General features: G+C 68.3%; 108 protein-coding genes, 4 tRNA genes and 2 pseudogenes (2 of these 114 running past the window's edge). 85 read left to right on the top strand and 29 right to left on the bottom strand.

What is annotated here, in order from left to right:
* A protein-coding gene (locus tag ACW11F_RS05190; RefSeq protein WP_456995797.1) for a tRNA threonylcarbamoyladenosine dehydratase crosses the window boundary here: on the top strand, positions 1 to 228 show its end. 570 nt of this gene lie to the left of the window's left edge; 228 of the gene's 798 nt are visible here — the last part of the coding sequence; its start codon lies off the left edge, out of view; its stop codon occupies positions 226 to 228.
* A 45-nt stretch (positions 229 to 273) separates the two neighbouring features.
* Here the strand turns inward: ACW11F_RS05190 and ACW11F_RS05185 are convergent, their stop codons facing one another.
* The gene (locus ACW11F_RS05185) at positions 274 to 1,050 is read right to left on the bottom strand and encodes a TatD family hydrolase (protein WP_456995891.1); all 777 of its coding nucleotides are present in this window, start codon (positions 1,048 to 1,050) and stop codon (positions 274 to 276) included.
* Between the two features lie 22 nt (positions 1,051 to 1,072).
* Positions 1,073 to 1,330: a DUF6116 family protein gene (locus tag ACW11F_RS05180; RefSeq protein ID WP_456995796.1), complete on the bottom strand. Its 258-nt coding sequence runs from the start codon at positions 1,328 to 1,330 to the stop codon at positions 1,073 to 1,075.
* Between the two features lie 218 nt (positions 1,331 to 1,548).
* On the opposite strand from ACW11F_RS05180, the gene ACW11F_RS05175 reads away from it, so the two are divergent.
* The 4 genes from ACW11F_RS05175 to ACW11F_RS05160 all read left to right on the top strand — a co-directional run bounded on the left by ACW11F_RS05175 (position 1,549) and on the right by ACW11F_RS05160 (position 6,490).
* Positions 1,549 to 2,385: a glycine zipper 2TM domain-containing protein gene (locus tag ACW11F_RS05175; protein WP_456995795.1), complete on the top strand. Its 837-nt coding sequence runs from the start codon at positions 1,549 to 1,551 to the stop codon at positions 2,383 to 2,385.
* Positions 2,386 to 2,485: 100 nt separating this feature from the next.
* On the top strand, positions 2,486 to 3,649 hold the full coding sequence (locus tag ACW11F_RS05170) for an acyl-CoA dehydrogenase family protein (protein WP_456995794.1): 1,164 nt from the start codon (positions 2,486 to 2,488) through the stop codon (positions 3,647 to 3,649).
* A gap of 10 nt (positions 3,650 to 3,659) precedes the next feature.
* Positions 3,660 to 4,217 (top strand): GNAT family N-acetyltransferase, encoded by a 558-nt coding sequence (locus ACW11F_RS05165; RefSeq protein ID WP_456995793.1) that lies wholly within the window; start codon positions 3,660 to 3,662, stop codon positions 4,215 to 4,217.
* The gene (locus ACW11F_RS05160) at positions 4,214 to 6,490 is read left to right on the top strand and encodes a thiamine pyrophosphate-dependent enzyme (RefSeq protein ID WP_456995792.1); all 2,277 of its coding nucleotides are present in this window, start codon (positions 4,214 to 4,216) and stop codon (positions 6,488 to 6,490) included. Before ACW11F_RS05165 ends, ACW11F_RS05160 begins: the two co-directional genes overlap by 4 nt.
* Positions 6,491 to 6,496: 6 nt before the next feature.
* On the opposite strand, the gene ACW11F_RS05155 is transcribed toward ACW11F_RS05160, so the two are convergent.
* Genes ACW11F_RS05155 through ygfZ form a run of 3 tightly spaced genes read right to left on the bottom strand, consistent with a single transcriptional unit; the run spans position 6,497 to position 8,630 of the window.
* Positions 6,497 to 7,009, bottom strand: a complete 513-nt coding sequence (locus ACW11F_RS05155; RefSeq protein WP_456995791.1) for an O-acetyl-ADP-ribose deacetylase — start codon at positions 7,007 to 7,009, stop codon at positions 6,497 to 6,499.
* Positions 7,006 to 7,761, bottom strand: a complete 756-nt coding sequence (locus ACW11F_RS05150) for a YggS family pyridoxal phosphate-dependent enzyme (protein WP_456995789.1) — start codon at positions 7,759 to 7,761, stop codon at positions 7,006 to 7,008. Before ACW11F_RS05150 ends, ACW11F_RS05155 begins: the two co-directional genes overlap by 4 nt.
* Positions 7,758 to 8,630 carry a CAF17-like 4Fe-4S cluster assembly/insertion protein YgfZ gene (gene ygfZ / locus ACW11F_RS05145; RefSeq protein ID WP_456995788.1) on the bottom strand — a complete coding sequence of 291 codons (873 nt, stop codon included), beginning with the start codon at positions 8,628 to 8,630 and terminating at the stop codon, positions 7,758 to 7,760. The genes ACW11F_RS05150 and ygfZ overlap by 4 nt, the downstream gene beginning before the upstream one ends.
* Before the next feature lie 25 nt (positions 8,631 to 8,655).
* On the opposite strand from ygfZ, the gene ACW11F_RS05140 reads away from it, so the two are divergent.
* The 15 genes and pseudogenes from ACW11F_RS05140 (at position 8,656) to kdsB (ending at position 21,978) form a co-directional block, all read left to right on the top strand.
* On the top strand, positions 8,656 to 8,856 hold the full coding sequence (locus ACW11F_RS05140) for a DUF1674 domain-containing protein (RefSeq protein ID WP_456995787.1): 201 nt from the start codon (positions 8,656 to 8,658) through the stop codon (positions 8,854 to 8,856).
* Positions 8,857 to 8,914: 58 nt separating this feature from the next.
* A complete protein-coding gene (gene sdhC / locus ACW11F_RS05135) occupies positions 8,915 to 9,316 on the top strand; it encodes a succinate dehydrogenase, cytochrome b556 subunit (protein WP_456995786.1) in 402 nt (133 codons plus the stop codon).
* Complete coding sequence (gene sdhD, locus ACW11F_RS05130) at positions 9,313 to 9,705, top strand: succinate dehydrogenase, hydrophobic membrane anchor protein (RefSeq protein WP_456995785.1); 393 nt, start codon at positions 9,313 to 9,315, stop codon at positions 9,703 to 9,705. The genes sdhC and sdhD overlap by 4 nt, the downstream gene beginning before the upstream one ends.
* Positions 9,706 to 9,709: 4 nt before the next feature.
* Positions 9,710 to 11,497, top strand: a complete 1,788-nt coding sequence (gene sdhA, locus ACW11F_RS05125; protein WP_456995784.1) for a succinate dehydrogenase flavoprotein subunit — start codon at positions 9,710 to 9,712, stop codon at positions 11,495 to 11,497.
* A 59-nt stretch (positions 11,498 to 11,556) separates the two neighbouring features.
* A complete protein-coding gene (locus ACW11F_RS05120; RefSeq protein WP_456995783.1) occupies positions 11,557 to 12,339 on the top strand; it encodes a succinate dehydrogenase iron-sulfur subunit in 783 nt (260 codons plus the stop codon).
* Positions 12,340 to 12,379: 40 nt separating this feature from the next.
* Entirely contained in the window at positions 12,380 to 12,637 is a 258-nt protein-coding gene (locus ACW11F_RS05115) for an FAD assembly factor SdhE (RefSeq protein WP_456995782.1), read from the top strand.
* Positions 12,588 to 13,034 (top strand): hypothetical protein, encoded by a 447-nt coding sequence (locus ACW11F_RS05110; RefSeq protein WP_456995781.1) that lies wholly within the window; start codon positions 12,588 to 12,590, stop codon positions 13,032 to 13,034. The genes ACW11F_RS05115 and ACW11F_RS05110 overlap by 50 nt, the downstream gene beginning before the upstream one ends.
* A 24-nt stretch (positions 13,035 to 13,058) precedes the next feature.
* Positions 13,059 to 14,303, top strand: coding sequence for a lipoprotein-releasing ABC transporter permease subunit (locus ACW11F_RS05105; protein WP_456995780.1), 1,245 nt, complete (start codon positions 13,059 to 13,061; stop codon positions 14,301 to 14,303).
* Positions 14,304 to 14,339: 36 nt separating this feature from the next.
* On the top strand, positions 14,340 to 15,041 hold the full coding sequence (gene lolD, locus ACW11F_RS05100) for a lipoprotein-releasing ABC transporter ATP-binding protein LolD (RefSeq protein WP_456995779.1): 702 nt from the start codon (positions 14,340 to 14,342) through the stop codon (positions 15,039 to 15,041).
* Positions 15,042 to 15,043: 2 nt separating this feature from the next.
* Positions 15,044 to 17,558: pseudogene (locus ACW11F_RS05095) on the top strand (DNA internalization-related competence protein ComEC/Rec2).
* Complete coding sequence (locus ACW11F_RS05090) at positions 17,458 to 18,033, top strand: MotA/TolQ/ExbB proton channel family protein (RefSeq protein WP_456995778.1); 576 nt, start codon at positions 17,458 to 17,460, stop codon at positions 18,031 to 18,033. Before ACW11F_RS05095 ends, ACW11F_RS05090 begins: the two are co-directional and overlap by 101 nt.
* A gap of 1 nt (position 18,034) precedes the next feature.
* A complete protein-coding gene (locus tag ACW11F_RS05085) occupies positions 18,035 to 18,475 on the top strand; it encodes an ExbD/TolR family protein (protein ID WP_456995777.1) in 441 nt (146 codons plus the stop codon).
* Positions 18,472 to 20,214 (top strand): lipid A export permease/ATP-binding protein MsbA, encoded by a 1,743-nt coding sequence (gene msbA, locus ACW11F_RS05080; protein WP_456995776.1) that lies wholly within the window; start codon positions 18,472 to 18,474, stop codon positions 20,212 to 20,214. The genes ACW11F_RS05085 and msbA overlap by 4 nt, the downstream gene beginning before the upstream one ends.
* Positions 20,211 to 21,227 carry a tetraacyldisaccharide 4'-kinase gene (lpxK, locus tag ACW11F_RS05075; protein WP_456995775.1) on the top strand — a complete coding sequence of 339 codons (1,017 nt, stop codon included), beginning with the start codon at positions 20,211 to 20,213 and terminating at the stop codon, positions 21,225 to 21,227. Before msbA ends, lpxK begins: the two co-directional genes overlap by 4 nt.
* On the top strand, positions 21,220 to 21,978 hold the full coding sequence (gene kdsB / locus ACW11F_RS05070) for a 3-deoxy-manno-octulosonate cytidylyltransferase (RefSeq protein WP_456995773.1): 759 nt from the start codon (positions 21,220 to 21,222) through the stop codon (positions 21,976 to 21,978). The genes lpxK and kdsB overlap by 8 nt, the downstream gene beginning before the upstream one ends.
* A gap of 129 nt (positions 21,979 to 22,107) precedes the next feature.
* Here the strand turns inward: kdsB and rpsT are convergent, their stop codons facing one another.
* Positions 22,108 to 22,380, bottom strand: coding sequence for a 30S ribosomal protein S20 (gene rpsT / locus ACW11F_RS05065; RefSeq protein WP_456995772.1), 273 nt, complete (start codon positions 22,378 to 22,380; stop codon positions 22,108 to 22,110).
* 99 nt (positions 22,381 to 22,479) lie between these two features.
* On the opposite strand from rpsT, the gene murJ reads away from it, so the two are divergent.
* The 7 genes from murJ (at position 22,480) to radA (ending at position 31,120) form a co-directional block, all read left to right on the top strand.
* Entirely contained in the window at positions 22,480 to 24,141 is a 1,662-nt protein-coding gene (gene murJ / locus ACW11F_RS05060; RefSeq protein WP_456995771.1) for a murein biosynthesis integral membrane protein MurJ, read from the top strand.
* Positions 24,142 to 24,181: 40 nt separating this feature from the next.
* The gene (locus tag ACW11F_RS05055; protein WP_456995770.1) at positions 24,182 to 25,156 is read left to right on the top strand and encodes a bifunctional riboflavin kinase/FAD synthetase; all 975 of its coding nucleotides are present in this window, start codon (positions 24,182 to 24,184) and stop codon (positions 25,154 to 25,156) included.
* A complete protein-coding gene (ileS, locus tag ACW11F_RS05050; RefSeq protein WP_456995769.1) occupies positions 25,153 to 27,990 on the top strand; it encodes an isoleucine--tRNA ligase in 2,838 nt (945 codons plus the stop codon). The genes ACW11F_RS05055 and ileS overlap by 4 nt, the downstream gene beginning before the upstream one ends.
* Positions 27,990 to 28,496, top strand: coding sequence for a signal peptidase II (lspA, locus tag ACW11F_RS05045; protein ID WP_456995768.1), 507 nt, complete (start codon positions 27,990 to 27,992; stop codon positions 28,494 to 28,496). The genes ileS and lspA overlap by 1 nt, the downstream gene beginning before the upstream one ends.
* Positions 28,497 to 28,507: 11 nt before the next feature.
* Positions 28,508 to 29,461 carry a 4-hydroxy-3-methylbut-2-enyl diphosphate reductase gene (gene ispH / locus ACW11F_RS05040; RefSeq protein WP_456995767.1) on the top strand — a complete coding sequence of 318 codons (954 nt, stop codon included), beginning with the start codon at positions 28,508 to 28,510 and terminating at the stop codon, positions 29,459 to 29,461.
* A 36-nt stretch (positions 29,462 to 29,497) separates the two neighbouring features.
* Positions 29,498 to 29,573, top strand: a tRNA-Thr gene (locus ACW11F_RS05035).
* A gap of 161 nt (positions 29,574 to 29,734) precedes the next feature.
* A complete protein-coding gene (gene radA / locus ACW11F_RS05030) occupies positions 29,735 to 31,120 on the top strand; it encodes a DNA repair protein RadA (protein WP_456995766.1) in 1,386 nt (461 codons plus the stop codon).
* Between the two features lie 6 nt (positions 31,121 to 31,126).
* Here radA and ACW11F_RS05025 read toward each other — a convergent pair whose 3' ends face one another.
* Positions 31,127 to 31,918, bottom strand: a complete 792-nt coding sequence (locus ACW11F_RS05025; protein ID WP_456995765.1) for a cytochrome C assembly family protein — start codon at positions 31,916 to 31,918, stop codon at positions 31,127 to 31,129.
* Positions 31,919 to 32,031: 113 nt separating this feature from the next.
* Between ACW11F_RS05025 and ffh the strand changes: the two genes are divergently transcribed.
* The 8 genes from ffh to ACW11F_RS04985 all read left to right on the top strand — a co-directional run bounded on the left by ffh (position 32,032) and on the right by ACW11F_RS04985 (position 38,324).
* Complete coding sequence (gene ffh / locus ACW11F_RS05020) at positions 32,032 to 33,402, top strand: signal recognition particle protein (protein ID WP_456995764.1); 1,371 nt, start codon at positions 32,032 to 32,034, stop codon at positions 33,400 to 33,402.
* Between the two features lie 39 nt (positions 33,403 to 33,441).
* Entirely contained in the window at positions 33,442 to 34,545 is a 1,104-nt protein-coding gene (locus tag ACW11F_RS05015; RefSeq protein ID WP_456995763.1) for a YjgN family protein, read from the top strand.
* On the top strand, positions 34,511 to 35,566 hold the full coding sequence (locus tag ACW11F_RS05010; protein WP_456995762.1) for a M48 family metallopeptidase: 1,056 nt from the start codon (positions 34,511 to 34,513) through the stop codon (positions 35,564 to 35,566). The genes ACW11F_RS05015 and ACW11F_RS05010 overlap by 35 nt, the downstream gene beginning before the upstream one ends.
* An 88-nt stretch (positions 35,567 to 35,654) precedes the next feature.
* Positions 35,655 to 35,912: a 30S ribosomal protein S16 gene (gene rpsP, locus ACW11F_RS05005; RefSeq protein ID WP_456995761.1), complete on the top strand. Its 258-nt coding sequence runs from the start codon at positions 35,655 to 35,657 to the stop codon at positions 35,910 to 35,912.
* A 34-nt stretch (positions 35,913 to 35,946) separates the two neighbouring features.
* Positions 35,947 to 36,468 (top strand): ribosome maturation factor RimM, encoded by a 522-nt coding sequence (gene rimM, locus ACW11F_RS05000; protein ID WP_456995760.1) that lies wholly within the window; start codon positions 35,947 to 35,949, stop codon positions 36,466 to 36,468.
* A 71-nt stretch (positions 36,469 to 36,539) separates the two neighbouring features.
* A complete protein-coding gene (gene trmD / locus ACW11F_RS04995; protein ID WP_456995759.1) occupies positions 36,540 to 37,298 on the top strand; it encodes a tRNA (guanosine(37)-N1)-methyltransferase TrmD in 759 nt (252 codons plus the stop codon).
* Between the two features lie 92 nt (positions 37,299 to 37,390).
* A complete protein-coding gene (gene rplS / locus ACW11F_RS04990) occupies positions 37,391 to 37,819 on the top strand; it encodes a 50S ribosomal protein L19 (RefSeq protein ID WP_456995758.1) in 429 nt (142 codons plus the stop codon).
* Positions 37,820 to 37,928: 109 nt separating this feature from the next.
* Positions 37,929 to 38,324: an RNA-binding S4 domain-containing protein gene (locus ACW11F_RS04985; RefSeq protein ID WP_456995757.1), complete on the top strand. Its 396-nt coding sequence runs from the start codon at positions 37,929 to 37,931 to the stop codon at positions 38,322 to 38,324.
* 36 nt (positions 38,325 to 38,360) lie between these two features.
* Here ACW11F_RS04985 and ACW11F_RS04980 read toward each other — a convergent pair whose 3' ends face one another.
* The 7 genes from ACW11F_RS04980 to ACW11F_RS04950 all read right to left on the bottom strand — a co-directional run bounded on the left by ACW11F_RS04980 (position 38,361) and on the right by ACW11F_RS04950 (position 47,595).
* Positions 38,361 to 38,939 carry a phosphatase PAP2 family protein gene (locus ACW11F_RS04980; RefSeq protein ID WP_456995756.1) on the bottom strand — a complete coding sequence of 193 codons (579 nt, stop codon included), beginning with the start codon at positions 38,937 to 38,939 and terminating at the stop codon, positions 38,361 to 38,363.
* Positions 38,923 to 40,113, bottom strand: a complete 1,191-nt coding sequence (locus ACW11F_RS04975) for a glycosyltransferase family 4 protein (RefSeq protein WP_456995755.1) — start codon at positions 40,111 to 40,113, stop codon at positions 38,923 to 38,925. The genes ACW11F_RS04980 and ACW11F_RS04975 overlap by 17 nt, the downstream gene beginning before the upstream one ends.
* Positions 40,114 to 40,209: 96 nt before the next feature.
* Positions 40,210 to 41,754 carry an exopolyphosphatase gene (gene ppx, locus ACW11F_RS04970; RefSeq protein ID WP_456995754.1) on the bottom strand — a complete coding sequence of 515 codons (1,545 nt, stop codon included), beginning with the start codon at positions 41,752 to 41,754 and terminating at the stop codon, positions 40,210 to 40,212.
* Complete coding sequence (gene ppk1, locus ACW11F_RS04965; protein WP_456995753.1) at positions 41,751 to 43,826, bottom strand: polyphosphate kinase 1; 2,076 nt, start codon at positions 43,824 to 43,826, stop codon at positions 41,751 to 41,753. Before ppk1 ends, ppx begins: the two co-directional genes overlap by 4 nt.
* On the bottom strand, positions 43,823 to 45,154 hold the full coding sequence (gene phoR, locus ACW11F_RS04960; RefSeq protein ID WP_456995752.1) for a phosphate regulon sensor histidine kinase PhoR: 1,332 nt from the start codon (positions 45,152 to 45,154) through the stop codon (positions 43,823 to 43,825). The genes ppk1 and phoR overlap by 4 nt, the downstream gene beginning before the upstream one ends.
* A 54-nt stretch (positions 45,155 to 45,208) precedes the next feature.
* Complete coding sequence (gene phoB, locus ACW11F_RS04955) at positions 45,209 to 45,910, bottom strand: phosphate regulon transcriptional regulator PhoB (RefSeq protein WP_456995751.1); 702 nt, start codon at positions 45,908 to 45,910, stop codon at positions 45,209 to 45,211.
* 83 nt (positions 45,911 to 45,993) lie between these two features.
* On the bottom strand, positions 45,994 to 47,595 hold the full coding sequence (locus ACW11F_RS04950) for a M48 family metalloprotease (RefSeq protein ID WP_456995750.1): 1,602 nt from the start codon (positions 47,593 to 47,595) through the stop codon (positions 45,994 to 45,996).
* Between the two features lie 96 nt (positions 47,596 to 47,691).
* On the opposite strand from ACW11F_RS04950, the gene grxC reads away from it, so the two are divergent.
* From grxC to ACW11F_RS04935, 3 genes are all read left to right on the top strand, one after another.
* On the top strand, positions 47,692 to 47,955 hold the full coding sequence (grxC, locus tag ACW11F_RS04945; protein WP_456995749.1) for a glutaredoxin 3: 264 nt from the start codon (positions 47,692 to 47,694) through the stop codon (positions 47,953 to 47,955).
* 169 nt (positions 47,956 to 48,124) lie between these two features.
* Positions 48,125 to 49,132, top strand: coding sequence for an isocitrate dehydrogenase (locus ACW11F_RS04940; protein ID WP_456995748.1), 1,008 nt, complete (start codon positions 48,125 to 48,127; stop codon positions 49,130 to 49,132).
* A gap of 185 nt (positions 49,133 to 49,317) precedes the next feature.
* The gene (locus ACW11F_RS04935; protein WP_456995747.1) at positions 49,318 to 50,934 is read left to right on the top strand and encodes a catalase; all 1,617 of its coding nucleotides are present in this window, start codon (positions 49,318 to 49,320) and stop codon (positions 50,932 to 50,934) included.
* Positions 50,935 to 51,111: 177 nt separating this feature from the next.
* Here the strand turns inward: ACW11F_RS04935 and ACW11F_RS04930 are convergent, their stop codons facing one another.
* On the bottom strand, positions 51,112 to 51,750 hold the full coding sequence (locus tag ACW11F_RS04930) for a glutathione S-transferase family protein (protein WP_456995746.1): 639 nt from the start codon (positions 51,748 to 51,750) through the stop codon (positions 51,112 to 51,114).
* Positions 51,751 to 51,896: 146 nt separating this feature from the next.
* Here ACW11F_RS04930 and ACW11F_RS04925 point away from each other — a divergent pair, with 146 nt between their 5' ends.
* On the top strand, positions 51,897 to 52,523 hold the full coding sequence (locus ACW11F_RS04925; RefSeq protein ID WP_456995745.1) for a DUF937 domain-containing protein: 627 nt from the start codon (positions 51,897 to 51,899) through the stop codon (positions 52,521 to 52,523).
* Between the two features lie 81 nt (positions 52,524 to 52,604).
* On the opposite strand, the gene ACW11F_RS04920 is transcribed toward ACW11F_RS04925, so the two are convergent.
* Positions 52,605 to 53,774 (bottom strand): trans-sulfuration enzyme family protein, encoded by a 1,170-nt coding sequence (locus tag ACW11F_RS04920; RefSeq protein ID WP_456995744.1) that lies wholly within the window; start codon positions 53,772 to 53,774, stop codon positions 52,605 to 52,607.
* Positions 53,775 to 53,870: 96 nt separating this feature from the next.
* On the opposite strand from ACW11F_RS04920, the gene ACW11F_RS04915 reads away from it, so the two are divergent.
* Together ACW11F_RS04915 and ACW11F_RS04910 are read left to right on the top strand one after the other, a co-directional pair.
* On the top strand, positions 53,871 to 54,341 hold the full coding sequence (locus tag ACW11F_RS04915; protein WP_456995743.1) for an Lrp/AsnC family transcriptional regulator: 471 nt from the start codon (positions 53,871 to 53,873) through the stop codon (positions 54,339 to 54,341).
* Between the two features lie 189 nt (positions 54,342 to 54,530).
* Positions 54,531 to 55,730 (top strand): lytic murein transglycosylase, encoded by a 1,200-nt coding sequence (locus tag ACW11F_RS04910; RefSeq protein ID WP_456995890.1) that lies wholly within the window; start codon positions 54,531 to 54,533, stop codon positions 55,728 to 55,730.
* A 31-nt stretch (positions 55,731 to 55,761) separates the two neighbouring features.
* Here ACW11F_RS04910 and ACW11F_RS04905 read toward each other — a convergent pair whose 3' ends face one another.
* Both ACW11F_RS04905 and ACW11F_RS04900 read right to left on the bottom strand, forming a co-directional pair.
* On the bottom strand, positions 55,762 to 57,645 hold the full coding sequence (locus ACW11F_RS04905; protein ID WP_456995742.1) for a M48 family metallopeptidase: 1,884 nt from the start codon (positions 57,643 to 57,645) through the stop codon (positions 55,762 to 55,764).
* Positions 57,646 to 57,718: 73 nt separating this feature from the next.
* On the bottom strand, positions 57,719 to 58,312 hold the full coding sequence (locus ACW11F_RS04900; RefSeq protein ID WP_456995889.1) for a LemA family protein: 594 nt from the start codon (positions 58,310 to 58,312) through the stop codon (positions 57,719 to 57,721).
* Positions 58,313 to 58,418: 106 nt separating this feature from the next.
* On the opposite strand from ACW11F_RS04900, the gene hutG reads away from it, so the two are divergent.
* Together hutG and ACW11F_RS04890 are read left to right on the top strand one after the other, a co-directional pair.
* Positions 58,419 to 59,204, top strand: coding sequence for an N-formylglutamate deformylase (hutG, locus tag ACW11F_RS04895; RefSeq protein ID WP_456995741.1), 786 nt, complete (start codon positions 58,419 to 58,421; stop codon positions 59,202 to 59,204).
* A gap of 159 nt (positions 59,205 to 59,363) precedes the next feature.
* Entirely contained in the window at positions 59,364 to 59,729 is a 366-nt protein-coding gene (locus ACW11F_RS04890) for a hypothetical protein (protein WP_456995740.1), read from the top strand.
* A gap of 30 nt (positions 59,730 to 59,759) precedes the next feature.
* Here ACW11F_RS04890 and parE read toward each other — a convergent pair whose 3' ends face one another.
* A complete protein-coding gene (gene parE, locus ACW11F_RS04885) occupies positions 59,760 to 61,649 on the bottom strand; it encodes a DNA topoisomerase IV subunit B (protein WP_456995739.1) in 1,890 nt (629 codons plus the stop codon).
* 92 nt (positions 61,650 to 61,741) lie between these two features.
* Between parE and ACW11F_RS04880 the strand changes: the two genes are divergently transcribed.
* From ACW11F_RS04880 to truD, 8 genes are all read left to right on the top strand, one after another.
* A complete protein-coding gene (locus ACW11F_RS04880) occupies positions 61,742 to 61,996 on the top strand; it encodes a hypothetical protein (protein ID WP_456995737.1) in 255 nt (84 codons plus the stop codon).
* 142 nt (positions 61,997 to 62,138) lie between these two features.
* A complete protein-coding gene (locus ACW11F_RS04875; RefSeq protein WP_456995736.1) occupies positions 62,139 to 63,821 on the top strand; it encodes a CTP synthase in 1,683 nt (560 codons plus the stop codon).
* A gap of 25 nt (positions 63,822 to 63,846) precedes the next feature.
* Entirely contained in the window at positions 63,847 to 64,680 is an 834-nt protein-coding gene (gene kdsA, locus ACW11F_RS04870; protein ID WP_456995735.1) for a 3-deoxy-8-phosphooctulonate synthase, read from the top strand.
* A 113-nt stretch (positions 64,681 to 64,793) separates the two neighbouring features.
* Complete coding sequence (gene eno, locus ACW11F_RS04865; RefSeq protein ID WP_456995734.1) at positions 64,794 to 66,125, top strand: phosphopyruvate hydratase; 1,332 nt, start codon at positions 64,794 to 64,796, stop codon at positions 66,123 to 66,125.
* Between the two features lie 4 nt (positions 66,126 to 66,129).
* Positions 66,130 to 66,465 (top strand): cell division protein FtsB, encoded by a 336-nt coding sequence (gene ftsB / locus ACW11F_RS04860; protein WP_456995733.1) that lies wholly within the window; start codon positions 66,130 to 66,132, stop codon positions 66,463 to 66,465.
* Positions 66,462 to 67,157, top strand: coding sequence for a 2-C-methyl-D-erythritol 4-phosphate cytidylyltransferase (ispD, locus tag ACW11F_RS04855; RefSeq protein WP_456995732.1), 696 nt, complete (start codon positions 66,462 to 66,464; stop codon positions 67,155 to 67,157). The genes ftsB and ispD overlap by 4 nt, the downstream gene beginning before the upstream one ends.
* A complete protein-coding gene (gene ispF / locus ACW11F_RS04850) occupies positions 67,154 to 67,654 on the top strand; it encodes a 2-C-methyl-D-erythritol 2,4-cyclodiphosphate synthase (RefSeq protein ID WP_456995731.1) in 501 nt (166 codons plus the stop codon). The genes ispD and ispF overlap by 4 nt, the downstream gene beginning before the upstream one ends.
* A 74-nt stretch (positions 67,655 to 67,728) precedes the next feature.
* The gene (truD, locus tag ACW11F_RS04845; protein ID WP_456995888.1) at positions 67,729 to 68,742 is read left to right on the top strand and encodes a tRNA pseudouridine(13) synthase TruD; all 1,014 of its coding nucleotides are present in this window, start codon (positions 67,729 to 67,731) and stop codon (positions 68,740 to 68,742) included.
* A gap of 38 nt (positions 68,743 to 68,780) precedes the next feature.
* Here the strand turns inward: truD and ACW11F_RS04840 are convergent, their stop codons facing one another.
* Complete coding sequence (locus ACW11F_RS04840) at positions 68,781 to 69,329, bottom strand: Smr/MutS family protein (RefSeq protein ID WP_456995730.1); 549 nt, start codon at positions 69,327 to 69,329, stop codon at positions 68,781 to 68,783.
* A gap of 59 nt (positions 69,330 to 69,388) precedes the next feature.
* On the opposite strand from ACW11F_RS04840, the gene surE reads away from it, so the two are divergent.
* The 5 genes from surE (at position 69,389) to ACW11F_RS04815 (ending at position 72,598) form a co-directional block, all read left to right on the top strand.
* On the top strand, positions 69,389 to 70,156 hold the full coding sequence (surE, locus tag ACW11F_RS04835; protein WP_456995729.1) for a 5'/3'-nucleotidase SurE: 768 nt from the start codon (positions 69,389 to 69,391) through the stop codon (positions 70,154 to 70,156).
* Entirely contained in the window at positions 70,156 to 70,824 is a 669-nt protein-coding gene (locus tag ACW11F_RS04830; protein WP_456995887.1) for a protein-L-isoaspartate(D-aspartate) O-methyltransferase, read from the top strand. Before surE ends, ACW11F_RS04830 begins: the two co-directional genes overlap by 1 nt.
* A gap of 7 nt (positions 70,825 to 70,831) precedes the next feature.
* Entirely contained in the window at positions 70,832 to 71,419 is a 588-nt protein-coding gene (locus tag ACW11F_RS04825) for a YqaA family protein (RefSeq protein ID WP_456995728.1), read from the top strand.
* A 58-nt stretch (positions 71,420 to 71,477) separates the two neighbouring features.
* Complete coding sequence (locus ACW11F_RS04820) at positions 71,478 to 72,239, top strand: peptidoglycan DD-metalloendopeptidase family protein (protein WP_456995727.1); 762 nt, start codon at positions 71,478 to 71,480, stop codon at positions 72,237 to 72,239.
* Positions 72,240 to 72,304: 65 nt separating this feature from the next.
* Positions 72,305 to 72,598 (top strand): hypothetical protein, encoded by a 294-nt coding sequence (locus tag ACW11F_RS04815; protein WP_456995726.1) that lies wholly within the window; start codon positions 72,305 to 72,307, stop codon positions 72,596 to 72,598.
* A 29-nt stretch (positions 72,599 to 72,627) separates the two neighbouring features.
* Here ACW11F_RS04815 and ACW11F_RS04810 read toward each other — a convergent pair whose 3' ends face one another.
* Both ACW11F_RS04810 and yhbY read right to left on the bottom strand, forming a co-directional pair.
* On the bottom strand, positions 72,628 to 73,008 hold the full coding sequence (locus ACW11F_RS04810; RefSeq protein ID WP_456995725.1) for an Mth938-like domain-containing protein: 381 nt from the start codon (positions 73,006 to 73,008) through the stop codon (positions 72,628 to 72,630).
* Positions 73,009 to 73,013: 5 nt separating this feature from the next.
* On the bottom strand, positions 73,014 to 73,322 hold the full coding sequence (gene yhbY, locus ACW11F_RS04805) for a ribosome assembly RNA-binding protein YhbY (protein ID WP_456995724.1): 309 nt from the start codon (positions 73,320 to 73,322) through the stop codon (positions 73,014 to 73,016).
* A gap of 77 nt (positions 73,323 to 73,399) precedes the next feature.
* On the opposite strand from yhbY, the gene rlmE reads away from it, so the two are divergent.
* From rlmE to ACW11F_RS04755, 10 genes and pseudogenes are all read left to right on the top strand, one after another.
* A complete protein-coding gene (gene rlmE / locus ACW11F_RS04800) occupies positions 73,400 to 74,029 on the top strand; it encodes a 23S rRNA (uridine(2552)-2'-O)-methyltransferase RlmE (protein ID WP_456995723.1) in 630 nt (209 codons plus the stop codon).
* Positions 74,030 to 74,056: 27 nt separating this feature from the next.
* Positions 74,057 to 75,892 (top strand): annotated as a pseudogene (ftsH, locus tag ACW11F_RS04795) (ATP-dependent zinc metalloprotease FtsH); the annotation flags it as partial.
* A gap of 222 nt (positions 75,893 to 76,114) precedes the next feature.
* The gene (gene folP / locus ACW11F_RS04790; RefSeq protein WP_456995722.1) at positions 76,115 to 77,014 is read left to right on the top strand and encodes a dihydropteroate synthase; all 900 of its coding nucleotides are present in this window, start codon (positions 76,115 to 76,117) and stop codon (positions 77,012 to 77,014) included.
* Positions 77,015 to 77,074: 60 nt separating this feature from the next.
* Positions 77,075 to 78,565: a sodium/proline symporter PutP gene (putP, locus tag ACW11F_RS04785; protein ID WP_456995721.1), complete on the top strand. Its 1,491-nt coding sequence runs from the start codon at positions 77,075 to 77,077 to the stop codon at positions 78,563 to 78,565.
* 2 nt (positions 78,566 to 78,567) lie between these two features.
* Positions 78,568 to 79,518: a tRNA (adenosine(37)-N6)-dimethylallyltransferase MiaA gene (gene miaA, locus ACW11F_RS04780; RefSeq protein ID WP_456995720.1), complete on the top strand. Its 951-nt coding sequence runs from the start codon at positions 78,568 to 78,570 to the stop codon at positions 79,516 to 79,518.
* 124 nt (positions 79,519 to 79,642) lie between these two features.
* A complete protein-coding gene (gene hfq / locus ACW11F_RS04775) occupies positions 79,643 to 79,924 on the top strand; it encodes an RNA chaperone Hfq (protein ID WP_456995719.1) in 282 nt (93 codons plus the stop codon).
* Between the two features lie 59 nt (positions 79,925 to 79,983).
* Positions 79,984 to 81,285 (top strand): ribosome rescue GTPase HflX, encoded by a 1,302-nt coding sequence (gene hflX / locus ACW11F_RS04770; protein ID WP_456995885.1) that lies wholly within the window; start codon positions 79,984 to 79,986, stop codon positions 81,283 to 81,285.
* 107 nt (positions 81,286 to 81,392) lie between these two features.
* Positions 81,393 to 82,481, top strand: a complete 1,089-nt coding sequence (gene hflK, locus ACW11F_RS04765) for an FtsH protease activity modulator HflK (protein ID WP_456995718.1) — start codon at positions 81,393 to 81,395, stop codon at positions 82,479 to 82,481.
* A gap of 12 nt (positions 82,482 to 82,493) precedes the next feature.
* A complete protein-coding gene (hflC, locus tag ACW11F_RS04760; RefSeq protein WP_456995717.1) occupies positions 82,494 to 83,360 on the top strand; it encodes a protease modulator HflC in 867 nt (288 codons plus the stop codon).
* Between the two features lie 155 nt (positions 83,361 to 83,515).
* Complete coding sequence (locus ACW11F_RS04755) at positions 83,516 to 84,817, top strand: adenylosuccinate synthase (protein ID WP_456995716.1); 1,302 nt, start codon at positions 83,516 to 83,518, stop codon at positions 84,815 to 84,817.
* A 39-nt stretch (positions 84,818 to 84,856) separates the two neighbouring features.
* Here the strand turns inward: ACW11F_RS04755 and ACW11F_RS04750 are convergent, their stop codons facing one another.
* On the bottom strand, positions 84,857 to 85,462 hold the full coding sequence (locus tag ACW11F_RS04750; protein WP_456995715.1) for a class I SAM-dependent DNA methyltransferase: 606 nt from the start codon (positions 85,460 to 85,462) through the stop codon (positions 84,857 to 84,859).
* Between the two features lie 27 nt (positions 85,463 to 85,489).
* Here ACW11F_RS04750 and ACW11F_RS04745 point away from each other — a divergent pair, with 27 nt between their 5' ends.
* Entirely contained in the window at positions 85,490 to 85,906 is a 417-nt protein-coding gene (locus ACW11F_RS04745; protein WP_456995714.1) for a CopD family protein, read from the top strand.
* A gap of 9 nt (positions 85,907 to 85,915) precedes the next feature.
* On the opposite strand, the gene ACW11F_RS04740 is transcribed toward ACW11F_RS04745, so the two are convergent.
* The 3 genes from ACW11F_RS04740 to ACW11F_RS04730 form a co-directional block, all read right to left on the bottom strand.
* Positions 85,916 to 87,118 carry a patatin-like phospholipase family protein gene (locus ACW11F_RS04740; protein ID WP_456995713.1) on the bottom strand — a complete coding sequence of 401 codons (1,203 nt, stop codon included), beginning with the start codon at positions 87,116 to 87,118 and terminating at the stop codon, positions 85,916 to 85,918.
* A 46-nt stretch (positions 87,119 to 87,164) separates the two neighbouring features.
* Positions 87,165 to 87,956 (bottom strand): 3-hydroxybutyrate dehydrogenase, encoded by a 792-nt coding sequence (locus ACW11F_RS04735; protein ID WP_456995712.1) that lies wholly within the window; start codon positions 87,954 to 87,956, stop codon positions 87,165 to 87,167.
* A gap of 146 nt (positions 87,957 to 88,102) precedes the next feature.
* Entirely contained in the window at positions 88,103 to 89,839 is a 1,737-nt protein-coding gene (locus ACW11F_RS04730) for an alkaline phosphatase (protein ID WP_456995711.1), read from the bottom strand.
* Between the two features lie 103 nt (positions 89,840 to 89,942).
* Between ACW11F_RS04730 and ACW11F_RS04725 the strand changes: the two genes are divergently transcribed.
* The 4 genes from ACW11F_RS04725 to rnk all read left to right on the top strand — a co-directional run bounded on the left by ACW11F_RS04725 (position 89,943) and on the right by rnk (position 92,674).
* On the top strand, positions 89,943 to 91,283 hold the full coding sequence (locus tag ACW11F_RS04725) for a dicarboxylate/amino acid:cation symporter (RefSeq protein WP_456995709.1): 1,341 nt from the start codon (positions 89,943 to 89,945) through the stop codon (positions 91,281 to 91,283).
* A gap of 81 nt (positions 91,284 to 91,364) precedes the next feature.
* A complete protein-coding gene (locus ACW11F_RS04720) occupies positions 91,365 to 91,820 on the top strand; it encodes a ferritin-like domain-containing protein (RefSeq protein ID WP_456995708.1) in 456 nt (151 codons plus the stop codon).
* 4 nt (positions 91,821 to 91,824) lie between these two features.
* Positions 91,825 to 92,091, top strand: a complete 267-nt coding sequence (locus ACW11F_RS04715; RefSeq protein ID WP_456995707.1) for a DksA/TraR family C4-type zinc finger protein — start codon at positions 91,825 to 91,827, stop codon at positions 92,089 to 92,091.
* 178 nt (positions 92,092 to 92,269) lie between these two features.
* The gene (gene rnk, locus ACW11F_RS04710) at positions 92,270 to 92,674 is read left to right on the top strand and encodes a nucleoside diphosphate kinase regulator (protein ID WP_456995706.1); all 405 of its coding nucleotides are present in this window, start codon (positions 92,270 to 92,272) and stop codon (positions 92,672 to 92,674) included.
* 15 nt (positions 92,675 to 92,689) lie between these two features.
* Here the strand turns inward: rnk and ACW11F_RS04705 are convergent, their stop codons facing one another.
* From ACW11F_RS04705 to ACW11F_RS04695, 3 genes are all read right to left on the bottom strand, one after another.
* A complete protein-coding gene (locus ACW11F_RS04705; protein WP_456995705.1) occupies positions 92,690 to 93,178 on the bottom strand; it encodes an NUDIX hydrolase in 489 nt (162 codons plus the stop codon).
* A 110-nt stretch (positions 93,179 to 93,288) separates the two neighbouring features.
* Positions 93,289 to 93,948 (bottom strand): C40 family peptidase, encoded by a 660-nt coding sequence (locus ACW11F_RS04700; protein WP_456995704.1) that lies wholly within the window; start codon positions 93,946 to 93,948, stop codon positions 93,289 to 93,291.
* A gap of 171 nt (positions 93,949 to 94,119) precedes the next feature.
* Complete coding sequence (locus tag ACW11F_RS04695; protein WP_456995884.1) at positions 94,120 to 94,602, bottom strand: C40 family peptidase; 483 nt, start codon at positions 94,600 to 94,602, stop codon at positions 94,120 to 94,122.
* 138 nt (positions 94,603 to 94,740) lie between these two features.
* Here ACW11F_RS04695 and ACW11F_RS04690 point away from each other — a divergent pair, with 138 nt between their 5' ends.
* The 14 genes from ACW11F_RS04690 to ACW11F_RS04625 form a co-directional block, all read left to right on the top strand.
* Positions 94,741 to 95,220, top strand: a complete 480-nt coding sequence (locus tag ACW11F_RS04690) for an FKBP-type peptidyl-prolyl cis-trans isomerase (protein ID WP_456995703.1) — start codon at positions 94,741 to 94,743, stop codon at positions 95,218 to 95,220.
* Between the two features lie 52 nt (positions 95,221 to 95,272).
* Positions 95,273 to 96,529 carry an NAD(P)/FAD-dependent oxidoreductase gene (locus ACW11F_RS04685; protein ID WP_456995702.1) on the top strand — a complete coding sequence of 419 codons (1,257 nt, stop codon included), beginning with the start codon at positions 95,273 to 95,275 and terminating at the stop codon, positions 96,527 to 96,529.
* Between the two features lie 128 nt (positions 96,530 to 96,657).
* Positions 96,658 to 98,007 (top strand): glutathione-disulfide reductase, encoded by a 1,350-nt coding sequence (gorA, locus tag ACW11F_RS04680; RefSeq protein ID WP_456995701.1) that lies wholly within the window; start codon positions 96,658 to 96,660, stop codon positions 98,005 to 98,007.
* A 58-nt stretch (positions 98,008 to 98,065) separates the two neighbouring features.
* The gene (locus ACW11F_RS04675; RefSeq protein WP_456995700.1) at positions 98,066 to 98,263 is read left to right on the top strand and encodes a YgaP family membrane protein; all 198 of its coding nucleotides are present in this window, start codon (positions 98,066 to 98,068) and stop codon (positions 98,261 to 98,263) included.
* 118 nt (positions 98,264 to 98,381) lie between these two features.
* Positions 98,382 to 101,948, top strand: coding sequence for an exodeoxyribonuclease V subunit gamma (locus ACW11F_RS04670; protein WP_456995699.1), 3,567 nt, complete (start codon positions 98,382 to 98,384; stop codon positions 101,946 to 101,948).
* Positions 101,945 to 105,496 carry a UvrD-helicase domain-containing protein gene (locus ACW11F_RS04665; protein WP_456995698.1) on the top strand — a complete coding sequence of 1,184 codons (3,552 nt, stop codon included), beginning with the start codon at positions 101,945 to 101,947 and terminating at the stop codon, positions 105,494 to 105,496. The genes ACW11F_RS04670 and ACW11F_RS04665 overlap by 4 nt, the downstream gene beginning before the upstream one ends.
* Positions 105,493 to 107,262 (top strand): exodeoxyribonuclease V subunit alpha, encoded by a 1,770-nt coding sequence (recD, locus tag ACW11F_RS04660; protein ID WP_456995697.1) that lies wholly within the window; start codon positions 105,493 to 105,495, stop codon positions 107,260 to 107,262. The genes ACW11F_RS04665 and recD overlap by 4 nt, the downstream gene beginning before the upstream one ends.
* An 88-nt stretch (positions 107,263 to 107,350) precedes the next feature.
* Positions 107,351 to 107,827, top strand: a complete 477-nt coding sequence (locus ACW11F_RS04655; protein WP_456995696.1) for a low molecular weight protein-tyrosine-phosphatase — start codon at positions 107,351 to 107,353, stop codon at positions 107,825 to 107,827.
* Entirely contained in the window at positions 107,824 to 109,677 is a 1,854-nt protein-coding gene (gene uvrC / locus ACW11F_RS04650; protein ID WP_456995695.1) for an excinuclease ABC subunit UvrC, read from the top strand. Before ACW11F_RS04655 ends, uvrC begins: the two co-directional genes overlap by 4 nt.
* Positions 109,674 to 110,336, top strand: a complete 663-nt coding sequence (gene pgsA, locus ACW11F_RS04645; RefSeq protein WP_456995694.1) for a CDP-diacylglycerol--glycerol-3-phosphate 3-phosphatidyltransferase — start codon at positions 109,674 to 109,676, stop codon at positions 110,334 to 110,336. The genes uvrC and pgsA overlap by 4 nt, the downstream gene beginning before the upstream one ends.
* Positions 110,327 to 110,402: transfer RNA gene (locus ACW11F_RS04640), tRNA-Gly, on the top strand. Before pgsA ends, ACW11F_RS04640 begins: the two co-directional genes overlap by 10 nt.
* 72 nt (positions 110,403 to 110,474) lie before the next feature.
* Positions 110,475 to 110,548: transfer RNA gene (locus ACW11F_RS04635), tRNA-Cys, on the top strand.
* Between the two features lie 104 nt (positions 110,549 to 110,652).
* A tRNA-Leu gene (locus ACW11F_RS04630) sits at positions 110,653 to 110,739 on the top strand.
* A 16-nt stretch (positions 110,740 to 110,755) separates the two neighbouring features.
* Positions 110,756 to 111,228, top strand: partial view of a nucleotide sugar dehydrogenase gene (locus ACW11F_RS04625; protein ID WP_456995693.1) — the 5' portion only. It continues 802 nt past the right edge of the window; 473 of the gene's 1,275 nt are visible here — the first part of the coding sequence; its start codon is at positions 110,756 to 110,758; its stop codon lies beyond the right edge, outside the window.

The raw sequence follows: 111,228 nt of genomic DNA, 5'->3' as shown, positions 1-111,228 counted from the left end.
CACGACCGCTACTTCGGTGTGCCGGCGGTGTATTCGCTGGAGAACGTGCGCTATCCGCAGGCCGACGGCCGGGTCTGCGGGGTGCGCCCGAAGCTGGCGCCGGACGCGGCATTGAAGCTCGACTGTGGCGCCGGCCTCGGTGCGGCGACCCATGTCACCGGCGCGTTCGCCTTCGCCGCGGTCGGCAAGGCATTGCAGATGCTGCTCAAACCCGCCGCGGGCGGCTGAGCCGGCGGCATCCGCGAGCATTTCGCGCTGCGGCTTGGCTTGCAGTCAGTCGCTCCCGGCAAGGCCGAACAGGCGCTGCGCGTTGTGCGTGGTCACCCGTGCCACATGTGCCGGGTCTTCGCCGCGCAATTCGGCGATCACTTCGAGGACTTTCGGCAGGCGCGACGGCTCGTTGCGGCGTCCGCGCCATTCGCTGTCGGGCTGGTCGGGGGCGTCGGTTTCCAGCAGCAATTGCGGCAGCGGCATCGTCGCCACCGTGGCGCGCAACCGCCGCGCGCGCGGGTAGGTCACCGGGCCGCCGATGCCGAGCATGAAGCCGAGCGCATGCAACTGTTCGGCCTGTTCGCGGCTGCCGGCGAAGCTGTGCACCACGCCGCGCAGCGGGGCATGCCGGCGCAGGTGGGCGATCACGTCCTCCACCGCGCGCCGCGCGTGCACCACCACCGGCAGGTCGAACTCGCGGGCAAGGGCGAGTTGGGCATCGAAGTAGAACCGCTGGCGCTCGCGATCGAGCGTGTCGATGAACCAGTCCAGGCCGATCTCGCCGATCGCCACGCAGCGGGTGCCGCTTTCCAGCAGTGCGCGCAGCTGCTGCAGGTGCTCGGGTCGATGTGCATCGAGATAGACCGGATGCAGGCCATAGGCCGGAAGCAGGCCCGGGTGCGCATCGCAGACTTCGCCCAGGCGCGCCCAGCCGGCGGCATCGATGGCCGGCACGATCTGCGCCACGACGCCGGCCGCCTGCGCCCGTGCCAGTGCCGCCTCGCGGTCGGCATCGAACGCGGCGACATCGAAATGGCTGTGGCTGTCGATCAGGCGCAGCGGGCTGGGCACGGCGCGGCGGTCAGTCGTGGCGGGGTGGCTGGCGGGCCTCGAAGGTGACGCCTTCGTTGGGATCGCGCGCTGCATCGCCGTCCCGGTTGCGATCCTTCAGGCTTGCCAGCAGCAGCGTGCCGAGGCCGAGCAGGATCTCGTCGATGAAGGGGATCGGGTCGGGCACCACCAGGGTCAGCAGGAACAGGCCGGCCACCAGCTTGAACAGGGCGGGGAACTTCAGCTTGCGTGCCCAGGCGAGGAAAGGGCCGATCAGCAATTGGCGCATGCGCATGGCTCCATGAAGCAATGTCGCCACGCTAGCACGCAGCCCGCGGTGGCGAGGAGAAGAAAGCCCGGACAGTGCGGTTGCACCGCGCTGGATTCAGTGTTTCGTCAGTTCATGCCGGACTCATGTTGGGGCGCCCGCAGCCTGTGCCTGTTCAGTCGCCGCCCTGTCCAATGGAGGCGTCGAAACACGCGGCTCGTCCGCCGAAGGAGAACCACATGAACATCGACCGCAAACTTCTCGCCGTGGCACTGGGTTCGCTGCTCCTGGGTGGCGTCTCGGTTGCGGCCTACAACAGCCTGCAGACGCCGACGATGCACGCGGACATGGTCAGCGCGCGCGATGGCGATGCCGATGCCCGGCGCAGTGGCGGCGAACTGGCGCCGTTGGCGTTTGATGTCGAGGCCGATGAAGCGGCACGCCGGGCAGCGAAGCCTGACGATGTGGAATGGGCGCCAATCGTGGCGGTGAAGGAAGTCACCCGCAACACGCCGCAATACGCGACGGTGCTTGCCATCAATCCGGTCAATCAGGCGGTGACCGAACAGCAGGCGCGCCAGGTGTGCGAGGACGTGCCGGTGACCCGGCGCCTGCCCGAGCGTGACGGCAACGTCGGCGGCACCGTGGCCGGCGCGGTCATCGGTGGCCTGGTCGGCAACCAGCTCGGCAAGGGCCGCAGCAGCGATCGACGCAAGATCGAAACCGCGGCCGGCGCGGTCGGTGGCGCCTTCCTTGGTCGCCATATCGACCAGCGCCATGTCGGCGGCCAGGTGGTGCAGAGCGTCGAGCGCCAGTGCCGCACCGTGCACGAGCCGGTCAGCCGCAACCGCGTGGTCGGCTATGACGTGACGTTCCGCAATCCGGACGGCTCCACCGGCATGCAGCGCATGGACAGCCGCCCCGGCTCGCGCATCAGCCTGGGCAAGGCACGCGAGACCACCGGTTATGACGTGACCTATGAATATGCCGGCGAGCAGCGCGTGGTGCGTCTGGACCAGCGCCCCGCGGTGGATCGCTTCAAGGTGGTGGACGGCCAGGTTCTGACCCGCGGCTGACGGCCATCGCCCGCACGCAATGAGACGGGAGCCGGCAACGGCTCCCGTTTGCGTTGCAGCCGCGGCTAGAATGCAGGATTCCTTCCACTGATCCGCGACCATGGCCCTGCATCCCCACGATCTGTACGACGTCCGTTCCCTGCTTAGCGACGAGGAGCGCGCGGTGCAGGAATCCGTTGCCCGCTTCACCGACGAGAAGGTGCTGCCGGTGATCGGCGAGTGCTTCGACAAGGGCGAGTTCCCGCGTGAGCTGATTCCGGAGATGGCGGGCCTGGGCCTGCTTGGCGCGACGCTGCCCGAGGAATACGGCTGTGCCGGGCTGAACTCGGTCAGCTACGGGCTGATCTGCCAGGAACTGGAGCGCGGCGACTCGGGCATCCGCAGCTTTGCCTCGGTGCAAAGCTCGCTGTGCATGTATCCGATCTACGCCTACGGCACCGAAGAGCAGCGCAAGCGCTGGCTGCCGGGCATGGCCGCGGGCGAGATCATCGGCTGCTTCGGCCTGACCGAGGCGCACGGTGGTTCCGATCCGGCCAACATGAAGACCCACGCCCGCCGCGATGGCGATGACTGGGTGCTCAACGGCGCCAAGATGTGGATCACCAACGGCAACCTGGCCGACATCGCCATCGTCTGGGCGCAGACCGATGACGGCATCCAGGGCTTCGTGGTGGAAAAGGACATGGCCGGCTTCAGCGCGCAGCTGATCAAGCACAAGATGAGCCTGCGTGCCTCGGTGACCAGTGCGCTGTTCTTCGACAACGTGCGCGTACCCGAGGCCAACCGCCTGCCCAACGTCAAGGGCCTGAAGGGCCCGCTGGGCTGCCTGACCCAGGCCCGCTACGGCATCACCTGGGGCCCGATCGGCGCGGCCATCGCCTGCCTCGATGAAGCGCTGGCATACAGCAAGGAGCGGGTGCTGTTCGGGCGTCCGGTGGCGGCCACGCAGTCGGCGCAGATCAAGCTGGCCGACATGGCCCGGCGCATCACCACCGCGCAGCTGCTGAGCCTGCAGCTGGGCCGGCTGAAGGATGCCGGCAACATGCAACCCTCGCAGGTGAGCCTGGCCAAGTGGAACAACTGCCGCATGGCGATCGACATCGCCCGCGAAAGCCGTGACCTGCTTGGCGGCGCCGGCATCACCACCGAGCACGTGGCGATCCGGCATGCCCTGAATCTGGAATCGGTGATCACCTACGAGGGCACCGAGACCGTGCACCAGCTGGTGATCGGTCGCGAGCTGACCGGCATCAACGCGTTCTGAGTGCGCCGCCGTGGCCGCCGCGCCGACGCTTGAAACCGAACGCCTGCTGCTGCGCGCCTGGCGCATCGAGGATTTCGAGCGCTACTTCGAGCTCATGGGCGATGCCGACGCCACGCGCTACATCGGCGGGCCCGGAAACCGCGGCGCCGTGTGGCGCCGCTTCCTGCAGATGCCCGGCGCCTGGGCGCTGCAGGGTTTCGGCATGTTCGCGGTGGAGGAAAAGGCCAGCGGCCTGTGGATCGGCCAGGCCGGGCCGTGGCAGCCGGATGGCTGGACCGGCACCGAAGTCGGCTACGCCTTGCACACGGATGCGCAGGGCAAGGGCTACGCGCTGGAAGCCTGCCGCGCGGCGATGGACTACGCCTTCGACGTGCTCGGCTGGGAGCAGGTGATCCACAACATTGATGTCGGCAACATCGCCTCGCAGAAGGTGGCGCAGCGACTCGGCGCCCGCATCCTGTACCGCATCGACCATCAACCGCCCTTCGACGACCACGTGGTCGATGTCTGGGGCCAGGACCGCGCGCAGTGGTTGGCGCGGCGCGCATCACGAGAGCACACCGCATGAGCTTTGCCACCGTTCCCGATCCGATTCCGGCGCGCATGCGCGGCCTCAACCGCGCCGAAATCTGCGACGTCAACTTCACCGAGTTCGTCAAGGCCTGGGACGGCCCGAAGCAGGCCGCGCCGGCCGCCGATGCGCCGATCCTGCCGGGCAGTGCGCTGGATGCGCGCGGCTTCCGCGAACTGTTCGAATCGCAGCTGATCTCGCGCCACCTCGACCTGATGGCGCGCGTGCTGCGGGTGCAGAACAAGGTCTTCTACACCATCGGCTCCTCCGGCCACGAGGGCAATGCGATGGTCGCGCGGGCCAGCCGGCATACCGATCCGGCGTTCCTGCATTACCGCAGCGGCGGCTTCATGGCCGAACGCTTCCGCAAGCTGCCGGGCATGGACCCGATCATGGATTCGGCGCTGAGCTTCGCCGCCAGCGCCGAGGACCCGGCCAGCGGTGGCCGGCACAAGGTCTGGGGCAGCAAGCCGTTGTGGGTACTGCCGCAGACCTCGACGATTGCCTCGCACCTGCCCAAGGCGCTGGGCACCGCGGTGGCGATCGAAACCGCGCGCCGCCTCGGCCGCCCGCTGCCGGTGCCCGAGGACAGCATCGCGATCTGCTCGTTCGGCGATGCCTCGGCCAACCACGCCACCGCGCAGACCGCGTTCAACGCCGCCAGCTGGACCGCCTACCAGAAGCTGCCGGCGCCGGTGCTGTTCGTGTGCGAGGACAACGGCATCGGCATCTCGGTGAAGACCCCGGGCGGCTGGATCGCCGAGTCGTTCCGCCAGCGCCCGGATCTGGATTATTTCTACGCCGATGGTCTGGACCTGGCCAGTGGCTATGCCGAGGTCGAACGCGCCATCGCGCACTGCCGCCGCAGCCGCCGGCCGACCTTCCTGCATCTGCGCACCAACCGCATCATGGGCCACGCCGGCACCGATTTCGAAATCGAATGGCGCAGCATCGAGGAGCTGTGCGCGGTCGAGGCCGCCGACCCGCTGCTGCGCAGCGCCGCGATCGCGCTGGAATCGGGGCTGATGGGCAAGCTGGAAATCCTCGCCCTGTACGAGGACACCCGCGCGCGCTGCTTCGCCGCCGCCGAAGAAGCCGACCGCCGCCCGCGCATCGAAAGCCTGGACGAAGTGATGCGCCCGCTGGCGCCGTACACCCCGGACAAGGTGCAGGTCGAAGCGCAACGCGTGCCCGCCGCGGAAGCGCGCGTGGCCGCCTTCGGCAGCGAAGCCAAGCTGCCGGAAAAGCAGCCGCCGCGGCATCTGGCGATCCAGATCAACAACGCGCTGCACGACCTGTTCGCCAAGTATCCGGAAAGCCTGTTGTTCGGCGAGGACGTGGCGCAGAAGGGTGGCGTGTATACCGTCACCAAGGGCCTGCACAAGGCGTTCGGCAACCGCCGCGTGTTCAACACCCTGCTGGACGAGACCATGATCCTCGGCCTGGCGCAGGGCTTCGCCAACATGGGCCTGCTGCCAGTACCGGAAATCCAGTACCTGGCCTATCTGCACAATGCCATCGACCAGCTGCGCGGCGAGGCCTGCAGCCTGCAGTTCTTCAGCAACGGCCAGTACGCCAACCCGATGCTGGTGCGCATCGCCGGGCTCGGCTACCAGCGTGGCTTCGGGGGGCACTTCCACAACGACAACTCGGTCACCGCGCTGCGCGACATTCCAGGCCTCGTGGTCGGCTGCCCGAGCCGTGGCGACGATGCCGCGACCATGCTGCGCACGCTGGCCGCGCTGTCCAAGGTGGATGGCCGGGTCAGCGTGTTCCTCGAGCCGATCGCGCTGTACATGACCAAGGATCTGTACGAGCCGGGCGACGGCCAGTGGCTGACCGAATACCCGGCCCCGGATCAGGCGATGGCGCTGGGCGAGCCACGCATCTATCACCCCGAGGCGCGCGACTGCGTGATCTTCACCTTCGGCAATGGCGTGCCGATGAGCCTGCGCGCCGCACGCAGCATCAAGCAGCGCCACGGCTGGGACTGCAAGGTGGTCGATCTGCGCTGGCTGGTGCCGCTCAATGCCGATGCCATCGCCCTGCATGCGGACGACTGCGCGCGCATCCTGATCGTCGATGAGGGTCGCCACAGTGCCGGCATCGGCGAGGGCATCATCACCGCGCTGGCCGAAGCCGGGCAGGGTGGCAAGCCGCTGCGGCGCGTGGTCGGCGCCGACACCTACACCCCGCTGGCCGGCGCCGCCTTCCTGGTCATCCCCAAGGACGAGGACATCGTCGCCGCGGCGGATGCGCTGGCCGGCTGAGCCGGCTCAGCCGCGTTCGGCGGGCGCGTCGAGCAACTGCCGGTAGAGCGCGAGGTCTTCGGCAGAGAAGCAACAGAACAGCACCTCGCGCAGCTGCCGCGCGTGGAACGCGCGCACCGTGTCGACCGCGATGCGTGCCGCCTGCGGCTTGGGATAGCCGTAGACCCCGGTGCTGATCGCGGGGAAGGCGATGCTGCGGCAATCGCGTGCATCGGCCAGCGCCAGGCTGTTGCGATAGCAGGCGGCGAGCTGTCCGGCCTCGCCCTGCGTGCTGCCCTGCCACACCGGGCCGACGGTGTGGATCACCCAGCGTGCCGGCAGGCGGTGACCCGCGGTGATGCGCGCCTCCCCGGTCGGGCAGCCGCCGAGCGTGCGGCACTCGGCGAGCAATCCCGGCCCCGCCGCACGATGGATCGCGCCGTCCACGCCACCGCCGCCCAGCAGCGACGGGTTGGCGGCATTGACGATCGCATCGACCGCGAGGGTGGTGATGTCGGCCTGGCGCGCGTCGAGTTTCATTGCCCGGCCGTTGGCCAGTATTCGCTGTCGGGCGTGGCACGCGGGCCGAAGATCGCCTGGCCGATGCGCAGCACGCTGGCGCCTTCGGCGATGGCGAGCGGGAAGTCGCCGGACATGCCCATCGACAATTCGTCCAGCGTGATCCCCGCCGGCAGGTCTTCGCGCAAGCGGTCGCGCAACTCGCGCAGGCGACGGAAGCAGCGCCGCACGCGTACCGGGTCGCGGTCGAAGATGGCCAAGGTCATCAGGCCGCGCACGCGCAGGCTGGCGCAGGCGGTGAGCCCGGCGAGCAGGTCGCGGGCCTGATCCGGGGCGATGCCGAACTTGTTCGGCTCGTCCGAGGTGTTGACCTGCACGAACACGTCGATGCCGCGCCCCTCGGCCTGCAGTCGGCGATCGAGTTCGGTGGCCAGGCGCAACGAATCCAGTGCCTGGAACTCGTGTGCGAAGCGGGCGACGTACTTCGCCTTGTTGCGTTGCAGGTGGCCGATCACGCACCAGCGCAGGTCGAGGTCGGCCAGTGCCTCGGCCTTGGCCTGCGCCTCCTGCACCTTGTTCTCGCCGAACTCGCGGATTCCGGCGGCATGTGCCGCGCGCAGGGTCGCCTCCGGCCAAGTCTTGCTGACCGGCAGCAGGCGGATCGTGGCGGGGTCGCGGCCATGCTCGCGGCAGGCTGCGGCGATGCGCGCATGCACCGCGGCCAGGTTGTGGCGGATGTCGGCTTCGCTGGCCGGGACGGGCATGGTACTCATGGCAGCAACTCGGCGGCATGCTCGCCGACCTGCAGCGGGTCGGCTGTCAGTTCCAGCGGCAACACGGCGAGTGCGAGCTCGCCCGCGCTCGACACCACGCGGCCGATGTCGCGGCCATCCTGGCTGACCGCGTCGCCGCTCGCGGTGGCGCCCTCGGCACGCAACAGGCGCAGGCCGCGCTTGGCCTGACCGAGGAAATGCGTGCGCGAGACGATTTCCTGGCCCGGGTAGCAGCCCTTCTTCACGCTGAAGGCGGACAGGCGCTGCAGCGAGAGTTGTTGCGGCGTCCACTGTTCGACCTGCGACGGCTCCAGCCGCGGGATGCCGGCGTGCAGATCAGCCTGGCGCCAGCGCAGCAAGGCCTCGGCATCCTCGGTCTGCGCGCTTGCCGCTGCATCAAGGTGCAGGCGGCGACCACCCGGCCAGTCCAGCCAGCGGCCGTTGGCGGCATCGCCATGCACCGACTGCGCCGCGCCTGTGCCCGCTTCCGCCTGCGAAACCTGCATGTCGGTGGACAGGAACTCGCCTGCCAGCCCCGGCGAGGGCCGTGGCGTCAACTGCAGCTTGCTGCGGAACACGAAGCGCTGCAGCTGCGCGGCGAGGTCTTCGGCCTCGGCATCGGGCAGCAGCAGCCACAGCGTCTGCGCATCCAGCCGCAGCAGGGTGAACAGCGCGATCAGGCGGCCCTTGGGGTTGAGCCAGCCGCTCCATTGCCACTGGCCATCGCCCAGCAGCGCGACGTCATTCATGAATTGAGCCTGGGCGAAGGCCAGCGCATCCGGGCCTTCGATCAGCAGCAACTGCTGCCCGGGCAGGGCGATGAGGGACGCGGGATCCCGGGGCTGCACCCCGTTCGGCTTGTCGGACATTGCTGCGGCGCCGTAAACTAAATGAATGATGAAGGACACGATGATAGGACACGCGGCCCGATCCGCTGACCAATCCCCGGCCGACACGCACATGCCGTGCGAGCGCGTGGAAGGCGAGCCGGTGCCAACGACTCCCGCACTGCCGCCGGAAGTGGGTGGGCGTGAAGGCCCCGAGCCGACGCGCTATGGTGATTGGGAGAAGAACGGTCGCTGCATCGATTTCTGATTCGCGCAATCCATCCCGCCACGCGGCCCGTCCGCCCAGCCCGGAGACTGCCAGGACCATGGCAAGCCACGACAAACGCCCGATATCCCCCTTCATGCTGGGGCAGGCCTATCGATTCCAGATCACCTCGGTGATGTCGCTGCTGCACCGCGCCAGCGGCGTGGTGCTGGCGATCGCCGCCTTCGGCTTTTCCTGGTGGATCATGTCGATGGCGCTGGGCGGCAGCTACGCCGAGTGCGCCGCTGCGGTCACCGGTTCGCTGCCCGGCAAGATCGGCCTGTTCCTGATCAGCCTCGCGCTGATGTACCACCTGTTCAACGGCATCCGCCACCTGGCCTGGGACGTGGGCATGGGCTTCAAGCTGTCGCAGGTGTATGCCTCGGGCTACACCGTGCTGGCGCTGACCGTCGTTTCCACGGCGTTGCTGTGGTTCATCGCGATGTCAGGGGGTGCGGCATGAGCAGCAACGTGAAGTTCCGCTCGCCGCTGCACCAGGCACGCGGCTGGGGCTCGGCCAAGTCCGGCACCGGTCATTTCTGGTGGCAACGGGTCACTGCGGTGATCCTCGGCCTGCTTACCCCGTACATCGTGTTCCTGCTGGCGCGCATGGCCGGCGCCGATGACGTCAGCGTGCGCGCGATCGTGGCCAAGCCGTGGAACGCGATCATCTTCGCGGTGTATTCGCTGGCGCTGTTCTGGCACGCCAAGCTCGGCCTGCAGGTGGTGATCGAGGACTACGTCCACGACCGCACCATGCACATCGTGCTGCGCATCCTCCTCATCCTGGGCAGCCTGGTCGGCGTGTTGAGCGCCATCTATGCCATCGCCCGCATCGCCATGACGGCCTGAAGACATGACCGCATACAAGATCATCGAACATCAATACGACATGGTCGTGGTCGGCGCCGGTGGCGCCGGGCTGCGCGCCACCTTCGGCCTGGCCCACAAGGGCCTGCGCACCGCCTGCATCAGCAAGGTGTTCCCGACCCGCTCGCACACCGTGGCGGCGCAGGGCGGCATTTCCGCCGCGCTCGCCAACATGGGCGAGGACGACTGGCGCTTCCACTTCTACGACACCATCAAGGGCTCGGACTGGCTGGGCGACCAGGACGCGATCGAGTACATGTGCCGCGAGGCGATTCCCGCGGTGATCGAGCTCGAGCACCAGGGCGTGCCGTTCTCGCGCACCGAGGACGGCAAGATCTACCAGCGCCCGTTCGGCGGCATGACCACGCATTACGGCAAGGGCATCGCGCAGCGCACCTGCGCCGCCGCCGACCGCACCGGCCACGCCATGCTGCACACCCTGTACCAGCAATCGCTGGCGCATGATGCCGAGTTCTTCATCGAGTATTTCGCACTCGACCTGATCATGGATGCCGAGGGCGTGTGCCGCGGCGTGCTGGCGCTGGACATGGCCGAGGGCACGCTGCACCTGTTCCGTGCGCACGGCACGGTGCTGGCCACCGGCGGCTATGGCCGCGCCTACTTCTCCGCCACCTCGGCGCATACCTGCACCGGCGATGGCGGCGGCATGGCGCTGCGCGCCGGGCTGGCGCTGCAGGACATGGAGTTCGTGCAGTTCCACCCGACCGGCATCTACGGTGCCGGCTGCCTGATCACCGAGGGCGTGCGTGGCGAAGGCGGCATCCTGCGCAACAGCGAGGGCGAGCGCTTCATGGAGCGCTACGCGCCCAACGCCAAGGATCTTGCCAGCCGCGACGTGGTCAGCCGCTCGATGACCATCGAGATCCGCGAAGGCCGTGGCGTCGGCCCGCTCAAGGACCACATCCACCTCGACCTGACCCACCTCGATCCGAAGGACATCCACGAGAAGCTGCCGGGCATCGCCGAGAGCGCGCGCATCTTCGCCGGCGTGGATGTGGAGAAGCAGCCGATCCCGGTGCTGCCGACCGTGCACTACAACATGGGCGGCATCCCCACCAACTACCGCGGCGAGGTGGTGCAGCTCAAGGACGGCAATCCGGACTACGTGGTGCCGGGGCTGTATGCCATCGGCGAGGCGGCCTGCGTTTCGGTGCACGGCGCCAACCGTCTTGGCTCCAACTCGCTGCTCGATCTGGTGGTGTTCGGCCGCGCGGTGGCCAACCGCGCCGCCGAAGTGGTCAAGCCCGGCAGCCTGCATCCGGCCTTGCCGGCCGATGCCACCGAGCGTTCGCTGGCCAACCTCGATCGCCTGCGCAATGCCAACGGCTCGCTGCCGACCGCGCGCATCCGCGACAACATGCAGCGCACCATGCAGGCCGATGCGGCGGTGTTCCGCACCGGTGAAACGCTGGCCGAGGGCGTGCAGAAGATCCGCGAAATCCATGCCTCGTTCGAGGACGTCGCGGTGTCCGACCGCTCGCTGGTGTGGAACTCGGACCTGATCGAGACGCTGGAACTGCAGAACCTGCTGGGCCAGGCGCTGGTGACCATCACCTCGGCGGAAAACCGCACCGAGTCGCGCGGCGCGCATGCGCGCGAGGACTTCCCCGAGCGCGACGATGCCAACTGGCAGAAGCACACCGTGTGCTGGCTGGACGAGGCGGGCGCGACCCGCATCGACTACCGCCCGGTGCACATGTACACGCTGACCGATGACGTGCAGGTGGTGCCGCCGGTGGCACGCGTTTACTGACGGACGGGCACCGGCCCCCAAGCCGGCGACGATCGTTCCCCAACCTCGGATTAATCGACATGGCCCAATTCAGTCTCCCCGCCAATTCAGTGGTCCAGAAGGGCAAGCACTTCCCCGCGCCCAGCGGCGCCACCGCGGTGCGTACCTTCAAGGTCTACCGCTGGAGCCCGGATGACGATGCCAACCCGCGCACCGATACCTACGAGATCGATACCGCCGATTGCGGGCCGATGGTGCTCGACGCCCTGCTCAAGATCAAGAACGAGGTCGATCCCACGCTGACCCTGCGTCGCTCCTGCCGCGAGGGCATCTGCGGCTCGTGTGCGATGAACATCAACGGCAGCAACACGCTGGCCTGCACCAAGGCGATCGAGGATTGCGGTTCGGGCGAAATCCCGGTGTATCCGCTGCCGCACATGCCGGTGATCAAGGATCTGGTGCCCGACCTGACCCACTTCTACGCCCAGTACGCGTCGATCCGGCCATGGCTGCGCACGCAGAGCCCGCAGCCCACGCGCGAGCGGCTGCAGTCGAAGGAAGACCGCGAGAAGCTCGACGGCCTGTACGAATGCATCCTCTGCGCCTGCTGCTCGACCAGCTGCCCGAGCTACTGGTGGAACGGTGACCGCTACCTTGGCCCGGCGATCCTGCTGCAGGCCTATCGCTGGATCGTCGACAGCCGCGACGAGGACACCGGTGCGCGCCTGGACGATCTGGAAGATCCGTTCAAGCTGTACCGCTGTCACACCATCATGAACTGCACCCGCACCTGCCCCAAGGGCCTGAACCCGGCCAAGGCGATCAGCGAGATCAAGCAGCTCATGCTGGCGCGCACGATGTGAGGTCGCGCGTGCCGGCACGGCCGCAGCAGGTTGCGGGCTGATGACTGCAGCGGGTGACTCCGCGGAATTGCGCCGCATCCGCTGGCGTTGCCGGCGCGGCATGCGCGAGCTCGACCAGTTGCTCGAGCGCTACCTCGCGCATGCCTGGGCGACCGATTCCGAGTCGCAGCGGGCGGTATTCCTACGGCTTCTGGATTGCGAAGACGACAAACTGTGGCGGTGGTTCATGGGTTACGAGGACTGCCCGGATGTCGAAATCGCATCGCTCATCGAGCGCATCCGCCAGCTGCCGCTGTGAGTGGCGGCCCTCGCGCTGGATCAGCGCCTGGTTGATCGGACTTGCGCTGGTCGCGCCGCTGGCGCTGCTGGCAAGCAACCTCCCGCGTGCACTCGCCTGGCCGATGGCGCTGCTTGTCGCCGCGCTGGGTGTCCACCGTGCACGCCAATCATGGCGCCGACCGCCGGTACGATTGCAGCTGCGCGCGGACGGCCCTTTGACAGTGGATGGCGTGGAGCATGCCCGCTGGCGGCTGCGCTGGCGTGGCCCGCTCGCCTTCGTCAGCTGGCACGACGGCAGGCGCCACCAGGCGCTGGCGCTGTGGCCGGACGTGCTGCCACCGGCGTTGCGGCGTGAACTGCGTCTGGCCACCCCGCGCGAGGGCGGTATCCGGCTCGCGGCGGGGATGGCAACATAGCCGCTGTTTCGCGCGATGCCCGCCATGTTCAAACCGCTTCCCGTCGCCATCGGTCTGCGCTACCTGCGCGCCAAGCGCCGCAATGGCTTCATCTCCTTCATCTCGCTGGCCTCGGTGCTGGGCATCGCCCTGGGCGTGGCGGTGCTGATCACCACGCTGGCGGTGATGGGTGGCTTCCAGCGCGAAATCCGCGACCGCATGCTGCAGATGGTGTCGCACGCGACGATCAGCGCGGACGGTGCCGAGATGCACAACTGGCGCGAGGCGCTGGCATTGGCCAAGGCCGACCGGCGCGTCGCCGGTGCCGCGCCGTACGTCGACACCCAGGGCCTGATCCAGGGCCCGCGCGAGCAGCCGGCGATGATCCGCGGCATCGACCCGGCCCAGGAGAAGGATGTCTCGGTGATCGCCGGCAAAGTGGTGCGCGGCGAACTCGATTCGCTTGCCCCGGGTGGCTTCAACATCGTGCTCGGACGCGAACTGGCCGCCTGGCTTGACGTCGGCATGGGCGACAGCGTGGTGGTGATGACCTCCAAGATCAGCGCCACCCCGGTCGGTGCGGTGCCGCAAACCAAGCGTTTCACCGTGTCCGGCATCTTCGAGGCCGGCTACAACGAATACGACAAGGGCCTGGCGCTGGTGAACCTCAACGACCTGCAGCGCGTGTTGCGCATGGGCGATGCGGTGACCGGGGTGCGTCTGAAGATGCAGGACATGGATCAGGCCGGCGCGGTCGCCGCGGACCTCGCCATCCGCCTGCGCGGGCCGTACCGGGTCAGCGACTGGATGTACGAGAACGCGAACATGTTCCGCGCGCTGAAGATGGAAAAGACCATGATCGGCATCCTGCTCTCGCTGATCATCGCGATGGGCGCATTCAATCTGGTGTCCTCGCAGGTGATGCTGGTCACCGACAAGCAGGCCGACATCGCCATCCAGCGCACGCTGGGCATGTCACCGGCACAGGTGATGCGCATCTTCATGGTGCAGGGTTCGCTGATCGGCATCATCGGCACCGTGGCCGGGGTGATCGGCGGCATCGTGCTGACCCTCAACCTGGAGCGCATCCTCGGCCTGATCGAGCGCGTGTTCAATGTGCAGTTGCTGCCCGAGGACGTGTATTACATCACCGGCCTGCCGACCGAATTGCGTGCCGACAACGTGATCCTGATTGCGAGCGTGGCGCTGGTGATGGCCTTTCTCGCCACCCTGTATCCGGCCTGGCGTGCGGCACGCACCGCACCGGCGGAGGCGTTGCGCTATGAATGAGCGGACGCGACTGGCCGCGTGCAGCCACGAGGGAGGATGCCGATGAGCAACGAGGTGATCCGCGCCGAGCGACTGGCCAAGACCTATGCCGAGGGCAAGCTGCGCACGCCGGTATTCGATGAGCTCGACCTTGTCGTGGCCGAGGGCGAAACCGTGGCCATCATCGGTGCCTCCGGCGCCGGCAAGAGCACCCTGCTGCATCTGCTGGGCGGGCTGGACACGCCGACCCGTGGCGAGGTGCATGTCGCCGGTCAGCGCATGAGCACGCTGTCCGATGCCGCGCGTGGCCGCCTGCGCAACAGCGCGCTGGGCTTCGTCTACCAGTTCCACCACCTGCTGCCCGAATTCACCGCGCTGGAAAACGTGATGCTGCCGGTGATGCTGGCCGGCATCGACACCGCTGAGGCCAGCGCGCGCGCGAGTGCGTTGCTGGAGCAGGTCGGCCTTGGCCATCGTCTGCAGCACAAGCCGGGCGAATTGTCCGGGGGCGAACGCCAGCGCGCAGCGGTGGCGCGCGCACTGGTCAACCGCCCGGCCTGCGTGCTCGGCGACGAGCCGACCGGCAACCTCGATGACAAGACCGCGGCTTCGGTATTCGAGCTGATGCTGGCGTTGAATCGCGAACACGGTACCAGCCTGGTGCTGGTGACCCACGATCGCGGCCTTGCGCGGCGTCTGGACCGGGTGCTGGAGCTGCACCAGGGCCGTTTGCAGGAAATCCCCATCGACGAGGTGTAGGCATGCGCATCGCGGCACGGACGCCGCCGGTTTCACCCGCGACCGCCGCTGCGCTGCTGGTGGGGATGCTGCTGGCGAGTCGCCTGCCGACGCTGCCACCGGCCTGGCTGATCCTGCTGTTGCTGGCCGGCGCATCGTGGCTGTTCTGCCGCGCCCGTCGCCTCGCGCGCATTGCCGCGGCCGCGGTGTTCGGTTTCGCGCTGCTCTCGGCACAGGGTGCGTGGCGCCTGTCGACCTGGTTGCCGCAGGCGCTGGAACAACAGGAATTCGTGGTCACCGGGCGGATCGAGGCCTTGCCATTGCACGAGCCCCGGCGCAGCCGCTTCGACCTGCGCGTGGAGCATGATCCGCAGCTGCCCCAAGCCCTGCGCGGCCGTCTGCTGCGGGTGTCCTGGTACCCGCCGTATGGGCAGGATGAGGCGAGTGCGCCGGTATCGCGCTGGCAGGTGCAGGCTGGCGAGCGTTGGCGCCTCACCCTGCGCCTGCGCGCACCGCATGGCCTGCGCAATCCCGGCGGCTTCGATGCCGAGCGGCAGATGTTGATCGATGGCGTCAGTGCCAATGGCATCGTGTGCATGCCGGATCGTGCGCAGCGCCTGTCGCCACCGCGTGGCATCGAGGCCTGGCGCGAGCGCATGTCGGCGCGCATCCTCGCCGACACTGACTCCCCGGCGGCGCGCTTCGTTGCCGCGCTGGCGCTGGGCGATACCCGTGGCCTGCAGCAGGAGGACTGGCACATCCTGCGTGCCACCGGGCTGACCCATCTGATCGCGATTTCCGGCTTCCACGTCGGCATGGTCGGCATCGGCGCGGCATGGCTGGCGTGGCTGCTTTATCTGCTGGTGCCGGCCTTGGGCCGACGCCTGCCACGGCGTTCGGCGATGGCGCTTGCGGCGTTGGCCGGCTCCTTCCTCTATCTGCTCGCGACCGGCGCTTCGCTGCCGACGGTGCGCACCGTGCTGATGATCGGCTTCGTTGCCGGTGCGGCACTGCTGCGTCGGCACGGCAGCGTCGCGCAGACCGTGGCCGCCGCACTGATCGCGATCCTGCTGCTGGACCCGCTTGCGGTGCTGCGGCCAGGATTCTGGCTCAGCTTCGGCGGCGTGGTGTGGCTGGCCTGGTGCCTGCAGTCCACCCGCGCCGGGCAGGTGCGTCAGTTCGTGCTGGCACAACTGGTGGTCAGTCTCGGTTTGCTGCCGTTGACGGTGGCCCTGTTCGGACAGGCTTCAGCGGTGGCACCGTTTGCCAACCTGATCGCGGTGCCGTGGTGGAGCCTGCTGGTGGTGCCGCTGGCGATCCTCGGCACCATTGCCGAGTGCCTGCAACCGGGGTGGGGCGCGCCGCTGTGGACCCTTGCCGGACGTGTGTTCGAGCCGGGCTGGCCCTGGTTCACGCGCGCCGCCGAGGCACCGCTGGCGCTGTGGTACCTGCCCGAGCCAGCCTGGTTCGCGGTGCCGCTGGCGTTGCTGGCGGCGCTCGCCTGGTTGCTGCCGCGGCCGCTGCCCGGCCGTGTGCTGGCCGGCAGTCTGTGGTTGCCCCTGCTGTGGCCGCATGCACCGCCGCCGGCCACGGGCGAGGTGGAATTGGTGCAACTGGATGTCGGCCAGGGCTCGGCCTATCTGCTGCGCACGCGCCACCATGCGCTGCTGTTCGATGCCGGACCGGCAGTGGAGCAGGGCTACGATGCCGGCGAGCGGGTGGTGTTGCCGGCGATGCATGCCCTGGGCCTGCGTCGCCTGTCGCGGGTCGTGGTCAGCCATGCCGACAATGACCATGCCGGCGGGCTGGCCGCGGTCGTGCGCGCATTCCCCGAGGTGCCCGTACTGGCACCCGATGGCGCGCAGGTACCCGCCGCTACGCCCTGCGTGGCCGGGGACGAGTGGGAATGGGACGGCGTGCGTTTCCGCTTCCTGCATCCGAGCGCGCATTTTCCCTATCTGAAGAACCTCGCCAGTTGCGTGCTGCGGGTGGAAGGGCGCCACGGCGCGCTGCTGCTGACCGGCGACATCGACGAACTGATCGAAGCCCGTCTGTTGCGCCTGGATGCCGATGCGCTGCGCGCGGATGTGGTCAGCGTGCCCCATCACGGCAGTGCATCGTCCTCGAGCGCGGCTTTCGTCGCGGCCACTTCCGCGCAACTGGCGCTGGTGTCGGCCGGCCACGGCAACCGCTTCGGCCATCCACGCGCGGAGGTGCTGACGCGCTGGCAGGAAGCCGGGGCCGCGACCGCGATCAGCCATCAGCATGGCGCGCTGCGCGTGCGCCTCGGCGCGGAAGGCATCCGGGTGCAGTCGGAGCGCAGCCGGCGGGCGCGATTCTGGGATATCCGCCGGCGGCCTCAGTTATCCTATCGGCCACTTCGCACACCCCCGCAAGAGACCCGATGATCGAACTGGTGAAGGCCGGCGGCTGGCCGATGATTCCGCTCCTGCTGCTGTCCTTCGTGGCGCTGGGCATCATCGTCGAACGTTTCTGGAGCCTGCGTCGTACGGTGGTGCTGCCGCCGACGCTGGGTGAAGAGGTGCGCAACTGGGCCAGGCGCGGCAATCTCGAGCAGCAGCACATCGACTCGCTGCGCGAAACTTCGCCGCTGGGTGCACTGCTGGCGGCAGGCCTTGATGCACGCCACAAGAGCCGCGAAGGCATGCGCGAGCGCATCGAGGACACCGGGCGCCACCTGGTGCATCGCATGGAGAAGTACCTCAGCGCACTCGGCACCATCGCCGCGGCGGGTCCGCTGCTCGGTCTGCTCGGCACCGTGATCGGCATGATCCAGATGTTCCTCGGCATCCTCGATCATGGCATCGGCGACGTGAACCAGCTTGCCGGTGGCATCGGCAAGGCGCTGGTATGCACCGCCACGGGCATGATCGTGGCGATCCCGGCACTCATGTTCCATCGCTATTTCCGCACCCGCATCGCCGGATACATCGTCGAGATGGAACACGAGGCGATGCAGTTGTCGGACGTGCTGGAAGCACGCAGGGACTGACATGCGCATCCGCGACCATCGCGCCGACGACGAACCGGACATCAACCTGATTCCGTTGATCGACGTCATCCTGGTGTTGATCATCTTCTTCGTCATCACCACCACCTTCGACTCGCGCGCGGTGCTGCGCCTGCAACTGCCGCGTGCCGAAGGCGAGGCCGCGACCGCCCCGGCGCAGGTGCTGTCGGTGCTGGTGAACGCGGATGGCCGCTACTTCGTTGCCGAGCACGAAGTGCTGCGCACCGATGTCGAATCGCTCAAGCGCAGCATTGCCGAGGTTGCCGGCGAGGATCGCAGCCGTCCGGTGCTGTTGCGCGCCGATGCGCGCACGCCGCACCAGGCGGTGGTGACTGCCTACGAAGCACTTGGCCAGCTGGGCTTTCGCCAGATCATGATCGCCACCGCACCGGCGCCGCAGGGCGCGGCGGAAGCGGGGCAATGAGCGCGCCGGCCACGCCCGGCCAGACCTATCGCCGCCTGCTCGGCTACGCCCGGCCCTATCGCGGCCTGATGGCGGCCGCGGCGCTGGCGATGCTGCTGGAAGCGGCGGTCAGCGCGGCGATCGTCAAGCTGCAGCAGCCGATCATCGACGACCTGCTGGTGGCGCGTGATTTCAAATGGTGGCTGCCGGCGGCAATGGTGCTGTTCCTGTTGCTGCGTGGCCTGTTCGGCCTGGCCGGCGATTACACCATGGCGCGCAGCGGGCGCAACGTGGCGCGCGACCTGCGTCTGCAGCTGATGTCCAAGTACCTGCGCATGCCCGGCGGGCATTTCGACCTGGAACCGGTGCCCTCGATGCTGACCCGGCTCGGCAGCGATACCGACCAGGTGGCGCAGGCGGCGGTGGATGCGCTCAAGGTGATGGTCGGCAATGCGCTGCAGGTGCTGGCGCTGCTGGCGGTGATGGTGTGGACCAGTTGGCGGGTATCGCTGGTGTTGCTGGTGCTGGCGCCGCTGATGGCGTGGACGATGGGCCGCATCGGACGGCGCTATCGTCGCCTCAACCACGAGATCCAGCAGTCCTCGGCGCAGATGCTGCAGACCGCCGACCAGGCGCTGCATGCGCAGCAGGAGGTGAAGACCTACGGCGCGCATGCCACCGAGATGGAGCGCTATGGCGTGCAGACGCGGCGCAACGTGCGTCTGGCAATGAAGGTGGAAGTCACCCGCGGCACGCTGTCGCTGTTCGTGCAGTTCCTCGGTGCCGTCGCGCTGGCCTCGATGCTGGTGGTGGCCGGGTTCGAGGCCGCCGCCGGGCGCATGTCCGCGGGCGGTTTCAGCGTGCTGCTGACCTCGATGGTCGCGCTGGTGCCGGCGATGCGCCAGCTGACCAATGTGCAGAGCATGCTCAACCGCGGCATCACCTCGGCCGAGCGCGTGTTCGCGGTGCTGGATGGCCCGGACGAGATCGACCAGGGCGAGCGCCGGGTCGAGCGCGCGCATGGCCTGTTGGAATTCCGCGCGGTCAGTGCGCGTTATCGCGATCAGGCCGATCCTGCATTGCACGAGGTCAGCTTCATCGCCCGTCCCGGCACCGTCACCGCCATCGTCGGCCGCTCCGGCAGCGGCAAATCGACCTTGGTCAAGTTGATTCCGCGCTTCTACGAACCCGAATCCGGACAGATTCTGCTCGACGGGCATCCATTGCCCGAGTATCGGCTCGATGACCTGCGCCGGCAGATCGCGATGGTCAGCCAGCAGGTGATGCTGCTGGATGGCAGCATCGCCGAGAACGTGGCCTATGGCGAAATGCAGCAGGCCGACGCTACCGAGGTCGAGGCCGCGATCCGCGCCGCCAATGCGATGGAGTTCGTCGAGCGCCTGCCGCAGGGCATCGAAAGCCAGGTCGGCGAGCGCGGCGGGCGGCTCTCGGGAGGCCAGCGGCAGCGCCTCGCCATCGCCCGGGCGATGCTCAAGGATGCGCCGATCCTGATCCTCGACGAGGCCACCGCGGCGCTGGACAACGAATCCGAACGCCTGGTGCAGGCCGCGCTGGATCGCCTGATGCCCGATCGCACCACGCTGGTGATCGCGCATCGGCTGTCCACCATCGAGCACGCCGATCAGGTGCTGGTGCTGGATCAGGGGCGGCTGGTGGAGCAGGGCAGCCACGCCGAGCTGATCGCGCGTGATGGCCTGTATGCGCACCTGCACCGCATGCAGTTCCGCGAGGCGACGTGAGCGCGCCGCGTCCGACGCCGCCCTGGTGGTACGGCACGCAGCCGCCGCCATGGCATGCCCGCGTGCTGGCGAAGCTGTATGGCGCGGCGGTGCGCCTGCGTCGCGGCCTGTACCGGCGCGGTTGGCTGCGCACGCAGCGGGTGGCGGCGCCGGTGCTGGTGGTGGGCAATTTCACCGCCGGCGGCAGTGGCAAGACGCCGCTGGTGATCGCCATCGTCAAGCGCCTGCAGCAGGCCGGCTGGTCGCCGGGTGTCGCCAGCCGCGGCTATGGTCGTGAGGAAGCCGGTACCGCGCGTTGGGTCGAGCCGGGCGATGACCCGCGGCTGGCCGGCGACGAGGCGGTGCTGATCGCGCGCCGCAGCGCGGTGCCGGTGCGCGTGGATGCCGACCGCGTGGCCGCCGCGCGCACGCTGGTCGAAGCCGGCTGCGACGTGGTGGTTTGTGACGACGGCCTGCAGCACCTGCGCCTGCAGCATGACATCGGCATCGAGGTGGTGGATGCCGGGCGTGGCTATGGCAACGGGCGGCTGTTGCCCGCAGGGCCGCTGCGCGAGTTGCCGCAGTCCGCGCCCAGGCCCGCGTTTCGCGTGGTCAACCATGGCGTGGTCGGGGAGTTTCCCGAGGCCGGGGTTGGCGAATGGCCGATGCGCCAGGCGTTCGGCCATCCGTTCCCGCTGCACGGTGTGCGGCCACGGCCGTTCGCCGAGTTCGCCGGGCGCCGCGTGCACGCGGTTGCCGGCATCGGCCACCCCGAACGGTTCTTCGACCTGCTGCGCGCGCAGGGCCTGGGTGTGGTGCCGCATGCCTTCGCCGATCACCATCTGTATCGTCCGCAAGACTTTGAATTCGGCAGTGACCTGCCGGTGTTCATGACCGAGAAGGATGCGGTCAAATGCGCCGCCTTCGCCCCCGCCGACAGCTGGTGCGTGGCGATCGAGGCGCGCTTGCCCGAAGCGTTCTGGCTGGCGCTGGAAGCGCGCCTGGCCGCACTCAAGGAGCCGCGCGATGGTTGATTTCGTGGTCGCCATACCTGCCCGCCATGCCGCCACCCGCCTGCCGGGAAAGCCGTTGCAGCTGCTTGCGGGGCGTCCGCTGGTCTGGCACGTGGCACAGCGCGCGCTGGCGGCCGGTGCACGTGAAGTCTGGCTGGCGGCGGATGACGAGCGCATCGTCGAAGCAGTGGCAGGTACTCCGGTGCGGGTGGCGATGACCTCGTCGGCACACGCCTCGGGCACCGATCGCCTCGCCGAATGTGCCGACATCGCCGGTTGGGACGCGGCCACGCTGGTGGTCAATCTGCAGGGCGACGAGCCGTTCGCCCCTGCTGCCGGCATCCGTGCGGTGGCCGAATTGCTGGCGCGCAGCGATTGCGAGATGGCGACGCTGGCAACGCCGATCAATCGCCGCGACACCGTGTTCGACCCGAACGCGGTCAAGGTGGTGGCCGATGCGCAGGAGCGCGCGCTGTACTTCAGCCGCGCGCCGATTCCCTGGCAGCGTGGCGGTTTCGACCACGGGCACGGCGAACTTGAGAGCGGGTCGTGGTTGCGTCATATCGGCATCTATGCCTACCGAGCCGGGTTTCTGCGCCGCTTCACCGCGCTGCCGCCGGGGCGTCTGGAGCAGATCGAATCGCTGGAGCAGCTGCGCGTGCTCGAAGCCGGGCATCGCATCGCGGTCGGCATCAGCCCCGAGCCGTTCCCGCCCGGGGTGGACACGCCGGAGGACCTTGCGCGTGCCGAACGACTGCTGCGCTCATCCTGAGCCTCTGGCAGGCGCCGCCGGGTGCGGCGCGGTCGTATCCGGCAACCGCGGATCGCGGCCACGAAAAAGCCCCGCACCGGGCGGGGCATTGATCGCTGCATCAGCGCCGCGCGTGGCGGCGGGCAGGCTTCAGGCAGCCGCCTTGAGCGCCTTGATGCGGGCGTTGAGGCGGCTCTTGTGGCGAGCGGCCTTGTTCTTGTGGATCAGGCCACGCGCGGCAAAGCGATCGAGCAGCGGCTGGGCAGCAGCGAACGCGCTGGCGGCGCCTTCGGCATCATTGGCGTGCAGCGCCTTCAGCACCTTCTTGACCGAGGTGCGCAGCATGGAACGCTGGCTGTTGTTGCGCGCATTGCGCACAATGGTCTGCTTGGCGCGCTTCTTGGCGGACTTGATGTTGGCCACGGTGGAACCTTCGAGGAAACTGGAAAGAATGGGGTCGCGGAAAGCGAGACAGACAAGTATGGCATCGCCGAGAATTGCAGTCAACCCTGCGGGGGGGCGATGAAGCCGTCCGAAGAGTCTCCGGCCGCGGCGGAAAAGCGCGCGGTGGATGCGGCGCGCGCCGAAGTGGCCGCGTCGATGCCCGAGGTGCCCGCACGTGGTGAGCGTGGTGAGGGCGGCATGCTGCGCTCGACCGCGGTGTTCACCGCGATGACCTTCCTCTCGCGCATCGCCGGCTATCTGCGCGACTGGTTGCAGGCCAGCCTGTTCGGCGCCGGGCCGGCGGTCAGCGCCTTCGTCGTCGCCTACCGCATCCCCAACTACCTGCGACGGATCTTCGCCGAGGGTTCGTTTTCCTCCGCCTTCGTCCCGGTGCTGAGCGAGCTGCGCGAGCAGGGCGACCACGAAGCGGTGCAGGACTTCATCAACCATGTGGCCGGCGCGTTGCTCGCCGCGGTGGTGGTGATCAGCGCGCTGGGCGTGCTCGGTGCGCCATGGATCGCACGGCTGTTCCTGCTGTTCGCGCCTGCCGATGCACTGACGGTGCCGCTGGCGGCGGAAATGCTGCGGGTGACCTTCCCCTACCTGGTGTTCATTTCGATGACCGCGCTGGCCGGGGCCACGCTCAACAGCTTCCGTCATTTCGGCCTGCCGGCGTTTGCGCCGATCATGCACAACCTGGCGTTGATCGCCTGCATGCTGCTGCTCGCACGGCATCTGGTGGTGCCGGAGAAATCCCTCGCCTGGGGCGTGCTCGCCGCCGGCATCGCGCAGATGCTGCTGCTGTGGCCGGCGCTTGGCCGGCTCGGCATCCGTCCGCGGTTCCGCTTCAACCTGCGCCATGAAGGCGTGCGTCGGGTGTTCAAGCTGATGCTGCCGACGATCTTCTCCTCCTCGGTGGCCCAGGTGAACGTGCTGGTCGGCACCATGTTCGCCTCGCTGCTGGTGCCTGCGGCGCAGTCCTGGCTGTATTACTCCGACCGGCTCACCGAGCTGCCGCTGGGCCTGTTCGGCGTCGCCATCGGCACCGTGATCCTGCCCCAGCTCTCGCGCCTGCACGCACGCGAGGACGTCGCCGGCTATTCGCAATCGCTCGACTGGGGCCTGCGCATGGTGCTGCTGCTCGGTCTGCCGGCGGCACTCGGGCTCGCCATGCTGGCCGAGCCGTTGACCGTTTCCCTGTTCCGTTATGGCCGCTTCAGCGGCGAGGACAGCCGCATGGTGGGTTATGCCCTGTCGGCGATGTGCCTCGGCGTACCCGCCTTCATGCTGAGCAAGGTGCTGCTCTCGGCGTTCTATTCGCGCAAGGACACGCGCACGCCGATGCGTGCGGCGGTATGGACGGTGGTCTGCAACGTCGTGCTGATCGTTGCCCTGGTCACGCCGATGTGGCGGCTGGGCCTGGACTACGCGCACGCCGGCATCGCCGCGGCCACCGCGATCGCCGGCATCTTCAACGCCGTGCTGCTGTGGCGCTGGCTGCGCCGCGACGGCATCTACCAGCCGCAGCCGGGCTGGGCGCGCTGGCTGTTGCGGCTGCTGCTTGGCCTGATCGCGATGGCCGTGGTGCTGTGGTGGATGCGCGGCTGGGTCGGCGACTTTGGCGCGATGCGCGCTCTGCAACGCTGGGCATGGTTGCTGGCGCTGGTGGGTGCGGGTGCCGCGACCTACGGTGCTTGCCTGCTCGCCAGCGGCGTGCGCCCGCGCGACCTGCGGCGCTGAGCGCGATGCACGCCATCGGCCCCGGTATACTGCGCGGTTCATGAATTTCCTGTTCCGCGATGCTTCCGGCGGGCCGTTGTGCCCTCAAGGCAGCGTGGTCTGCATCGGTGCATTCGATGGCCTGCACCCGGGTCATCAGGCGCTGCTGCGCCACGCCGCGACGCGTGCGCATGTGCATGGCCTGCCGGCGGTGGCGGTGGCGTTCGAGCCACTGCCGCGCGAATACTTTGCCGAACTCAATCGCGTCGAACCGCCACCACGGCTGATGTTGCCGCGCGACAAGGTGCTCGGCCTGCGTGCAGCCGGCATGCATGGCGTCGGCCTGCTGCGCTTCAACGAAGCGATGAGCGCGCTGTCGGCGGATGGCTTCATCGAGCAGTTGCTGGTGCGCCGGCTGGCCGCACGTGAAGTCTGGGTCGGCCCCGATTTCCGCTTCGGCCATGGCCGCCAGGGTGATCTGGCCCTGCTTGCCGAACGTGGTGCGCGGCACGGCTTCAGCGCACAGGCGATCGAGCCGCTGCGCATCGCCGGCGAGCGGGTATCGAGTTCGGCCATCCGCGCCGCGCTCAGGGCCGGGGATTTCGAGCAGGCGCGCGGCCTGCTTGGCCGCGAGTACCGCATCGGCGGACGCGTGGTGCGCGGCCGCCAACTGGGCCGAACGCTGGGCTTCCCCACCGCCAACCTGCGCTTCCCCAGACGCCCGCCGTTGAGCGGTATCTTTGCCAGCCGCGTGCACGGTCTCGGCGACACCCCGTGGCCGGCGGTGTCGAGCTTCGGCACGCGGCCCACGGTCGATGGCGAGGAGCCCCTGCTCGAGGCACACCTGTTCGACTTCGAGGGCGATCTGTACGGTCGGCATATCGAGGTCGAATTCGTCGCCAAGCTGCGCGACGAGGAAAAGTTCGCCAGTCTGGATGCCCTGACCGCGCAGATGCGGCAGGATGCGCAGGCCGCACGCCAATTGCTTTCCACCCACGTGCCGGCGGCCCGCCGCGCCCGAGAACTGCCCCGATGAGCGATACCGAAAGCCACCGCTACAAGTCCACCCTGTTGCTGCCGGCGACCGACTTCCCGATGCGCGGCGAGCTGCCCAAACGCGAGCCGGCCATGCTGGCGCGCTGGGAGCAGGACGGGCTGTACGCGCGCATCCGCCGTCAGGCCGAGGGCCGCCCGCGCTTCATGCTGCACGACGGCCCGCCGTATGCGAACGGCCAGATCCACCTGGGCCATGCGGTCAACAAGGTGCTGAAGGATGTGATCGTGCGCAGCAAGACGCTGTCGGGTTTCGATGCGCCCTACATCCCCGGCTGGGACTGCCACGGCCTGCCGATCGAGATCGTGATCGAGAAGAAACACGGCAAGGTCGGGCACAAGCTCGATGCCGCCGCGTTCCGCCAGAAGTGCCGCGAGTACGCGTTGTCGCAGGTCGAACTGCAGGCCGCCGACTTCAAGCGCCTGGGCGTGCTCGGCGACTGGGACAACCGCTATGCCAGCGCCGACTTCAGCTACGAGGCCGACGAGTTGCGTGCATTGGCCAAGGTGATCGACAACGGCCACCTGGCGCGTGGCGTCAAGCCGGTGCACTGGTGCTTCGATTGCGGCTCGGCGCTGGCCGAGGCCGAGATTGAATATGCCGACAAGACCTCGCCGGCGATCGACGTGGCCTATCCGGCGCGTGAGGATGCCGACATCGCGCGGCGCTTCGGTATCGAGTTGCCGCAGGGCGTCGAGATCGCGCTGCCGATCTGGACCACCACGCCGTGGACCCTGCCGGCCTCGCTGGCGGTGTCGATCGGTCCGGACATCGACTACGTGCTGGTGGAAGGCCCGGCCCATGCCGGCCGTCGCCGCTGGCTGCTGCTGGCCGCCGCACTGGCCGAATCGGCCTTGCAGCGTTATGGCGTGGAAGCGATGACCGTGCATGCGCAGGGCAAGGGCGAGTTGCTGGATGGCGCGGTGTTCGGCCATCCGTTCTATGCCGAACGCGACATCCCGGTGCTGATGGGCGGGCATGTCAGCGACGAGGAGGGCACCGGCGCCGTGCATACCGCGCCCGGCCACGGCCAGGACGACTTCGTGGTGGCGCAGGGCACCGGCCTGCTGGATGCCTACGCGCTGGGCCAGTTGAACCCGGTCGATGGCCGCGGCGTGTACCTGCCTTCGACGCCGCCGATCGGCGAGGCGGCGCTGGCCGGCACGCATATCTGGAAGGCCAACGACGTGATCGTCGAGGGCTTGCGCGCCAGCGGCGCCTTGCTGGCGCACCACGACATCCGCCACAGCTATCCGCATTGCTGGCGGCACAAGACCCCGATCGCGTTCCGCGCCACGCCGCAATGGTTCATCTCGATGGACAAGGCGCACCTGCGCCGCGACGCGCTGGCGGCGATCCCCGGCGTGCGCTGGTACCCGGAGTGGGGCCAGGCGCGCATCAGCGGCATGGTCGAGGGCCGCCCGGACTGGACCATCTCGCGCCAGCGCACCTGGGGCGTGCCGATCGCGCTGTTCGTGCACAAGGAAAGCGGCGAGCCGCACCCGCGCACGGTCGAGCTGCTGGAGCAGGTCGCGCAGAAGGTGGAGCAGGGCGGCGTCGATGCCTGGTATGCGCTGGATGCGGCCGAGCTGCTGGGTGAGGAGGCCGCCGACTACGACAAGGTGCAGGACATCCTTGATGTCTGGTTCGATTCCGGTGTCACCCACCAGTGCGTGCTCAAGGCGCGCGGCTACACGCTGCCGGCCGATCTGTACATCGAAGGCTCGGACCAGCATCGCGGCTGGTTCCAGTCCTCGCTGCTCAGCGCCGTGGCGATCGACAAGGCCGCGCCGTACCGGCAATGCCTGACCCACGGTTTCGTGGTCGATGCCCAGGGCCGCAAGTTTTCCAAGTCGCTCGGCAACGGCATCGAGCCGCAGGAAATCATCAAGCAGTATGGCGCCGACATCCTGCGCCTGTGGGTGGCTTCGGCCGACTATTCGCAGGAGATGTCGCTGTCGCAGGAAATCCTCAAGCGCACCGCCGATGGCTATCGCCGCATCCGCAATACCGCGCGCTTCCTGCTCGGCAACCTGCACGGCTTCGACCCGGCCCGTGACCTGCGCCCGCTCGAGGACATGGTCGCGCTGGATCGATGGATCGTGCACCGCGCCGCGACCGTGCAGCAGCAGATCATCGCCGCCTACGAGGAATACGACTTTGCCGAGGTGGTCAAGCTGCTGGCGAACTTCAGCAGCGTCGATCTGGGTTCGCTGTACCTGGACGTGACCAAGGACCGGCTGTACACCATGCGCGCTGATTCGCGCGGGCGCCTGAGCGCGCAATCGGCGATGTACCGTATCGCCGAAGCCTTCGTGCGCTGGATCGCGCCGATTCTGGCGTTCACCGCCGACGAGGTCTGGGCTCATCTGCCGGGCGAGCGCGAGGACAACGTGCTGCTGGCCACTTGGTACGAGGGACTGGCCACGCTGCCGGCCGATACCGAGCTCGACGCCGCCCGCTTCGAGCGCCTGTTGCAGCTGCGCGAATCGGTGCAGGCGGTGCTGGAGCCGATGCGTGCCCGTGGCGAGATCGGTGCCGCGCTGGAAGCCGAGGTGGAATTGCGCGTCGCCGCGGACGAGGCCGCCTGGCTGGCGCCGCTGCAGGAGGAACTGCGTTTCCTGTTCATCAGTGGCGATGTCCGTGTGCTCACCGACGCCAACCAAGGCATCACCGCGGTCGCCACCGCCAAACCCAAATGCGTGCGCTGCTGGCACCATCGCGCCGATGTCGGCCGCCATGCCGAACATCCGCAGCTGTGTGGCCGCTGCGTTGGCAACATTGAAGGGCAGGGCGAAGACCGGAGGTGGTTCTGATGGCCGCGGCCAAGCCCAATGCCTTGCCCTGGCTCGGCCTGTCGGCCGTGGTGATCCTGCTCGACCAGTGGAGCAAGGCCTGGGTGTTGCGTGCCTTGCCTGAATACACCGATATCGTGGTGGTGCCGGGTTTCTGGAACTGGTACCGCACCTACAATACCGGCGCCGCGTTCAGCTTCCTCGCCGATGGCGGCGGCTGGCAGACATGGCTGTTCGGCGTGCTCGCCTTCGGCATCAGCGGACTGCTCGCCTGGTGGCTGTATCGCACCCCGCGTGGCGACTGGAAGACCGCCGTGCCTTATGCGCTGATCATCGGTGGCGCGCTGGGCAACGTGATCGACCGCATCCAGCACGGGCACGTGATCGACTTCATCAAGTGGTACATCGGCGACTACGTGTGGCCGGCGTTCAACCTGGCCGATGCCGCGATCGTCGGCGGTGCCATCGGCCTGGTGCTGTTCGGCGTGATCGGTGGCCGCAAACAGGGTTCAGACCGGGAGCAGTAAGCTAGGACACCATGGAAATCCTGCTCGCCAATCCGCGTGGCTTCTGCGCCGGTGTCGACCGCGCGATCGAGATCGTCAAACGCGCGATCGAAACCCTCGGCGCGCCGATCTATGTGCGCCATGAAGTGGTGCACAACAAGTTCGTGGTCGATGACCTCAAGCAGCGCGGCGCCGTGTTCGTCGAAGAACTGGACGAAGTGCCCGATGGCGCCACCGTGATCTTTTCCGCGCACGGCGTGTCGCAGGCGGTGCGTCGCGAAGCCGAACGCCGCGGGCTCAAGGTGTTCGATGCGACCTGTCCGTTGGTGACCAAGGTGCATCTGGAAGTGGCGCGGCACTGCCGCCATGGCCGCGACATGGTGCTGATCGGCCATGCCGGGCACCCCGAGGTCGAGGGCACCATGGGGCAGTGGAGCCGCGAAGGCGCCGCAGGCAGCATCCATCTTGTGGAAAACATCGAGGATGCACGGCGCCTGCAGGTGGCGCAGCCGGACAACCTCGCCTACACCACGCAGACCACGCTGTCGGTGGACGATACCCGCGAGATCATCACCGCGTTGCGCGAGCGTTTCCCCATGATCCAGGGGCCGAAGAACGACGACATCTGCTATGCCACGCAGAACCGGCAGGACGCGGTGCGCGAGCTGTCGGACAAATGCGACCTGATCCTGGTGGTCGGCTCGCCGAACAGTTCCAATTCCAACCGCTTGCGCGAGCTGGCCGAGCGCGAGGGCGTGGAAGCCTATCTGATCGATGGTGCGCACCAGATCGACCCGGCCTGGCTCGACGGCAGGCATCAGGTCGGCGTCACCGCAGGCGCATCGGCGCCGGACATCCTGGTGCAGGGCGTGCTGGCGCGCCTGGCCGAACTCGGCGCCGCCAGCGGCTGGCGCGAACTCGACGGCGAGCCGGAGAACATGACCTTCGCCCTGCCCAAGGAACTGCGCTTGCGCTTGGTCGATTGAGCCCGCCACCGCCGGCACCGTATAATCGCCAACCACGCCGGAATAGCTCAGCTGGTAGAGCGGCGCATTCGTAATGCGTAGGTCGGGGGTTCGAATCCCTTTTCCGGCACCAGGTTCAGTCCGGTGCATGGCAGCGGCACGATTTCATTGTTTGGCCCGCCTTGTGCGGGCCTCTTTTTTGGCAAGGCTCGGGTGTCGCCTGCCAGCGGTCTCGGCAGCTGCGACGGGCTGCGGCTAGAGTGGGACTCCTCCCGCCCGTTGTCCGAACCGTCGATGGCCAAAGCCAGCAAAGCCCGCACCGCCCATGTCTGCAGCGAGTGCGGGGCCGATTATCCGAAGTGGCAGGGCCAGTGCACGGCCTGCGGCGCCTGGGACACGCTGGCGGAAATCGTGCTGGAGAGCGCGGCCGCGAACAAGTCGCCGGCCAGCCGCCGCGCCGGCTGGGCGGGCAAGGTCGATGCGCCGAAGATCACCGCGCTGAAGGATGTCGCCGGCAGCGAGGCGGTGCGGGTTTCGACCGGGATCGGCGAGTTCGACCGGGTGCTGGGCGGCGGGCTGGTGGAGGGCGCGGTGGTGCTGATCGGTGGCGATCCTGGCATCGGCAAGTCCACCTTGCTGACCCAGGCACTGGCGTCGATGGCCGGCACGCTGCCGGGACTGTATGTCACCGGCGAGGAATCGCTGGGCCAGGTCGCCGGGCGTGCCTCGCGCCTCGGGCTGCCGCTGGATGGCCTGCAGGCGCTGGCCGAAACCTGCGTCGAGCGGATCCTCGAACAGGCCGTCGCCGCACGGCCGCGCTTCATCATCGCCGACTCCATCCAGACCCTGTGGACCGAAACCCTGACCGCGGCGCCCGGCTCGGTCAGCCAGGTGCGCGAGTCCGCCGCGCGACTGGTGCGCTATGCCAAGGAAACCGGCACCGCGGTGTTCCTGGTCGGCCACGTGACCAAGGAGGGTGGCATCGCTGGCCCGCGGGTACTTGAGCACATGGTCGATGCGGTGCTGTATTTCGAGGGCGATTCGGGCAGCCGCTTCCGCGTGCTGCGCGCATTCAAGAACCGCTTCGGCGCGGTCAACGAGCTGGGCGTGTTCGCGATGGGCGATCGCGGCCTGCGCGAGGTGCCGAACCCTTCGGCGATCTTCCTCTCCGGTGGCAGCGCCGAGCAGCCCGGCAGTTGCGTGATGGTGACCCGCGAAGGCACGCGCCCGCTGCTGGTGGAAGTGCAGGCGCTGGTCGATGCCTCGTCGCTGTCCAACCCGCGGCGGGTGGCGGTGGGTCTGGAAGGCAACCGTTTGGCGATGCTGCTGGCGGTGCTGCATCGGCATGGCGGGGTGATGGTCGGCGATCAGGACGTGTTCGTGAACGTGGTCGGTGGCATCCGCGTGCAGGAAACCGCGGCCGACCTGCCGGTGCTGCTGGCGGTGCTGTCCTCGCTGCGCGACCAGCCGTTGCCGGAAAAGACCATCGCCTTCGGCGAAGTCGGCCTGTCTGGCGAAATCCGCCCGGTGCCCAATGGTGAGGAGCGGCTCAAGGAAGCGGCCACGCATGGTTTCAAGTGCGCGATCGTGTCCAGGGCCAACGCGCCGAAGTCCGGCAACATCAAGGGCATGCAGGTGATCGGCGTGTCACGCCTGGCCGAGGCGTTGGAGCAGGTGTGAGCGCGCTCAGCGCCGCTTGAGCAAGACGTCGTAAACGAACTGGCTGCCGAAGAAGGCCAGCACCAGCAGGCCCATCGCCAGCAAGGTCAGGCGCACCGCCTGATTGCCGCGCCAGCCGTGTCGCCAGCGGCCGTACAGCAGCACGCCGAACACCAGCCAGGACAGGATCGACAGCACGGTCTTGTGCGCCAGGTGCTGGGCGAACAGGTCATGCACGAACAACACCCCGGTGAGCAGGGCGGCACTGAGCAACACGAAGCCGACTGCAATCGTGCGGAACAGCAGGGTTTCCAGTTCGGTCAGCGGAGGCAGCAGGCGCAGGCCGCGATGGAAGCGGCGCAGGCGCAGGGCACGCTCCTGCAACCACAGCAGCAGAGCCAGCAAGGCGGCGATGGCGAGCACCGCATTGGCCAGCAGCGCGCACCAGGCATGCAGTTGCAACTGCCAGTCCATGCTCGCCGGTTGTGCCTGACCGGATACGCGATAGAGCAGTGCGAACGCGGCCGCCAACGGATAGACGATCACGCCCAGCGCGGCCATGCGCCCGAGCAGGCCGAGCAGGGTGGTCAGCGCGGCCATGCCCAGCGCGGAAAGCGAGAGCGCGGCGAAGAAGTGCATGTCCGGCCCGCCGGCCACGCGCCAGCCGGCGGCGTGGATCTCGCCGTGAAAGACCAGCGCAAGGATCGCCAGCGGCATCCAGCCGCGGTTGGCCATGTCCACCGGGCGGCGGTTGAGCGAAGCTCCCAGCACCAGCGCCGCGGCGATGTAAAGGAGCAGGGTGGAGGCGGCCAGGAGCATCCGCCAAGTGTCGCATGCGATCGCGCCCGGCAACAGCGCCTACGCGGCCAGCCCCGGTTGGCCGGCCCCGTCAACGCCTATAATCGAAGGTTGCATTCATCGCCTTCGTGACCATGTTCGAATCCCTGACCGAGCGCCTGTCCGGCACCATCAATCGCCTGCGTGGCCGCGGCCGCCTGAGCGAATCCAACATCTCCGAGGCGCTGCGTGAAGTGCGCATCGCATTGTTGGAAGCGGATGTCGCCTTGCCGGTGGTGCAGGCGCTGATCCAGCGCATCAAGGTGCGCGCACTGGGCCAGGAGGTGCTGAAGTCGCTGACGCCCGGCCAGCAGCTGATCAAGGTGGTGCGTGATGAGCTGACCAACGTGATGGGCGCGCAGGCCGCCGAACTCGACCTCAACGTGCCGGCACCGGCGGTGATCCTGATGGCCGGCCTGCAGGGTGCGGGCAAGACCACCACTGCCGGCAAGCTGGCCAAACACCTGAAGGACAAGCGCAAGAAGAAGGTGATGCTGGTTTCGGCCGACGTGTACCGTCCGGCCGCCATCGAGCAGCTGAAGACGCTGGCAGGCCAGACCGGTGCCGAATTCTTCCCCTCCGATGAATCGCAGAAGCCGGAAGCGATCGTTGCCGCCGCCATCGACGCCGCGCGCAAGGCCTTTGCCGACGTGCTGATCGTCGATACCGCCGGCCGCCTGGCGATCGACGAAGCGATGATGGCCGAGATCAAGGCGCTGCACGCGGCGACCAAGCCGGTGGAAACCCTGTTCGTGGTCGATGCCATGACCGGCCAGGACGCCGCCAACACCGCCAAGGCGTTCAGCGAGGCGCTGCCATTGACCGGCGTGGTGCTGACCAAGACCGACGGTGATGCCCGTGGCGGCGCGGCGTTGTCGGTGCGCTACATCACCGGCAAGCCGATCAAGTTCATCGGCGTGGGCGAGAAGCCCGATGGCCTCGACGTGTTCCACCCCGATCGCGTCGCCAGCCGCATCCTCGACATGGGTGACGTGCTGTCGCTGGTCGAACAGGTCGAAGCCGGGGTCGATCGCGACAAGGCGGCCAAGCTCGCGGAAAAGGTGGCCAAGGGCAAGAAGTTCGACCTCAACGACATGCGCGACCAGCTCGAGCAGATGCAGAACCTGGGTGGCATTTCCGGCCTGATGGACAAGCTGCCGGGCATGGGCCAGATCTCGGATGCGGTGAAGAACCAGGTGACCGGCCGGGAAGTGCCGCGCATGATCGCGATCATCAATTCGATGACCCCGCGCGAGCGCCGCAACCCGGCACTGCTCAACGGCTCGCGCCGCGCGCGCGTGGCGCGTGGCGCGGGCATGCAGCCGGCCGACGTCAATCGTCTGCTCAAGCAGTATCAGCAGATGGAAAAGATGATGGGCAAGCTCGGCCGTGGCGGCATGAAGGGGATGATGCGCGGCATGCGCGGGATGATGGGTGGCATGGGCGGCGGCATGCCGATGCGCTAAGGTGCCGGAGCGCCGGCCACCGGCGCATGGGGAATCCGCATGAATCACGAGAACACGTCGGCCATCGCCACGTTGCCGCCACCGCTGCCCGAGCGGCCACCTGCGTTGCCGATCAGCCGCCATCGGCCCGAGTTCAGCGGCACCGCGCGCGAGTATTTCGGCATCTGGATCGTCAACCTGATCCTCGGCATCCTCACCCTGGGCATCTGGTCGGCCTGGGGCACGGTGCGCACGCGGCGCTATTTCTATGCACATACCCGGCTTGCCGGCTCCGCCTTCGAATACATCGCCGAACCGCTGGCGATCCTCAAGGGGCGCCTGATCGCCTATGCGGTGGTGATCGTGCTGCTGCTGGCCTCGCATTTCGCGCTGCTGCTGTACGTCCCGCTGATCTTCGCCGTCGCGCTGGCGTTGCCGGCGCTGGTGGTATGGAGCCTGCGTTTTCGTGCCCGCAATTCGTTGTGGCGCGGGCTGGGTTTCCGCTTCGACCAGCAGGCGAGCGATGCCTATCTGCCGTTCCTGTTGTGGCAATTCCTGGTCAGCATGAGCATGGGTTTGCTGTATCCCTTCGCCCGCCTCAAGCAGCACGAGTTCGTGGTGCAGGGCCATCGCTACGGGCTGCGCCGCTTCGTCTTCAATGGTGATGCAGCGGCGTATTACCGCCCGTTCCTGGTGGTCATCGGCCTTGGCGTGCTCGGCATCGTGCTCGGCATCGTGTTGATGGTCGCGACAGTGGCGGCGATGGTCGCCAGCGGCGGCAGTGCAGAATCCGCGACCTGGCCGATTTTCCTGTTGATAGGCTTTATTTATGCCGGCATGTTCGTGCTCGGCAGTTATCTGCATGTGCGTTATGTCAACCTGATGTGGAACTCCAGCCGGATCGGCGGACACCGGTTCGAGTCGAACCTGCGCGCGCGCGACATGTTGTGGATCCATGCCAGCAACACGGTGCTGGTGATCCTGAGCCTGGGGCTTGCGCTGCCATGGGCGAAGATCCGCCTGGCGCGTTACCGCGCCGAGCACTTCACCCTGATCGCCGCCGGCGATCTGGACGATTTCGTGGCAGCCTCGGACATGCATGCCGGGGCCACCGGCGCGGAGCTGGTGGATGCACTCGACCCCGGATTCGACTTCGGCATCTGACTCGCTGCCGGCACTGTGGTCGGATGGCCGCAGCAGCCGCGTGCACCCGGTACGGCTGGCTTGCCGTGAAGGGCAGTTGCACGTCGATGCCGGTGCACAGGGGCGGCAGGCGTGGTCGCTGGCGCAGGTGCGCATCAGCCCGCGCCTGGCGCGCAGCGTGCGCAGTCTGGCGCTGCCCGATGGCGGCCGCATCGAAGTAGCCGACGCACCGTTGCTGGATCACTGGTTCCCGCGTCCGCCCAGCCGGGTCGAAGCGCTGGCCGACTGGCTCGAGCGCCGCCGCTACGCGATCGTCACCGCGGCGCTGCTGACCGTCGCGGTGGTGGTGGCCGCGGTCCAGCTCGGCGTGCCATGGGCAGCCCAGCGCGTGGCCGAGCGCATGCCCGAGGGCATCGAACGCAGCAGCAGCGATCAGGTGGTGAGGCTGCTTGCCCGCGCACTCAAGCCCTCGCGCCTGCCTGAACCACGCCAAGAGGCGCTGCAAACCGCGTTCCGCCAGCTGGTGGAAGGCGAACCGCGCGCGGCGCAGATGCGCCTGCATGTGGTCGATGCGCCCGTCATCGGGCCGAATGCCTTCGCGCTGCCCGACGGGCGCATCTACCTCACCGACCAGCTGGTGGAATTGGCGGCGAACGACGACGAAGTGCTGGCGGTGCTGGCGCACGAGGCCGGGCACCATGTGCATCGCCACGGCATGCGCAATGCGATCGAGAACTCGTCGGTATTCCTGCTGGCCGGCCTGCTGCTGGGCGATGTCTCGGGCTCGTCGCTGGCGGTGGCGTTGCCTGCGACCCTGCTCAGCCGGCGCTTTTCACGCGGTCACGAACGCGAGGCGGACGCCTACGCCTTCGACCTGTTGCGTCGCCGCGGCCGCTCGCCGGCGGATTTTGCCAACCTGATGGAGCGATTGACGCGCCAGGATGGCGACGATGACTCCGCTGACGACGTGATGCCGGGCTACCTGTCCACGCATCCGTCGACGGCGGCGCGCATCCGTGCCGCGCGCGAAGCCGGGCGCTGAGCAGGTGCTTCCGTCGCTGGCATGCAGTGCGTTATACTTCCCGGCTTACCTCGGCATTCCGCCGACTGGGCTTCACAGAGACAACACCATGGTCAAGATCCGCCTTACCCGCGGTGGCGCCAAGAAGCGCCCCTTCTACCACATCATCGTCACCGACAGCCGCAGCGCCCGTGATGGCCGCAACATCGAGCGCCTCGGGTACTTCAACCCGATCGCATCGGGCAACGAGAAGCGGATGGAACTCGACCTCGAGCGCACCCGTTACTGGCTGAGCCATGGCGCGCAGCTGAGCGACAAGGTCGCCATGCTGTACAAGGAAGCGAGCAAGGCCGCCGAGGCCGCCTGACGCCCGCTCCGCGTGCGTCCGCAGGAATCGGCGCATGTCCGCATCATCCCCGTCTGAAAAACGCATCCTGGTCGGCACGATCATGGGTGCGTTCGGCGTGCGTGGCGAAGTGAAGATCCGCTCGCATACGCAGCCGGAGGAACGCCTCTTCCACTATCGCCCGTGGATCATGGTCGGTGCCGCGGGCGAGCGCGTGCTGGAGGCCGGCGCCCAGGGCCGGCGCATGGCCAAGGGCGTGGTCGCGCGCCTGCCGGGGGTGGAGGATCGCGATGCGGCGCAGGCGCTGCTTGGCACCGACATCTTCGTGCCGCGCTCGGCATTGCCGCCGCCGGCCGCTGGCGAGTATTACTGGGTCGATCTTCAGGGCCTGCGCGTGGAAACGGTGGATGGCGTGGCGCTGGGCGTGGTCGCCGAGGTGTTCGCCACCGGCGCCAATGACGTGCTCACCGTGCATGGCGAGCGCGAGCGCATGATCCCGTTCCTGCAGCCGCAGGTGGTGACCCGGGTCGATCTCGAGGCCGGCCTGATCGTGGTCGATTGGGATCCGGAGTTCTGACGCCGACGCCGGCGCGTGGCAGCGCCGCTAGAATCGATGCCCCGGCTGCACAGCCCACCCCGGTTCCGCGCGTGCGCATCGACGTCCTCACCCTGTTCCCGGACTTCATCCGCCAGACGCTCGCCTTCGGCGTGCTCGGACGCGCCTGCGAACGCGGGTTGGTGCAGGTCGAGACGTGGAACCCGCGCGATCATGCCGAAGGCGGCTACCGGCGCGTGGACGATCGTCCGTTCGGTGGCGGCCCGGGCATGGTGATGCTGATCGAGCCGTTGGCGCGCGCACTGGCGGCCGCACGCGCGGCCGATCCGCGTCCGCTGCACGTGATCCATCTCAGCCCGCAGGGCCGGCGACTGGATCAGGCACGGGTGCGCGAACTGGCGCGGATGCCGCGCCTGGCGCTGGTCTGCAGCCGCTACGAGGGCGTGGACGAGCGCTTCATCGAGCAGCAGGTGGATGAGGAGCTGTCCCTGGGCGATTACGTGATTTCCGGCGGCGAGCTGGGTGCGGCGGTGCTGATCGATGCCATCGCCCGGCTGCAACCGGGGGCGCTTGGCGATGCCGAATCCGCGGCGCAGGACAGCTTCGAGCATGGCCTGCTTGATTGCCCGCATTACAGCAAGCCGGCGCGGCACGCCTGGGGCGACGTGCCGGAGGTGCTGTTGTCGGGCAACCATGCCGAAATCGAGCGCTGGCGTCGCCGTCAGTCGTTGTTGCGCACCGCACAGCGGCGTCCGGATCTGATCGCTGCCGCGCATCTGGATCCGGCCGAGCGCGAGTGGCTGGCGCAGGCCCTGCCGGCGGCGGAGTCCCCCCCTTCACCCGCGGAATAATTGGGTTATAATTCCCGGCTTCGCTTCACCCACGCCCGGACGCGGGTCCACGTGCACTCGCGCCGACAAATCACAAATACACAGGCATCGTCATGAGCAAGCCCTCTCTCAACACCCTGATCAGCGAGTTCGAATCGGCCCAGGCCGAGCGCAAGCTGCCCGACTTCGGCCCCGGCGACACCGTGATCGTCAACGTCAAGGTCAAGGAAGGCAACCGTGAGCGTGTCCAGGCCTACGAAGGCGTGGTCATCGCCAGGAAGAACGCCGGTCTCAACTCCGCCTTCACCGTGCGCAAGATTTCGCATGGCTATGGCGTCGAGCGCGTGTTCCAGAACCACAGCGCCGCGATCGACTCGGTGGTGGTCAAGCGCCGTGGCGCCGTGCGCGCCGGCAAGCTGTACTACCTGCGCGGCCTCGAGGGCCGTGCCGCGCGCATCCGCGAGGACCTTGCCGCGGTGGCCAAGGCCAAGGCCGAAGCCAAGGCAGCGGCGGCTGCGGCCGCCGAGGGCGGCGCCGAATAAATCGGCGAGTGCCCGGTGTTGCCTGCAACGGCCGCCTCGTGCGGCCGTTGTGCCGTGTGCGTCCCGTCAGCGGGCCGGGGATGTTCCCGCCGTGAAAGGAAACGAAGCGATGAACATGGCCGAAGGCGTGCGCCTGGATCTGTGGCTGTGGGCGGCGCGTTTCTTCAAGACCCGCAGCCTGGCCCGCCAGGCGATCGAAGCCGGGCGCGTCGAACTTGGCGGCCAGCGGGTCAAGCCGGCGCGCGAACTGCGCAGCGGGGATCGCCTGCGCATCGTGCGTGGCGAGGAATGCTTCGAGGTCGAAGTGATCGGCCTGTCCACCCGGCGCGGACCGGCGCCGGTCGCGCAGGCGCTGTATCGCGAGAGTGAGGAATCGATGGCCGCGCGCGCGCAGGCGCGTGCGCAACGTGCTGCCGAACGGGCCGGCTATCGGCCGCCGGAAGGGCGCCCCGACAAACGCGCGCGACGCCTGATCCGCGCTTTGGGCGACATCGACGCGCTTTGAAATGGCACGCTGGCGGCTGGCTGCCGCACGGCGGCGTCAGAACAGGGTCACGCCGGGCAGCAGCCACAGCGACAGGCTGGCCAGCGTGATGCCGATCGCGGTGGCAGCGAGCACGTCGCTCGGGTAATGCAGGCCCAGCACCACGCGCGAGAGTGCGACGCTGGCACTGAACGGAATCAGCAGCCAGGCCAGCATCGGGTACCAGGCCAGCGCGACGAGGGTGAAGGCGACCGCGTGCAAGGTATGCCCGGAAGGGAAGCTGAACTCGTCCAGGGGTGCCACCCAGGCGCGGATGTGGCGGTCGGCGGCGAACGGGCGCGGCCGGCGGGTATGGCGCTTGAGCAGCTTGTACAACAGCAGCGAGGCCGCGCCGACCGCGGCCAGATGCGCGCTGGCCTGCAGCCCGCGCATGCCGTCGAATAGCACCATCGCGGCCATCAGCAGATACCAGAACAGCCCGTCACCCAGGCGGCTGACGATGGCGAAGTAGGTGCGCCAGGCGCCGACCGCGCCCAAGCTGTTGGCGTAACGGCACCAGCGCCCCTCGCGCCGGGTGAAGCGCCGTCGTGGCGCGCGGGTGGCGAGCGGATTCGACGTCTCAGGCAGCGTGCGCATGGCGTACCCCCGGCGGCGGATGGTCGGCGACGAGCGGCTGCAGGCTGGCCCCGGTATCGATGCCGGCGATGCGCTGCAGGATTTCGTCGAAGTCGGCCGCGACCTGCTCCGGGCGCAGGCGCTGCACCGCCTCGCGGGCGAGGCATCCCATCTGCCGGCGCGCGGCGTCGTCACGTGCGATGCGGCAGGCGGCGCGCACGAAGGCGGCCTCGTCGCGGTCGCGGATCGATGCGCCATGCACGCCATCCTTGAGGTGCTCGCGCGCGGCGCCGTAGTCGAACGCCACGGTGGCAAGACCGCTGGCCATCGATTCCAGGGTGACGTTGCCGAAGGTTTCCGAATGACTCGGGAACAGGAACAGGTCGGCGCTGGCGAAGTGTCGCGCGCAGTCCTCGCCGCGCTGGATGCCGCTGAAGATGAAGTCCGGGTTGTCCCGTGCCAGCATGGCGCGCTCGGGGCCATCGCCGACCCAGATCATGCGCGCGTCGGGGCGCAGCTGCTTGAGCGCGCGGAAACTGCGTACCGCCAGCGGCAGGTTCTTCTCGGCGGCGATGCGGCCGACGTGAATCACCGCCAGCTCGTCCTCGCCAAGGCCCCAGGCCGCGCGCAACGCCGGGTCGCGCCGTCCGGGCTGGAACAGCGTGGTATCCACGGCGCGCGGCATGTGCGTGACCTGGTCGAAGCCGATGCCGTGCAGGTACTCCATCAGCTCGCAGGTCGGCACGATGGTGGCCGCCGAGGTGTTGTGGAAGCGGCGCATCCAGCGCACCGCGAGCGGCTGCAGGAAGCCCACGCCGTAATCGCGCATGTACTCGTCGAAGCGGGTATGGAAGCCGGAGGAACTGGGGATGCCCAGCTCCGCGGCGACACGCATCGCCGACCAGCCGAGCGGGCCCTCGGTGGCGACGTAGATCGCATCCGGTCGGCGGCGCTGCCACAGCTCGCGCAGCACGCGCTTGGCGGGCAGGCCGAAACGCATGCCTGGATAGCGCGGGATGCCGGCGCCGGTCACCAGCGTCTCGTGTGCGGCTGCCGCTTCGTCGGACGCCTGGCGCGGGCGCACCAGATCGACGTCGTGGCCGCGAGCGCGCAAGCCACGTTCCAGGCTCTGCACGGTGAGCGCAACGCCGTTGACTTCCGGTGGATAGGTCTCACTGACGATGCAGTAGCGCATCGCGGACTCCTGCGCTTTGCGTGACAGCAGCATCGGCCAGCGCGATGGCAGGCATATGGCGATTCGGTGACGCGCAGGTGACAGTGTGGCCGGTGTTCAGCCATCCACCTTGAACTCGATGCCGAGTGCACGCATGTCGCCGGGCTCGCCGGCGAGGTCGGTCTTCAGCAAGGGCCGCGCGTCCAGCCAGCGCCGTGCGAAATGCAGCGTGAGGCGGCTGCCATCGGCTTCAAGGCGCAGCACGTCAGGCTCGATGCTGCCGTGCGAGCGGCTGAGCAGCACCGCCAGGCGCAACAGCGCGGCGATGCGCCGGGTACGCAGCAGCAGGCGATCGGGGATCATGTCGAAGGCGCTCTTCGGGATGCTGCGCCGCTGGCAGCGCACCAGCACCGAAAGCACCTGCTGCTGCTGGCGGCTGAAGCCGGAAATATCCGAATGCTCCAGCAGGTAGGCGCCATGCACCTGATGCTGGCTGTGGGCGACGGCCAGGCCGATTTCGTGCAGCCACGACGCCCAGCCCAGCTTGGCGCGGTCGTCGGCGCCCAGCGCCCAGTCATTCGCCACCTGGTCGAACAGGCGCATCGCCATCGCCTCCACGCGCTCGGCCTGGGCCTCGTCCACCGCGTAGCGCGCCATCATCAGGTCGATCGCGGCATCGCGCGGGTCTTCCTCGCCACCGCGGCCGATCATGTCGTAGATGATCCCTTCGCGCAGCGCCGCGCGGCTGACCGCCATGCGTTCGATGCCGAGTGCGGCGAACGCCGCGTCCAGCACCAGCACGCCGCCGGCGATCACCGGCTGGCGCTCGGGCGAGAGTCCGGGCAGGTCGATGGCGGCGATGTTGCCGGCCTCGAGCAGGCGCTCGCGCACTTCGACCAGTGCCGGTGCGGTGATCGCGCCCTTGGTCAGCTTCAGTTCGGCACAGATCTTGCCGATCGCCTTGATGGTGCCGGACGAGCCGAGCACGTCCTGCCAGCCGACCTCGCGGAAATGCGGTGCGAATTGCTGGAACTCGGTGCCCAGTTCGGCGAGCGCGGCATTCCATTTCTTGCGCGAGATCTTGCCGTTGGGGAAGAAGCGCCGGGTACTGGCGACGCAGCCCATCTGCACGCTTTCGCGTTCGATCGCCTCGAGTCCGCTGCCGATGATGCATTCGGTGGAACCGCCACCGATGTCGATCACCAGGCGCAATTCGCCCGGCTCGCAGGTCTGCGCCTGGGCCACGCCGAGGTACACCAGACGCGCTTCCTCGCGCCCGGACACGACTTCGATCGCATGGCCGAGCATGGCTTCGGCCGGCGCGAGGAAACTCTGCGGGTCGCGCAGCACGCGCACGCTGTTGGTCGCCACCGCGCGAACCCGTTCGGGCGGAATGTCGGAAATGCGCTCGCCAAAGCGCGCCAGGCAATCCAGCGCACGCCGCGATGCCGCGGCCGACAACCGTCCGTGGCCATCCAGGCCGTCGGCCATGCGCACCATTTCACGCAGCCTGTCGACCACGCGGTACTGGCGGTCGACGTAGCGTGCCACCAGCATGTGGAAGCTGTTGGAGCCGATGTCGATGGCGGCCATCAGATCGCCATCGAGCAGTGGCAGGGGGGCGCTGAACGCGCTGCGGCGTAGCAGGCTGTCCGGGCTCATGAAGCGATTGTCGCAAGCAATTCGCCTTGTGCCGAGAGCGGCGCTTCGCCTTCGCCCGGCATCGCCTTCAGGTACTGGCCGTCGGCCTGCAGTTCCCAGGCGTTCTGGTTGTCGGCCAGGAACAGGTCCAGGGTTTCGTGTTTGGTGCGTGCGGCAAGTGCCGGGTCGAGGATCGGGAAGCAGGTTTCCACCCGTCGCAGCAGGTTGCGCTCGAGCCAGTCCGCACTGGCGCAGAACAGCTCGGGCTCGCCGTCGTTGCCGAACCAGTACACGCGGTGGTGTTCGAGAAAGCGGCCGACGATCGAGCGCACGCGGATGTTCTCGGAGATGCCCGGCACGCCGGGGCGCAGGGTGCAGGCGCTGCGTACGATCAGGTCGATCTGCACCCCGGCCTGTGACGCGGCATACAGGGCACGCACCACTTCGGGCTCGTTGAGCGCGTTCATCTTGGCGATGATGCGCCCCGGTCGCCCCGCGCGGGCATGTGCGGCTTCGCGCTCAATGCGCTCGAGCATGCCGCTGTGCAGGGTGAAGGGCGATTGCAGCAAGCGCTTGAGCTTGACCCCGGCGGCCAGGCCCGAGAGCTGCTGGAAAATCTGGTGCACGTCCTCGCCGATCTCCTCGTGCGCGGTCAGCAGCCCGATGTCGGTATAGGCACGCGCGGTACCGGAATGGTAGTTGCCGGTGCCCAGGTGCACGTAGCGGCGCAGGCCCTCGCCTTCGCGTCGCACGATGAGCAACATCTTGGCATGGGTCTTGTAGCCGACCACGCCATAGACCACCTGCACCCCGGCCTCTTGCAGCCGGTCGGCGAGTCCGAGGTTGGCCTCCTCGTCGAAGCGCGCACGCAGCTCCACCACCACGGTGACGTCCTTGCCGTTGCGCGCGGCCTGCACCAGGTGATCGACGATCGGCGAGTCGCGCCCGGTGCGGTAAAGCGTCTGCTTGATCGCCAGCACATGGGGATCCTCGGCCGCTTCGCGGATCAGTTCCATCACCGGGGCGAAGGAGTCGAACGGGTGATGCAGCAGCACGTCGCCACGGTGGATGCGCGCGAACAACGACTCGCCATCGTCGAGCAGGCGCGGATGCATCGGCGGGTATTTCAGCTCCGGGCGCCGCACCTCGTCATACACCTGGATCACGCGGTTGAGGTTGACCGGGCCATTGATGCGATAGACCGCGTTGCGCGTCAGCTCGAAGTTGTCGAGCAGGGTCTGCACGATGTCGCGCGGGCAGTTGTCGGCGATTTCCAGCCGCATCGCGCGCAGGTAGCCGCGGCCGACCAGCTCGTCGCGCAGGGCGAGGGCAAGGTTGTCCACTTCCTCCTCGTCCACCAGCAGTTCGGAGTTGCGGGTGACGCGGAACTGGTAGGCGCCCTTGACCTTCACCCCCGGGAACAGCTCATCCATGAACGCCGACAGCAACGAGGAGAGGAACACGAAGTCGTGATACTGGTCGCCGTCCCCGTCGCGGTCGGGGATGCGGATGATGCGCGGCAGCGAGCGCGGCGCGCGCACGATGGCGAGGTGCGCTTCGCGGCCGAACGCGTCACGCCCTTCCAGTTGCACCACCAGGTTCAGCGACTTGTTGAGGATCTTCGGGAACGGGTGCGCCGGATCCAGCCCCAGCGGTGAAAGCACGGGCAGGATCTCGCGGCGGAAATAGTCGCGCAGCCAAGCGGTCTGTGCGGCGGTCCATTCCGGCCGATCGAGCAGGCGGATGCCCTCGCGCTCGAGTTCGGGACGCAGCTCGTCGTAGAAGCAGCGGTACTGCGCATCGACCAGCTCCGCGGCGCGGTCATGGATGCGGCCGAGGATGCTCTGGTGCGGCAGGCCATCGGCGCCGCGCGGCAGGCCCAGCTCGTGCGCATGGCGCACGGTGGCGGCGCGGATTTCGAAGAACTCGTCGAGATTGGTGCAGGAAATGCACAGGAAGCGCAGCCGTTCGAGCAGCGGCGTGGCAGGGTCGCGTGCCTGTGCCAGCACGCGGAAATTGAAGTCCAGCTGCGACAGCTCGCGACTGAAATACAGCGAGGGGTGATGCAGCGGCAGGGGTTTGGCGGGCGTCATGCCAGGGCCTCGGGCAGTGGCGCGTTCTGGCGCCGGGTGCGCATGCATGCAGCGGGAAGAATGCAGGAAAACGTGCTGCCGCGGCCGACTTCGCTTTCGATCTCGAGGTGACCACCATGCAGCGCCAGTGCGTTCTTGACGATGGCAAGACCGAGCCCGGTGCCGCCGCTGTCGCGCGAGCGGCTGGCCGAGACGCGGTAGAACCGTTCGGTGATGCGCGGCAGGTGTTCGGCGGGAATGCCGTAGCCGCTGTCGGTGACGCGCAGCGCGACGCCATCGACATGCGGCTCGAAGGTGATCACGATGCGCCCCTCGGACGGGGTGTAGCGCACGGCGTTGCTGACCAGATTGGAGAACGCACTGTGCAGCTCCTTGGCCGAGCCCCACAGGTCGCAGTCGGCGCGGTCGTCGATTTCGATGCGATGGCGGCCCTGGCTCATCGCTTCCGCCTCGCGCTTGAGCGCGGTGAGCATCGAGCGCATCGGCACGTGCTCCTCGGGCGTGCGTTCACGCGCGTCGAGCCGCGACAGCGCCAGCAGGTCTTCGAGCAGGCGGGTCATGCGCCCGGACTGGCGGCGCATTTCGGTGATGATCGCTTCCCACTCGGGCTTGTCCTCGGGATCGATCATGTCGAGGTAGCCATGCAGCACGGTCAGCGGCGTGCGCAACTCGTGCGAGACGTTGGCGACGAAATCGCGTCGCACCTGTTCCAGATGCATCAGCTTGCCGACATCGCGCGCCACCAGCAGCCACAGCTCCTCGGAATAGGGGATCAGGCGCAGGTTGAGCCGCAGCGAGGGATTGCCTGGCGGCGATTCGTCCAGCAGTGGTTCGGCGTGGCGGCCGGCGGCCAGCCAGTGGGGTTGCGAGAGCCAGTTCAGGCGCGGGCCGAGCGGGGCGCCGATGTCCTGCGGCCAGGTCAGCCCGAGCAGGCGTTCGGAGGCCTCGTTGAACCACAGCGCGCGCTGGCTGTTGCGATCCACCACCACGATCGCATCGGGCAGCACCGCGGCGGCGGCGCGATACGCGCGCAGCATGGCGATCAGGCGACGCTTGCTGGCGCGACTGTCGTCGCGCGAGGTGGCCAGCAGGCGATCGAGCTCGTTCCACACCCCGCTGCGCTCCGGATCCAGCACATGGCGGCGCCCGGTCAGCCGGGTCAGCAACCGGCGCAGGCGCCAGTAATGCCAGCCGAGGATCGCGATCGCGGTCAGCGCCAGCAGCATCCATGGCTGGCCGATGGCGAAGCCGACCAGCAGCGACGCGCCCAGCAGCACCGCCAGGGTGGTCAGGGTGCGCAGCCAGGCCGCGCGTGCGTGGCTGGTCATTCGTGCCCCGCCGGGCGGGGCCGCTCGGGGCAGGGCGGCATGCTCATGCCGCCATCATATCGAGGCGGAGAAGCGATACCCCGCGCCGCGCACGGTCTGCACCATGCCATCGAGCGCGAACGGCTCCAGCGTCTTGCGCAGACGGCGGATGTGCACGTCCACGGTGCGCTCTTCCACGTAGACATTGCCGCCCCAGACATGGTCGAGCAATTGCGAGCGCGAATACACCCGCTCGGGATGGGTCATGAAGAAATGCAGCAGGCGGTACTCGGTGGGGCCGATGCTGACCGGGGTTTCGTTCTCACCCTCGCGTGCGAACACGCGGTGCGCGGCGCCGTCGATGCGCAGCCCGCCGACGCTGACATTGCCTTCTTCATCCTCTTCGCGCGAGCGGCGCAGCACCGCACGGATGCGCGCCAGCAATTCGCGCGCGGAAAACGGCTTGACCACGTAATCGTCGACGCCGGACTCGAGCCCGGCAACGCGGTCGTTCTCCTCGCCGCGAGCGGTCAGCATGATGATCGGGATTTCACGCAGGGTGCCGTCCTTGCGCCAGCGTCGGGCAAGGTCCAGCCCGCTGGTGCCGGGCAACATCCAATCCAGCAGGATCAGGTCCGGGCTGTGGTCGACGATCGCCATCTGCGCTTCGCGCGCATCACCGGCGTGGATCGGGTCGTAATCGCCCTTGCGCAGGGCAAACGCCACCATGTCGCGGATCGCGGGCTCGTCATCGACGATGAGAATGCGTTTTTGCACGTCGTGTACCGGGATTGCCTTGCAACAGTAAACGACAGTTCGGTGACAGTTGGATGACAGGCGTCACGCGCGCCGGGTGATGCTCAGCCGCGGCGTTCGCGCTGCATGTCGCCCAGGCCCTGGCGGCGCAATTCCTCCACCACCGGGGTGATCGCGGCGATGCGCGCATCGATGCGTGCCCGTGCGTAATAGTCCAGGTCCGGGCGCTGGCGCAGGGTATTGAGCTGCAGCAGGGCGCGTTCGGGATTGCCATTCAGGTAGGCCGCCTCGGCCCAGGCCTCGCCCGCGCGCACGGTGTCGCCGGCGATTTCATTGGCGCGTGCGAAAGCCAGCTGGAACGTCGGATCGTCGCTGGCGCGGGCCATCAGCGGACGCAGCAGGCCGAGCGCACGGCGGCCGTCCTCGGCCCGCGCGCGCTCGTTCAGCACCTGCGCCCAGGTGATCGCCAGCGGGCGGTCGCTGGGCATGCGTGCGTGCAGCGCGGCGAAGCGGGCATCGGCGGCGGCGGCGTCACCGGCGCGCGCCTCGGCCTCGGCCATCGCCATCTCCAGCCAGCGCTGGCCGGGGCTGGCGGCGACCAGCGGCGCCAGGGTGCCGCGGGCGGCCGCACCCTGGCCGTCACGCAGCTGGGCCACGGCCAGGCCATAGCGTTGTGCCGCATCCAGGTTGCCAAGCCGGGCCAGGCGCTCGTACTCGGCGATCGCGAGCTTGGGCGTGGCCGCACTCAATACGCGCAGGCGCTCGCGGGCCAGGGCGAAATCGCCACTGGCGCCGCCATCGCTGCGCGCGATGCTCACCTTGAGCCCGGGCGGCAGCAACGGATTGTCGCTGGTCGCGAGCGGTTCGCCGGACAGCGGTGCACGCGCGACGCGACCGGCGCGCTCCTTGGCCTCGGCGATGCGCGTGGTGGTCACCGGGTGAGTCATCAGATAATCGGGGATCAGGCTTTCGTCACCGCCGCGATTGGCACGGCTGGAGGCCTGCAGGCGCTCGAAGAACACCGCCATCGCATTGGGGTCGTAGCCGCTGCGGGCGAGCGTGCGGATGCCCAGGCGGTCGGCTTCGGATTCGTTGCTGCGGGTGTAGTTGATCTGCCGTTGCAGCATCAATCCCTGCGCGCCCATCACTGCGGCCATCGCGGCATTGCTGCCGGAGTTGCCGCCGGCACGTTGCGCGACCAGGATCGCGCCGAGCATGCCGAGCAGGATCGGCACGCTGTCGCGCTGCGAACGCTCGACCGCGCGCAGCACATGAGTCTGGGTCACGTGCGCGATCTCATGGGCCAGCACGCCGGCCACCTCGTCCTCGCGCTCGGCGGCGAGCACCAGGCCCGCGTTCATGCCGATGTAGCCGCCCAGGGTGGCGAAGGCATTGATCTGGCGATCGCGCAGCATGAAGAAGGTGAACGATTCGCCGGGGCGGTCGCTGGCCGCGCCCAGGCGCTGACCCATGCCGGCGAGCCACTGGTTGAGCAACGGATCATCCAGCGTGTAGCCGTAGTGGCGCAGCTGGGCGAGCAGCATCGCGCCGTAGTCCTGCTGCTGGCTCGGGCTCAGCACCCGTCCGGCGGACGATCCCATGTCCGGCAGGCGGCCATCCTGGGCCAGCAGGGGCGTGGCCAGGGCGGCGCTGGCCAGCACGCAGGCCAGGGAAGCAAGGGCAGGGCGCAGGTGGCGGAGTTTCATTCCACAAGCATGACCTGCCGGCGCGGCAAAGGCGTGAATTGCAGGTTAATCCGCGCCTCTTTATGGTGTGCGCACCTGATTCCGTCATTGCCCGCCATGTCCCAGCCCGAGATCACCCTGTACAGCACCCTGGTCTGCCCCTATTGCGTGGCGGCCAAGAACTTCCTCAAGAGCCAGGGCCTGGAATGGACCGAAATCCGCATCGACCAGGATCCGGCCGCGCGCGAGCGCATGGTGGCGATGGCCAGGCGCACCAGCGTGCCGCAGATCTTCGTCGGTGATACCCATGTCGGCGGCTACGACGACATGATGGCGCTGCACCGCGAAGGCGGCTTCCTGCCCTTGCTGCAGCGCGGCTGAATCGGGCTGTCCTGGGCAGTGCGCAGCGGCGTCCTGCCCTGCGTGTGCCGGTCCACGCACGAGGCCTGCGACCAAGGGCGTATGCCCGGCCATGCGCGGCACGGCATAATAGGCGGCTGATATCCGTCTCTCGCCGGCTGCCGCCGGCCTCCCCACTGCAGGAAATCCAATGACCCAGACCATCACCGTGATCCGCGGCGACGGCATCGGCCCGGAAATCATGGCCGCCACGCTGCACGTGCTCGACAGCATGAACCTCGGCTTCAACTACGAGGAAGCCGATGCCGGCCTCGTCGCCATGGAAAAGCATGGCGAGCTGCTGCCCGAGGCGACGCTGGATTCGATCCGCCGCAACAAGGTGGCGCTGAAGTCGCCGCTGACCACGCCGGTGGGCGAGGGCTTCACTTCGATCAACGTCACCCTGCGCCGCATCTTCGACCTGTACGCCAACGTGCGTCCGGCGAAGAGCTTCCCGAATACCAAGGCGCGCTTCCCCGGTGGCGTGGATATCGTCACCGTGCGCGAGAACACCGAAGGTGCCTACACCAGCGATGGCCAGGAGGTCAGCGAGGACGGTGCCAGCGCGACCCTGGTGCAGCGGGTCACGCGCAAGGGCTCCGAGCGCATCGTGCGCTACGCCTTCGAACTGGCGCGCCGCACCGGGCGCAAGAAGGTCACCGTGGTGCACAAGGCCAACATCATGAAGTCCACCAGCGGCCTGTTTCTCAAGACCGCGCGCGAGGTGGCCATGGACTACCCGGACATCGAGTGCAACGAGATGATCGTGGACAACGCCTGCATGCAGCTGGTGATGCGTCCCGAGCAGTTCGACGTGATCGTCACCACCAACCTGTTCGGCGACATCATTTCCGACATCTGCGCCGGCCTCGTCGGCGGACTCGGCCTGGCTCCGGGTGCCAACATCGGCGAGAACGCGGCGATCTTCGAAGCCGTGCATGGCTCGGCGCCGGACATCGCCGGCAAGGGCATCGCCAATCCCTGCGCGTTGCTGCTGGGTGCCGCGCAGATGCTCGACCACCTCGGCCGTCCCGAGGAAGCCGAGCGCCTGCGCAAGGCCATCGTCGCGACCCTGGAGGCGCGCGACAGCCTGACTCCCGACCTCGGCGGCGAAGGCACCACCATGGACTTTGCCAAGGCGATCGCCTCGCGCGTGTGAGCGTGCCGCGCCTGGCATGAGGGAATCACGGGACGCTGCGGCGTCCCGTATTCGTTGGGGCTGATGAAATGTCCGCATCGATAGCAGGAGGCTATCGAAAAGGTCGAATCAAACGATTTCCAAAGTCATCCAAGGCCTGCGATGCTGTTCATGTCCCGCGAAATCCACGCACAGGAGTTCAGCACATGAGCCAGACCCCACGCCAGATCACCCAGGCCCGCGCCGAAGCACAAGAAGAACTGAGCACCACCCGCGGCCTGCACGAGGGCCAGTGCCCGGTCAGCCGTTTGACCACCGCCTTCGGTGCGCCGGTGGTGGACAACCAGAACAGCAAGACCGCCGGCCCGCGCGGTCCGCTGCTGATGGAAGACGTGTGGCTGCTGGAGAAGCTGGCCAACCTCAACCGCGAAGTCATCCCCGAGCGGCGCATGCACGCCAAGGGGTCGGGCGCGTTCGGCACCTTCACCGTCACCCATGACATCACCCGCTACACCCGCGCCAAGATCTTCAGCGAGGTCGGCAAGAAGACCGAGATGTTCGCCCGCTTCACCACCGTCGCCGGCGAGCGCGGCGCGGCCGATGCCGAGCGCGACATCCGCGGCTTCGCGCTGAAGTTCTACACCGAGGAAGGCAACTGGGACCTGGTCGGCAACAACACCCCGGTGTTCTTCCTGCGCGACCCGCGCAAGTTCGACAGCCTCAACAAGGCGGTCAAGCGCGATCCGCACACCAACCTGCGCAGCCCGCGCAACAACTGGGATTTCTGGACCCTGCTGCCCGAAGCGCTGCTGCAGGTGACGGTGGTGATGAGCGATCGCGGCATCCCGCGCGGCTTCCGCCACATGCATGGTTTCGGCTCGCATACCTACAGCTTCATCAATGCCGATGCCGAACGTTTCTGGGTCAAGTTCCACTTCATCAGCCAGCAGGGCCTGGAGCACCTGACCGACGCGCAGGCCGCGGCGGTGGTCGGCGGCGACCGCGAAAGCAGCGGCCGCGACCTGTTCGAGGCGATCGAGCGCGGCGAATTCCCGAAGTGGAAGCTGTACGTGCAGGTGATGCCGGAAGAAGAGGCCGAGCGCTACCACACCCATCCGTTCGACCTGACCAAGGTGTGGTCGAAGAAGGATTACCCGCTGATCGAAGTCGGCGAGTTCGAGCTCAATCGCAACCCGGAAAACTGGTTCCAGGACGTGGAACAGAGCGCATTCGCGCCGAGCAACGTGGTGCCGGGCATTTCCTTCAGCCCGGACAAGATGCTGCAGGCGCGGCTGTTCGCCTACTCCGACGCGCAGCGTTACCGGCTTGGCGTCAACCACCACCAGATCCCGGTCAACGCCGCGCGCTGCCCGGTGCACAGCAACCACCGCGATGGCGCGATGCGGCTGGACGGCAATTACGGCGGCCTGCCGCATTACGAGCCGAACAGCTACGGCCAGTGGCAGGAGCAGCCCGAGTACCGCGATCCGCCGCTGAAGATCCGTGGCGATGCCGACTTCTGGAACTTCCGCGAGGACGATGCCGACTACTTCAGCCAGCCCGGCGCGCTGTTCCGCCTGTATGACGAAGGCCAGAAGCAGCGCCTGTTCGACAACACCGCGCGTGCCCTGGGCGATGCCCCGGATTTCATCAAGCAGCGCCACGTCGAGAACTGCCGCAAGGCCGACCCCGCCTACGGCGCCGGCGTCGAGGCCGCACTGGCGCGACTGGCGGCGATGAAGCACGACAACCCGTTCCACATCGACCCGCCCGAGCCGGCCATGCCCGGCAACTGCCCGGGCGCGGAGGATGTCGAGGTCTGATCGCCGGCCTCACGGGGTTGCAGGACGCGAAAGTGCCGGAAATTTCCGGCGCTTTCGCGTTGGCCGAGGTGCGGTCCGTCATTCACGCGCTGAACGTGGCATTGGCGGCGCGGCGTCCGCATCGCCATGGCGTGCGGTCAGCATGGCCGGTATCGCGGCCGCGGCGATCCGCGTCGGTCAGCCCGCGCCGTCTTTCGCGGCTTCCTGCCCGGGCAGCAGTGCATCGTCGATTTCGTCCGCACGCCGTGCCGCCGCGCGCGCGGCGTGCAGCGCGGTGAAGCGCACGAAGGGCTCGCGCGGCTCGATCATCTTGAAGCGCAGGTACCAGCCGAGGTAGGCGGCGACCATCAGGTCGGCCATGCTGAAGCCGTCACCCGCCAGATGCTCGCGCTCGCCGATCGCCGCTTCCAGCGTGTCCAGCACATCCTTCTCGGTGCCATAGCCGGCGGAAGTCGGGTCGCCGAGTGTGCCGGCGTGCTTGGCCATGACCATCTGCTCAAGCGGCGCCATGAAGCTGATCCAGCGGTAATACGGCCCGCGCTCGCGGCTGTCCACGGGCGGCGCGAGGCGCTTGTCGGGCACCTGGTCGGCCAGGTACAGGCCGATCGCCGCGACCTCGGTGATGATGGTGTCGCCATGCCGGATTGCCGGCACCTTGCCCATCGGATTGATCGCGCGGTACGCCGGCGCCTTCATGCCGGTGCCGTACTCGAGGATTTCGGCGCGGTAGGGCAGGCCGGTTTCCTCCAGCATCCAGCGCGCGATGCGGCCGCGCGACATCGGGTGGGTGTACAGCGTCAGCTCGGCAGTGCTCATGGCTTCGTCCTCGGGGCCGGCGGTTCGGCGAGTGTGGCAGTGTCGCACCCCAGCGTGACGGTCTTGGAATGTGCAGCCGGCCACCACGCCATCATCGCGATGCGCGGCGTAAGCTTGGACCGATTCTTCCACCCCACGAGATTGCGATGAACAACCTGAGCGACGACATCTTTTCCCAGCTTTCCGGCCCGGCGATGCAGCAGATCAGCCAGCAACTCGGGCTCAGCCAGACCCAGACCGGCGGCGCCATCGCCGCGGCATTGCCCTTGCTGATCGGTGCGCTGGGCCGCAATGCCAGCCAGCCGCAGGGAGCCGAGGCGTTGTTCGGCGCGCTCAACCGTGATCACCAGGCTGCGGCGGGCATGGGCCTGGGTGACATCCTCGGCGCGGTGCTGGGCGGCACGCCGTCGCGGCAGACCGACGGCATGGGCCAGCTCGGGCACATCTTCGGCAATCGCCAGCAGCAGGCGGTGACCGGCCTTGGCCAAGCCACGGGGCTTGGCAACGACAAGGCACAGACCCTGCTCAAGATCCTGGCGCCGATCGTGCTGGCGTATCTGGCCAAGCGCATGTTCAGCGGCGGCCAGCAACCGGCGCAGGCCAATGCCGGCCTGCTCGGCGACATGCTCGGGCGCGAATCGCAGAGCGTGCGCCAGCAGGGCGGGGTCGGTGGCGGTCTGATCGGGGCGGTGCTGGATCAGGACGGCGATGGCCAGTTCGGCCTCGGTGACCTGGTCAAGATGGGCAGTTCGATGCTCGGAGGCCGGCGCTGAGCCGCGCACAAGCTTCCTGCTGAACGACAAGGCCGCCGATCGGCGGCCTTGTCATCTGGCTGCGGCTCGGCTCAACGGCGTTCAGTCCAGCGCCTGGGCGAGGTCCGTCCACAGGTCCTCGCCGTCTTCGATGCCGACCGAGATGCGCAACAGGCCCGGGGTGATGCCATGTGCGGCACGCGAGGCCTCGTCCACCACGCGATGGGTCAGGCCGGCCGGGTGCTGGATCAGGCTGTCCACCGAGCCCAGGCTGACCGCCGGGGTCAGCAGGCGCACCTTGCGCATGGCGTCGGCCGCCGCGGCATGGCCACCCTTGAGATCGACCGAGATCAGCGCGCCGGGGCCCTCCATTTGCGTGCCCAGAAGGTGCGCATTGGCCACCGTGCCCAGCGCCGGGTAATGCACCGCGGCCACCGCGGCGTGGCTGGCCAGACGTTCGGCGAGCAAGGTCGCGTTGGCCTGTGCGCGCTCGACGCGCAACTGCAGCGTGGGCAGGCCGCGGTGGATCAGGTAGGCCGGCAGCGGATGCAGCAGCGCGCCGGTGGCGGCGCGCACCGTGCGCAACGCCTGGGCATGGGTTTCCGGGCAGCACACCACGCCGGCGATCACGTCGCCGTGGCCGCCGAGGAACTTGGTCGCGCTGTGCAGCACGTAGGTCGCGCCGTGTTCCACCGGGCGTTGCAGCACCGGGGTGGCGAAGGTGGAATCGACCAGCACCGGCACCTCGCCGGCGGCCTCGACCACGGCGCGGATGTCGACCAGGTCGAGGGTGGGGTTGGCCGGCGTTTCGATGATCACCAGCGAGGTGTCGGCGCGTCGGCGGGCGGCGATTTCATCGACCCGGACGAATTCCGCCTCGATGCCGAGCAGGCCGCTGGCAAGCAGGTGATCGGAAGTGCCATACAAGGGCCGCACCACCAGCACGTGGCGACCGGCCTGCGCGCGCGCCAGCAATACCGCGGTCAGCGCGGCCATGCCCGAGCCGTAGGCCACGCACGCCTCGCTGCCTTCGAGCATGGCCAGTGCGCGCTCGGTGCGCGCCACGGTGGGATTGTGCAGGCGGGCATAGATCGGGTTGGCGGCTTCGGCGTGGCCGGCGACCAGGGCATCGAAACTCTGCTCGCCCTCGGCCAGGTCGCGCACCGGGTAGGTGGTCGACAGATCCAGCGGCGGCGCATGCACGCCGAGTTCGGCGAAGTCCTCGCGGCCGGCATGCACGGCGCGGGTGGCGAAACGGTGGTCATGCGGCATTGCAGCATTCCTTCGATGGATGGACTCCATCGTAGTCAATGATTCGGAACATAAGTACCATGCCGAAGGATATTTCGTGATTCTGCGGAGAAGCGGATGCTGGACCGAACTGATCTCGCCTTGCTGCAACTGTTGCGGAAGAATGCACGGCTGGCGAACAAGGATCTTGCAGCGCGCACCGGGATCGCGCCCTCGACCGCGCTCGAGCGCGTGCGCCGGCTGCGGGAGTCGCGCGTGCTGCTCGGCTATCACGCCGAAGTCGCGCCGCAGGCGCTGGGCATCGGCTTGCAGGCGCTGGTTGCGGTGCGCCTGGCGCAGCACTCGCGCGCACTGGTCGATGGCTTCCATGCCCATCTGCTGTCGCGACCCGAGGTGATCGCGTTTTATCACCTGGCCGGCGCCGACGATTTCCTCGTGCACGTGGGCGCGCGCGACAGCGCGCACCTGCGCGAGCTGGCACTGGCGGTGTTCACTGAACGGCCCGAGGTGGCGCACATCCAGACCCATCTGATTTTCGACTTCCACCGCAGCACGGCATTGCCCGGCATCGGCGGCGAGCCGGGCTGAACGCCACGGAAGGTGGCGCCTGCCCCGTGCCGTGGGCATGATGGGGGGCAGGCCACGTGGAGGGGTTCCGTGCTTCGACGTCCGCGGATTGCTGCCGCACTGACCATCGCCTTGCTCGCCGCCTGTGCGCCGCCGGCGGTCAAACCGCCCGAGCCGCAGCCCGACCCGGTGGAAGAGCTGCCGCCGCAAGTGGCCGCGGAACCGCCGGCGCCGGCGGCTCCGCGTGCACCGCAGCCGGTACCGGCCAGCGCCGAGCAGGCGGCCACGTTCCAGCGCTGCATGACCGGATTGCGCGCACCGGCGCTCGCCGCCGGGGTCAGTGCCGATGCCTTCGAGCGTCATGCGCTTTCCATCGTGCCGGACATGGGCGTGTTGCCGCTGCTCGATCGCCAGCCCGAGTTCACCACGCCCTTGTGGGACTATCTGGCGATGCTGGTCGATGCGCGGCGCATCCGCGAAGGGCGCGAGCGCTTGGCCACACACGCCGATCTGCTGCAGCGGATCGAGGCGCGTTATGGCGTCGATCCGGCCACCGTGGTCGCGGTATGGGGCGTGGAAAGCGATTACGGGCAGAACTTCGGCCGCCGCCCGTTGCTGGTGTCGCTGGGCACGCTGGCCTGCTTCGGCCGTCGTCAGGCGTTTTTCCGCAGCGAGCTGTTCGAGGCGCTGAAGATCGTGCAGCGCGGCGACGTGCGCATCGAGGACATGACCGGCTCCTGGGCCGGTGCATTCGGGCATACGCAATTCATGCCCTCGACCTACAACCGCATCGCGGTGGATTTCGATGGCGATGGCCGCCGCGACCTGGTCGGTTCGATTCCCGACGCGCTGGCCTCGACCGCCAACTACCTGCGTCGCTCGGGCTGGCGCAGCGGCGAACCCTGGGGCCACGAAGTGCGCCTGCCGGCCGGGTTCAACACCGCTCTGGCCGGTCGCACCAAGCGTCGCACCCTGGGCAGCTGGCAGGGCATGGGCCTGCGCCGCATCGACGGTGCGGCGTTTTCGCTGCCGGCATCGAGCAATGCGGCGCTGCTGGTGCCGACCGGTGCTGCCGGCCCCGCTTTCGTCGTGTTCAAGAACTACGATGCGATCTACAGCTACAACGCCGCCGAGAGCTATGCGCTGGCGATCGCGTTGCTCGCCGATGCGCTGCGCGGCGAGCCCGGTTTGCGCACGCCGTGGCCGACCGACGACCCTGGCCTCGGGCGCGATGAGCGGGTCGAGTTGCAGCGCCTGCTGATCGCGCGCGGGCACGACATCGGCGCGGTCGATGGCATGCTCGGTGCGGCCAGTCGCGCCGCCATCCGCCGCGAGCAGCAGCGCCTGGGCTGGACCGCGGATGGCCGCGCCGGCGGCAAGCTGTTGCAGGCATTGCGCGAGGGACGTTGATCGACGACGCGGCTGACGCGCCCTTCCGTCCTCAGTGGTGCAGCACCGGCGGCAGCGGGCAGTGCAGGGTGGCGCAGATCACGCGCAGCAGCTCGGCTTCGGCCACGTTGATGTGGCCGTCATGGCTGATGGTCGCGGTGATCGCTTCGAGCAGCGCCTGCTTGGCCAGCGGATCGAGCTGATCCAGCGGCTTCCACAGCGCGTCCAGCGCATGCACGCCAGCGGCATGCGGCTGCCAACGCAATGCTTCGTTGGGGAACAGCATGTTGCTGCCGCGTTGCCAGGCTTGCCGAGCGACTTCGTCGTCGTCATGCCCGCACCGTGCCAGCACGCCGAGCAGGGTCAGCACTTCGTCACGCAATGCGGGCAGCTTGCGCAGCCGGCCGCGGCCCTGGCGCGCGGGGTCCAGTGCATCGTCCAGTTGCGTGCGCAGCAGGCGCGCCAGGCAATACTCGAACAGCGACAGTTCGCCATTGGTCAGGCTGACCGCATCCAGTGTCTCCACCAGCCGTTCCACCTCCACCCGCGGACGCAGGCGCAGGGTGGGGAAGGCGATGGTGGCCAGCGGCAGACGCAGCATCGGGTGCAGCTCGCGCAGTTCGCCAGCGGCCAGGTCCGCCGCGCGCGTGGCATGCGCATGGCCCAGACGTGCGGCGATCGCCGTTTGCTGCCGTGCGGCGAGCTCGGCGTGCGGGTCGAGCAGCATGCCCAGCAGCAGGTCCACCGCGCCATCGCGGTCGGTGGCCAGCGCGCGCAGCGCCTCCGGTATCGCCGCGCTGATGCTCTCGGCGGCGAAATAGTCGTCGGCGGCGGGATTGGCCACCTGCGCGCTGACGCTGCCCGGCGTCACCTTCACTTCGCCGCTTGCGGCCGGCAGTGCGCCATCGCCGTCCATGCTGAAGCCCATCAGCCGGTCTTCGGCCAGTCCGCTCGGTGGCTGCTGCAGCCAGTAGCGGCGCAGGCCTTCCAGCGCGGTGGCATCGAAGCCCGGCTCCAGCGCCTGGATGCGCTGCAGCAGCGGCGGGTGGGTGGCGAACAGGCCGCGGAAGCCGACGCCATCGCCGAACAGCATGTGGCTGACTTCCTCGGCATCGTCACGGTGGCTCAGGCGCGCGCCCTCATGCAGCCCGGCGATCTTCTTCAACGCACCGGCAAGGCCGGTGGTCTGGCGGGTGAACTGCACCGCCGAGGCATCGGCCAGCACTTCGCGCGAGCGGCTGACGCCGGCCTTGATCATGCGACCGAAGAACAGGCCGAGGTAGCCGATCGCCATCAAGGCCAGCGCGGCGAGCACCACGCCACCCGCCCCGCGGCCGCGGAAGCGTCCGCCTTCCAGCACCTTGCGCCCGGCCAAGCCGATCATCAGGATGCCGAACAGCACGCCGATCAGGCGGATGTTGAGGCGCATGTCGCCATTGAGGATGTGGCTGAACTCGTGCGCGATCACGCCCTGCAACTCATCGCGATTGAGCCGCTCCAGCGCGCCGCGGGTCACCGCCACCGCGGCATCCGCGGGCGAATAGCCGGCAGCGAAGGCGTTGATGCCGGCTTCCTGCTCCAGCACGAACAGTTGCGGCATCGGCACGCCCGAGGCAATCGCGATTTCCTCGACCACGTTGCGCAGCCGGCGCAGGTTGAGGTCGGTGGTGTCTTCCGGTACTTCCATCCCGCCGAGGCTGCGCGCCACCGCCGAGCCGCCTTCGGACAGGCTGGAAATGCGGAACAGCGACCCCCCGATGATCACGATCAGGGTGATCACGGTGGCGGCGAGCAGGATCGCCGGCGAAGGGCCGAAGGCGATGGCGACGCCGATGTTGACCCCGATCACGATGCCGGCCACCGCCAGCGCGAACAGGAACAGCAGGCGTCCGGATTGGCGGCGCGCCTGTGCCTGGCGCTCGAAGAAGTTGCTCATGGTCGATGCGCCTCAGCCGGCAATCGAGTGCGGCATGCCGCCGCCACCGGCACGGGATGTGCCGCGCGCACGCTCAGAAGCTGACCTTGGGCGCTTCACGCACCGCTTCGCGCTGGTCGGCTTCGATTTCCAGCAGCGCCGCCGGGGTGAAGTTGAACATGCCGGCGATCACGCTGGAGGGGAACACCTCGCGCCGGTTGTTGTAGGCCATCACGGAGTCGTTGTACGCCTGCCGCGCGAACGCGACCTTGTTCTCGGTGCTGGTCAGCTCCTCGGTGAGCTGCATCATGTTCTGGTTGGCCTTGAGGTCCGGATAGGCTTCCACCGTGACCAGCAGGCGGCCCAGCCCGCTGTTGAGCTGCTGCTGCGCCTGCGCCAGCTGCGCCATCGCCTCAGGGTCACCGGGATTGGCACGCGCGGCGGCAAGGCCGGCCTGCGCGGCGCTGCGCGCGGCGGTGACCGCTTCCAGCGTCTCGCGTTCGTGGCCGAGGTAGGCCTTGGCGGTTTCGACCAGGTTCGGGATCAGGTCGAAGCGGCGGCGCAGTTGCACGTCGATCTGTGCAAACGCGTTGCGGAACGCATTGCGCGCGCGGATCAGCCCGTTGTACACGCCCATGCCCCAGAGCACGAACAACACCACCAGACCCAGCACGACCAGCATGAAGATCAGCATCGGTTCTCTCCCCGCGCCGAAGGGCGCATCCATGGCCGGCAGCATAACCAATGCCGCTCCCGCCGTGCATGACATCCGCTGCGACCCGTAAACTGGGCACATGCAAGACGACGTGTTCACCCTGCACCGCGGCCGGCTGCCGCTCCTGGTCAGCGTGCCGCACGACGGCACCGGGGTTCCGCCCGAATTGCGTGCACGCCTGACGCCGAGCGCGCGCCGTGTGCCGGATACCGATTGGCACATCGCCCGGCTGTACGATTTCGTGCGCCAGATGGGCGCCTCGCTGATCGTGCCGCGTCATTCGCGCTACGTCATCGACCTCAACCGCGGCGAGGACGATGTGTCGTTGTATCCCGGGCAGAACACCACCGGCCTGTGCCCGGTGGTGCAGTTCAGTGGCGAGCCGGTCTACCTGCCTGGCGCCGAGCCGGATGCGGACGAAGTGCGGGCGCGCATCGAGCGCTGGTGGCGGCCCTATCACCGGGCGCTGGCGGATGAGCTGCAACGACTGAAGGCCGAGCATGGCCGCGTCCTGCTGTGGGAAGGGCATTCCATCCGCGGCGAATTGCCGTTCCTGTTCGAGGGCCGCTTGCCGGACCTCAATCTCGGCACCGCGGCCGGCGCCAGTTGCCTGCCGGCGACCCAGGCGCGGATCGAGGCGGTGCTGGCGGCACAGCACGAGTACGACCACGTCAGCAACGGACGCTTCAAGGGTGGCCACATCACCCGCCATTACGGCCGGCCCGCCGCGGGCGTGGAAGCGGTGCAGCTGGAAATCAGCCAGCGCTGCTACATGGACGAGGCCAGCTTCGAGTGGAACGACGACAAGGCCGCGCGCCTGCAGCCGTTGTTGCGGCGCATGCTGGAGGCGGCGCTGGGGCACTGAGCGCAGGTCCAGCGCCGGGAGGGATGTGGGTTAAGGTGGCGGCATCCTTGCTGCCGCGGCTTTGCCATGTTGCCCATTGTCTTGTCCTGCCTGCTGGGGCTTGTTTCCGCCGCACCTGTCACCGTTGCGGCCGGATCTGATCAAGCTTCGACCACTGCCGTGCAGGTACCCGCGCCGGGCAGCCGGGAGCGGCGCGCACTGTTGCGCGTGGCACGGGTGCCCGCCGAATCCGGCCTCGGCAAGCCGGTGCAGTTCATGGTGCGCGTGTTGCGGGTTAGTGGCGACTGGGCCCTGCTGCACGCCGACATGCGCGAGGCGGACGGCACGCGATTGGGTTTTTCCGATACCCCGCTGGCCGACGCCGCGCGCGCCGGCGGCGTGTCCAATGCCTACATGGCGCTGCTGCGCCGCGACGAGGATGGCTGGCGGGTGGTGGAATCCGCGCTCGGCCCGACCGACGTGGCATGGCTGGCCTGGGCGCGGCAGCACGACGCCCCGGAGGCACTGTTCAGCCCGCAGGACTGACCTGCGACAAGGCGCGTGCCGCGATCCGGTTCAGACTTCCAGCGTGGCGAGATCGCCCTTTTCCTCCAGCCAGGCCTTGCGGTCGGGGGCGCGCTTCTTTGCCAGCAGCATGTCCATCAGGCCGCGGGTCAGGGCATGGTCGTCGTTGGTCAGCTGCACCAGGCGCCGGGTGTCGGGGTGGATGGTGGACTCGCGCAATTGCTGCGGGTTCATCTCGCCCAGGCCCTTGAAGCGGGTGATCGATACCGCGCCCTTCAGCTTCTCGCGTTCGATGCGCTCGAGCAGCAGGCGCTTTTCCTCCTCGTCCAACGCGTAGAACACCTGCTTGCCCACGTCCACGCGGAACAGCGGCGGCATCGCCACGAACACGTGGCCAGCCTCGACCAGCGCCGGGAAATGGCGCAGGAACAACGCCGAGAGCAGGGTGGCGATGTGCAATCCGTCCGAATCGGCGTCGGCGAGGATCACGATCTTGCCGTAGCGCAGGCCGGAGAGATCGTCCTTGCCCGGGTCGCAGCCGATCGCCACCGCAAGATCGTGCACTTCGCTGGAGGCCAGCACCTGGCCGGAGGCCACTTCCCAGGTGTTGAGGATCTTGCCGCGCAGCGGCAGGATCGCCTGGAAGTCCTTGTCGCGCGCCTGCTTGGCGCTGCCGCCGGCCGAGTCGCCCTCCACCAGGAACAGTTCGGTGCGCGAGAGGTCCTGGCTGATGCAGTCGGCCAGCTTGCCGGGCAGGGCCGGGCCCTGGGTGACCTTCTTGCGCACCACCTGCTTCTCGCTCTTGAGCCTGGCCGAGGCGCGCTCGATGGCGAGCTGGGCGATCTTTTCGCCGGTTTCCGGGTGCGAGTTCAGCCACAGCGAGAACGCGTCATGCGCCGCCGATTCGACGAAGCCCGCGGCCTGGCGCGAGCTGAGCCGCTCCTTGGTCTGGCCGGAAAACTGCGGTTCCTGCATCTTCAGGCTGAGCACGAAGCCGACCCGGTCCCAGACATCCTCCGGCGCCAGCTTCACCCCGCGCGGCAGCAGGTTGCGGAAATCGCAGAACTCGCGCAGCGCATTGGTCAGGCCCGAGCGCAGGCCGTTGACATGGGTGCCGTGCTGCGCGGTGGGGATCAGGTTGACGTAGCTTTCCTGCACCAGCTCGCCCTCGGGCAGCCAGGCCAGTGCCCAGTCGACCATTTCGGCATCCTTGTGCATCTGGCCGACGAACAGCTCCGCCGGCAGCGCACCGGCATCGCCCAGCGCGCCCTTGAGGTAATCGCGCAGGCCGTCCTGATAGAACCATTCCACATGCTCGCCGCTGGCTTCGTCGTGCAGGCTGACGGTCAGCCCGGGACACAGCACCGCCTTGGCGCGCAGCAGATGCTTGAGTGCGCGCAGATTGAACTTCGCACTGTCGAAATAGCGCGGGTCGGGCCAGAAACGCAGGCGGGTGCCGGTATTGCGCCGGCCCACGGTGCCGACCACCTGCAGCGTGCTGCTGCGCTCGCCATTCTCGAACGCCATGTGGTGTTCGCTGCCATCGCGCTTGACCCAGACCTCCAGCCGTGTCGAAAGCGCATTGACCACGCTCACCCCGACGCCGTGCAGGCCGCCGGAAAAGGTGTAGTTGCGGTTGTTGAACTTGCCGCCGGCATGCAGCCGGGTGAGGATCAGCTCCAGTCCCGGCAGGCCTTCCTCGGGGTGGATGTCCACCGGCATGCCGCGGCCATCGTCGGCCACCTCGCAACTGCCATCGGCGTGCAGGATGACCTCGATGCGTCGCGCATGGCCGGCCAGCGCCTCGTCCACCGCGTTGTCGATCACTTCCTGCGCCAGATGGTTGGGCCGGCTGGTGTCGGTATACATGCCGGGGCGGCGCTTGACCGGATCCAGGCCGGACAGGACTTCGATATCGGCGGCGTCGTAACGTGTCGTCATCCGCACATTTTATGCCCAGCCGCGATTCAGGCGCGCTGGCGTAGGCTGCGCGGGAATCCGAATCCCGAATCCGGGAAACCGAGGAGGCCGTGATGAAAACCCGTACCCTGCTTCTTGCCGCCGGCAGCGCCGTGATCGCGCTTGGCGCGGGTCTGGCCATCGCGCGGCAGGACAAGCCCGCGGAGCCGCCCAAGCGCACGCAGGACACGCGGACCGAGCGCAGCGACACTGCCAGGAGCGCCGAACAGAAGCGCAAGGACGAGGCCGAGGCGCGCAAGCGCCGCGCCGAACGCCATGCCGGACGCGACGCCAACCAGCCCGAGAAGGAAGAGGAAGAGCCGCGCTGAAGCCGCCATGGCTTGGTCGATGGCAGGCCCCGCCCCGGCGGGGCCTTTGTTTTGCATGCGTGCGGCGACGTGGTCGGTGCGGAGCCGGCCCGGCGCCGGGCGCATCCGGTAGAATGAGGGTTTCCAGCGCGATGCCAGCCCGATGAACACCGACACCGCCGTCCCGCCCATCATTTTCGTCACCGGGGGGGTGGTGTCCTCGCTCGGCAAGGGCATCACCGCCGCGTCTCTGGCCGCCATCCTCGAGGCGCGCGGCCTGAACGTGACGATGATGAAGCTCGACCCCTACATCAACGTCGACCCCGGCACCATGAGCCCGTTCCAGCACGGCGAGGTGTATGTCACCGACGATGGCGCCGAAACCGACCTCGATCTCGGCCATTACGAGCGCTTCGTCAACACCCGCCTCTCGGGCCGCAACTCGATCACCACCGGCAAGATCTACGACTCGGTGATCCGCAAGGAGCGCCGCGGCGAATACCTCGGTGGCACGGTGCAGGTGATCCCGCACATCACCGACGAGATCAAGCGCCGCATCGACGAGGCCACCGCCGGCTTCGACATCGCCCTGGTCGAGATCGGCGGCACCGTGGGCGACATCGAATCGCTGCCGTTCCTCGAGGCGATCCGCCAGATCCGCATCGAGCGCGGCCCCGGCCGCGCGATGTTCATGCATCTGGTGCTGGTGCCGTGGATCGCCGCCGCGGGCGAGCTCAAGACCAAGCCGACCCAGCATTCGGTCAAGGAGCTGCGCTCGATCGGCATCCAGCCGGACGTCCTCATCTGCCGCAGCGAACAGGCTTTGCCGGCGGGCGAGCGACGCAAGATCGCGCTGTTCACCAACGTGCCCGAGCGCGCGGTGATCAGCGCGATCGACCTCGACAACATCTACAAGATCCCGGCGTGGCTGCACCAGCAGGGCCTGGACCAGATCGTGGTCGAGCAGTTGCGTCTGGAAGGCAAGGCCAGCGCCGAGGCGGATCTGGCGGAATGGCAGGCGGTGGTCGATGCCACCGAGCATCCGCAGGACGAGGTCTGCATCGCCGTGGTCGGCAAGTACATCGACCACAAGGACGCCTACAAGTCGGTGGCCGAGGCGCTGCGCCATGGCGGCATCCACCAGCGTACCCGGGTCAACCTGAAATGGGTCGAATCCGAGGATCTCGAGCGTCTGGGCGCGGCCGAGGCACTGGCCGGGGTGGATGGCGTGCTGGTGCCGGGTGGGTTCGGTGATCGCGGTTTCGAAGGCAAGGTCGCCGCCGCGCGCCATGCGCGTGAGGCCGGCATCCCCTATTTCGGTATCTGCTACGGCATGCAGGCGGCGATCGTCGATGCCGCGCGCCACGCCGCGGGGCTGGAGGGCGCCAACAGCACCGAGAACGATCGTGATTGCGCGCACCCGGTGATCGGCCTGATCACCGAATGGCGCACCTCGACGGGCGAGGTCGAACGGCGCAGCGAGGACAGCGACCTCGGCGGCAGCATGCGCCTGGGTTTGCAGTCGCAGCGCATCAAGCCCGATACCCTGGCGCACCGCCTGTACGGCCAGGACGTGGTCAGCGAGCGGCATCGCCATCGCTACGAATTCAACAACCATTACCGCAGCCGGCTGGAAGACGCCGGGCTGGTGATCTCCGCCAAGTCGATGGACGACACCCTGGTGGAAATGATCGAGTGGCCGAACCACCCGTGGTTCCTGGCCTGCCAGGCGCATCCGGAGTTCCTCTCCACCCCGCGCAAGGGCCATCCGCTGTTCATCGGCTTCATCCGCGCCGCGCGCGAATGCAAGGCCGGCGGCAAGCTGCTGCAGCAGGTGGTGGCATGAAGCGCAGCCCATCGGGAGGCAAGGCATGAACCTGTGTGGCTTCGAGATCGGCCTGGACAAGCCGCTGTTCCTGATCGCCGGCCCCTGCGTGGTCGAATCCGAACAGTTGCAGCTGGACACCGCCGGTACGCTGAAGGAAATCACCGACGCGCTGGGCATCCCGTTCATCTTCAAGTCCAGCTTCGACAAGGCCAACCGCACCTCGATCGGCTCCTTCCGCGGCCCGGGCATGGAGGAAGGCCTGCGCGTGCTGGCCGAGGTCAAGCGCCAGATCGGCGTGCCGGTGCTCACCGACGTGCACGAATACACGCCGATGGACGAAGTTGCCAGCGTGGTCGACGTGCTGCAGACACCGGCCTTCCTGGTGCGGCAGACCGACTTCATCACCCGCGTGTGCAGCGCCGGCAAGCCGGTCAACATCAAGAAGGGCCAGTTCCTCTCGCCCTGGGACATGCAGCCGGTGGTGGAGAAGGCCCGTTCCACCGGCAACCAGCAGATCATGGTCTGCGAGCGCGGCGCCAGCTTCGGCTACAACAACCTGGTCAGCGACATGCGCTCGCTGGCGGTGATGCGCAACACCGGCTGCCCGGTGGTGTTCGATGCCACCCACTCGGTACAGCTGCCGGGTGGGCAGGGCAGCGCCAGCGGCGGCCAGCGCGAGTTCGTGCCGGTACTGGCGCGCGCCGCGGTGGCGGTCGGCGTCAGCGGCGTGTTCATGGAAACCCACCCGGATCCGTCCAAGGCATTGTCGGACGGGCCCAACGCCTGGCCGCTGCCGAAGATGCGCGCCCTGCTGGAAACGCTGAAGGAACTGGATGCCGTGGCCAAGCGTGGCGGCTTCCTGGAACAGGACATGTAACTGCAGTGCCTCCAGCACGTGCTGGAGCGTGTTTGACCCTGCCCGCGCACGCCGGCCCGCACGGCCCAGCGATGCCGGCAGGATTCGGATTGGAATGAACTGACGAGAGCCTCATGACCGCAATCACCCGTATCCACGCCCGCGAAATCCTCGACTCCCGCGGCAACCCCACGCTCGAAGCCGAGGTGACCCTGGCCGATGGCAGCTTCGGCCGCGCGATGGTGCCGTCCGGCGCCTCCACCGGCACCAAGGAAGCGGTGGAGCTGCGCGATGGCGACAAGACCCGCTACCTCGGCAAGGGCGTGGGCAAGGCGGTCGAGAACGTCAACGCCACCATCGCCGATGCGCTCAAGGGCATGGATGCGTTCGACCAGCGTGGCGTGGACGCGCGCCTGATCGACCTCGACGGCACCGAGAACAAGGGCCGGCTGGGCGCCAATGCGCTGCTGGGCGTGTCGATGGCGCTGGCGCATGCCGCGGCCGCCTCGCGCCGCGAGCCGCTGTGGCAATACCTGGCGGGCATCAACGCGCCGTTCCTCGCCGAAGCGCACGGCGGGCAGGCGCGGCAGGGCGCGGTCGCGCTGCCGGTGCCGATGATGAACATCATCAATGGCGGTGCGCATGCCGACAACAACGTGGACCTGCAGGAATTCATGATCCTGCCGGTCGGCTTCGAGCGTTTTTCCGAAGCGCTGCGTGCCGGCACCGAGGTGTTCCATGCGCTGAAGTCGGTGCTCAAGGGGCGCGGCCTGTCCACCGCGGTGGGTGACGAGGGCGGCTTCGCACCGGACCTGCGCAGCAATGCCGAGGCGCTCGACACGATCATGGAAGCGATCGGCAAGGCCGGCTACAAGGCGGGCGAGGACATCCTGCTCGGCCTGGACGTGGCCTCCAGCGAGTTCCACGACAACGGCAAGTACAACCTGACCGGCGAAGGCAAGCGCTTGGGCAGCGACCAGTTCGTCGATTTCCTCGCCGGCTGGTGCGATGAGTACCCGATCGTCAGCATCGAAGACGGCATGGGCGAGCACGACTGGGATGGCTGGAAGCAGATGACCGCGAAGCTCGGCCAGCGCGTGCAACTGGTCGGCGACGACCTGTTCGTGACCAATCCGCGCATCTTCCGCCAGGGCATCGACGAGCACGTCGCCAACGCGATCCTGATCAAGGTCAACCAGATCGGCACCCTGTCCGAAACGCTGGAGGCGATCGCGATGGCCGATACCGCCGGCTACGCCGCGGTGGTCTCGCACCGCTCCGGCGAAACCGAGGACACCACCATCGCCGACATCGCCGTCGCCACCACCGCGACGCAGATCAAGACCGGCTCGCTGTGCCGCTCCGACCGCGTCGCCAAGTACAACCAGTTGCTGCGCATCGAGGAACAGCTGGGCAACGCGGCGCGTTACGCCGGCCGCGACGCTTTCGTCTCGATCAAGCGCTGAGCCGATGCGCCGCGGCGGTCCGCTGCTGCTGTTGCTGCTCCTGCTGGGCCTGCTCGCCTGGTTGCAGTACCGGTTGTGGTTCGGCGTCGGCGGCGAGTACGAAGTGCGCATGCTGCGTGCGCAGATCGAACGGCAGAAGGCGGAAAACGAAGCGCTGCAGCGACGCAACGATGCGTTGGCCGCGGAAGTGCGCGATCTCAAGGATCCATCCTCCGGTGGCGCCGCGATCGAGGAACGTGCGCGCGACGAGTTCGGTCTGATCCGCCCCGGCGAAACCTTCTACCGCGTGGTCGACGAGGCGGCGCGCAAGCCGGCGCAGGACAGCGGGGACTCACCGTGAGCCGCATGCACTGGTGCGTGATCGCCGCCGCCGGGCGCGGTGCGCGCTTCGGTGGCGAAGTGCCCAAGCAGCACCTCGAGCTGCACGGCCGCAGCCTGCTGGCGCACACCTTGCAGGCGATGCTGGGCCATCCGCGCATCGCCGGCGCGGTGGTCGCGCTGGCCGCGGATGATCGCCAGTGGCCGCATGGTGTCGAACGCCTGCACGGCAAACCGCTGCTCGGCTGCAGCGGTGGTGCCAGCCGCGCCGCGTCGGTGGCCAATGCGCTCGCCGTGCTGCCGCCGCAGGTGGCGGACGCGGACATGGTGCTGGTGCATGATGCGGCACGCCCGAACATCGCCCATGCCGACCTTGACGCGCTGTTCGCCGCGCTCGATGCCGGTGCCGAGGGTGCGATCCTCGCCGCGCCGCTGCGCGACACGCTCAAGCGCGCCGATGCCGCCGGCTGCATCGAGGCGACGCTGCCGCGCGAGGCGCTGTGGCGCGCGCTGACCCCGCAGGCGTTTCCGCGCGCGGCGCTGGCCGCGGCACTGGCCGATGCCGCCGCGCACGGCGTCGAGGTCACCGACGAAGCGATGGCGATGGAGCGGGTCGGCGCACGGGTGCAGCTGGTCGAAGGCCGCGAGGACAATCTCAAGATCACCACGCCGACGGATCTTGCCCACCTCCGATACCTGTGGTCGACACGATGAACCCGACACCTCCCAATCCGCCATTTCGCATCGGCCAGGGCTTCGACGTGCATGCCTTCGGCGCGGGCGATCATCTGATGATCGCCGGCATCCGCGTGCCGCACACGCGCGGCGTGATCGCGCACAGCGATGGCGACGTCGCCCTGCATGCGCTGTGCGACGCCATGCTTGGCGCATTGGCGCTGGGCGACATCGGCCGTCATTTCCCGCCCAGCGAGGCGCGCTGGAAGGATGCGGCCAGCATCGATTTCCTGCGCCATTGCCTTGGTCTTGCCAGCGAGCGCGGCTGGCGCGTGGGCAATTGCGACATCACCGTGATCTGCGAGACGCCGAAGATCGGTCCGCATGCACAGGCGATGCGTGAACTGCTGGCGGCGGAATTGCGCATGCCGCTGGATGCGGTCAGTCTCAAGGCCACCACCAGCGAGCGCCTGGGCTTCACCGGGCGCGGCGAGGGGATCGCCGCGCAGGCGGTGTGCCTGCTGGTGGCGCAGTGAGCGCCGCCGACAACGACGCGACCGATCCCGCCATCGAAAACGACGCGGCGCCGTGTGCGGAAGCCTGGGCCGACCTGCCGCGCGCGCATGGCGCGGGCGTTATGCGTGCGCGCATGCGCGCGCAGATGGAGGACTTTCACGTCGAGGAAATCGACGCCTTCGCGCCGTCCGGCAGCGGCGAGCATCTGTTGCTCACGGTGGAGAAGCGCGGCATGACCACCGCCTTCGCCGCGCGCGGCATCGCACGCTGGGCGGGCGTGGCGGAATCGGCGATCGGCCATGCCGGGCTCAAGGATCGGCATGCGGTGACTCGCCAGCGCTTCAGCGTGTGGTTGCCGAAGAAGCGGGCACCCGACCTCGCCACCTTCGACCAGGACGGACTGCGCGTGCTGGAGGCCCATTGGCACAGCCGCAAGTTGCCGCGCGGAGCGTTGGCCGGCAATCGTTTCGCGCTGCGCCTGCGCGCGGTGTCTGGCGATGTCGGAGCGATCGAAGACCGCTTGCGGCAGATCGCGGCGCAGGGCGTGCCCAATTATTTCGGCGAGCAGCGCTTCGGGCGCCATGGCGACAACGTGCAGCAGGCACTCGCGATGTTCGCCGGCCGCCGCGTGCGCCGCGAGGAGCGTTCGCTGCTGCTCTCCGCCGCGCGTTCGGCGCTGTTCAATGCCGTTCTCGGCGAGCGCGTGCGTCGTGGCGACTGGGATTCGGGGCTCGAAGGCGACGTGTTCATGCTCGATGGCCGGCACAGCATCTTCGGCCCGGAGCCCTTGGACGAAGCCGTGCGTGCGCGTCTGGCGAACGGGGACATCCATGCCACCGGGCCGCTGTGGGGGCGCGGCGAGCTGCGCAGCACGGGCGTGGTACAGGCCCTTGAGCAGGGCATCGCCGCGCGGCATGCGCCGCTGTGTGCCGGACTGGAAGCGGCCGGCATGCGTCAGGAGCGTCGCAGCCTGCGCCTGTGGCCACGCCATGTGCACTGGCATTGGCCGCAGCCGGATGTGCTGGAACTGGGCTTCGAGCTGCCCGCGGGGAGCTACGCCACCAGCGTGCTGCACGCATTGGGCGAGGTCGTCGACGCGCAACGCTGAAGCCCCGTCAGGCGCACGGGGCCTTGTCCACGCATGACTCAGCGCCGGGTGTCGAGCAGTACCAGCACCGCGCCGGTGCCGCCTTGCGCCGCGGGTGCGGAATGGAAGGCGAGCACGTCGCGCCGTTGGCGCAGCACGCGATCGACCAGGTTCTTCAGCACCGGCACGCCGTCGGCCGAGAAGCGCCCCTTGCCGTGGATGATGCGCACGCAGGCGGTGCCTTGCTCGCGTGCCTCGCGCAGGAACTCGCGCAGCCAGCGTTCGGCGCTGCGCGCATCGGCGCCATGCAGGTCGAGCTCGTCGCCGGCGGCGAATTCGCCGCGCGCCAGGCGCTTGAGCACGGGGGGCGGCACGTCGTCACGGCGGTGGCGCAGGGCATCGCCCGCGCCCAGCAGTTGCGCATCCAGTGCCAGGCGGAACTCCTCGCGCACCAGGGCATCGTCGCGCTCGGCCATCGCCGCGCGCGGCTTCGGCCTCGGACGCTGCGGCGGTGGCGCGCGGGCGGGCAACTCGCGCACCGGGCCGATCGCTTCGCGGAACAGGGCGGCGTCGTCATCCGGCTGCGGACGGGGCGGTTTGCGGCTCATGCCGCCACTTTAGCGCCAGCCGGCTCCGGTATCATGAGCGCTTCGAAACGAGGGAATCCATGCGCATTCTGGTGAGCAACGACGACGGGGTGGATGCCCCGGGCATCCACGTGTTGGCCGATGGCCTGCGCCAGGCCGGACACCATGTCACGGTGGTCGCGCCGGACCGTGACCGCAGCGGCGCCAGCAATTCGCTCACCCTCGATTTGCCGATCCAGGCGGTGCAGGTGGATGAGCACACCTGGCGCGTGCACGGCACGCCCACCGATTGCGTGCACCTGGCGCTGACCGGCATGTTCAACGGCCAGCCCGAGCCCGACATCGTGGTTTCCGGCATCAACAACGCGGCCAACCTCGGTGATGACGTGATCTATTCGGGCACCGTCTCGGCGGCGATGGAAGGGCGCTTCCTCGGCTTGCCGGCGGTGGCGGTGTCGCTGGTCACCCGCGATCACCAGCCACGGCATTTCGATACCGCCGCGCGCGCCGCGGTGCAGATCGTGGATCGCCTCGGCCGCGAGCCGCTGCCGGCCGACACCATCCTCAATGTCAACGTGCCGGACTGCGCCTGGGAGGAAGTGACCGGTTTCGAGGCCACGCGCCTGGGCAACCGTCATCGCGCCGAAGGCTGCGTGCCGGCGCCCGACCCGCGTGGCCGCGCCTTCTTCTGGATCGGGCCGGCCGGGCCGGAGCAGGATGCGGGCCCGGGGACCGATTTCCATGCCGTGCGCCGGCGCGCGATCTCGGTCACCCCGATCAAGGTGGATCTGACCCGCTACCAGGCGCTGGAACAGGTGGCGAGCTGGGTGCAGGGCTTCGCGCTGTGATGATTTCCCGCATGCGCCTGGATCCGGATGCGCTGGGCCTAGGGATGACCAGCCAGCGCGTGCGCGACCGCCTGATCGAGCGTCTTCGCGAGCAGGGCATCAGCGACGAACGCGTGCTGACCGCGATCCGCGCCCTGCCGCGGCATCTGTTCGTCGACGAGGCGCTGGCTGCACGCGCCTACGAGGACACCGCGCTGCCGATCGGCCACGGGCAGACCATCTCGCAGCCGTGGGTGGTGGCACGGATGACCGAGGCGGTGCTGGAAACCGCGCCGAGCACGGTGCTGGAGATTGGTACCGGTTCCGGCTACCAGGCCGCGTTGCTGGCCGCGCTGGGGCTGCAGGTGTTCACCGTCGAGCGCATCGGCGACCTGCTGCGCGGGGCGCGCAAGCGCTTCCGCCGGCTCGGCATGGAAATCCGCAGCCGGCATGATGATGGCCGTGTCGGCTGGCCCGAGGAAGCACCGTTCGACGCGATCCTGGTCACTGCCGGCGCCGCCGCGCTCGAACCAGCCCTGCTCGACCAGCTTGCGCCCGGCGGCACCCTGGTCGCGCCGGTTGCCGGCGAACTGCTGCGCCTGCGCAAGGACGCCGCAGGCAACATCGAGCAGAACTCCCTGGCACCGGTCGCCTTCGTGCCGTTGCTGCCCGGCATCATCGACGGCTGAGCGCACGATGAAACTCTTCGGTCCGATCTACGAATTCTGCCTGCGCCTGGCGCGCCATCGCCGCGCGCCGCTGTGGCTGACCCTGCTCAGTGGCGCCGAGTCGGTGATCTTCCCGGTGCCGCCGGACGTGATGCTGGCGCCCATGGCGATGGCGCAACCGCGCAAATGGTGGCGCTTCGCCCTGCTGTGCACCCTGGGCGGCGTGCTCGGCGGCCTGCTTGGCTATGCCCTCGGCCATTTCGCTCTCGACGCGATCTGGCCGTGGATGCTGAAGATGGGCTGGGATGAACCGTTCCACCGGATCCAGGCGCTGTTCCAGCGCTACGGGTTCTGGTTCGTGTTCGTGGCCGCGTTCACGCCGATTCCGTACAAGGTGTTCACCATCGCCTCGGGTGCGACCGGTGTGGGCGTCATTCCGTTCCTGCTCGGCTCGCTGATCGGGCGCGGTGCGCGCTTCTTCCTCGTCGCCGGGCTGGTGGCCTGGGGTGGGGAACGGCTGGAGGGCGCGATCCGTCGCTACGTCGAATGGCTCGGTTGGGCGGTGGCCGTGGTGGTCGCGGTGGCGATCGCCTGGCTGCAACTGCGTGGCGCTTGATGCGACGTTGCGGATGGCTCGGTTAAGGTATGCAAAAAGCACAAGGATCCGGTCGCAGATGAATCGCCGCAACGGCTTGCTTACGCCCGTCATCATCGCCTTCGCCGCTTGCGCACTGGCTGCCTGCAGCTCCAGCGTGGTGCGCACCAGTGGCGCTGGCGGTACCGCACCCGCCAGCAAGCCGGCACCGCGCGTGTCGCAGCCCAAGTACGGCGCGAGCTACGTGGTGCAGCGCGGCGACACGGTGTATCGCATCGCCACCAACAACGGCATCACGCCGCTGGATCTGGCGCTGTGGAACAACATCTCGCCGCCGTACACCATCTACCCGGGGCAACGCCTGCGCCTGTATCCGGGCGGCCGCACGGCCGCCGCCACGACACCCTCGCGGCCCGCGACCAGCACCCCCGCGCCGCGCCCGAGCACGCCGGCTCCGGCGCCCGCCTCGCGCCTGAGCTGGCGCTGGCCGGCCGATGGCGCGATCCTCTCGACCTACCTCGCCGGTGATTCCACCCGTCAAGGCATCGACATCGCCGGCAACGGCGGCGAGCCGGTGCGTGCCGCCGCCGACGGCACCGTGGTCTATTCCGGGTCCGGCCTGGTCGGCTATGGCGAACTCATCATCATCAAGCACGACGAGCAATGGCTCTCCGCCTATGGCCACAACCGCCGCCGACTGGTCAGCGAAGGCGCGGTGGTCAAGGCCGGCCAGCAGATCGGCGAACTCGGCAGCACCGGCGCACCGCGCAACATGCTGCACTTCGAGATCCGCCTCAACGGCAAGCCGGTCGATCCGCAGCTGTATCTGCCCAGGCGCTGATTGCCGCCGAGGTACTCCGGCCACATCAGTGTTCGGATCGGGCCAGGGTTTTCGCGGGAGGTGCCATGGCGTTCAATGAAGAACAACGCGAGGCGGCGATGCAGGCCATGCGCCTCCAGCAGCAGGCCGAGCGGGAGCGGATTGATCGCGCGAATGCGTGGAAGCGCGGCCCGTCACGTGGCCAGTCAACGGCGTACCGACGCGGCTTTGCACTGGGCTTCATTGCCTGCGCAGTGGTTTCAGCACTGCTCGCGCGTCACTACGCCCTCTCCAGCTTCATGCTTGCCGTGGTGATGCCATCGGCACTGGCAGGCGGTGCCTTGGCTGGCTGGCTGGCCGAGAGGCGGCGCAGGGTCTGACGGCTTGATCGAAGTGCCGCGGGCCGCGCTCAGGGCGTGCCACCGAGCAGGAAACCGGCTGCAACCTTGCGCCCTTCGCCGGCGAGCACATTGAAGGTGCGTGCGGCCGAGGCATTGGTCATGCATTCGATGCCGATGCCGCGGCCGAGGCAGGCGGCGATCACCTCGGAGGCGGGGAAGGCCTGCACTGCGCCGACGCCGAGCAGGATCACGTCCGGCTGCAGCGCGAGCAGCGGTTCGATTGCCGCGGCGTCCAGCTCGGCCAGTCGGCGTGGCGGCCAATCCTCGATCAGGCGCTCGGGGGTGAGGATGAAGCTCGACTCCAGCCGGGTGTCGTTGACCAGCGCCCAGTCGCCATCGGCGCCGCGCAGGACGAAGTCGAAATCCGGCAGTTCCTGCACCAGTTGCATGCCGCTCAGGCCCGGGGCAGCACGATGCGCCGCTTGTCACGCGAAGGGCGGAAGAACACCGCGACATGGCCGATGCGCTGCACCAGCGCGGCACTGCTGCGCTCGCCGAGGGCAGCGATCAGCGCATCGCGCGCGGCGCGGTCTTCGGCGGCGATGCGCACCTTGACCAGTTCATGATCCTCGAGCAGCTGCTCGAACTCGGCCAGCAGCCCGTCACCGAGCCCCTTGCCACCCACCTGCAGCAATGGCTTGAGCTCGTGCGCCTGGCCGCGCAGGAATCGGGACTGGGCGGTGGTCAGGGCGATGGCGCTCATGGATGGGGGCGGGAAAGCGTGCGGACAGGGGCGCAGGGTATCATGCAGGCCCGCCCGATCCTGCGCATCGCGCCCGCATGGCCCGCAGCAAATCCAGCCAGCGCTGGCTCAAGGAGCACTTTTCCGACCCTTACGTCAAGAAGGCGCAGGCAGCCGGGCTGCGCTCGCGCGCGGTGTTCAAGCTGGAGGAAATCCTCGAACGCGACCGCCTGCTCAAGCCGGGCATGGTGGTGGTCGATCTCGGCGCCGCGCCGGGCGGCTGGTCGCAATGGGTGCGCGAGCGCCTCGGCGACAGCGGCCGGGTCATCGCCAACGACATCCTGGAGATGCCGCCGCTGGCCGGCGTGGAGTTCCTTCATGGGGATTTCAGGGAAGATGACGTCTTATCGGAGCTGAAAACCATGCTGGATGGCGACGAGGTCGACCTTGTCTTGTCCGACATGGCCCCCAATATGAGTGGTGTGGATGCGGTCGACCAGGCCCGCGCGATGTACCTGTCCGAGTTGGCGATGGAATTCGCCGACGAGCACCTGCGGACCGGCGGCGCGTTCCTGATCAAGCTGTTCCAGGGCGTGGGCTTCGATGACTATGTCCGTGAACTGCGCCGCCGCTATGCCAAGCTGGCGATCCGCAAGCCCGCGGCATCGCGCCCGCGTTCCAACGAGGTCTATGCGCTGGCCCAGGGCAAGCTGGCGCGGATGAAGTGACGTGTTGACCGATTGCCCGGAGATCCCATGAAAGACCTGATGAAGAACATGCTGCTCTGGGTCACTGTCGCCATCGTGCTGATGATGGTGTTCCAGAGTTTCAGCCCGCGCCCCGAAGGCCAGGCCGCCGGCGGCAGCGTGCTGTATTCGGAATTCGTCCAGGCCGTGCGCGAGGATCGCATCCGCAAGGTGGACATCGGCGAGGATGGCCGCAGCATCCGCTTCGAGCGCAAGGACAATACCCGCGGCAGCACCATCGCCCCGCGCGATGACCGGCTGATGGACGACCTGATCAACCACAAGGTCGAAATCCGCCAGGAGCCGGCTTCGTCCGGACGCGGCATCCTGCTCAGCCTGCTGCTGAACCTGCTGCCGATCGCGCTGATCATCGGCTTCTGGTTCTTCATGATGCGGCAGATGCAGCAGGGCGGCAGCAAGGGTGCGATGTCGTTCGGCAAATCGCGGGCCAAGCTGCTCTCCGACGATCAGGTGAAGGTGACGTTCGCCGATGTCGCCGGCTGCGACGAGGCCAAGGAGGAAGTCTCCGAACTGGTCGAGTTCCTGCGCGATCCTTCGCGCTTCCAGCGCCTGGGCGGCAAGATCCCGCGCGGCGTGCTGATGGTCGGCCCGCCGGGTACCGGCAAGACGCTGCTGGCCAAGGCGATTGCCGGCGAGGCCAAGGTGCCGTTCTTCTCGATCTCCGGCTCAGATTTCGTCGAAATGTTCGTCGGCGTCGGTGCCAGCCGCGTGCGCGACATGTTCGAGCAGGCCAAGAAGCAGGCGCCGTGCATCATCTTCATCGACGAGATCGACGCGGTCGGCCGCCATCGCGGCGCCGGCCTTGGCGGCGGTCATGACGAGCGCGAGCAGACCCTGAACCAGTTGCTGGTGGAAATGGACGGCTTCGAGGGTGGCGAGGGCGTGATCGTGATCGCCGCCACCAACCGCCCCGACGTGCTCGACCCGGCATTGCTGCGCCCGGGCCGCTTCGACCGCCAGGTGGTGGTGGGTCTGCCCGACGTCAAGGGCCGCGCGGAAATCCTGCGCGTGCACATGCGCAAGGTGCCGCTGGCCGATGACGTCGAGCCGATGATCGTGGCCCGTGGCACGCCCGGCTTCTCCGGCGCGGACCTTGCCAATCTGGTCAACGAGGCCGCGCTGTTCGCCGCGCGCGACAATGCCAAGTCGGTGCGCATGGATCATTTCGACCGCGCCCGCGACAAGATCCTGATGGGCGCCGAGCGCCGCTCGCTGGCGATGAGCGAGGAGGAAAAGACCCTCACCGCCTACCACGAGGCGGGGCATGCCATCGTCGGGCGCATGGTTCCCGAGCATGACCCGGTGTACAAGGTCACCATCATTCCGCGCGGTCGCGCGCTCGGCGTCACCATGTACCTGCCCGAGGGCGACAAGTATTCGCTGAACAAGGTGGCGATCGAATCGCAACTTGCCTCGCTGTACGGCGGCCGCGTGGCCGAGGAACTGATCTTCGGCGCCGACAAGGTCACCACCGGGGCCTCCAACGACATCGAGCGCGCGACCAAGATGGCGCGCAACATGGTCACCAAGTGGGGCCTGTCCGACGAGCTGGGGCCGATCACCTATGCCGAGGACGAGGAAGAAGTGTTCCTCGGCCGCTCGGTGTCGCAGACCAAGCATGTTTCGGACGAAACCGCGCGCAAGATCGACGTGGTGGTGCGCGGCATCCTCGACCGCGCCTACGCACGCAGCACGCAGATCCTGACCGAGCATCTGGACAAGCTGCACGCGATGGCCAAGCTGCTGCTGAAGTACGAGACCATCGACGGTCCGCAGATCGACGCGATCATGGAAGGCCGCGACCCGCCGCCGCCGGCGGGCTGGTCGCCGGGTGGCCCGGCCACCGAGGAGCCGAAGACGATCAACCTCGGCGGCGTCGAAGCGCCGAGCACCTGAGTCACCACGCCCCGCCGGCCTGCGGCGGGGCGTTTTCATCGACACGCCCCGCGATGTCGCCGGGCGTGCAGGCTGCGCGCCTGCATCCGCACGGGCACTTCGCCGGGCGAAGGCGGGTATCGTGACCGCTCCCCCGATGGTGACGTGCCGATGTTCGATACCACTCCGCAGATCGATTGCGCCGGGCGCATGCTGGCGCTGGACCGGTGCCGGGTGATGGGCATCGTCAACGTGACCCCGGATTCGTTCTCCGACGGTGGCGTGCACGATTCGTTGCAGGCAGCGCTCGAGCATGCCCTGAGGCTGGTGGAAGAGGGCGCCGACATCCTCGACATCGGCGGCGAATCGACGCGCCCCGGTGCCGGCGAGGTGCCGCTGGAGGAGGAGCTGGGGCGGGTGATCCCGTTGATCGAAGCACTGGCGCCGCAAGTGTCGGTGCCGATCAGCATCGACACGTCCAAGCCCGAGGTGATGCGCGCCGCGGTCGTCGCCGGCGCGGGCATGATCAACGACGTGTACGCCCTGCGCCGCGAAGGCGCGTTGCAGGCTGCCGCGGAACTGGGCGTGCCGGTGGTGCTGATGCACATGCTGGGCGAGCCGCGCAGCATGCAGGACGATCCGCGCTACGACGACGTGCTGGCCGAGGTGCATCGCTTCCTCGCCGAGCGCATCTTTGCCTGCGAAATGGCCGGCATCGAGCGACGTCGGATCATCGTCGATCCGGGCTTCGGCTTCGGCAAGACCGCGGCACACAACCTGCAACTGCTGGCCGGCCTCTCGCGCCTGGGTGAACTTGGCGTGCCGCTGCTGGCCGGGCTGTCGCGCAAGAAGACCCTGGGCGAACTCACCGGCCGCACGCGGCCTGCCGAGCGCGTGCATGCCTCGGTGGCCGCGCATCTGATCGCCGCCCAACGCGGCGCACGCATCGTGCGCGTGCACGATGTCGCCGTCACCGTGGATGCGCTCAAGGTGTGGCAGGCCGTGCAGGCAGTGCCCGCGCCGAGGGCAGCGGCGAGCGCCGGCATCGAGTGGCCCGTGGATGAGGACTGAGCCGCGCGGCCTGCGCGACGGCTTGGGTACACTCGCCGGACTGTCCTGCCGGAATCGACGATGAGCGCCAGCCCGCAACTGCTGATCACCTTCGGCCTGTACCTGCTGGCGATGATCGGCATCGGCCTGTTCGCCTGGTGGCGCACGCGCAATTTCGACGACTACATCCTTGGCGGACGCTCGCTGGGCAGCTACGTGACGGCGATGGCTGCCGGCGCTTCGGACATGAGCGGCTGGCTGCTGATGGGCCTGCCCGGGGCGATCTTCCTGAGCGGCCTGTCCGAAGCGTGGATCGCGGTCGGCCTGCTGATCGGTGCCTGGCTGAACTGGCGCTTCGTTGCCGGGCCGCTGCGCCTGTACACCGAGCGCAGTGCCGATGCCCTGACCCTGCCGGACTACTTCACCACCCGCTTCGGCGAGGGCGGCAAGCTGCTGCGGGTGATCGCCGCGCTGGTGATCCTGGTGTTCTTCGCGGTGTACGCCGCCAGCGGCATCGTCGCCGGTGCGCGGCTGTTCGAAAGCGTGTTCGGCCTGCCGTATGCACAGGCGCTGTGGTGGGGCGCGGCGGCGACCATAGCCTACACCTTCATCGGCGGCTTCCTCGCGGTGAGCTGGACCGACACGGTGCAGGCGACGTTGATGATCTTTGCCCTGATCCTGACCCCGGTGGTGGTGATGCTGGCCTTGGGCGGGCCGCAAGCGAGCCTGGCGCTGGTCGCGGCCAGCGATCCGCACAAGCTGTCCTGGGTCGGCAGTGGCGGCATGATCGCGGTGATCTCGGCGCTGGCCTGGGGCCTGGGCTATTTCGGTCAGCCGCACATCCTCGCCCGCTTCATGGCCGCCGACAGCGTGCGCACCATTCCGCGCGCGCGCCGCATCGGCATGACCTGGATGCTGCTGTGCCTGACCGGCGCGGTCGGCGTGGGCCTGTTCGGCGCGGCCTGGTTCCAGGCCCATCCGGAACTGGCGGCGGCGGTCCAGGCCAACCCCGAGCGCGTGTTCATCCAGCTGGCCGAATTGCTGTTCAACCCGTGGATCGCCGGCGTGCTGCTGTCGGCAATCCTCGCCGCGGTGATGAGCACGCTGTCGGCGCAGTTGCTGGTCTGCTCCAGCGCCTTGACCGAGGACTTCTATCGCGGTTTCGTGCGCCCGCGCGCCGGCGAGCGCGAGCTGGTCTGGGTCGGGCGGCTGATGGTGGCGCTGGTGGCACTGGTGGCGATCTTCATCGCGCGTGATCCCGAAAGCCGGGTGCTGGGTCTGGTCAGCTATGCCTGGGCCGGGTTCGGTGCGGCATTCGGCCCGGTGGTGCTGCTGTCGTTGTTCTGGCGGCGGATGAATGGCTGGGGCGCGCTGGCCGGCATCCTCGCCGGTGCGGCCACGGTGATCGCATGGAAGGAGCTGGCCGGCAGCGGGTTGTACGAGATCGTGCCCGGTTTCATCGCCGGCACCGTCGCCGCCATCGCGGTCAGCCTGGCCACGCGCGCGCCCTCGGCCGAGGTCGAGGCGGTCCACCAGGCGGTGCATGCGGAGCTGCGCCAGAGCGGATACTGAACATGCGTGCCGAGGCCCGCCCGCCGGCGATCGCGCTGATGGGCCCGACCGCTTCGGGCAAAACCGCATGGGCGCTGGAACTGGCCGAGCGCCTGCATGGCGAAATCATCAGCGTGGACTCCGCGTTGATCTACAAGCGGCTGGACATCGGTGCGGCCAAGCCCGATGCCGCCGAGCGCGCACGCGCACCGCACCACCTGATCGACCTGCGCGAGCCGTGGCAGACCTATTCCGCCGTCGAGTTCGCCGCGGACGCACGGCGCGCGATCGACGGCATCCTTGCCCGCAGTCGCGTGCCGATCCTGGCTGGCGGCACCGGCCTCTATTTCCACGCCCTGCTGCACGGCCTTGCGCCGATGCCCGAGGCCGATCCCGTGCTGCGTGCGGCGTTGGCCGAGCGTGCCGCGCGCGAGGGCTGGCCGGCGCTGCACGCGGAACTGGCGCGGGTCGATCCCGAGGCGGCGGCACGCATCCATGCCACCGATCCGCAGCGCATCCAGCGTGCGCTGGAGGTCTGGCATGTCAGCGGCAAGCCGATCTCGCATTGGCAGCGCCAAGGTGCCGGGCGCGTGCGCTTGCCGGTGCGTGTGCTCAAGCTGGTGCTGGCACCGGCCCGGCGCGAGGACTTGCACGAGCGCATCGAGCGGCGTTTCGATGCCATGCTCGCCGCGGGCTTCCTTGACGAAGTGCGCGCGCTGCGTGCGTTGCCGCAGTTGCGCGGGCATCCGGCCCCGCTGGACTTGCCGGCGCTGCGCGCGGTCGGCTATCGCCAGGCGTGGCAGCACCTGGATGGCGATTGCGATGCCGCGCAGTTCCGCGCGCGCGCGATCGCCGCGACGCGGCAGCTGGCCAAGCGCCAGCTGACCTGGCTGCGCGGGCGGCATGATGCGCTGTGGTTCGACCCCGCCACGCAGGCCGATGCGCTGCGCGCAGCGGTCGCGCGCTTCATCTGAGCACCATTCGCGCGGAAGCGGCTGCGCGAGGGGTGCCGGCGCGTGTAAACTGACAGGTCCGGCCGGGGTGCCGGTGTGCAAGCCTTCAGAACAACAACAAACAAGAAGAATAGGGGAGTGTGACGTGTCCAAAGCCCAAACCTTGCAGGATCCTTTCCTCAATGCGCTGCGCCGCGAGCGGGTGCCGGTGTCGATCTACCTGGTCAACGGCATCAAGCTGCAGGGCACCATCGAATCCTTCGACCAGTTCGTGGTCCTGCTGCGCAATACCGTGAGCCAGATGGTGTACAAGCACGCCATTTCCACCGTGGTGCCGGCGCGCAACGTGCGCGTGGGGCCGGGTGGGCCGCATCTGCAGGCGCGCGAGGGCGAGAGTGCCGAAAGCGCGGAGCCGGCGGAAGCTTGATCGCGCACGCCACCGGGCCCGTCATCGATCGCCGCGGCGTGGGGCGCTGAGCGGTGGAGCTGTTCGATCGTTCCAAACGCGGTGAAAACGCATTGCTGATCCAGCCCCATGCCGGCGGTGGCGCCGACGAGGAGGCGATGGCGGAGTTCACCGAGCTGGCGCGCTCGGCGGGTGCGCGCGTGTTGCACCTGGCCACCGCGCGCATCGACCGGCCCAATCCGGCGACCCTGATCGGCAGCGGCAAGCTGGAGGAAATCAAGGCCACCGCCGATGCATTGGAGGCGGACCTGGTGCTGGTCAACCATGCCCTGTCCCCGGTGCAGGAGCGCAACCTGGAGAAGGTGCTGGAGCGGCGCGTGGTCGATCGCACCGGCCTGATCCTCGACATTTTCGCCCAGCGTGCGCAGTCGCATGAGGGCAAGCTGCAGGTCGAACTGGCGCAACTGCGCCACCTGGCCACCCGCCTGGTGCGCGGATGGACCCACCTGGAGCGCCAGCGCGGCGGTGCCATCGGCCTGCGCGGGCCGGGTGAAACCCAGCTCGAAACCGACCGCCGCCTGCTGCAGAAGCGGGTCGAGCAATTGCAGAAACGGCTGGACAAGGTGGAAGTGCAGCGCGGGCAGATGCGCCGTGCGCGGGTGCGCAGCGACCTGCCGCGGGTGGCCCTGGTCGGTTATACCAATGCCGGCAAGTCCACCCTGTTCAATGCCCTGACCGGGGCCGGCGCCTATGCCGCCGACCAGCTGTTCGCCACCCTCGACCCGACCGTGCGCCGGATCGACGTGCCGGGCGGGCATGCGCTGCTGGCCGATACCGTCGGATTCGTGCGCGACCTGCCGCATGAACTGGTTGCCGCGTTCCGCTCCACCCTGTCCGAGGCGCGCGAGGCCGACCTGCTGCTGCATGTGGTCGATGCCGCCGACGGCCTGCGCGAGGAGCGCATCGGCCAGGTCGACGAGGTGCTGGAGGCGGTGGGCGCGGGCGACCTGCCGCAGGTGCTGGTGTACAACAAGATCGATCGACTGGAGGGCGCGCTGCCGCGTTTCGAACGTGGCGAGGACACGCGGCCACGGGCCTGGGTGTCGGCGCGCGACGGCCTGGGCATCGACATCCTGCGCGAGGGCCTGGCCCAGGTGCTCGGCATGCAGCGCATGCTCGCCAGCATCCGCCTGCCGAGCACCGCCGCGCGCCTGCGTTCGCGGCTGCATGAACTCGGCGCGATTCGCGCCGAAGCGCATGACGAGGACGGCTGGCGGCTGGACATCGACCTGCCCGAATCCGACCTGCGGCGCCTGCTCAACGAGCCCGGTGCCGAAGCCCTGCGCGAACTCTTGCCCGCGGCGGAAAACGACCCCATGTAAGGGATTCGTCCGCCAGCGGCGGCGCCGAGCGCAACGCGCGATGGCGGCGAGCGGCTAGAATCCCCGATCCCATCCCATGCCGCGCAAGCGGCCCAGACGGAGCAGGCATGGCCTGGAACAAACCCGGCAACGGCAATCACGAACCCCCGACCCCGCGTGGCCGCGGCCCGCGTGGCGGTGGCCCACTGGACGGCGTGCTGGAGCAGATGCGTGGCCTGTTCGATGGCGGCAACCCGCTGCGCTGGATCCCGCTGGCGATCGCGCTGTGGCTGGCGTATTCGAGCTTCGTGCTGGTCGGCGAACAGCAGCGCGGCGTGGTCCTGCGCTTGGGCCAGTTCGCGCGGGTGATGCAGCCGGGCCCGAACTTCAAGTTGCCGTGGCCGGTGGAGACGGTGACCAAGATCGATGCCACCACGGTGCAGTCCTATACCAATACCGTGCCGGTGCTGACCCGCGACGAAAACATCGTCAACGTGTCCTTCAACGTGCAGTACCGGGTCGGCGACCCGCGCCTGTACCTGTACGGCACCCAAGGCGCGCGCGAGATGCTGGAGCAGATCGCGATCAGCACCGTGCGCGAGCAGATCGGCCGTGCCAACCTGGACACCGCGCTGAACGCGCGTGGCCCGCTCTCCAGCGCCGCGCAGAATGCGTTGCAGGCCTCGCTCGATGCCTACCGCACGGGCCTCGTGGTGACCGAGGTCAACCTGCAGGACGCGCGTCCGCCGGAGGAGGTCAAGCCGGCCTTCGACGAGGTCAACAGCGCGCAGCAGATGAACGAGCGGCTGATCAACGAAGCGCGCGCCTACGCGGCCAAGATCGTGCCCGAGGCGCGAGGCGAGGCCGCGCGCATCCTGGCCGGCGCCGAAGGCCACAAGACCGCGGCGATCGCGCGCGCCACCGGTGACGCCGAGCGCTTCAACCTGCTGGTTGGTGCCTACCAGTCGGCACCGGAAGTCACCCGCAAGCGGCTGTGGCTGGAGACGCTGGAGCAGGTGCTGGGCGAGAACCGCAAGGTGGTCGGCGGCGACGGCCGCCAGCTGATCTACGTGCCGATGAGCGGGCAGGGCACCGCCGCCGCGGGTCCCTCGGCGCAGTTGCCGCTGGCGCCGCCGCAGGTGGTGGCACCGGAGGCCGACATCCCCGCCGCGAACGATGCCCGCGCGCCACGCCCTGGCCGCGAACCCCGGCAATAAGGAGCCGCGCCGATGAATCGACTGACCCTCATCCTGCCCGTGATCGTCGTCGCCCTGCTGCTGGCGATGGGCTCGTTCTACATCGTGCGCGAAGGCCATACCGGGGTGGTGTTCAACCTCGGCCGCGTGGCCCGCGCCGACATCACCCCCGGCCTGCACTTCAAGATCCCGCTGATCGAGCGCGTGGTGATCTTCGATCGCCGGCTGAAGGCCAACGTGTTCTCGCCCGAGCGTTCGCTGACCTCCGAGCGCAAGGACGTCAGCGTCGACTTCGTCGCCATCGGCTACGTCAGCGATTCGGCCGCGTTCTACCGCGCCACGCTGGGCGATCCCAGCCGCGCCAGCGAGCGCCTGGAGCCGATCATCAAGAACTCGCTGCGCAACGAGATCAACTCGCGCACCCTGACCCAGCTGGTGTCCGGCGCGCGCGCCGAGCTGAGCGAAAAGCAGTTGCCGGCGATCAATGCCGCGGCCAACACGTTGGGCATGCACATCGTCGACATCCGCCTCAAGCAGATCGACCTGCCCACCGACAGCGACGTGATCGGCCAAGTTTACGAGCGCATGCGCGCCGAGCGCCGCCAGGTGGCCAGCCGCCTGCGCGCCGAGGGCGAGGAGCAGGCGCGTGCGATCCGCGGTGACGCCGAGCGCCAGCAGACGGTGCTGCTGGCCGAGGCCGAACGCGATGCGCAGAAGCTGCGTGGTGAGGGCGATGCCGAGGCGACGCGGCTGTATGCGCAGGCGGCCAGCCGCGATCCGGCGTTCTTCGCCTTCCAGCGCAGCCTGGAGGCCTATCGCAGCTCGTTCAAGGACGGCGATGCGGTGATCGTGCTGGAGCGCAACGACCCGTTCCTGCAATACATGCGCAACGACCGCTGATGCGCGTGGCGTGCTGGCATTCGATGGCCGGCACCGGTATCATTTCGAAAAGCCGGCAGGGGCCCACCCCGCCGGCTTTTTCCGCGTCTGGACCGGTGCGCGTGCCCCATTTCCGGCTGCCGCGGGCGGCGTGAACGAAGTCAACGGAGAAGGTCATGGGTCAGTCGGTGGTGGTGTTGGGCGCCCAGTGGGGCGATGAGGGCAAGGGCAAGATCGTCGATCTGCTGACCCAGGACATCGGCGCGGTGGTGCGCTTCCAGGGCGGCCACAATGCCGGCCACACGCTGGTCATCGGCGGCCACAAGACCGTGCTGCACCTGATCCCGTCCGGCATCCTGCGCGAGGACGCGCTGTGCCTGATCGGCAATGGCGTGGTGCTGCATCCGGGCGCACTGCAGAAGGAGATCGCCGAACTGGAAGCCAACGGCGTGGAGGTGCGCTCGCGGCTGAAGATCAGCCCGGCGACGCCGCTGATCATGCCGTACCACATCGCCCTCGACCAGGCGCGCGAGAAGGCCGCCGGCGGCAAGGCGATCGGCACCACCGGGCGCGGCATCGGCCCGGCCTACGAGGACAAGGTGGCGCGCCGCGGCATCCGCATCGCCGACCTGCATTACCCGGACGAGCTGGCCGACAAGCTGCGCAGCGCGCTGGATTACCACAACTTCGTGCTGACCAAGTACCTGGGCGTGGAGGCGGTGGACTTCCAGCAGACGCTGGATGAGGCGCTGGCCTTCGGCGAATACGTCGAGCCGATGAAGGCGGATGTCGCCGGCATCCTGCACGAGCTGCGCCGGCAGGGCAAACGCGTGCTGTTCGAGGGCGCGCAGGGCTCGCTGCTGGACATCGACCACGGCACCTACCCTTACGTCACCTCGTCCAACACCACGGTCGGCGGCGCCTATGCCGGCACCGGCGTGGGTGCGGACGCGATCGACTACGTGCTCGGCATCGCCAAGGCCTATGCCACGCGCGTGGGCAGTGGTCCGTTCCCCACCGAACTGCACGACGACATCGGCCAGGGCCTGCGTGACCGCGGCCAGGAATACGGTGCCACCACCGGTCGCCCGCGGCGCTGCGGCTGGATGGACATCGTCGCGCTCAAGCGCGCGGTGGCGATCAACGGCATCACCGGGCTGTGCATCACCAAGCTGGACGTGCTCGACGGCATGGACACGCTGAAGATGTGCATCGCCTACGAGTACCGCGGCAAGCGCACCGAATATTCGCCGCTGGATGCCACCGGCTGGGAGGAATGCACCCCGGTGTACCTCGAGTTCCCGGGCTGGAAGGAATCGACCGCCGGCATCACCGAGTGGGACAAGCTGCCGCCGGCGGCGCGTGCCTATCTGCGCGCGCTGGAGGAGCTTGCCGGCTGCCGCTTGGCGATCGTGTCGACCGGCCCCGACCGCGACGACAACATCGTGCTGCACGAGCCGTTCGACAGCACCCCCTGAACCCGCCCGGGGCGCGCATGGCGCCTGCGCCCCGTCGCTTCAGCCGCCAACTTCCAGCGCCGCGGCGTGTGCGGCCAGCACCGGCGACAGCCAGCCATGCGAGCCGATCTGCACGAAGCCGGCGCGCCTGAAGCGTTGCCGGTACCAGCGTGCCGGCCGCGCATGGAAGCCGTCCTCGTCGCCGATCGCCTGGTCTTCGGCGCAGAAGGTTTCCAGCCACGCCACGCCCGCGCACAGTTCGGCAAGGCCGGGCAGGCCGCGGCGGATCTCGCCATCATCGAGGTAATGCAGCACATCGCTGCAGATCAGCAGGTCGACCGGCGGACACGGGCGCAGGTACTCGAAATCCGCGAAGCGGGCGAAATGCAGACCGCGGCTGCGGCCATAACGCCGCACCGCGTACTCGCTGCTGTCGAAGCCGAGATAGTGCGCCTTCGGCCGCAGCTTGCGCAGCGGTGCGCGCCACGCGCCCTCGCCGCAACCGATGTCGAGCACGCTGCGCAGCGGGCGCTCGAGGTGGTATTCGGCCATCGCCACCGCCAGCGCGACCTTGCGCCCCAGGCGGCGCGCATCGTGCAGGCCTTCGCGCCGGTACCAGCGGTCGAAATATTCGCGGTCATAGGTCTTTGCATCCATGCATGGCATCCTAGCGGGATTGGATCGGAGTGCCCCATGTATCTGTGGTTGAAGACGTTTCACCTGGTGTTCGTGATCGCGTGGATGGCGGTGCTGTTCTACCTGCCGCGCATCCTGGTCAATCTTGCCGAGGCCGGTGACGAGCCGGCGGTGCGCGCGCGCCTGCTGCTGATGGGCCGGCGCCTGGCGCGTTTCGGCCAGGTCATGTTCGGCATCATGTTCCTGCTCGGTGCCTGGATGTGGCTGGGCTACGGCATCGGTGGTGGCTGGCTGCATGCCAAGCTGCTGCTGGTGACGCTGCTGTTCGTCTATGGCATCCTGATCGGACGTTGGTTGAAAGGTGCCGCGGACGGGCGTGCGCTGCCCTCGGCCACGGCGATGCGCTGGATCAACGAGCTGCCGCTGCTGGCGCTGGTGCCGATCGTCTGGCTGGTGCTGGCCAAGCCGTTCTGAGGCTGTCGCTCACGGCCGCCGCCGCGGCGTCTTCTGCTGCTTGCGGTGCACGTCATGCACCGCATAGCCGAGGTCGCGGTCGGGCAGGTCGAACCAGTGCGGATGGGCCAGCGTGCGGCGGGTGTCGTCCAGACCGCTTTGCCAGTGCGTGTTCATCGGGATCATGCCGAAGGCATAGTCCTTGAATTGCTGCTCGTGCGGCTGCGCCTGGTAGATCAGGTGGATGATGTTGACCACGCGATCGTCCAGCCACGGGCCGAGCGTGTCCTGCAATTCGTCCGGCAGGCGTTGCTCCGGCAGCAGTTCGATCAGCTCGTTGAGCGCGGTGCGCAGGCGCTGGGTGCGCGCCACGGTATCGGTGCCGTGGCGGGTGCGGCTGGAGAACTGGATGTCCTTGGCCCGTTCCAGCACATCCATCATGGTTCTGGGTGCGGCGCCGCGGGCGCTCCACAGGTCGACCTGGAAGGCGAGGGTGTCCTCGCGCGGCCACTCGTCGAGGATGTGCTCCAGCGGCGTGTTGGAGACGATGCCGCCATCCCAGTACAGGCGGCCCTCGATCTCCACCGGCGCGAACGCCGGCGGCAACGCGGCCGAGGCCATGATGTGCTCGGGGCCGATGCGCGTTTCGCGGCTGTCGAAATAACGGAAGTTGCCACTGGCCACATCGGTCACGCCGACGGTCAGGCGTGCCTCGCGGTCATCGTTGATGCGATCGAAGTCGACCAGACGCGCCAGCGTCGCCAGCAGTGGCGTGGTGTCGTAGAAGCTGGTCGCCTGCGCGCTGCCATCGCCGAACAGGAACGGCGAGAACGGCCACGGCTGGAAGAAGCCGCGCTGGCCCTGCCACAGCGCGGCCAGTGCGCTCATCGCCGCGGCCCAGGTTTCCAGCGCCGGGGACGCCGCCGGTGCCGCGACGATCGCGCTGCGCACCGCGGTGGCCGGCAACGAGGCGAGGCCGGCCGGCTCGCACACGGTTTCCCAGAACTCGCGCAGACGCTCCACCCGCCGTTCGGGCGGGTTGCCGGCGATGATCGCCGCATTGATCGCGCCGATCGAGATGCCGGCATACCAGTTGGGGCGAATGCCGGCTTCATTGAGCGCCTGGTACACCCCGCACTGGTAGGCACCGAGCGCGCCACCACCCTGCAGCACCAGCGCCACCGCCGGGTAGCGGGCGATGCGTTCGCGCAATGCGGCGCTGGCCTCAGCCATGCGTGGGCGGCCTCATGCTGCGGGCGGGGCGACCGTGGATTTCCACTCAGCGCATGTGCCAGCCGTGGCTGACGGTGAGGCTCTGCCCGGTCAGCGCATTGGTTTCGAACGCGGCGAGGAACAGCGCCACGTTGGCGACGTCATCCAGCGTGGTGAACTCATGGTCGACGGTGTTCTTCAGCATGATGGTCTTGATCACCTCGTCCTCGCTGATGCCGAACTCCTGCGCCTGCTCCGGGATCTGCTTCTCCACCAGCGGCGTGCGCACGAAACCCGGGCAGATCACGTTGGCGCGGATGCCGAGTGCGCCGCCTTCCTTGGCCACCGTGCGCGCCAGGCCGAGCAGGCCGTGCTTGGCGGTGACGTAGGGCGCCTTCAGCGGCGAGGCTTCCAGCGAATGCACGCTGCCCATGTAGATGATCGCGCCGGGACTGCCGCGCCGCTCCATGTCGCGCATCGCCTCGCGCGTGGTGAGGAAGGCGCCATCGCAATGGATCGCCAGCATCTTCTTCCAGTCGGCCAGCGAAAAATCGGTGATCTTGTTGATGATCTGGATGCCGGCATTGGACACCAGCACGTCGATCCGGCCGTAGCGTTCGATCGCCCTGGCGAAGCCGTCGCTCACCTGCGCTTCGTCGGTGACATCCATCGCCACCGCCAGCGCCTCGCCGCCGGCGCTGCGGATCGCCTCGGCGACCGCTTCAGCCGCATCCAGCTTGAGGTCGGCGATGACCACCTTGCCACCGGCCTCGGCATAGACCTCGGCGATGCGCTTGCCGATGCCGCTTGCCGCGCCGGTAACCAGGCAGACCTTGCCTTGCAGATCGATGTTCGTCATGGGGATGCTCCTGTCAGCGGGTGCGGGGCAGCCAATGCGGCCGCCGGATCATGCCCATCTTCGCAAACGCGCCCGTCGCCGCACATTGCCCGAAAGGACGGGGGCAGGCGATCGGCTGGATGCCGCTTCGCCTGTCAGGCTCGAATTCAGCGTTTGACGCCGTCGGCGAAGCGCGCCGGGTCCGGCAGTTCGGTCGGCACGCCGTTGGCGTCGCAGTAGCCCGCCTCGCACAGGCGGCGGCGCAGCGCCGGCTGCGCCTGCAGCATGAAATGGAAGATGGTGTTCTGCTCCACGCTGCCGCGCACCGCATGGCTGCCGCTGCCGTGCGCCCACAGGCCGACGTCATCGCCGCCGTGGGTTTCCGAGTTCAGCGGCAGGGTGGCTTCCTGCAGGTAGTCGGGGTGCTCGGTATCGACTTCGGTGAGGTCGGGGCGGCCCTTGCGCGCCTGCTCCCAGCCGCTGCTGATGCCGACCAGGCGCTTGGGGCCTTCCGCCTGGTCCTTGTTGCGTCCGGCATAGCCCGGTCCATTGGCATAACTCAGCGTGGTGTAGGGCAGGCCGGTGGCGTCACGCGCCAGCGACTTGCCGTCGCCGCCCTCGCCGCTGCCGCCACGCACCTTGCCGAGGATCGGGTTGCCGCGTGCGGGATAGCCGGCAAAGCTCATCACGTGGGCGTGGTCGGCGGTGACCAGGATCAGGGTATCGTCGGCGGAAGTCATTTCCATCGCCGCGTGCACCGCATCGGACATCGCGATGGTATCGGTCAGCGCGCGATAGGCATTGCCGGCATGGTGTGCATGATCGATGCGTCCGGCTTCCACCAGCAGCACGAAGCCCTGCGGATTGCGCGCCAGACGGGTGATCGCGGCACGGGTCATTTCCGCCAGCGAGGGCTCGCCCGCGGAATCGTCGGCGCGGTCATGCTCGTATTTCATGTGGCCGGGCTCGAACAGGCCGAGCAGCGGGGCGTCCTGCGGCGCCGCGGCCAGTTGCTCCGCGTTCCACACGTAGGCGCCGCCCGGATGCCGTGCCTGCCAGGTGGCGATCAGGTCGCGGCCATCCTTGCGCTTGCCGCGGCGGTCGGGGTATTCCGGATCGGCCTGGTCGGCGCGCATGAAGTTCTGCCGCCCGCCACCGAGCATCACGTCGGGGCCGTTGCCGTGGTTGCTTTCGATCATCTGCCGGGCGATGTCCTGGCAGCCGGCGGCACGCGCCGCCGCGGACAGATCGGCGTCGCTTTCCCAGTTGCGCTCGGCGGAGTGGGCAAACGTGGCACCGGGGGTGGCATGGGTGAGGCGGGTGGTGGTCACCACGCCGGTGGCAAGGCCGGCGTGCGCGGCCAGTTGCCACAGCGTCAGGCGCGGCGTGCCCAGCGCCGCCGCGCAGTCGCCGCGCGCGGCTTCCTGGCCGATCGAGAGCACGCCCATGCGGGTCTTCAGCCCGGTCGCCATCGCGCTCATGGTGCCGGCCGAGTCCGGGGTCTGCGCATCCACGTTGTAGGTGCGGCTGATCGCGGTGGCGGGGAAGTGCTCCCACGACAGCTTTTCCTCCTCCCCGGTGCGCCCGGCACGCTGCCCCTGCAGGATGCGAGCGGCGGCCACCGTGGGCAGGCTCATGCCATCGCCGACGAACAGGATCACGTTGCGTGCGCGCCCGGACATCGCGCCGCGCTCGGCGGCTTCGGCGGCACCGTGGCGGTACCACCAGGCGGCGGATTCGCCTTCCGGGCGCTTGATCGCCGGCACCTCGATGCGGATCGCCGCGGCATCGCCAGTCGCGGGCGGCATCGGCCGCGGTGCGGATTGGCTGGCGCAACCGGCCAGCAGGCTGGTGGTAAGGGCGGCGAGAAAGGCGAGGCGGGGCGTGGTGGCGGGAGCAGGCATGGCGGAACTCTGCGGCTGAACGGAATCCATCCGATTATGCGCTTTCGGGATGACAGCACGAATACTGGTATCGTCGGCGGTTTCAGATCGCGGAATGCGTTGCATGTTCCAGTGGTGGTTCGCAATCAAGTTCTGGAAGCGGGTCGCCGCCGGCTTCCTGCTCGGCGCACTGGCCGGTTGGCTGTTCGGTGAGCATGCCCAAACCTGGTTCGGCTGGATGGGCGACCTGTACGTCACCCTGATCAAGATGATCGCGGTGCCGCTGGTGTTCTTCGCCGTGATCAGCGCGGTGTCCGCGCTGTCCGGGCAGAAATCGATGGCGGCGCTGGGCGGGCGTACCTTCCTGTGGTTCGCCATCACCGCGGTACTGGCGGTGGCGGTGGGCCTGGGGACCGGGTTGATCCTGCAGCCGGGCCTGGGCATCGGGCGCCTGGCGGTGGATGCCAGTTACGTGCCGCGCGACGTGCCCAGCGTGATGCGTGTGCTGCTGGACGTGGTGCCGGCCAACGTGTTCCATGCGCTGACCGGCATCGGCACCTCGACCAATGCCGCCGGTGAAACCGTGCTGGTGGCTGGGCGTGGCTCGATCCTGCCGGTGATCTTCGTCGCCGGGTTGATCGGCTTTGCCATCGTCAAGCTGGGCGAGCGCGTGGCGCAGGCGCGGCAGCTGGCCGATCAGCTCAGCCAGATCTGGATCCAGATCACCCGCTACGTGCTGGAATTCACCCCGTTCGGCACCTTCGGCCTGATCGCCGCGCTGGTCGGCAGCTACGGCTTCGAGAAACTGCTGCCGCTGGGCAGCTTCGTGATTGCGCTGTATGTCGCCTGCGCATTCCACATCGCGGTGGTCTATACCGGGCTGTTGATTGCGCACGGGCTCAATCCGCTGAAGTTCTTCCGCGGCGCGGCGCCGGCGATGCAGGTCGCCTTCGCCACCTCCTCGAGCTTTGCCGCGATGCCGATCGCGCTGCGCTCGGCCACCCACAACCTGGGCGTCAATCGCGATTACGCCAGCTTCGCGGTGCCGCTGGGCGCCAGCATCAAGATGGATGGCTGCGGCGCGATCTACCCGGCGCTGGCGGCGGTGTTCATCAGCCAGTACATGGGCATCGACCTCAGCGTCAACCAGTATCTGGTCATCATGCTGGCCTCGGTGCTGGGCAGCTTCGGCACCGCCGGCGTGCCGGGCACCGCGGTGGTGATGGCCACCGTGGTGCTGACCGCGGCCGGCCTGCCGCTGGAAACCATCGGTTACCTGTACGCGATCGACCGCATCCTCGACATGATGCGCACCATGACCAACGTGACCGGCCAGATGCTGGTGCCGGTGCTGGTGGCCAGGCAGACCGGGATGCTCGACGAGGAGGTCTTCCAGGCGGCCTCGAGCAACGTTGGTCTCGCCGAGGGCGATGTCGCGGAACAGGAGGCACGGCAGGGCGAATGACCTGCGTCAGCGCCCGTTGACGCGGGTTTGGTTAAGCTTGAAAAACCGGTGCACGCGCCCGGAAGCATGCAAGGAGTCGTGATGGACAACATCGACAAGAAAGCGGTGATCGACACCCTCAACACCATCATGGAACTGGAATTGGCCGGGGTGGTGCGTTACACGCACTATTCGCTGATGGTGTACGGCTACAACCGCATCCCGATCGTGTCATGGATGAAGTCGAACGCCGACGAGTCGCTGGTTCATGCCAACAAGGCGGGCGAACTGGTGACCCTGCTCGGTGGACATCCTTCGCTCAAGATCGGCCCGCTGCTGGAAACCGAGCGCCATGACATCGGCGACATGCTGCGCGAAAGCCTCGCGCACGAGCAAAAGGCGCTGCAGGCGTATTACAACCTGCTCAAGCTGGTCGAAGGCAAGTCGGTGCTGCTCGAGGAGTACGCCCGGCAGATGATCGAGGACGAGGAGTTGCACGCCGACGAAGTCAACAAGATGCTGCGCCGCCCGGGCGACATCCAGCCGTACACGGAGTGAGCTGATGGCCACGGGTTGGGCTGGAGACGGCGCGGTCCAGGAACAGATCGACGCCACCGTCGAGGACGCCATCCGGCGCGCACGCAGCCGCCTGCCACGTGGAGAAAGCCTGCTGCATTGCGAGGAATGTGATGCGACAATTCCCGCTGCGCGCCGCCAGGCCATTCCCGGCGTGCGTCTGTGTGTTCCCTGTCAGGAAGCATGCGACGCCGAGGATGCCACCTGGGCCGGTTACAACCGGCGCGGCAGCAAGGATTCGCAATTGCGTTGAACCCCCTGCGACCCCATATCGGCGTTGAGCGCATGCGCAACGCCACGGGCCGCTGATTCGCCCCGCACCCATGCCGCCGATGCAGGCGCCAGGTGGCGGTATTCAATCCCGTTCCGGCAGCCCGCGTGGGCGCGTCGGGTATGCCCTTGTTAGCTGTCATGGACTCCAGGAGCCTTTCATGTCCGATTTGCCCGTATTGATCATGTCCCGCCCGGACTGGGACCGGCTGGATGCCCTGCTGGAGTCCAAGGCCGCGCGCAACCTGCCCGGTGCGCAGGCGCTGCGCATCGAGCTGGACCGTGCCGAAGTGGTGGAGCCGGCCGACGTGCCCGGCGACATCGTGACCATGAACAGCACCGCGCGCTTCATCGACGATGACAGCGGCGAAACCTACACCCTGACCCTGGTCTACCCCGATGGCGCGGGCAAGCCCGGCACGGTGTCGATCATGGCGCCGGTGGGCAGCGCGCTGCTTGGACTGAAGGTCGGCCAGCGCATCGAATGGCGTCTGCCCGGCGGCAAGATGACCCATCTGCGGGTGCTGGAAGTGACCGACCAGCCCGAGGCGCGCGGCGAGATCTGATCGCCGCGGCCGCGCTCACAGGCGGCTGAAGCGCCAGGACACCGGGCGTCCGTTGCGGTACGGCATCACGCCGTGGAACGCGCGCGGGTCGTCATCGAACACCAGCGGCAGGAAGTGGCGGTCACCTTCCCACATCGGCAGCTCGTGCAGGCGTTCCAGCGGCACCCACTCCAGCGTGCCTTCCGGGTTTTCCCGCAACGGCTCGCCGTCGAAGGCGCTGATCAGGAACACGAAGCCGAACCAGTCCTCGCCATTGCGACCGAAGCCGGGCCAGCTGATCGTGCCGCGCAGCGCCAGTTCGGTGCAGTCGATGCCGGCTTCCTCGCGGATCTCGCGGATCATTCCGGCGAGCACATCCTCGTCCGGCTCCAGCTTGCCGCCCAAGCCGTTGTACTTGCCGAGGTGCTCGTCGTCCGCGCGCGCGTTGCGGTGCACCAGCAGCACCTGGCGGCGGTCGGGCGAGAGGATGTAGCCGAGGGTGCCGATGATCGGGGTGTAAGGCATCGGCGCATTCTAGCCGGGCGCATGCGCGGTCACGAGCGTCGTTGCCGTTGCCGCAAAAAACGAAGGCCGCCCGAGGGCGGCCCCATTGCTGTCGCGTGGTGTCGTCGGCCTCAGATGCCGACCACCCGACGCGCCTGCATGAACTTGCCCGACCAGTAGCCGGTATCCATGCGCGAGACCATCACGTCCTTGCCGGTGCGCGGGGCATGCACGAAACGCCCGTCGCCGACATAGATGCCGACATGGTCGATGCGGCGACCGCTGCGGCTGAAGAACACCAGGTCGCCCTGGTTGAGTTCGTCGCGCGCGACGCGCTCGCCCTGGGTGGCCATGTCGCGCGAGACGCGTGGCAGATCCACGCCCAGCGCGGTGCGGAACACGTAACCGACCAGGCCGCTGCAGTCGAAGCCGGCGGTGGTGGTGCCGCCCCAGCGGTAGGGGGTGCCAAGCAGCGCCAGCGCGCCCTTGAGCAGCTTCTGCACGCGGCCGTCTTCCTGCACCGGTGACGCCAGCGGGGCATTGCCCGAAGGCGCCAGCAGCAGGTTCTGCGGCAGCGCGGAGGCGTCGAAGCCGGCCAGTACCGACTGGCTGCTGGCAGCGGCGGTAATCGTCTGCACATCCGTGCTGCGCACCGCCGGCAGGTCGCTGGCGGCGAAGGCCGGCGCGCTCACCAGGGCGCAGCCGAGGCCAAGCAGGGAAAGACGGAACGAGGAGGAAACGCGGTGTTGCGGAAAGGCACTGGAACGGCCGGAGCGAAGCTCGAACTTCATCACGCGGTCTTCATGCTTTTGAACCAGCGGTGAGTGTGCCCGTGAAGCCGCTGTGAAGTGTTCGAATATCGTTATTTATTCGTTAAAATCCGTGATGGATATCACGGAATCAAGCAGTGGGCTCACATCGGCCTCACAAAGCCGGCTGGGCGCGTCCGCGACGCACCGACGTCAGCCGCGGCTCAGCACGCGGCGTGCGCCGGCATAACGCGCCTGCCAATACGCGCCGTCCAGCCGCTCCAGGCGCACCGTGCCGCCGCTGCTCGGGGCATGCACGAAACGCCCGTCGCCGACGTAGATGCCGACATGGGTGACCACGCCGCGCTGTGCGAAGAACACCAGATCGCCACTGGCCAGGGCCGAGGCTTCGACCGCCGGTGCCGCGAGTGCGGCCAGTTCGCGCGAGGTGCGTGGCAGGCGCATGTCGAGCATGTCGCGGAACACGTAGTTCACCAGACCGCTGCAGTCGAAGCCGGTTTCCGGCGTGTTGCCGCCCCACAGATAGGGCGTGCCGACCAGGCTGATCGCACGCATCAGCACGTCGTTGGCTTGCATGGCACGATCGAAGGCGCTGACCGGGGCCGGTGCGGAACTGGCTTCGCTGGGTGCAGCCAGCAGCGGGGCAGGTGCCAGCATTGCCAGCGTTGCCAGCATGGACCAGCGGCGGCGTGGAACTGGCGCCAAGGCGTGGCGGGCCGGATAATGTGCGGGCATCGTGGATTCCCTCGTGACCGTTCGCCGCGAGTCTGAACCCATTTCCTTTGAATTTCAAGAGTTTATTGCGAGAACCTGATGAAGATTGAGAAAGACCGCGTGGTCCGCTTCCACTATTCCGTGGCCGAACAGGGCCAGGAGGCGCTGGAAAATTCCCGTGAAGGCGAGCCGCTGGCGGTGCTGATCGGCCACGGCAACATCATTCCCGGGCTGGAAAAGGCGATGGAAGGGCGCGAAGCGGGCGATCGCTTCGAGGTCGATGTCGCCGCCACCGATGCTTATGGCGAGCGCCGCGACGGCCTCAGCCAGCGCCTGCCGAAGAAGCACTTCAAGGGCGCCAAGCTGGAGCCGGGCATGCAGGTGGTGCTCAACACGCGCTTCGGCCCGCGTCCGGTCACCATCGAGAAGGTCGGCCTGACCACGGTGGACGTCGATCTCAACCATCCGATGGCCGGCAAGGATCTGCATTTCGACATCGAGATCGTCGAAGTGCGCGAGGCGGACAAGGAAGAGATCGAACACGGCCACGTCCACGGCGACGGCGGTCACGCACACTGAACCGGCCGCGCGCCGATTCCTTTTCCTCTGCAGCCACCAAGGGCATGCGCACATGAATCAGTCTTCGGATGTCCTCATCGTCGGTGCCGGTGGCATTGGCCTGGCCAGCGCGCTGGCACTGGTCGAGGCCGGGCGCCGGGTGCGCGTGATCGACGCCACCGGCGTGGGTGCCGGTGCTTCGCACGGCAATTGCGGCACCATCACGCCGAGCCACGCGCCGCCGCTGGCCGCGCCGGGCACCGTGCTCAAGGCGATGCGCTGGATGCTGACCCCCGACGCGCCGCTGTACGTGCATCCGCGCATGGACCTGCACCTGTGGCGTTGGCTGCTCGGTTTCGCGCTGCGTTGCAATGAACGGGACTGGCGACGCAGTGCGATCGCCAAGTCGGCCCTGCTCAACGATTCGCGCCTGCGCATCGAGGATTGGGTGCAGCGCTATGCCTTGCAATGCGAATTCGCGCGCAGCGGCGAGGATTACGTGTATCGCGACGAGGCCGAGTACCTGCACGGGCAGAAGGAAGTGCCGCTGCTGCGCGAGCTGGGCATCGACGTGCAACTGGTCGATGGCGAGGTCTATGTGCGCAATGACCCGGCGATGAAGCCGGGCCTGGTCGGCGCGATCTGTTTTTCCGGCGATGCGGTGTTCCGCCCCGGCTCCTACGTCGACGAGCTGGCACGTGCGGTGCGCGAGCGCGGTGGCGAGATCATCGAGGGCTGTGCGCTGGAAGCGCTGGAGGAAACCGGTACGGGGATCCGGGCACGCACCTCGCAGGGCGAGATGCAGGCCGGCCATCTGGTGCTGGCCACCGGGGCCTGGTCGGGCCTGATCGGCGAGCTGGTCGGTGCGCGCTGGCTGCGGCGCGTGATCCAGCCGGGCAAGGGCTATTCGATCACCTACGATGCGCCGCCGCTGGTGCCCAGGCGTCCGATGATCCTCGGCGGGCCCTCGGTATGCGTGACCGCCTGGGGCAGTGGCTTCCGCCTGGGCAGCACGATGGAGTTCTCCGGCTACGACAGCACGCTCAATCCGCGCCGTCTGGCGGCGCTGGAACGTGGCGCGGCGCAGTTCCTGCACCATCCGGTCGGTCCGGTGGTGCGCGAACGCTGGTTCGGCTGGCGGCCGATGGCGGTGGACGACGTGCCGCTGATCGGTCGCGTGCCGGGGCGCGAGCGCACTTGGCTTGCCACCGGCCACGGCATGATGGGCATGGGCATGAGCGCCGGCACCGGCCAGTTGCTGGCCGACCTCATCACCGGGCGTGCCAGCGACGTCGATCCGGCCCCGTTCTCGCCGTCGCGCTTTGCCTGAAAAACTCCCTCGATCTAGTTCGCGGGTGCTCGGGTCAACATCGGGTGAGCGGTGCACGCCGGCTTGGCGTGCATGATGGCCGAGGGCGCAGCAGCGCCTACGCCCTCGTTCAACCTTTGGAATCGAGCATGCAGGACTTCGACCTGATCGTCATCGGCGGTGGCAGTGGCGGCCTTGCCGGCGCGTTCCGCGCCGCGCAGCACGGCGCCAGAGTGGCCTTGCTCGAACCGGACGAGTTCGGCGGCACCTGCGTCAATCGTGGCTGCGTGCCGAAGAAGGTGATGTGGCTGGCGGCCGAGCTCGGCGGGCACTTGAGCTCCGCACGCGGGCTCGGTTTCGAACTGCCCGCGCAGCCCGCGCTTGATTGGCAGCAGCTGCTGCTGCGGCGCAGTGCCTACATCGCCAACATCCATGCGGCCTATCAGCGCCGGCTGCAGGAGGCCGGCATCGCGGTGTTCCCGCAGCGTGGCCGCCTGACCGCGACGCCGGGCGAGGTGCGCGCAGGCGATCTGCTCTGGCGCGCGCCGCACATCCTTGTCGCCACCGGTGGCCATGCGCTGCGCCCGGCCATCCCCGGTGCGGAACTGGCCGGCGTGTCGGACGATTTCTTCGCCCTGCAGCAGGCCCCGGAAAGCGTCGCCCTGGTCGGTGGCGGCTACATCGGCGTGGAGCTGGCCAGCGTGCTGCAGGCCTTGGGCAGCCGGGTCGAGCTGTTCGTGCGCGGGCCGCGCCTGCTGGCCGCATTCGATGCCGAGATCAGCGAAAAGCTGGCCGAATCCATGCGCCAGCGTGGCATCGGCGTGCATCTGGATACCGACGTGGCGGCGCTGGAACAGGTCGCGCAGGGCATCCGCGTCGTGGCCGGTGAGGCGGGCGAGGCGCATGGCCCGTTCGCGCAGGTGCTGTTCGCCACCGGGCGCGGGCCGAACACCGATGGCCTGGGGCTGGAGGAAGCCGGCATCCGCTGCAACGCGCAGGGGCAGGTGGTGGTCGACAAATGGCAGGCGACTTCGCGCGAAGACGTGTTCGCGGTCGGCGACGTGACTCCGCAACCGGCATTGACCCCGGTCGCGATCGCCGCTGCGCGGCGGCTGATGGATCGGCTGTATGGCGGCGATGACGAGGCCTGTCTGGATACCGGCGGCACACCCACGGTGGTGTTCGCGCATCCGCCGCTGGCCAAGCTGGGCATGACCGAGGCGGAAGCGCGCGAGGCGCATGGCGATGCGGTCAGCGTGCACCGCGCCGAGTTCAGGCCGATGCTGGAAGCATTGAGCGATGGCTGCCAGCGCAGCCTGTTCAAGCTGGTGTGCACGGGCGCGGATGAAAAGGTGGTCGGCCTGCACCTGATCGGCGCGGCCAGCGACGAGATCCTGCAGGGCTTCGCGGTCGCGATGCGCCTGGGCATGACCCGGCGCGACCTGTCGCGCACGCTGGCGATCCATCCGACCAGTGCCGAGGAAGTGGTGCTGATTTGACGCGCCGTGCCGCGCGGCGCATGGTGGGGGTGTCATCCTTCACCGTCGAGGTCGCGCCATGCAAGCCAACGTGGGTTCCACCGACCGCATCGTGCGCATCGTGCTGGGCATCATCCTGGTCGCGCTGTTCTTCTACCTCGCGCCACCGTGGAAATACGTCGCGCTCGTGGTCGGCCTGGTGGCGATCGCCACCGCACTGATGCGCTTCTGCGGGCTGTACCGCCTGCTCGGGATCAATACCAGCCGCCCGGGCTGATCGAGGCATCGCGAACGGCGCGCGGCGCCTGCCATCGCCGCGATGCCGGCCGTCGCCGCAGCGGTGTTGAGCGGCGCGCGTCGCAGCATCTGCGACCAGGCTCCGGCATCATGACAGCATGAGTCCGCTTGCCGCCTCGCCCCCCTTGCCATCGGTGGATGCCGCGCACGAAAGCACCGGACTGGTGCTGTATCGTGCATCGCGGCTGGAGGCGCTGGTCGACCCGTTCCGCGAGCTGCTGGCCGCGACCTGGCCGGCAGATCCGTTGGCCAGGCAGACGGTGATCGCGGCGCATCCGGGCATCAGGCACTGGCTGAACGGTGCGCTGGCACGGCGCATGGGCGAGGGTGGCATCGTCGCCAATCTCGACGTGGTGCTGCCGAGCACCTGGCTGGATCGGCTGGCCCGGGAGCGGCTGCAGGAGCAGGCCGTCGCGCTGCCGCACTGGCAACGCGTGCACCTGCGCTGGAACCTGCACCAGTGGCTGGCCGAGCCCGGCGTGGTGCCCGGCCTGGATGATCCGCGCATCGCCCGCTTCCTGCACCCCGACGGTGCCGACGAGGCCGAGCGCGCACGCCGCCGCTTCCAGTTGGCCGACCGTCTGGCGATGCTGTATTCGCAATACCTCGTCTACCGCGGCGACTGGCTGCGCGCTTGGCAGCGCGGTGACGCCAGGCCGGTCAGCGCCGGGCTAGCCGACGAAGCCCTGCGCAGCAGTGAAACGCGCCTGCTCGCGCCGCTGTGGCGCAAGGCGGCCCGGGAGCTCGGCAAGCACCGCGCCGAAGTGATCGATGCACTGATCGACGATCTGCATGCCGACGCGCGAGCGCGTCCGCCGCTGCACGTGTTCGGCGTCAGCCATCTTGCCCCGCGCGAACTGGATGCCTTGCGCGCCTATGCCCGCCAGGCACTGGTCGCGCTGTATCTGCCCGATCCGTGCCGCGACTACTGGGGCGTGCTCGATGACGGCGACGTGGCGAGTTGGCGCGCGCAGGAGGATGTGCTGATCGAGCAGGCCGGCGAGGGTGAATGGTGGCGGCCGCAGCGGCACGAATTGCTTTCGCGCTGGGGTCGGCTTGGCCAGCAGTTCTTCGCCGCGCTGGTCGATGGCGAAGTGCGGGGCGAAGTGCGCCACTGGCGTGACCGCGAGGATCACGCACCGCAGGATCGCCTGCAGCGGGTGCAGGAGAGCATCCGCCGGCTCGATGAGGGGTTGCTGACACCACCCGGTGATGTCGCCGGCGAGATGCGCGATGCATCGCTGCGGGTGCACGCCTGCCATACGCCCAAGCGCGAACTGGAAGTGTTGCGCGATGCCATGCATGCCGCACTCGCGGAAGGCATCGAGCCGGGGCAGATGCTGGTGATGGCGCCGGATATCCGTCGCTACCTGCCGCTGATCCCGTCGCTGTTCGGCGAACCCGGCGACCCGCGCGCGTTGCTGCCCTACCACCTGGCTGACGTGCCGCGGGCACGCACCCACTCCCTGTTCGTTGCGTTCGCCCGCCTGCTCGAACTGCCCGGCATGCGTCTGAGTGCGCCGGAGGTGCTCGATCTGGTGGCGTTGCCCGAGGTCGCGCGTGCGCTCGGGCTCGATGCGGACGCGCTTGACGCCTTCGAGCGCCTGCTGCGCGACAGCCGCGTGGCATGGTCGCTGGATGCCGCGCATCGCGCCGGGTTCGGCGTCCCCGCGATCGGCGAGCATGGCTTCGCCTGGGCGCTGGATCGCATCGCCGCCGGTTACTTGCTGGCCGAGGATGCCGATGCCGGGATGCAGGCGGTGGAATTGCCCGACGGGGTGGAACTGCTGCCGCTGGCCGGGGTCGAGAATGCCGGCGCGGTGGCGCTGGGCGCGCTGGATGCGTTGCTGGCGCTGTTCGCCGACCTGCAGGTGCTGTCGCGCCGGAGCCTGCCGGCGAGCCGATGGTCGGACGAGCTGGTGGCGCTGTGCGAGCGTGCGCTCAAGGTGCAGCCCGGTGACGAGGTGGCGCGTGACGCTTGGGGCCGGCTGCTGCAGACGGTGCGTGGCCTGGCCGAGGAAACCACCGTCGCCGGCGTTGACCCCAAGCTGCACTGGGCGGTGGTGCGCGAGCGCATGCTGGAGGCACTGCAGGCGGTTCCGGAGCGGCAGCCATTCCTGCTCGGCGGTGCCACTTTCTGCGGCATGGTGCCGCAGCGTGCGATCCCGTTCCGTTTCATCGCCGTGCTGGGTCTGGACGAGGGCGAGTTCCCGCGCACTTCGCAGGATGCCGGTCTTGATTTGATGGCGCGCCTGCGCCGCCAGGGTGATCGCGACCAGCGCAGCGATGACCGCTACCTGTTCCTGGAAACGGTGATGTCCGCGCGCGAGCGCCTGCACTTGAGCTGGCTCGGGCAAGGCGTCACCGATGGCAAGCCGCGCAATGCAGCGGCGCCGCTGGCCGAGCTGATGGACCTGTTGGCACGTGCCGATGACGTGGCGGATCGAAAGGCCGAGCGCGACGCCGATGCCACGGACAGCCTGGGCAAGGCGTGTACCTGGCGCGTATTGCATCCGCTGCAGCCGTTCGATGCGCGTTATTTCGATGGCGGCGACGTGCGCCTGTACAGCTACGACAAGGCGCAGGCGGCAATGCGCGAGCTTCCCGCCGGGCAGACACCGCCGGCAGTGGCCGCGCCTGATGCGGGCTGGCCGCAGCGCATCGAACTCGATGCCCTGCGCGAGTATTGGCGCGACCCTGCGCGCAACCTGCTGCAGCGCCGCCTCGGGGTCGATCTGGACGTGCTGCAGGATTCGACCCTGCCCGACAGCGAACCGCTCGGCCAGGTCCTGCCGGCCTACCGCAGCATCGCGCGTGAGCTGTTTCAGCAGCAGTTCGCGCAGGGGCTGGCCGAACCCGGACAGGCAATGCCCGACTGGTTGCGCCTCTCCGGCCGCCTGCCGAGCGGCAGCATGCGCGAACATGCCTGGCGCCACGAGGCCGGGGTGCTGGAAAAGCTGTACCAGGCGGCGCAGCGGGAACAGGTGCAACCCGGTCCGCCGCAGCCACAGGCGATCGAGCTTGATTTCGGGATTGACGGCCATCCATTGCAGCTCACGGGCGTGCTGCGCGATGTCCACGCACTCGCCGATGGCGGTCTGTGCGTGGTGTCGCTGCCGATCGGCAATGCCGGGCTGCGTGCGGACAAGGATCTCGGTGTGCGCCATCGCCTGCCGGCCTATGTCGGCTGGCTGGCGCTGCGTCTGGCGACGCCGATCGCGCAGCCGGTGCGCCTGGCGCTGTTGTGCGACGCGCGCAGCGACGGTTTCGCCCGCAAGCTCAATGACTGGGATGAGCGCCTGCGCAGCGGCGAGGACGACCTCGCTGGCGTGCAGCAGCGGTTGCGGCAGTTGTTGCGCTGGTACCTGGAAGCCCCGCACCACCCGCTGCGCTGGTTTCCCGCCTGCGCCGATGCGGTGATGAAGAAAGTCGACTGCAACGCGGATCATGAAGCCATCCGCGATGCGGTACGCAGCACCTGGATGGCGTCCGGCCCCGGTCTGGTCGGCGAACGTGACCGCGGGCCCGGACACGTCGCCCTGCTTGCCGGCGGTGAGGATTTCGCCGATGACGCCCGCGTCGATGAACTGATCGCCTTCACTTTCGAGGTGGCCGCCTGCATGGTTCCGGCACGCGGACCGGTCGCGGCTGGAAGCACGCCATGACGCGCACGTTCGAGCACTGGCACGAACTGCCGCTGCAGGCGGGTGCACGCAGCCTGATCGAAGCCAGCGCCGGCACCGGCAAGACCTGGACCATCGCCGCGCTGTACCTGCGCCTGATGCTGGAGGGCGCGGGCTTCTCGCCGCGCCAGGTGGTGGTCGCCACCTTCACCAATGCCGCCGCCGCCGAGTTGCGCGAGCGGCTGCGGCGTCGCCTGCAGGAGGCCGAGCGCGAAGCGCTTGCCACCGGCACCGGGGGCAGTCGCGATGCGGTGATGGACTGGCTGCATGCGCGCTGGCAGGCCGAACCCGCATTGCGCGATGAAGACCTGCGCCGACTGCGCCTGGCCCTGGCCGAGCTCGACCTGGCACCGATCGGCACCCTGCATGGCCTGTGTGCGCGCATCCTGCGCGACCAGCCATTCGCCGCCGGCAGCCGCTTCGTGCAGGCGCAGCTGGTGGATGGCAGCGAAGTCGTGCGCGAACTGACGCTGGATCTTGCGCGTCTTGTGCAGCAATCGAGCGAGGCCGAGCTCGCGGCGCGCTTATCCGTCGCCGAGCGCGCGCAGCTGGAAAGCCTCAGGATCGACGACGACTTGTTGAAGTTGCTGCTGACCCCGGCACTGCGCATCGAGCCGGGCGTACCGCCCGAATTGCCCGTGGGCGCCGCCGAGGTGCTGCGCGCGGCGACCCGCGACGGCATGTTCAGAAGTGATGCGATCGCCCTGCGCACCTGGCGCACGGTGGCGGAGCTGCTGGAGGCGGGCAGGGCGGACGAGATCGACACCACGCTGATTGATGCCCTGCACCTGGATGGCGGCCTCAAGGGCGTGCTCAAGGCAGCGCGCGGGCACGCCGACATGCTGGCCGCGGAGGCGATGTCGCGGGAGTTGGCCGAGGTGCTGGAGGCGCGCCAGGCATACGCCCGCCTGGGCCTGTTCGGCAAACTGCGCGACTGGGCCATGCAGCGCAAGCAGGCGTGGATGCAGCGGCGCGATCGACGCAGCTTCGACGATCTGCTGCTGCAGGTGCACGATGTGCTGCAGGCTGAAGCGGGTGCGGCGTCGAAGCCGCTGGCCGATGCCCTGTTCGCGGCCTGGCCGGTGGCGCTGGTGGACGAGTTCCAGGACACCGACGGCCTGCAATACGCGATCCTCGATGCCATCTACCGTGATGGCGACGGTGGCCCCCGCGGGCGGTTGCTGATGATCGGTGACCCGAAGCAGGCCATCTATCGCTTCCGCGGCGGCGACATCCACACCTATCTGCGCGCCTCGCGCGCGGCAGACGATCATCTTCAGCTGGAGGTGAACCAGCGCTCCAGCACGGCTTGCGTCGAAGCGGTCAACGAGCTGTTCGCACTGACCGGTCCGACGCTGGATGTGCAGGAGGATGAGGCGGCAGGCGCGCAGATCAGGTACGTGCGGGTGCGCGCCGCCGGCCGCGTCGAACGCACGCCCTGGCGCGTGCGCGGGGAGGTCGTGCCGCGGCCGCTGATCATCCATTGCCGCTCGCAACCGGCACATAAGCAGGTGGGCCAGGCACGCCGCGAGGCGCTGCAGGCCTGTGCGGCGCAGATCGCCGCGATGCTGGCCAGCGGCGAGCAGCGGATCGGCGACAACCCGCTGCAACCGGGTGACATCGCGGTCCTGCTTCCGGCCAATCATGATGTCCTTCGCCTGCGCCGCATGCTGGAGCGCCGGGGTGTGCCCTGTGTCAGCCAATCGCGGCAGAGCGTGTTCCATACCGACATCGCACGTGATCTGCACATCTGGCTGCAGGCCGTGCGCACGCCCGGCTCGCCGCGGGTGCTGCGCGGTGCATTGCTGACCCGTCTGGGCGGGTTCGACCTTGCACGACTGGCGGCGCTGGAGCAGGACGGCGCCGCATGGCAGGAACAGGCGGGCCGCTTCCACGCCTGGCACGAGGATTGGCGCCGTCGTGGCCTGCCGGCGGTGATCGACGCCCTGATCGCCAGCCGCGGCCCGGCGCTGCTGGCCGAAGACGATGGGCAACGGGTGTTGACCGACCTGCGCCATCTTGGCGAGCTGCTGCAGGAAAAGGCCGAAAGCGGTTTGCAGGACGTCGAGTTGCTGGGCTGGTTCGCCGCGCAGCGCTCCGCGTCGGGCAGCGATGATGAGAGCGCACACGAAGCCCGCCAGCTGCGCATCGAGTCGCAGGAGTCGCGGGTGCAGCTGATGACCCTGCATGCCAGCAAGGGACTGGAGTTCCCGATCGTGTTCCTGCCCTTGATGTGGTTGCAAAAAGGCAGGCGCGAATCACGATCCAGGCCGGTCACGCTGCATGACGATGCGGCTGCCGGCCCATGCCTGCGTCTGGACGATGAAGCGCGTGAGCAGGATGCGCGCGAGGCGCGCGCGGAGCGTTTCCGCCTGCTGTACGTGGCACTGACCCGCGCGGTGCATGCCTGCCACCTGTACGTGGTGCCGCCCGCGGATGAGGAGGAGCGCAAGCCGGCGGACGACCTCGCGTCCAGCGCGCTGGAATTGCTGTTGGCGCGGATCGCATCGCCCGACGCGCTTGAACAGGCGCAGTACATCGAATTGCAGCAAGGCTGGCACGTGCCGATGGGCCACTACCGTGCGCCGGACGAGGAACCGGCGAAGCGCGAAGCCTTGCCGTTGCCCGCACCGCGCAGCGGGCCCTTGCCGATGCGGCACAGCTTCAGCAGCCTGACGCGAGGTCTGCCGGCCGGGGACGCCAGCCTGGAGTCGGCGGCGGATGATGAAGCCGTGCAGGACGATTTTCCGGCTGCCGCGCGCAGCGACGAACAGGCCCATCGGGTGCTGCTGGAGCTGGAAAAGCCTGCCGGTGCCGAGCTTGGCAACGCGTTGCACGAAGCCCTGGAGTTGCGCGAGGTTGGCCTGCCGGTCGCAGAGCAGCATGAGTTGCTCGGCAGGACGCTGGCGGCACATGGCCTGCTGACGGGGGATGAGCGGAGCGCCGAATTGCTGGTGCGACGTTGGGCTGATCGCCTGGACGCGGCACTGCAGACGCCGCTGGGCGATGACTTGCCCGCCTTGGGTGATATCCCCGCCAGCGACCAGCTGGCCGAAATGGAGTTCCATTTCGCATTGGGTGAAAGCAGCCTCGCGGCGCTGCGCGCAGCCTGCATCGCGCATGGTGAGCCCGGCCTGGTGCCACCGGGCGAGCGTGCGATCCGCGGCATGATGACTGGCAAGATCGATCTTCTGTTCCGTCATCAGGGCCGCATCCACGTACTGGACTACAAGGGCAACCTGCTTGGCACGCAGCTGGACGATTACCGGGGCGCCGCGTTGGATCGTGCACTGGATCGTGCGCATTACCGCTTCCAGGCATTGCTCTACATGCTGGCCCTGCATCGCCATCTGCGTCTGCGTCTGCCCGGCTATCGCCGCGAGCACCACCTGGGCGATGTGCATTACGTGTTCCTGCGTGCACTTGGTCTCGGGCCCGGGGTCGGGCATTGGCGGTATCGCTTCGACGACGGGCTGCTGGATGCGGTGGATGCGGCGCTGCCGGCGGCGCCGTGCGAGGACGCGGCATGAAGGTCGCCGGCAGCCATCACCGCCTTGCCGCGCCTGTGCCGCTGCATGGCGAGGAGGCGACGCCGCTGGCGATCGCCATTGCCCGCTGGGTCGTGGCCCATGGCGGTGGCACGGAACTCGCACGCACTGCGGCGCAGGCGGCGCTGGCCGACCAGCGTGGCGACAGTGCCTTGCGGATCGAGGATGCAGGCCTGCGTCGGCAACTGGCACGCGAGGCGCTGGTGGGTGAGCGCTTGGATGGAGCCGAGCCGTTCGTCCTCGATGACGAGCTGTTCTACCTGCGGCGCAACCTGCGCCGCGAACTTGCCGTGGCCGGCCAGCTGCGCGATCGCATCGCAGCGGGCAAGCCCGTTGGCAATGACCCTGGCTCGAACCCCGACAGCCTGTTCGCGCAGCCGGACGATCCTGCCCTGTCCGGGCAGCGTGCGGCGCTGGCCAAGGTGGCCGGACAGCGCCTGTTCGTGCTGACCGGCGCACCCGGCAGCGGCAAGACCACCACCGTGCTGCGCATGCTGATGCTGCTGGCACGACGCCATGCCGATGTCCACGGCGAAGCCCCGCGCATCGCGCTGGCCGCACCCACCGGCAAGGCCGCGCAACGCCTGCGTGAATCCCTGCAGGAGGGGCCGATGGCGGCGTTCGATCCGGCCTGGCACCCGGCACTGGAGATGGTCCGCGAGCAGGCAGCGCAAGCCGGCACCGTGCATCGTCTGCTCGGCCTGCGCGGCAACGACCCCGCACCGCGACACCATGCCGGCGAGCCGTTGCGCACCGACCTCCTGGTGATCGACGAAGCTTCGATGCTCGACCTCGGCCTGCTGCATGCCGTGCTCGCCGCATTACCGCCGCAGGCGCCGTTGGTACTGGTCGGTGATGCCGACCAGCTCGACTCGGTCGGCACCGGCTCGGTGTTGCAGGACATCGTCGAGGCGCTGGGCGATGACGTCGCGCAATTGCAGCGGCTGACGCATTCCTTCCGTGCCGATCGCGCGCTATTGCCACTGAACGAGGCCGTGCGTCGAGGTGACGGCAAAGGCCTGCACGCCGCGATTGCCGATGCAGGCGAGATGATCGAACGGCACGCACTGGAACGCCACGCAGAGCTGGAGGGAGTGCTGGAGGCATGGATCGCGGACTTGAAGGATGAAATCCGCAGCGAAGGCCTCGATCGCGCGGTGCAGGACGATGCACACGCCGTGCTCGCTGCACGGCTCGATGTGTTGCGCCGGCGCCAGCTGCTGTGTGCGCTGCGCCGCGGGCCGCGCGGTGCCGACGAGGTCAGCGCGTTGATCGATCGACGCCTGGCAAGAGAGTTCGGTGCGTTCGCCGGCAGCGCGCCCGGCCATCGCGGCTGGTATCCAGGTCGCCGCGTGATGATCAGTCGCAACGACGCTGCCAGTGGCCTTTTCAATGGCGATATCGGCCTGTGCCTGATCGATGCGCAGGGCCGGATGCGGGTCTGTTTCGAAGGCGAGGGCGGCCAGCCGCGGGTGTTCGAGCTCGGCAGCCTGCCACCGCATGTGCCGTCGTTCGCTCTCACCGTGCACAAGGCGCAGGGCTCGGAATACGACCATGTGGCGATCCTGCTGCCGGCGCAGGCGGAACACCCGCTGCTGTCGCGGCAATGGTTCTATACCGCGATTTCGCGCGCTCGTCGCCGGCTGTCGATCTGGGGCAGCGATGCCGCCATCGCGCATGCACTGGCCAACCGCAGCCGCCGCATCAGCGGGCTGGCCGACCGCATCCGTGCACCGGATCCAGGATGAATCCGGCCTGCGGTCACGGATTGCACCGGGTGTGATCGTGATGCGCACGCGTTAACCTGAGCAGCGCTGTTTCACACGTTTCCCGCGCATGAAAATCCTGATGGTCTGCCTCGGCAACATCTGCCGCTCACCGATGATGGAAGGCTGGTTGGCGTCCGCCGTGGCCGCGCAGCCACGTCTGGCCGGTCGCATCCATGTCGATTCGGCGGCGATCGGCCCGTGGCATGTGGGCAAGCCGCCCGATCCGCGCACGATCGCCGTGGCCGCGCGCAATGGCGTGGATATCGCCGCACAACGCGCGCGCCAGCTCGACGCCGACGATTTCCGCGTGTTCGATCTGCTGCTGTTCGCCGATGGCGACACGCTGGCGGCGGGACGCGAGCGCGCGGCGGGCGAGGGCGCGGCACCGGCGATGCGATACCTGGAATGGGCCGGCTTCGAGCGCGGACTGGACCTCGCCGATCCGTATTACGGCGATGAGCAGGACTTCGAGCATGCCTGGCAGCGCGTGGCCGCGGGTGGCGAAGCCATCCTGCGCCGCCTGCTGCGTGAACACGCGGCATGAGCAACGACGCGCCATCCACGGCGGCGGTGCCGGCGTTCGACGGCAAGGCGTATGCGCGCAGCCTGACCAGCGCGCCGGGCGTGTACCGCATGTACGACGCCGACGGCCAGCTGCTGTACGTCGGCAAGGCCGCCTCGTTGAAGAAGCGGGTGGCGAGTTATTTCAACAAGGCGCTGAGCCTGCGCACCGCCTCGATGGTGGCGCAGATCGCGCACATGGACGTGACCCTGACCCGCACTCCGGGCGAGGCGCTGCTGCTGGAAAACCAGCTGATCAAGACGCAGAAGCCGCGCTACAACGTGCTGTTGCGCGACGACAAGAGCTATCCGTATGTGCTGGTCTCGCGCGAGGAATGGCCGCGCATCAGTGCCCAGCGCGGTGCGCGTTCGCGCCCGGGCCGCTATTTCGGCCCGTATCCCAGCGTCGGCGCGGTGCGTGAAACGCTCAATCTGATGCACAAGCTGTTCCGCCTGCGCAGCTGCGAGGACAGCGTGTTCCGCAACCGCTCGCGGCCCTGCCTGCAATACCAGATCGGGCGCTGCAGCGCGCCCTGCGTGGGACTGGTGGAGCCGGACGAGTACGCCGAATCGGTGCGTCGTGCCACGCTGTTCCTGGAAGGGCGCAGCGACGAGCTGACCCGTGAACTGGGCGAGGAGATGGAGGCGGCCAGCGCGGCGCTGGAGTTCGAGCGCGCGGCGCGCATCCGCGACCTGCTGGCCGCGATCCGCAGCGTGCAGGCGCGCCAGTTCGTCGATGGCGATGCCGCCGAACTCGACGTGCTGGCCTGCGCCATGCAGGGCGGGCGCGCCTGCGTCACCGTGCTGTCGTTCCGTGACGGGCGCAACCTCGGCGCACGCAGCCATTTCCCGCGACTGAACGGTGCCGACAACGGCGAGGAAGTGCTTGCCGCGTTCGTTTCCCAGTACTACGCCGAACAGCCGGCGCCGCGCGAAATCGTGCTCGACCGCGCCATCCCCGACATCGAATTGCTGGAGGAGGCGTTCAGCACCGCCGCCGGGCGCCGGGTGCAGATCAAGCACAACGTGCGCGGCGAGCGCGCCGGCTACCTCGACCTGGTGCGACGCAATGCGCAAGCCGCGCTGGCGAGCGAGCTGTCCAGCCGCGCCAGCCAGGCCGCGCGCCTGGCCGACCTGCAGCAGATGCTCGGCCTTGCGCAGACACCGGCGCGGATCGAGTGCTTCGACATCAGCCACACCATGGGCGAGGCCACGGTGGCGTCCTGCGTCGCCTTCGATGCCGAAGGCCCGCTGCGTTCGCAATACCGCCGCTACAACATCACCGGCATCGAGCCGGGTGATGATTACGCGGCAATGGCGCAGGCGCTGCAGCGGCGCCTGCGCCGTGCCGTGGAGCAGGACGGGGTGTTGCCGGACGTGCTGCTGATCGACGGCGGTGCCGGGCAATTGGCGCGCGCGCGCGAGGTGCTGGCGGAGCTGGGCGTGCAGGGCGTGGCGCTGGTCGGTGTGGCCAAGGGCGAGGCGCGCAAGGCGGGTGAGGAAACCCTGCTGCTGGATGACGGCCGCGAGCTCAGGCCGGGCATCGCCTCGCCCGGCCTGCAACTGATCCAGCAGGTGCGCGACGAAGCGCACCGTTTCGCCATCACCGGGCATCGCGGACGACGGCAGAAGGCACGCAGCAGCAGCCGACTGGAGGATATCCCCGGCATCGGGCCGCGTCGCCGCGCCAATCTGCTCAAGCATTTCGGCGGGCTCGCCGGGCTCAGGGAGGCCGGGGTGGATGAAATCGCGCGGGTCGAGGGCGTCAGCCATGCGCTGGCCGAACGCATCTACGCGGCACTGCACGGATTGGGCGAGAATAGTCCGCAGTGAAAAACGCGCTCACGATACCCACCATGCTTACCCTGGGCCGGATCGCCCTGATCCCGGTGCTGGTGGTGGTGTTCTACCTGCCGGCGAAATGGACCGGGGTGGCGGCGACGGCGGTATTCGCGCTGGCCTCGTTCACCGATTGGCTGGATGGCTGGGTGGCGCGGCGCTGGCATCAGTATTCCGCGTTCGGCGCGTTCCTCGATCCGGTGGCGGACAAACTGATGGTGTCGACCGCGCTGTTCCTCATCGTGCAGTCGCACCCGACGCCGTGGATGGCCTGCTGGGCGGCAGTGATCGTCGGCCGCGAGATCGCGGTGTCCGCGTTGCGCGAATGGATGGCCGAGCTTGGCCAGCGCGCGCGGGTCAAGGTGGCGCTGCTGGGCAAGTTCAAGACCGTGGTGCAGATGATCGCCATCGGCTGCCTGCTGTATTCGCCGTCGAAACATCCGCCGGAATGGCTGTGGATGGGCCGCGAGGTGTTCCTGATCGGCGATTGGCTGCTGGCGGTGGCGGCCCTGCTGACGCTGTGGTCGGGGCTGGATTACCTGCGCGCCGCCTGGCCGGTGCTGCGTGCCGGCGAAGGGCGCGCAAGCGAGGTTCCTCCGGGTGTTGACAGCATCCCCGCGGCGGGTACAATGCACGGCTCAACGCGGGAATAGCTCAGTTGGTAGAGCGCAACCTTGCCAAGGTTGAGGTCGCGAGTTCGAGCCTCGTTTCCCGCTCCAGATTCGAGAACCCCGGTCCGCCGGGGTTTTTCGTGCCACGAGCCTTCGGCTTTGTGGAACAATGACATCGATGGCCGGATGGCAGAGTGGTTATGCAGCGGATTGCAAATCCGCGTACGCCGGTTCGATTCCGACTCCGGCCTCCATCGAAACCCCTGCGCTGCAGGGGTTTTTCATTGCCGGCGCAGTCGTGACCTCCACATTCCCCGTTCTTCCACGCGTGTACGCCGCATGCGATCATGCCGGCGCCGCCCGGATGGCGAAATTGGTAGACGCAAGGGACTTAAAATCCCTCGATGGCAACATCATGTCGGTTCGATCCCGACTCCGGGCACCAACCACGGCAGCCGCGAATGCCCGACCTTGACCATCTGCGTATCGGCGTCATCGGCCTCGGCTATGTCGGGCTGCCATTGGCGGTGGAGTTCGCTCGCCATTTCGACGTGGTCGGCTTCGACATCGATGCCACGCGCGTGGCCGAACTGGCCGCCGGGCATGACCGCACCCGCGAGCTGGAGGCGGCGGAACTGACTCCCGCCCGCCTGCACTACAGCGCCGATGCGGCGGAGCTGGATGCCTGCAACGTGTTCGTCGTTACCGTGCCGACGCCGATCGATGCCGCGCACGATCCGGATCTCGGTCCGCTGATCGCGGCCTCCGAGCTGGTGGCCGCGCGGCTCAAGCCGGGCGACGTGGTGATCTACGAATCCACCGTCTACCCGGGCACCACCGAGGAAATCTGCGTGCCGTTGCTGGAGCGCGGCTCGGGCCTGCGCCTGGACCGCGACTTCGCCTGCGGCTACAGCCCGGAGCGGATCAATCCCGG

It is taken from the genome of Luteimonas sp. e5 (genome assembly GCF_054031035.1).
Note: the sequence above shows the minus strand (reverse complement) of the source record. Positions and strands in the feature narration are given on the sequence as shown.

Excerpts from the sequence above, each read along its gene's own strand:
- ACW11F_RS05115 (WP_456995782.1), top strand. The coding sequence starts at position 12,380 with ATGACTGCAGCGGGTGACTCCGCGGAATTGCGCCGCATCCGCTGGCGT.
- ACW11F_RS04685 (WP_456995702.1), top strand. The coding sequence starts at position 95,273 with ATGAATCAGTCTTCGGATGTCCTCATCGTCGGTGCCGGTGGCATTGGC.
- rimM (WP_456995760.1), top strand. The coding sequence starts at position 35,947 with ATGTCCGCATCATCCCCGTCTGAAAAACGCATCCTGGTCGGCACGATC.
- ACW11F_RS04950 (WP_456995750.1), bottom strand. The coding sequence starts at position 47,595 with ATGAAACTCCGCCACCTGCGCCCTGCCCTTGCTTCCCTGGCCTGCGTG.
- ACW11F_RS04820 (WP_456995727.1), top strand. The coding sequence starts at position 71,478 with ATGAATCGCCGCAACGGCTTGCTTACGCCCGTCATCATCGCCTTCGCC.
- ACW11F_RS04695 (WP_456995884.1), bottom strand. The coding sequence starts at position 94,602 with ATGCTGGCAACGCTGGCAATGCTGGCACCTGCCCCGCTGCTGGCTGCA.
- yhbY (WP_456995724.1), bottom strand. The coding sequence starts at position 73,322 with ATGAGCGCCATCGCCCTGACCACCGCCCAGTCCCGATTCCTGCGCGGC.
- putP (WP_456995721.1), top strand. The coding sequence starts at position 77,075 with ATGAGCGCCAGCCCGCAACTGCTGATCACCTTCGGCCTGTACCTGCTG.
- ACW11F_RS04940 (WP_456995748.1), top strand. The coding sequence starts at position 48,125 with ATGACCCAGACCATCACCGTGATCCGCGGCGACGGCATCGGCCCGGAA.
- ACW11F_RS05155 (WP_456995791.1), bottom strand. The coding sequence starts at position 7,009 with ATGAAACTCGACGCGCGCCAGGCCGACATCACCACCCTCGCGGTCGAT.
- hutG (WP_456995741.1), top strand. The coding sequence starts at position 58,419 with ATGCAAGACGACGTGTTCACCCTGCACCGCGGCCGGCTGCCGCTCCTG.
- ACW11F_RS04705 (WP_456995705.1), bottom strand. The coding sequence starts at position 93,178 with ATGCCTTACACCCCGATCATCGGCACCCTCGGCTACATCCTCTCGCCC.
- radA (WP_456995766.1), top strand. The coding sequence starts at position 29,735 with ATGGCCAAAGCCAGCAAAGCCCGCACCGCCCATGTCTGCAGCGAGTGC.
- lspA (WP_456995768.1), top strand. The coding sequence starts at position 27,990 with ATGGCCGCGGCCAAGCCCAATGCCTTGCCCTGGCTCGGCCTGTCGGCC.
- ACW11F_RS04975 (WP_456995755.1), bottom strand. The coding sequence starts at position 40,113 with ATGCGCTACTGCATCGTCAGTGAGACCTATCCACCGGAAGTCAACGGC.
- sdhD (WP_456995785.1), top strand. The coding sequence starts at position 9,313 with ATGAGCAGCAACGTGAAGTTCCGCTCGCCGCTGCACCAGGCACGCGGC.
- ACW11F_RS04665 (WP_456995698.1), top strand. The coding sequence starts at position 101,945 with ATGACGCGCACGTTCGAGCACTGGCACGAACTGCCGCTGCAGGCGGGT.
- gorA (WP_456995701.1), top strand. The coding sequence starts at position 96,658 with ATGCAGGACTTCGACCTGATCGTCATCGGCGGTGGCAGTGGCGGCCTT.
- ACW11F_RS05140 (WP_456995787.1), top strand. The coding sequence starts at position 8,656 with ATGATGAAGGACACGATGATAGGACACGCGGCCCGATCCGCTGACCAA.
- ACW11F_RS04830 (WP_456995887.1), top strand. The coding sequence starts at position 70,156 with ATGATTTCCCGCATGCGCCTGGATCCGGATGCGCTGGGCCTAGGGATG.
- murJ (WP_456995771.1), top strand. The coding sequence starts at position 22,480 with ATGAAGCCGTCCGAAGAGTCTCCGGCCGCGGCGGAAAAGCGCGCGGTG.
- ACW11F_RS04675 (WP_456995700.1), top strand. The coding sequence starts at position 98,066 with ATGCAAGCCAACGTGGGTTCCACCGACCGCATCGTGCGCATCGTGCTG.
- ACW11F_RS04690 (WP_456995703.1), top strand. The coding sequence starts at position 94,741 with ATGAAGATTGAGAAAGACCGCGTGGTCCGCTTCCACTATTCCGTGGCC.
- ACW11F_RS05160 (WP_456995792.1), top strand. The coding sequence starts at position 4,214 with ATGAGCTTTGCCACCGTTCCCGATCCGATTCCGGCGCGCATGCGCGGC.
- msbA (WP_456995776.1), top strand. The coding sequence starts at position 18,472 with ATGAGCGCGCCGGCCACGCCCGGCCAGACCTATCGCCGCCTGCTCGGC.
- ACW11F_RS04930 (WP_456995746.1), bottom strand. The coding sequence starts at position 51,750 with ATGAGCACTGCCGAGCTGACGCTGTACACCCACCCGATGTCGCGCGGC.
- ileS (WP_456995769.1), top strand. The coding sequence starts at position 25,153 with ATGAGCGATACCGAAAGCCACCGCTACAAGTCCACCCTGTTGCTGCCG.
- hflK (WP_456995718.1), top strand. The coding sequence starts at position 81,393 with ATGGCCTGGAACAAACCCGGCAACGGCAATCACGAACCCCCGACCCCG.
- ACW11F_RS05105 (WP_456995780.1), top strand. The coding sequence starts at position 13,059 with ATGTTCAAACCGCTTCCCGTCGCCATCGGTCTGCGCTACCTGCGCGCC.
- parE (WP_456995739.1), bottom strand. The coding sequence starts at position 61,649 with ATGACGACACGTTACGACGCCGCCGATATCGAAGTCCTGTCCGGCCTG.
- surE (WP_456995729.1), top strand. The coding sequence starts at position 69,389 with ATGCGCATTCTGGTGAGCAACGACGACGGGGTGGATGCCCCGGGCATC.
- ACW11F_RS05015 (WP_456995763.1), top strand. The coding sequence starts at position 33,442 with ATGAATCACGAGAACACGTCGGCCATCGCCACGTTGCCGCCACCGCTG.
- ffh (WP_456995764.1), top strand. The coding sequence starts at position 32,032 with ATGTTCGAATCCCTGACCGAGCGCCTGTCCGGCACCATCAATCGCCTG.
- ACW11F_RS05175 (WP_456995795.1), top strand. The coding sequence starts at position 1,549 with ATGAACATCGACCGCAAACTTCTCGCCGTGGCACTGGGTTCGCTGCTC.
- ACW11F_RS04730 (WP_456995711.1), bottom strand. The coding sequence starts at position 89,839 with ATGCCTGCTCCCGCCACCACGCCCCGCCTCGCCTTTCTCGCCGCCCTT.
- ACW11F_RS04880 (WP_456995737.1), top strand. The coding sequence starts at position 61,742 with ATGAAAACCCGTACCCTGCTTCTTGCCGCCGGCAGCGCCGTGATCGCG.
- ACW11F_RS04925 (WP_456995745.1), top strand. The coding sequence starts at position 51,897 with ATGAACAACCTGAGCGACGACATCTTTTCCCAGCTTTCCGGCCCGGCG.
- ACW11F_RS04825 (WP_456995728.1), top strand. The coding sequence starts at position 70,832 with ATGAAACTCTTCGGTCCGATCTACGAATTCTGCCTGCGCCTGGCGCGC.
- ACW11F_RS04920 (WP_456995744.1), bottom strand. The coding sequence starts at position 53,774 with ATGCCGCATGACCACCGTTTCGCCACCCGCGCCGTGCATGCCGGCCGC.
- ACW11F_RS05170 (WP_456995794.1), top strand. The coding sequence starts at position 2,486 with ATGGCCCTGCATCCCCACGATCTGTACGACGTCCGTTCCCTGCTTAGC.
- ACW11F_RS05025 (WP_456995765.1), bottom strand. The coding sequence starts at position 31,918 with ATGCTCCTGGCCGCCTCCACCCTGCTCCTTTACATCGCCGCGGCGCTG.
- miaA (WP_456995720.1), top strand. The coding sequence starts at position 78,568 with ATGCGTGCCGAGGCCCGCCCGCCGGCGATCGCGCTGATGGGCCCGACC.
- ACW11F_RS04725 (WP_456995709.1), top strand. The coding sequence starts at position 89,943 with ATGTTCCAGTGGTGGTTCGCAATCAAGTTCTGGAAGCGGGTCGCCGCC.
- ACW11F_RS04810 (WP_456995725.1), bottom strand. The coding sequence starts at position 73,008 with ATGCAACTGGTGCAGGAACTGCCGGATTTCGACTTCGTCCTGCGCGGC.
- rnk (WP_456995706.1), top strand. The coding sequence starts at position 92,270 with ATGTCCGATTTGCCCGTATTGATCATGTCCCGCCCGGACTGGGACCGG.
- ACW11F_RS05090 (WP_456995778.1), top strand. The coding sequence starts at position 17,458 with ATGATTCCGCTCCTGCTGCTGTCCTTCGTGGCGCTGGGCATCATCGTC.
- ACW11F_RS05055 (WP_456995770.1), top strand. The coding sequence starts at position 24,182 with ATGAATTTCCTGTTCCGCGATGCTTCCGGCGGGCCGTTGTGCCCTCAA.
- ppk1 (WP_456995753.1), bottom strand. The coding sequence starts at position 43,826 with ATGACGCCCGCCAAACCCCTGCCGCTGCATCACCCCTCGCTGTATTTC.
- kdsB (WP_456995773.1), top strand. The coding sequence starts at position 21,220 with ATGGTTGATTTCGTGGTCGCCATACCTGCCCGCCATGCCGCCACCCGC.
- eno (WP_456995734.1), top strand. The coding sequence starts at position 64,794 with ATGACCGCAATCACCCGTATCCACGCCCGCGAAATCCTCGACTCCCGC.
- lolD (WP_456995779.1), top strand. The coding sequence starts at position 14,340 with ATGCCGATGAGCAACGAGGTGATCCGCGCCGAGCGACTGGCCAAGACC.
- uvrC (WP_456995695.1), top strand. The coding sequence starts at position 107,824 with ATGAGCAACGACGCGCCATCCACGGCGGCGGTGCCGGCGTTCGACGGC.
- ACW11F_RS04655 (WP_456995696.1), top strand. The coding sequence starts at position 107,351 with ATGAAAATCCTGATGGTCTGCCTCGGCAACATCTGCCGCTCACCGATG.
- ppx (WP_456995754.1), bottom strand. The coding sequence starts at position 41,754 with ATGAGCCCGGACAGCCTGCTACGCCGCAGCGCGTTCAGCGCCCCCCTG.
- folP (WP_456995722.1), top strand. The coding sequence starts at position 76,115 with ATGTTCGATACCACTCCGCAGATCGATTGCGCCGGGCGCATGCTGGCG.
- ACW11F_RS04980 (WP_456995756.1), bottom strand. The coding sequence starts at position 38,939 with ATGCGCACGCTGCCTGAGACGTCGAATCCGCTCGCCACCCGCGCGCCA.
- ACW11F_RS04935 (WP_456995747.1), top strand. The coding sequence starts at position 49,318 with ATGAGCCAGACCCCACGCCAGATCACCCAGGCCCGCGCCGAAGCACAA.
- ACW11F_RS05150 (WP_456995789.1), bottom strand. The coding sequence starts at position 7,761 with ATGAGTACCATGCCCGTCCCGGCCAGCGAAGCCGACATCCGCCACAAC.
- ACW11F_RS04720 (WP_456995708.1), top strand. The coding sequence starts at position 91,365 with ATGGACAACATCGACAAGAAAGCGGTGATCGACACCCTCAACACCATC.
- ACW11F_RS04670 (WP_456995699.1), top strand. The coding sequence starts at position 98,382 with ATGAGTCCGCTTGCCGCCTCGCCCCCCTTGCCATCGGTGGATGCCGCG.
- sdhA (WP_456995784.1), top strand. The coding sequence starts at position 9,710 with ATGACCGCATACAAGATCATCGAACATCAATACGACATGGTCGTGGTC.
- ACW11F_RS04875 (WP_456995736.1), top strand. The coding sequence starts at position 62,139 with ATGAACACCGACACCGCCGTCCCGCCCATCATTTTCGTCACCGGGGGG.
- kdsA (WP_456995735.1), top strand. The coding sequence starts at position 63,847 with ATGAACCTGTGTGGCTTCGAGATCGGCCTGGACAAGCCGCTGTTCCTG.
- ACW11F_RS04715 (WP_456995707.1), top strand. The coding sequence starts at position 91,825 with ATGGCCACGGGTTGGGCTGGAGACGGCGCGGTCCAGGAACAGATCGAC.
- ACW11F_RS04985 (WP_456995757.1), top strand. The coding sequence starts at position 37,929 with ATGAACATGGCCGAAGGCGTGCGCCTGGATCTGTGGCTGTGGGCGGCG.
- hflC (WP_456995717.1), top strand. The coding sequence starts at position 82,494 with ATGAATCGACTGACCCTCATCCTGCCCGTGATCGTCGTCGCCCTGCTG.
- sdhC (WP_456995786.1), top strand. The coding sequence starts at position 8,915 with ATGGCAAGCCACGACAAACGCCCGATATCCCCCTTCATGCTGGGGCAG.
- ygfZ (WP_456995788.1), bottom strand. The coding sequence starts at position 8,630 with ATGTCCGACAAGCCGAACGGGGTGCAGCCCCGGGATCCCGCGTCCCTC.
- phoR (WP_456995752.1), bottom strand. The coding sequence starts at position 45,154 with ATGACCAGCCACGCACGCGCGGCCTGGCTGCGCACCCTGACCACCCTG.
- ACW11F_RS04740 (WP_456995713.1), bottom strand. The coding sequence starts at position 87,118 with ATGGCTGAGGCCAGCGCCGCATTGCGCGAACGCATCGCCCGCTACCCG.
- rlmE (WP_456995723.1), top strand. The coding sequence starts at position 73,400 with ATGGCCCGCAGCAAATCCAGCCAGCGCTGGCTCAAGGAGCACTTTTCC.
- rpsP (WP_456995761.1), top strand. The coding sequence starts at position 35,655 with ATGGTCAAGATCCGCCTTACCCGCGGTGGCGCCAAGAAGCGCCCCTTC.
- ACW11F_RS05120 (WP_456995783.1), top strand. The coding sequence starts at position 11,557 with ATGGCCCAATTCAGTCTCCCCGCCAATTCAGTGGTCCAGAAGGGCAAG.
- ACW11F_RS04755 (WP_456995716.1), top strand. The coding sequence starts at position 83,516 with ATGGGTCAGTCGGTGGTGGTGTTGGGCGCCCAGTGGGGCGATGAGGGC.
- ACW11F_RS04745 (WP_456995714.1), top strand. The coding sequence starts at position 85,490 with ATGTATCTGTGGTTGAAGACGTTTCACCTGGTGTTCGTGATCGCGTGG.
- grxC (WP_456995749.1), top strand. The coding sequence starts at position 47,692 with ATGTCCCAGCCCGAGATCACCCTGTACAGCACCCTGGTCTGCCCCTAT.
- ACW11F_RS04815 (WP_456995726.1), top strand. The coding sequence starts at position 72,305 with ATGGCGTTCAATGAAGAACAACGCGAGGCGGCGATGCAGGCCATGCGC.
- ispH (WP_456995767.1), top strand. The coding sequence starts at position 28,508 with ATGGAAATCCTGCTCGCCAATCCGCGTGGCTTCTGCGCCGGTGTCGAC.
- ACW11F_RS04915 (WP_456995743.1), top strand. The coding sequence starts at position 53,871 with ATGCTGGACCGAACTGATCTCGCCTTGCTGCAACTGTTGCGGAAGAAT.
- ACW11F_RS05010 (WP_456995762.1), top strand. The coding sequence starts at position 34,511 with ATGCACTCGACCCCGGATTCGACTTCGGCATCTGACTCGCTGCCGGCA.
- ACW11F_RS04750 (WP_456995715.1), bottom strand. The coding sequence starts at position 85,462 with ATGCCATGCATGGATGCAAAGACCTATGACCGCGAATATTTCGACCGC.
- ACW11F_RS04840 (WP_456995730.1), bottom strand. The coding sequence starts at position 69,329 with ATGAGCCGCAAACCGCCCCGTCCGCAGCCGGATGACGACGCCGCCCTG.
- ACW11F_RS04735 (WP_456995712.1), bottom strand. The coding sequence starts at position 87,956 with ATGACGAACATCGATCTGCAAGGCAAGGTCTGCCTGGTTACCGGCGCG.
- rplS (WP_456995758.1), top strand. The coding sequence starts at position 37,391 with ATGAGCAAGCCCTCTCTCAACACCCTGATCAGCGAGTTCGAATCGGCC.
- ACW11F_RS05180 (WP_456995796.1), bottom strand. The coding sequence starts at position 1,330 with ATGCGCCAATTGCTGATCGGCCCTTTCCTCGCCTGGGCACGCAAGCTG.
- recD (WP_456995697.1), top strand. The coding sequence starts at position 105,493 with ATGAAGGTCGCCGGCAGCCATCACCGCCTTGCCGCGCCTGTGCCGCTG.
- ACW11F_RS05110 (WP_456995781.1), top strand. The coding sequence starts at position 12,588 with ATGTCGAAATCGCATCGCTCATCGAGCGCATCCGCCAGCTGCCGCTGT.
- ACW11F_RS05085 (WP_456995777.1), top strand. The coding sequence starts at position 18,035 with ATGCGCATCCGCGACCATCGCGCCGACGACGAACCGGACATCAACCTG.
- ACW11F_RS04700 (WP_456995704.1), bottom strand. The coding sequence starts at position 93,948 with ATGAAGTTCGAGCTTCGCTCCGGCCGTTCCAGTGCCTTTCCGCAACAC.
- ACW11F_RS04905 (WP_456995742.1), bottom strand. The coding sequence starts at position 57,645 with ATGAGCAACTTCTTCGAGCGCCAGGCACAGGCGCGCCGCCAATCCGGA.
- ftsB (WP_456995733.1), top strand. The coding sequence starts at position 66,130 with ATGCGCCGCGGCGGTCCGCTGCTGCTGTTGCTGCTCCTGCTGGGCCTG.
- ispF (WP_456995731.1), top strand. The coding sequence starts at position 67,154 with ATGAACCCGACACCTCCCAATCCGCCATTTCGCATCGGCCAGGGCTTC.